At 73.3% G+C, this 114,352-nt stretch carries 88 protein-coding genes and 1 riboswitch (1 of these 89 running past the window's edge); of the genes, 37 read left to right on the top strand and 51 right to left on the bottom strand.

From position 1 onward, the window contains the following. Positions 1–124 precede the first annotated feature (124 nt). Both AB0J86_RS18555 and AB0J86_RS18550 read right to left on the bottom strand, forming a co-directional pair. Entirely contained in the window at positions 125–1,690 is a 1,566-nt protein-coding gene (locus tag AB0J86_RS18555) for an N-acetylmuramoyl-L-alanine amidase (RefSeq protein ID WP_363858559.1), read from the bottom strand. A gap of 138 nt (positions 1,691–1,828) precedes the next feature. Continuing rightward, positions 1,829–3,001: an ROK family transcriptional regulator gene (locus tag AB0J86_RS18550; RefSeq protein WP_363858557.1), complete on the bottom strand. Its 1,173-nt coding sequence runs from the start codon at positions 2,999–3,001 to the stop codon at positions 1,829–1,831. A gap of 182 nt (positions 3,002–3,183) precedes the next feature. Between AB0J86_RS18550 and AB0J86_RS18545 the strand changes: the two genes are divergently transcribed. From AB0J86_RS18545 to AB0J86_RS18525, 5 genes are all read left to right on the top strand, one after another. Further along, positions 3,184–4,635, top strand: a complete 1,452-nt coding sequence (locus tag AB0J86_RS18545) for a glycoside hydrolase family 3 N-terminal domain-containing protein (RefSeq protein ID WP_363858555.1) — start codon at positions 3,184–3,186, stop codon at positions 4,633–4,635. A gap of 121 nt (positions 4,636–4,756) precedes the next feature. Then, a complete protein-coding gene (locus AB0J86_RS18540; protein ID WP_363858553.1) occupies positions 4,757–5,533 on the top strand; it encodes a phosphatase PAP2 family protein in 777 nt (258 codons plus the stop codon). Between the two features lie 143 nt (positions 5,534–5,676). Beyond that, positions 5,677–6,192, top strand: a complete 516-nt coding sequence (locus tag AB0J86_RS18535; RefSeq protein ID WP_363858551.1) for a hypothetical protein — start codon at positions 5,677–5,679, stop codon at positions 6,190–6,192. Further along, positions 6,189–6,638 carry a DCC1-like thiol-disulfide oxidoreductase family protein gene (locus AB0J86_RS18530; protein ID WP_363858549.1) on the top strand — a complete coding sequence of 150 codons (450 nt, stop codon included), beginning with the start codon at positions 6,189–6,191 and terminating at the stop codon, positions 6,636–6,638. Before AB0J86_RS18535 ends, AB0J86_RS18530 begins: the two co-directional genes overlap by 4 nt. Beyond that, positions 6,601–7,299: a TetR family transcriptional regulator gene (locus AB0J86_RS18525; protein WP_363858547.1), complete on the top strand. Its 699-nt coding sequence runs from the start codon at positions 6,601–6,603 to the stop codon at positions 7,297–7,299. The genes AB0J86_RS18530 and AB0J86_RS18525 overlap by 38 nt, the downstream gene beginning before the upstream one ends. A 305-nt stretch (positions 7,300–7,604) precedes the next feature. Here AB0J86_RS18525 and AB0J86_RS18520 read toward each other — a convergent pair whose 3' ends face one another. The 6 genes from AB0J86_RS18520 to AB0J86_RS18495 all read right to left on the bottom strand — a co-directional run bounded on the left by AB0J86_RS18520 (position 7,605) and on the right by AB0J86_RS18495 (position 16,014). Further along, positions 7,605–9,476, bottom strand: coding sequence for an ABC transporter ATP-binding protein (locus AB0J86_RS18520; RefSeq protein WP_363858546.1), 1,872 nt, complete (start codon positions 9,474–9,476; stop codon positions 7,605–7,607). Continuing rightward, a complete protein-coding gene (locus tag AB0J86_RS18515) occupies positions 9,473–11,143 on the bottom strand; it encodes an ABC transporter substrate-binding protein (RefSeq protein ID WP_363858544.1) in 1,671 nt (556 codons plus the stop codon). The genes AB0J86_RS18520 and AB0J86_RS18515 overlap by 4 nt, the downstream gene beginning before the upstream one ends. Positions 11,144–11,436: 293 nt before the next feature. After that, the gene (locus AB0J86_RS18510; protein WP_363858541.1) at positions 11,437–12,516 is read right to left on the bottom strand and encodes an ABC transporter permease; all 1,080 of its coding nucleotides are present in this window, start codon (positions 12,514–12,516) and stop codon (positions 11,437–11,439) included. Continuing rightward, complete coding sequence (locus tag AB0J86_RS18505) at positions 12,513–13,448, bottom strand: ABC transporter permease (RefSeq protein ID WP_363858539.1); 936 nt, start codon at positions 13,446–13,448, stop codon at positions 12,513–12,515. Before AB0J86_RS18505 ends, AB0J86_RS18510 begins: the two co-directional genes overlap by 4 nt. A 394-nt stretch (positions 13,449–13,842) precedes the next feature. Then, on the bottom strand, positions 13,843–15,267 hold the full coding sequence (locus AB0J86_RS18500) for a cation:dicarboxylase symporter family transporter (RefSeq protein ID WP_363858537.1): 1,425 nt from the start codon (positions 15,265–15,267) through the stop codon (positions 13,843–13,845). A gap of 87 nt (positions 15,268–15,354) precedes the next feature. Then, positions 15,355–16,014, bottom strand: a complete 660-nt coding sequence (locus tag AB0J86_RS18495) for a GNAT family N-acetyltransferase (protein WP_363858536.1) — start codon at positions 16,012–16,014, stop codon at positions 15,355–15,357. Positions 16,015–16,191: 177 nt separating this feature from the next. On the opposite strand from AB0J86_RS18495, the gene AB0J86_RS18490 reads away from it, so the two are divergent. After that, entirely contained in the window at positions 16,192–16,824 is a 633-nt protein-coding gene (locus tag AB0J86_RS18490) for a DedA family protein (protein WP_363858534.1), read from the top strand. Positions 16,825–17,005: 181 nt separating this feature from the next. Here AB0J86_RS18490 and AB0J86_RS18485 read toward each other — a convergent pair whose 3' ends face one another. The 7 genes from AB0J86_RS18485 to eccCa all read right to left on the bottom strand — a co-directional run bounded on the left by AB0J86_RS18485 (position 17,006) and on the right by eccCa (position 25,977). Next, positions 17,006–17,419 carry a hypothetical protein gene (locus AB0J86_RS18485; protein ID WP_363858532.1) on the bottom strand — a complete coding sequence of 138 codons (414 nt, stop codon included), beginning with the start codon at positions 17,417–17,419 and terminating at the stop codon, positions 17,006–17,008. A 298-nt stretch (positions 17,420–17,717) separates the two neighbouring features. Continuing rightward, positions 17,718–19,178 (bottom strand): S8 family serine peptidase, encoded by a 1,461-nt coding sequence (locus AB0J86_RS18480; protein WP_363858530.1) that lies wholly within the window; start codon positions 19,176–19,178, stop codon positions 17,718–17,720. Positions 19,179–19,187: 9 nt separating this feature from the next. Then, positions 19,188–20,561: a hypothetical protein gene (locus tag AB0J86_RS18475; protein WP_363858528.1), complete on the bottom strand. Its 1,374-nt coding sequence runs from the start codon at positions 20,559–20,561 to the stop codon at positions 19,188–19,190. Between the two features lie 15 nt (positions 20,562–20,576). After that, positions 20,577–21,044 carry a hypothetical protein gene (locus AB0J86_RS18470; RefSeq protein ID WP_363858526.1) on the bottom strand — a complete coding sequence of 156 codons (468 nt, stop codon included), beginning with the start codon at positions 21,042–21,044 and terminating at the stop codon, positions 20,577–20,579. Between the two features lie 77 nt (positions 21,045–21,121). Beyond that, on the bottom strand, positions 21,122–21,430 hold the full coding sequence (locus tag AB0J86_RS18465) for a WXG100 family type VII secretion target (RefSeq protein WP_363858524.1): 309 nt from the start codon (positions 21,428–21,430) through the stop codon (positions 21,122–21,124). Between the two features lie 66 nt (positions 21,431–21,496). After that, positions 21,497–21,811: a WXG100 family type VII secretion target gene (locus AB0J86_RS18460; protein WP_363858522.1), complete on the bottom strand. Its 315-nt coding sequence runs from the start codon at positions 21,809–21,811 to the stop codon at positions 21,497–21,499. 212 nt (positions 21,812–22,023) lie between these two features. Next, a complete protein-coding gene (eccCa, locus tag AB0J86_RS18455) occupies positions 22,024–25,977 on the bottom strand; it encodes a type VII secretion protein EccCa (RefSeq protein WP_363858520.1) in 3,954 nt (1,317 codons plus the stop codon). Positions 25,978–26,074: 97 nt separating this feature from the next. Here eccCa and eccD point away from each other — a divergent pair, with 97 nt between their 5' ends. Continuing rightward, positions 26,075–27,466, top strand: a complete 1,392-nt coding sequence (gene eccD, locus AB0J86_RS18450; RefSeq protein ID WP_363858518.1) for a type VII secretion integral membrane protein EccD — start codon at positions 26,075–26,077, stop codon at positions 27,464–27,466. 60 nt (positions 27,467–27,526) lie between these two features. On the opposite strand, the gene AB0J86_RS18445 is transcribed toward eccD, so the two are convergent. The 3 genes from AB0J86_RS18445 to AB0J86_RS18435 form a co-directional block, all read right to left on the bottom strand. After that, positions 27,527–28,324 carry an FkbM family methyltransferase gene (locus tag AB0J86_RS18445; RefSeq protein WP_363858516.1) on the bottom strand — a complete coding sequence of 266 codons (798 nt, stop codon included), beginning with the start codon at positions 28,322–28,324 and terminating at the stop codon, positions 27,527–27,529. A 76-nt stretch (positions 28,325–28,400) separates the two neighbouring features. Then, positions 28,401–29,084, bottom strand: coding sequence for a hypothetical protein (locus tag AB0J86_RS18440; RefSeq protein ID WP_363858514.1), 684 nt, complete (start codon positions 29,082–29,084; stop codon positions 28,401–28,403). Further along, complete coding sequence (locus AB0J86_RS18435; RefSeq protein ID WP_363858512.1) at positions 29,078–30,376, bottom strand: type VII secretion protein EccE; 1,299 nt, start codon at positions 30,374–30,376, stop codon at positions 29,078–29,080. Before AB0J86_RS18435 ends, AB0J86_RS18440 begins: the two co-directional genes overlap by 7 nt. A 153-nt stretch (positions 30,377–30,529) precedes the next feature. On the opposite strand from AB0J86_RS18435, the gene mycP reads away from it, so the two are divergent. Both mycP and AB0J86_RS18425 read left to right on the top strand, forming a co-directional pair. Beyond that, positions 30,530–31,966 carry a type VII secretion-associated serine protease mycosin gene (gene mycP / locus AB0J86_RS18430; protein ID WP_363858510.1) on the top strand — a complete coding sequence of 479 codons (1,437 nt, stop codon included), beginning with the start codon at positions 30,530–30,532 and terminating at the stop codon, positions 31,964–31,966. Positions 31,967–32,099: 133 nt separating this feature from the next. Next, positions 32,100–33,137 (top strand): glycosyl hydrolase, encoded by a 1,038-nt coding sequence (locus AB0J86_RS18425; RefSeq protein WP_363858508.1) that lies wholly within the window; start codon positions 32,100–32,102, stop codon positions 33,135–33,137. A 148-nt stretch (positions 33,138–33,285) separates the two neighbouring features. On the opposite strand, the gene AB0J86_RS18420 is transcribed toward AB0J86_RS18425, so the two are convergent. Genes AB0J86_RS18420 through AB0J86_RS18390 form a run of 7 tightly spaced genes read right to left on the bottom strand, consistent with a single transcriptional unit; the run spans position 33,286 to position 42,211 of the window. After that, positions 33,286–34,221 carry a glycosyltransferase gene (locus tag AB0J86_RS18420; RefSeq protein WP_363858506.1) on the bottom strand — a complete coding sequence of 312 codons (936 nt, stop codon included), beginning with the start codon at positions 34,219–34,221 and terminating at the stop codon, positions 33,286–33,288. Further along, positions 34,218–35,720 (bottom strand): hypothetical protein, encoded by a 1,503-nt coding sequence (locus tag AB0J86_RS18415; RefSeq protein WP_363858504.1) that lies wholly within the window; start codon positions 35,718–35,720, stop codon positions 34,218–34,220. The genes AB0J86_RS18420 and AB0J86_RS18415 overlap by 4 nt, the downstream gene beginning before the upstream one ends. After that, positions 35,717–36,892, bottom strand: a complete 1,176-nt coding sequence (locus AB0J86_RS18410) for a hypothetical protein (protein ID WP_363858502.1) — start codon at positions 36,890–36,892, stop codon at positions 35,717–35,719. The genes AB0J86_RS18415 and AB0J86_RS18410 overlap by 4 nt, the downstream gene beginning before the upstream one ends. Further along, positions 36,892–38,889, bottom strand: a complete 1,998-nt coding sequence (locus tag AB0J86_RS18405) for a hypothetical protein (protein ID WP_363858501.1) — start codon at positions 38,887–38,889, stop codon at positions 36,892–36,894. Before AB0J86_RS18405 ends, AB0J86_RS18410 begins: the two co-directional genes overlap by 1 nt. Then, complete coding sequence (locus AB0J86_RS18400; RefSeq protein ID WP_363858499.1) at positions 38,886–40,256, bottom strand: glycosyltransferase family 2 protein; 1,371 nt, start codon at positions 40,254–40,256, stop codon at positions 38,886–38,888. Before AB0J86_RS18400 ends, AB0J86_RS18405 begins: the two co-directional genes overlap by 4 nt. Next, positions 40,257–41,342: a glycosyltransferase gene (locus AB0J86_RS18395; RefSeq protein ID WP_363858497.1), complete on the bottom strand. Its 1,086-nt coding sequence runs from the start codon at positions 41,340–41,342 to the stop codon at positions 40,257–40,259. It abuts the gene before it with no gap. Further along, complete coding sequence (locus AB0J86_RS18390; protein WP_363858495.1) at positions 41,339–42,211, bottom strand: glycosyltransferase family 2 protein; 873 nt, start codon at positions 42,209–42,211, stop codon at positions 41,339–41,341. Before AB0J86_RS18390 ends, AB0J86_RS18395 begins: the two co-directional genes overlap by 4 nt. Positions 42,212–42,540: 329 nt before the next feature. Between AB0J86_RS18390 and eccB the strand changes: the two genes are divergently transcribed. The 3 genes from eccB to AB0J86_RS18375 all read left to right on the top strand — a co-directional run bounded on the left by eccB (position 42,541) and on the right by AB0J86_RS18375 (position 45,647). Continuing rightward, positions 42,541–43,998, top strand: coding sequence for a type VII secretion protein EccB (gene eccB / locus AB0J86_RS18385; protein WP_363858494.1), 1,458 nt, complete (start codon positions 42,541–42,543; stop codon positions 43,996–43,998). A gap of 88 nt (positions 43,999–44,086) precedes the next feature. Further along, complete coding sequence (locus tag AB0J86_RS18380; protein ID WP_363858492.1) at positions 44,087–44,458, top strand: hypothetical protein; 372 nt, start codon at positions 44,087–44,089, stop codon at positions 44,456–44,458. Beyond that, positions 44,433–45,647: a hypothetical protein gene (locus tag AB0J86_RS18375; protein WP_363858490.1), complete on the top strand. Its 1,215-nt coding sequence runs from the start codon at positions 44,433–44,435 to the stop codon at positions 45,645–45,647. Before AB0J86_RS18380 ends, AB0J86_RS18375 begins: the two co-directional genes overlap by 26 nt. Before the next feature lie 45 nt (positions 45,648–45,692). On the opposite strand, the gene AB0J86_RS18370 is transcribed toward AB0J86_RS18375, so the two are convergent. After that, positions 45,693–47,201, bottom strand: a complete 1,509-nt coding sequence (locus tag AB0J86_RS18370; protein WP_363858488.1) for a glycosyltransferase family 39 protein — start codon at positions 47,199–47,201, stop codon at positions 45,693–45,695. A 128-nt stretch (positions 47,202–47,329) separates the two neighbouring features. Here AB0J86_RS18370 and AB0J86_RS18365 point away from each other — a divergent pair, with 128 nt between their 5' ends. The 4 genes from AB0J86_RS18365 (at position 47,330) to AB0J86_RS18350 (ending at position 52,233) form a co-directional block, all read left to right on the top strand. Then, a complete protein-coding gene (locus tag AB0J86_RS18365; protein ID WP_363858485.1) occupies positions 47,330–48,442 on the top strand; it encodes an endo-1,4-beta-xylanase in 1,113 nt (370 codons plus the stop codon). A 157-nt stretch (positions 48,443–48,599) separates the two neighbouring features. Beyond that, positions 48,600–49,508 (top strand): BTAD domain-containing putative transcriptional regulator, encoded by a 909-nt coding sequence (locus tag AB0J86_RS18360; protein ID WP_363858483.1) that lies wholly within the window; start codon positions 48,600–48,602, stop codon positions 49,506–49,508. Positions 49,509–49,588: 80 nt separating this feature from the next. Beyond that, positions 49,589–50,542 (top strand): diacylglycerol kinase family protein, encoded by a 954-nt coding sequence (locus tag AB0J86_RS18355; RefSeq protein ID WP_363858482.1) that lies wholly within the window; start codon positions 49,589–49,591, stop codon positions 50,540–50,542. 146 nt (positions 50,543–50,688) lie between these two features. Continuing rightward, positions 50,689–52,233, top strand: coding sequence for an FAD-dependent oxidoreductase (locus tag AB0J86_RS18350; RefSeq protein ID WP_363858480.1), 1,545 nt, complete (start codon positions 50,689–50,691; stop codon positions 52,231–52,233). A gap of 171 nt (positions 52,234–52,404) precedes the next feature. Here the strand turns inward: AB0J86_RS18350 and AB0J86_RS18345 are convergent, their stop codons facing one another. After that, positions 52,405–52,812 (bottom strand): STAS domain-containing protein, encoded by a 408-nt coding sequence (locus AB0J86_RS18345; RefSeq protein ID WP_363858478.1) that lies wholly within the window; start codon positions 52,810–52,812, stop codon positions 52,405–52,407. Positions 52,813–53,193: 381 nt separating this feature from the next. Between AB0J86_RS18345 and AB0J86_RS18340 the strand changes: the two genes are divergently transcribed. From AB0J86_RS18340 to AB0J86_RS18325, 4 genes are all read left to right on the top strand, one after another. Beyond that, positions 53,194–53,919 (top strand): GAF and ANTAR domain-containing protein, encoded by a 726-nt coding sequence (locus AB0J86_RS18340; RefSeq protein ID WP_363858476.1) that lies wholly within the window; start codon positions 53,194–53,196, stop codon positions 53,917–53,919. A gap of 333 nt (positions 53,920–54,252) precedes the next feature. After that, complete coding sequence (locus tag AB0J86_RS18335; protein WP_363858567.1) at positions 54,253–54,966, top strand: GAF and ANTAR domain-containing protein; 714 nt, start codon at positions 54,253–54,255, stop codon at positions 54,964–54,966. A 212-nt stretch (positions 54,967–55,178) separates the two neighbouring features. Beyond that, positions 55,179–55,643, top strand: a complete 465-nt coding sequence (locus AB0J86_RS18330; RefSeq protein ID WP_363858474.1) for a hypothetical protein — start codon at positions 55,179–55,181, stop codon at positions 55,641–55,643. Positions 55,644–55,817: 174 nt separating this feature from the next. Beyond that, positions 55,818–56,897: a Gfo/Idh/MocA family oxidoreductase gene (locus AB0J86_RS18325; protein ID WP_363858472.1), complete on the top strand. Its 1,080-nt coding sequence runs from the start codon at positions 55,818–55,820 to the stop codon at positions 56,895–56,897. Between the two features lie 69 nt (positions 56,898–56,966). Here the strand turns inward: AB0J86_RS18325 and AB0J86_RS18320 are convergent, their stop codons facing one another. The 4 genes from AB0J86_RS18320 to AB0J86_RS18305 form a co-directional block, all read right to left on the bottom strand. After that, on the bottom strand, positions 56,967–58,088 hold the full coding sequence (locus tag AB0J86_RS18320; RefSeq protein ID WP_363858470.1) for a Dyp-type peroxidase: 1,122 nt from the start codon (positions 58,086–58,088) through the stop codon (positions 56,967–56,969). A gap of 10 nt (positions 58,089–58,098) precedes the next feature. Next, the gene (locus AB0J86_RS18315) at positions 58,099–59,364 is read right to left on the bottom strand and encodes a S8 family peptidase (protein WP_363858468.1); all 1,266 of its coding nucleotides are present in this window, start codon (positions 59,362–59,364) and stop codon (positions 58,099–58,101) included. A gap of 130 nt (positions 59,365–59,494) precedes the next feature. Continuing rightward, a complete protein-coding gene (locus tag AB0J86_RS18310) occupies positions 59,495–59,740 on the bottom strand; it encodes a hypothetical protein (RefSeq protein WP_363858466.1) in 246 nt (81 codons plus the stop codon). Beyond that, positions 59,740–66,642: an RHS repeat-associated core domain-containing protein gene (locus AB0J86_RS18305; RefSeq protein ID WP_363858464.1), complete on the bottom strand. Its 6,903-nt coding sequence runs from the start codon at positions 66,640–66,642 to the stop codon at positions 59,740–59,742. The genes AB0J86_RS18310 and AB0J86_RS18305 overlap by 1 nt, the downstream gene beginning before the upstream one ends. A gap of 302 nt (positions 66,643–66,944) precedes the next feature. Between AB0J86_RS18305 and AB0J86_RS18300 the strand changes: the two genes are divergently transcribed. After that, positions 66,945–67,250: a hypothetical protein gene (locus tag AB0J86_RS18300; RefSeq protein WP_363858462.1), complete on the top strand. Its 306-nt coding sequence runs from the start codon at positions 66,945–66,947 to the stop codon at positions 67,248–67,250. A gap of 13 nt (positions 67,251–67,263) precedes the next feature. Here the strand turns inward: AB0J86_RS18300 and AB0J86_RS18295 are convergent, their stop codons facing one another. After that, positions 67,264–70,104 carry a LamG domain-containing protein gene (locus AB0J86_RS18295; RefSeq protein ID WP_363858460.1) on the bottom strand — a complete coding sequence of 947 codons (2,841 nt, stop codon included), beginning with the start codon at positions 70,102–70,104 and terminating at the stop codon, positions 67,264–67,266. A gap of 602 nt (positions 70,105–70,706) precedes the next feature. Between AB0J86_RS18295 and AB0J86_RS18290 the strand changes: the two genes are divergently transcribed. Then, a complete protein-coding gene (locus AB0J86_RS18290) occupies positions 70,707–72,773 on the top strand; it encodes a glycosyl hydrolase family 28-related protein (protein WP_363858458.1) in 2,067 nt (688 codons plus the stop codon). An 86-nt stretch (positions 72,774–72,859) separates the two neighbouring features. Then, positions 72,860–73,285, top strand: coding sequence for a YchJ family protein (locus AB0J86_RS18285; protein WP_363858457.1), 426 nt, complete (start codon positions 72,860–72,862; stop codon positions 73,283–73,285). A 37-nt stretch (positions 73,286–73,322) separates the two neighbouring features. On the opposite strand, the gene AB0J86_RS18280 is transcribed toward AB0J86_RS18285, so the two are convergent. Next, entirely contained in the window at positions 73,323–73,739 is a 417-nt protein-coding gene (locus AB0J86_RS18280) for an ester cyclase (protein WP_363858455.1), read from the bottom strand. 77 nt (positions 73,740–73,816) lie between these two features. Between AB0J86_RS18280 and AB0J86_RS18275 the strand changes: the two genes are divergently transcribed. Continuing rightward, positions 73,817–74,458, top strand: coding sequence for a TetR/AcrR family transcriptional regulator (locus AB0J86_RS18275; protein ID WP_363858453.1), 642 nt, complete (start codon positions 73,817–73,819; stop codon positions 74,456–74,458). Positions 74,459–74,497: 39 nt separating this feature from the next. Here AB0J86_RS18275 and AB0J86_RS18270 read toward each other — a convergent pair whose 3' ends face one another. Beyond that, complete coding sequence (locus AB0J86_RS18270) at positions 74,498–75,160, bottom strand: response regulator transcription factor (RefSeq protein ID WP_363858451.1); 663 nt, start codon at positions 75,158–75,160, stop codon at positions 74,498–74,500. Beyond that, entirely contained in the window at positions 75,157–76,305 is a 1,149-nt protein-coding gene (locus AB0J86_RS18265) for a sensor histidine kinase (protein ID WP_363858449.1), read from the bottom strand. The genes AB0J86_RS18270 and AB0J86_RS18265 overlap by 4 nt, the downstream gene beginning before the upstream one ends. 229 nt (positions 76,306–76,534) lie before the next feature. Here AB0J86_RS18265 and AB0J86_RS18260 point away from each other — a divergent pair, with 229 nt between their 5' ends. Continuing rightward, on the top strand, positions 76,535–78,673 hold the full coding sequence (locus AB0J86_RS18260) for an MMPL family transporter (RefSeq protein ID WP_363858447.1): 2,139 nt from the start codon (positions 76,535–76,537) through the stop codon (positions 78,671–78,673). 56 nt (positions 78,674–78,729) lie between these two features. On the opposite strand, the gene AB0J86_RS18255 is transcribed toward AB0J86_RS18260, so the two are convergent. Next, the gene (locus AB0J86_RS18255) at positions 78,730–80,547 is read right to left on the bottom strand and encodes a sialidase family protein (protein WP_363858445.1); all 1,818 of its coding nucleotides are present in this window, start codon (positions 80,545–80,547) and stop codon (positions 78,730–78,732) included. A gap of 104 nt (positions 80,548–80,651) precedes the next feature. Next, positions 80,652–81,884, bottom strand: coding sequence for a GH25 family lysozyme (locus AB0J86_RS18250; RefSeq protein ID WP_363858443.1), 1,233 nt, complete (start codon positions 81,882–81,884; stop codon positions 80,652–80,654). Between the two features lie 572 nt (positions 81,885–82,456). On the opposite strand from AB0J86_RS18250, the gene AB0J86_RS18245 reads away from it, so the two are divergent. Beyond that, on the top strand, positions 82,457–83,173 hold the full coding sequence (locus tag AB0J86_RS18245; RefSeq protein ID WP_363858442.1) for a hypothetical protein: 717 nt from the start codon (positions 82,457–82,459) through the stop codon (positions 83,171–83,173). Positions 83,174–83,233: 60 nt separating this feature from the next. Here AB0J86_RS18245 and AB0J86_RS18240 read toward each other — a convergent pair whose 3' ends face one another. Continuing rightward, complete coding sequence (locus AB0J86_RS18240) at positions 83,234–83,908, bottom strand: transglycosylase family protein (protein ID WP_363858440.1); 675 nt, start codon at positions 83,906–83,908, stop codon at positions 83,234–83,236. Between the two features lie 3 nt (positions 83,909–83,911). Continuing rightward, positions 83,912–84,052, bottom strand: a riboswitch (cyclic di-AMP (ydaO/yuaA leader). A gap of 441 nt (positions 84,053–84,493) precedes the next feature. Here AB0J86_RS18240 and AB0J86_RS18235 point away from each other — a divergent pair. Further along, positions 84,494–85,372 (top strand): L,D-transpeptidase, encoded by an 879-nt coding sequence (locus tag AB0J86_RS18235; protein WP_363858439.1) that lies wholly within the window; start codon positions 84,494–84,496, stop codon positions 85,370–85,372. A 24-nt stretch (positions 85,373–85,396) separates the two neighbouring features. On the opposite strand, the gene AB0J86_RS18230 is transcribed toward AB0J86_RS18235, so the two are convergent. Further along, positions 85,397–86,068 carry a hypothetical protein gene (locus tag AB0J86_RS18230; RefSeq protein WP_363858437.1) on the bottom strand — a complete coding sequence of 224 codons (672 nt, stop codon included), beginning with the start codon at positions 86,066–86,068 and terminating at the stop codon, positions 85,397–85,399. A 188-nt stretch (positions 86,069–86,256) separates the two neighbouring features. On the opposite strand from AB0J86_RS18230, the gene AB0J86_RS18225 reads away from it, so the two are divergent. The 3 genes from AB0J86_RS18225 (at position 86,257) to AB0J86_RS18215 (ending at position 90,759) form a co-directional block, all read left to right on the top strand. Next, positions 86,257–87,474: a HupE/UreJ family protein gene (locus tag AB0J86_RS18225; RefSeq protein WP_363858436.1), complete on the top strand. Its 1,218-nt coding sequence runs from the start codon at positions 86,257–86,259 to the stop codon at positions 87,472–87,474. Between the two features lie 131 nt (positions 87,475–87,605). Then, on the top strand, positions 87,606–89,582 hold the full coding sequence (locus AB0J86_RS18220; RefSeq protein ID WP_363858434.1) for a metallophosphoesterase family protein: 1,977 nt from the start codon (positions 87,606–87,608) through the stop codon (positions 89,580–89,582). An 82-nt stretch (positions 89,583–89,664) separates the two neighbouring features. After that, positions 89,665–90,759 (top strand): DUF916 domain-containing protein, encoded by a 1,095-nt coding sequence (locus AB0J86_RS18215; protein WP_363858432.1) that lies wholly within the window; start codon positions 89,665–89,667, stop codon positions 90,757–90,759. Positions 90,760–90,779: 20 nt separating this feature from the next. Here AB0J86_RS18215 and AB0J86_RS18210 read toward each other — a convergent pair whose 3' ends face one another. The 3 genes from AB0J86_RS18210 to AB0J86_RS18200 all read right to left on the bottom strand — a co-directional run bounded on the left by AB0J86_RS18210 (position 90,780) and on the right by AB0J86_RS18200 (position 95,253). Beyond that, the gene (locus AB0J86_RS18210; RefSeq protein ID WP_363858430.1) at positions 90,780–91,343 is read right to left on the bottom strand and encodes a GNAT family protein; all 564 of its coding nucleotides are present in this window, start codon (positions 91,341–91,343) and stop codon (positions 90,780–90,782) included. 80 nt (positions 91,344–91,423) lie between these two features. Next, positions 91,424–93,370 carry an ABC transporter ATP-binding protein gene (locus AB0J86_RS18205; RefSeq protein ID WP_363858565.1) on the bottom strand — a complete coding sequence of 649 codons (1,947 nt, stop codon included), beginning with the start codon at positions 93,368–93,370 and terminating at the stop codon, positions 91,424–91,426. Positions 93,371–93,372: 2 nt separating this feature from the next. Further along, positions 93,373–95,253 carry an ABC transporter ATP-binding protein gene (locus AB0J86_RS18200; protein ID WP_363858428.1) on the bottom strand — a complete coding sequence of 627 codons (1,881 nt, stop codon included), beginning with the start codon at positions 95,251–95,253 and terminating at the stop codon, positions 93,373–93,375. Between the two features lie 345 nt (positions 95,254–95,598). Here AB0J86_RS18200 and AB0J86_RS18195 point away from each other — a divergent pair, with 345 nt between their 5' ends. The 4 genes from AB0J86_RS18195 to AB0J86_RS18180 all read left to right on the top strand — a co-directional run bounded on the left by AB0J86_RS18195 (position 95,599) and on the right by AB0J86_RS18180 (position 100,762). Then, positions 95,599–97,062, top strand: coding sequence for a hypothetical protein (locus tag AB0J86_RS18195; protein ID WP_363858426.1), 1,464 nt, complete (start codon positions 95,599–95,601; stop codon positions 97,060–97,062). Positions 97,063–97,227: 165 nt separating this feature from the next. Beyond that, positions 97,228–98,484 (top strand): MoxR family ATPase, encoded by a 1,257-nt coding sequence (locus tag AB0J86_RS18190; RefSeq protein WP_363858424.1) that lies wholly within the window; start codon positions 97,228–97,230, stop codon positions 98,482–98,484. Then, positions 98,481–99,770, top strand: a complete 1,290-nt coding sequence (locus AB0J86_RS18185; RefSeq protein ID WP_363858422.1) for a VWA-like domain-containing protein — start codon at positions 98,481–98,483, stop codon at positions 99,768–99,770. The genes AB0J86_RS18190 and AB0J86_RS18185 overlap by 4 nt, the downstream gene beginning before the upstream one ends. A gap of 149 nt (positions 99,771–99,919) precedes the next feature. Continuing rightward, positions 99,920–100,762 (top strand): alpha/beta hydrolase, encoded by an 843-nt coding sequence (locus tag AB0J86_RS18180; RefSeq protein ID WP_363858420.1) that lies wholly within the window; start codon positions 99,920–99,922, stop codon positions 100,760–100,762. 197 nt (positions 100,763–100,959) lie between these two features. Here the strand turns inward: AB0J86_RS18180 and AB0J86_RS18175 are convergent, their stop codons facing one another. Continuing rightward, complete coding sequence (locus tag AB0J86_RS18175) at positions 100,960–102,081, bottom strand: hypothetical protein (protein WP_363858418.1); 1,122 nt, start codon at positions 102,079–102,081, stop codon at positions 100,960–100,962. A gap of 13 nt (positions 102,082–102,094) precedes the next feature. Then, complete coding sequence (locus AB0J86_RS18170; RefSeq protein WP_363858416.1) at positions 102,095–102,586, bottom strand: peroxiredoxin family protein; 492 nt, start codon at positions 102,584–102,586, stop codon at positions 102,095–102,097. A gap of 207 nt (positions 102,587–102,793) precedes the next feature. On the opposite strand from AB0J86_RS18170, the gene AB0J86_RS18165 reads away from it, so the two are divergent. Together AB0J86_RS18165 and AB0J86_RS18160 are read left to right on the top strand one after the other, a co-directional pair. Beyond that, complete coding sequence (locus AB0J86_RS18165; RefSeq protein WP_363858414.1) at positions 102,794–103,465, top strand: sigma-70 family RNA polymerase sigma factor; 672 nt, start codon at positions 102,794–102,796, stop codon at positions 103,463–103,465. Continuing rightward, positions 103,462–103,686, top strand: coding sequence for a hypothetical protein (locus AB0J86_RS18160; RefSeq protein ID WP_363858412.1), 225 nt, complete (start codon positions 103,462–103,464; stop codon positions 103,684–103,686). Before AB0J86_RS18165 ends, AB0J86_RS18160 begins: the two co-directional genes overlap by 4 nt. A 134-nt stretch (positions 103,687–103,820) precedes the next feature. Here AB0J86_RS18160 and AB0J86_RS18155 read toward each other — a convergent pair whose 3' ends face one another. Further along, the gene (locus AB0J86_RS18155; RefSeq protein ID WP_363858410.1) at positions 103,821–106,727 is read right to left on the bottom strand and encodes an exo-alpha-sialidase; all 2,907 of its coding nucleotides are present in this window, start codon (positions 106,725–106,727) and stop codon (positions 103,821–103,823) included. Between the two features lie 207 nt (positions 106,728–106,934). Between AB0J86_RS18155 and AB0J86_RS18150 the strand changes: the two genes are divergently transcribed. Next, the gene (locus AB0J86_RS18150; protein ID WP_363858408.1) at positions 106,935–109,736 is read left to right on the top strand and encodes a BTAD domain-containing putative transcriptional regulator; all 2,802 of its coding nucleotides are present in this window, start codon (positions 106,935–106,937) and stop codon (positions 109,734–109,736) included. A gap of 41 nt (positions 109,737–109,777) precedes the next feature. Here the strand turns inward: AB0J86_RS18150 and AB0J86_RS18145 are convergent, their stop codons facing one another. From AB0J86_RS18145 to AB0J86_RS18120, 6 genes are all read right to left on the bottom strand, one after another. Further along, positions 109,778–111,361 carry a DHA2 family efflux MFS transporter permease subunit gene (locus AB0J86_RS18145; protein ID WP_363858407.1) on the bottom strand — a complete coding sequence of 528 codons (1,584 nt, stop codon included), beginning with the start codon at positions 111,359–111,361 and terminating at the stop codon, positions 109,778–109,780. Between the two features lie 285 nt (positions 111,362–111,646). Further along, the gene (locus AB0J86_RS18140) at positions 111,647–112,918 is read right to left on the bottom strand and encodes a cytochrome P450 (RefSeq protein ID WP_363858405.1); all 1,272 of its coding nucleotides are present in this window, start codon (positions 112,916–112,918) and stop codon (positions 111,647–111,649) included. After that, the gene (locus AB0J86_RS18135) at positions 112,915–113,523 is read right to left on the bottom strand and encodes an ATP/GTP-binding protein (protein WP_363858563.1); all 609 of its coding nucleotides are present in this window, start codon (positions 113,521–113,523) and stop codon (positions 112,915–112,917) included. The genes AB0J86_RS18140 and AB0J86_RS18135 overlap by 4 nt, the downstream gene beginning before the upstream one ends. Next, entirely contained in the window at positions 113,504–113,878 is a 375-nt protein-coding gene (locus tag AB0J86_RS18130; RefSeq protein WP_363858403.1) for a DUF742 domain-containing protein, read from the bottom strand. The genes AB0J86_RS18135 and AB0J86_RS18130 overlap by 20 nt, the downstream gene beginning before the upstream one ends. Next, a complete protein-coding gene (locus AB0J86_RS18125) occupies positions 113,875–114,279 on the bottom strand; it encodes a roadblock/LC7 domain-containing protein (RefSeq protein ID WP_363858401.1) in 405 nt (134 codons plus the stop codon). The genes AB0J86_RS18130 and AB0J86_RS18125 overlap by 4 nt, the downstream gene beginning before the upstream one ends. A 14-nt stretch (positions 114,280–114,293) precedes the next feature. Further along, positions 114,294–114,352, bottom strand: the final stretch of a protein-coding gene (locus AB0J86_RS18120) for an ATP-binding protein (protein WP_363858399.1). 1,402 nt of this gene lie beyond the right edge of the window; only the last 59 of its 1,461 coding nucleotides appear in the window; its start codon lies beyond the right edge, outside the window; the stop codon is at positions 114,294–114,296.

Below are 114,352 nucleotides of genomic sequence, written 5' to 3'. Positions count from 1 at the left end.
GTAGTGCGGCAGCCCGTTGGCGAACGGCGGACCGTCGTAGAAGACGTACTCGTTGGCGCCGTCGGGCCCCGCATCGCGGGCGTCGACGCGCCCGCCGACGCGGGCGAGGGGGACCCGGGCGACGTCAGACCCGGCTGACCCGGATCGCGTCGGCGATGACGTATCCGGTACCGCTGGTCCAGCGGCTGACCGCGACCTTGTCGCCGTCACCGGCGGTGAGGGTGAACGTGCCGATCGACTTCCACTGTCCGCCGCCGGAGCGCTGGTCGACCTGGACCGTCTGGTTGCCGGTCGAGGTGGCGACGATGTACGGCGTCGCGGAGTTGTAGCCCGGGTCGGCCGGGTACCAGACCTCCACCCGGTACGTGCCGGTCTCCGGGATGTTGACCTTGTACCAGGCCGGGTCGCTGGACTGGACCGGGTTCGCGTACCGGTAGTCGGCGCCCTGCCGCTGGGCCGAGTACGTCGAGACGCCCCAGTTCGCGCTGGCGGTGAAGCGGCCGGCGGTGTCGTTGTCGACGGTGGCCGACCAGCTCGGCGGGTTGCCGCCGGAGCCGGTGACGAGCTGCATGTAGTAGGTCCAGTTCCAGTTCGGGCCGGGGTCGGTGTGGGTGGCGCCCGGCACCTGGTTGTGCCCGATGATGTGCGACCGGTCCTTCGGGATGCCGTACTTGTCGCAGAGGAACTTGGTCAGCGCCGCCGAGGAGCGGTACATCGCGTCGGTGTACCAGGAGGCGTCGTTGACGTAGCCCTCGTGCTCGATGCCGATCGACTGGGTGTTGTAGGTCCAGTTGCCGGCGTGCCAGGCGATGTCCTTGTCCCGCACCATCTGGGTGATCGCGCCGTCCGAGGAGCGGATCAGGTAGTGGGCGCTGACCTGGGCGGACGGGTTCTGGAACCAGCTGATCGACCCGGAGTACGAGCCCTGCATGGTGTGGATCACCACGTAGTTGATCGGGTAGGCCGACTCGCGGCTGGAGACCGTGTAGTTGGCGGTGCTGGCCGGCACCCAGGCGGCCGGGCCGTAGTCGGTGCTGAGGGTGCCGACGCCGCCGAGGGGCGCCACCGAGGCGTACGCCCCGCGACGGGGCGCCACGGGGCGGCCGGAGAGGCCGAACGCGCCGCCCGGGGTGGCCGCGGTGAAGCCGGTGGAGAGCAGGTCGTAGACGGTGTCGGCGTAGAGCCGGGCGGTGGCGGGGTCGGTCGCGCCGCCGTACCGGGCGACCGGGGCGTACCAGGCGTCCACGTCGGCGCGCTGGGCGGCGTCGAGGCCGGCCGCGTCGGCGTACGAGCGCAGCACCGCCGCCGCGCCGACGATGTTGGCGCCGGTGTCGGCGCGCAGCAGCGCGGTCGGCAGCCCGGTGCGGGCCGCCGCCTCGTCGAGGGTACGGGTCTTGGGGTTGCTGGTCAGGTGCATGACGCCGTAGCCGCCCGAGGCGCTGGGCGCGCCGCCGTGCCCGTCCAGGTGGGTTTCCGCGTAGCCGAGGGCGGCGAGCAGGTCGCGCGGTACGTCGTACCGCTTGGCGGCGGTGTCGAAGGCCGCGCCCAGCGGGCCGGCCGCCGGGACGCCCGCCATCGGACCCGCCTGCGTCGCGCCGGCGGCCAGGGCGGGCTGGCCGGACCCGATCGCCATGACCAGTGCGCCGCCGAGCAGCAGGCTCGCGCGCCGTCTAGAGAGCCGAACAGTCACCGTCACTCCTCCCCGAGTGATCGGACGTCCCGATCAGGGGACGCCGGGTGGCCGTACGGTATAGCGCGACCTCCGTCTATGTCGAGAGCTTGCAAAGCTATTTACCCTGGTGAAGAATTTCTTCACATGTGGGGCGTGCTAGACCGTGGAGCCGAACAGCTCGTCCCGGACCGCGTCGAGCGCCGTGCGCAGGGCACCCTGGAGGATCGGCTCGTCGGTCAGCTCGGTCACCACCACCCGGGGCTTGACCAGCGTGATCGCGGCCACCTCGTGCTGCACCCGCTCGGCCAGCGCGCTGCCGCCGGCCTGCCCGACCTCCCCGGCCAGCACCACCAGCGGCGGGTCGAGCACCACGCAGGTGCTCGCCACCCCGAGGGCCAGCCGCCGGGCCAGCTCGTCCAGCATCGGGCCGCCCGCCGTACCGGCCGCGATCGCGTCCCGCACCGCGTCGGCCGGCGTGGCGCCCCGGAAGCCGTGCTCGCGGGCGACCGCCCGCACCGCGTCGGCCCCGGCGAGCTGCTGGAAGGCGGGCTTGGCCCGGCGCGAGACGTCCCGCGGGATCGTGGCACCCGGTACGGGCAGGTAGCCGATCTCGCCTGCCGCGCCGCTGCTGCCGTGGTGCAGCCGCCCGCCGAGCACGATGGCGACGCCGACCCCGACGCCGACCCAGACCAGCACGAAGTCGTCCATCCCCCGCGCGGCGCCGGACTGCGCCTCGGCCACCGCCGCGAGGTTCACGTCGTTCTCGAAGACCACCGGGATGTTCAGGTCCTCCCGCAGCGCGGCGAGCAGACCGCGATGCCAGCGCGGCAGGTTGAACGCGAAGGTGATGTCGCCGGTGGCCGGGTCGACCAGGCCGGGCGTACCGAGCACCACCCGCCGTACGCTCGCCAGCTGCGCCCCGGCGCTGCTCGCGGCCTGCACCACCGCGTTGTGCACCACGCCGACCGGGTCGTCGGTGTCCCGGGTCGACTGCTCGACCCGACCGATCACCGCCCCGGTGATGTCCGCGCACGCCGCCACCACCCGGTCCGGGCCGACGTCCACGCCGACCACGTGCGCGCTGCCGGGCCGGACGGCGTAGAGCTGGGCGTTCGGGCCGCGCCCGCCGGCCTGCTCGCCGACCCGGGTCACCAGCCCGCGCTCCTCCAGGCGCTCGACCAGCTGCGACGCCGTCACCTTCGAGAGCCCGGTCAACTCGCCGAGCTGTGCGCGGGTCAGCGGGCCGCGGTCGAGCAGCAGCTCCAACGCCGCCCGGTCGTTGAGCGCACGCAGCAGGCGGGGGGTACCGGGTAGGCGCGTGGAACTCATGCAGCATCCTCTGGGGATTAGGAAGGTTTACTACCGTTTCAGCAAGCTTAGTGAGCAACAAGTAGCCGTAGCGTAATGGCCGTTCCGGGCCGCGACGGTCAGACGACCCGGCACCGCTTGACCGCGACCCGGCCCTCTCCGGGCGACACTCGGACCGGGGCCGCGTCGGAGAGGGAGAAAACGTGGGTACCGACACCGGACTGCGCCGGCTGGCGCTGGGGACGCTACTGGCCGCCTTTCCCGGCGACACGCCGCCGGACTGGGCGCTGCGACTGCTCACCGAGGGGCTGGCCGGGCACACCCTCTTCGGCGGCAACGTCCGGGACCCCGGCCAGGTCGCGGCGCTCACCGCCGCGCTGCGGGCCGCCCGTACCGACGCCATCGTGGCGATCGACGAGGAGGGCGGCGACGTCACCCGGCTCGCCCACGCCACCGGCAGCCCGTACCCGGGCAACGCCGCCCTAGGCGCGGTCGGCGACGTGAAGCTGACCCGCCGGGTGTACCGGGCCATCGGCGACGAACTGGCCGCGCTCGGCATCACGGTCGACCTGGCCCCCACGGTCGACGTGAACTCCGCCGAGGACAACCCCGTGATCGGCACCCGTTCCTTCGGCGCCGACCCGGTCCGGGTCGCCGCCCACTCGGCCGCGGCGGTCGCCGGGTTGCAGGCCGCCGGCATCGCCGCCTGCGCCAAGCACTTCCCCGGCCACGGCGCCACCGTCGCCGACTCGCACTACGAGCTGCCCACCGTGGACGTACCCCTCGACGTGCTGCGCGGGCGCGACCTGCCGCCGTTCGCGGCCGTCGTCGACGCCGGGGTCCAGGCGATCATGACGGCGCACATCCGGGTACCGGTCCTCACCGGCGCCGATCCGGCCACCTTCAGCCACGCCGTCCTGGTCGGCCTGCTGCGCCGGGAGTACGGCTTCACCGGCACGATCATCACCGACGCGCTGGAGATGAAGGGGGCGAGCATGGCCGCCGGCGGCACCGGGCCCGCGGCGGTACGGGCCCTCGCGGCCGGAGCCGACCTGCTCTGCATCGGCGCGAAGGTGGACGAGGCACTGGTCGAACGGGTGGTGGAGGAGATCGTCACCGCGCTCGGCGACGGCCGGCTCGCGCTCGCCCGGGTCGAGGAGGCCGCCGGGCGGGCCGCCGCGCTGGCCGCCCGGACCGGTACCGGCATCCCGGCCCAGCCGTCCCCCGACGGCCTCGGGTACGCGGCCGCCCGCCGGGCGATCCGGGTCGAGGGCACGCCGCCGGAGCTGGGCACCCCGCTCGTGGTGCAGCTCTTCTCGGCCTCCACCATCGCCGAGGGGCGGGTGCCCTGGGGGCTCGGGCCGCACCTGGACCGGTCGGAGCAGTTGCGGGTGGTGGCCACCGAGATCGACGCCGACGCGCTGCGCGAGCTGGCCGGCGACCGCCCGATCGTGCTGGTCGGGCGGAACCTGCACCGTCTGCCCGGCGCCCCCGAGCTGGTCGAGCGGCTGGCCGCCCGGCATCCGGTGACGGTGGTGGAGATGGGTTGGCCCGCGCGGTGGCGGCCGGCGGGGGTGCGCGCCTTCGTCCTCACCTACGGCGCCAGCCACGCCAACGGGCGGGCCGCAGCGGAGGCGCTGGGCCTGGTCGGCTAGGCCGTGTCCGGCCGATCGTGTCGAGCCGAGGCGCAGTCCGGAGCGGCTCCGATCGCGACACTCTCCCGTGGAGGGATGTTCATTCGTCGTTCATTTTTCGCTTGCCGTACGCTCACCGGGCATGGCCCCCGAAGACCTTCCCGGATCCGTACGAAACTCGGCCACGACGGGGGTCGACGGGTGGCTGGCCGGTTCCTGGCGGAGCCGGCTGGTGCTCGCGCTCGCGTGCCTGCTCATCGGCGCCGGGCTGCTGACCATGCTGGCGCCGGCGGGGCTCGGCGGGCCGACGCCGTTGCGGGTGACGCAGGGACCCTCGGCGGCCGGGTACCGGCTCGTGGCCGAGACCGCGGGCAAGGCGCCCGGCTTCGCGCACGATCTCGTCGAACTCGCCACCGAGGGCACCCTGCTGCTCCTGCTGCTGCTGGTCGCGGGGGTCTGGCTGCTCGGCCGGGTCCGCGACCCGCGCATGGTCGGCGGCGCGCTGCTGACCATGGTCGGCACCGCCGTGGCCTACGCGACGAGTGAGGGGCTCAAGGCGCTGGTGGACGAGGAGCGGCCGTGCCGGGCGCTCGGCGCGGTGCACACGATCGCGACCTGCCCACCCGTCGGGGACTGGTCCTTTCCCAGCAACCACTCCACCATCGGCGGCGCGCTGGCGGTCGGCCTGGCGCTGACCGTACGGCGGCTGGCGCCGGTGGTGCTGCCGCTGGGCGTACTGGCGGCGCTGCTGCGGGTCGTCGCCGGCGTGCACTACCCGCACGACATCACCGCCGGACTGGCGCTCGGCGGGACGGTCACGGCCGCGTCGCTGCTGGCCGGAATGCCCGCGGCGGTGCGCCTGGTGGGGTTGGTACGCCAGGTGCCGGTGCTCGGCCCGGCCCTCGCCGGGCGCCCCTGACGCAACGCCGCGCTCCGTACGCGCGCAGGTCCACTTCGGTCGGTTCGCCGAATAGTGACGCGCACCTCTGTTGAACGTGTTCAAGTCTTTCCGTACGCTCGACGTGACCGCAACCTGAACACGTTCAAGAAAGGCGTGGCGCGGTGGACTTCAAGGTCTGGATGTACCTCTGCTACCTGCTCATCAGCATCGGACTGACGATCTGGGTGGCCCGTACGCTCTCCCGCAACGGGCTGGTCTTCCTGGCGGACGTCTTCGCCGACGGCCAGCTCGCCCGGGCCGTCAACAGCCTGCTGGTGGTCGGCTTCTACCTGCTCAACCTCGGTTACGTCACGGTCGCCATGAAGTACGACGGCGGGCTCAGCTCGACCAGCCAGACGATGGAGGAGCTCTCCAAGAAGATCGGGCTGGTGCTGCTCGTCCTGGGGGCGCTGCACTTCTTCAACGTCTTCGCGCTCGGGCGCTACCGCCGGGGCCGGCTGCGCCAGAACTCGGCCCGGCCACCCGTGGCACCGAGCGGCCTGCTCCCGGCGATGCCGCGACCGATGCCGGTCGGGGCGTACGGGGCACCCCCGGACGGGACCCTGCCGCAGCAGCCGGCGCCGGGACCGGTCCCGCCCCGACCGACGGGCCCGGACGCACCTCCGCCGGCTCCGTGACCACCCCGCCGAGCGCCGATCCCACCGGGCACGGGGCCGGTGGGATCGGCACACTGACCGTCCTCTACGACGCGGGCTGCCCCGTGTGCCGTACCGCCCGGCGCTGGCTGGCCGCGCAGGCCCAGCTCGTACCGCTGGAGTTCGTCGCGGCCGGCTCCGCCGAGGCCCGGCGGCGCTTTCCCGGCCTGGACCACGGGGCGACGCTGCGGGACATCACCGTGGTCGCCGACACGGGCGCGGTCTACACCGGCGACGGCGCCTGGCTGGCCTGCCTCTGGGCGCTGCACGGCTACCGCGCGACGGCGGAGACCCTGGCCCGGCCACGCCTGCGCCCGGTCGCCCGGCGGATCGTCACGGCCGCGTCGGCGCTGCGCGAGGCGACCCGGGACGCGGGATACGGTGGCGACGATGACCGACGAGACTGCGCCGACGACCGCTGCGGCTGAGCCCCCCACCCCCCGGGGCGAGCAGACCCGGCAGCACATCCTCGACACGGCGATGCGGCTGTTCCGGGAACGCGGTTACGCCCAGACGACGATGCGCGCCATCGCCAAGGAGGCGGGCGTCGCGGTCGGCAACGCGTACTACTACTTCGGCTCCAAGGAACACCTGATCCAGCGTTTCTACGTCGACAGCCAGGCCGAACACCGGGCCGGCGCCGCGGCGCTGCTGGCGCGCGAACGCGACTTCGCCACCCGGTTGCGCGGGGTGCTGCACGCCGGCATCGACGTGCTGACCCCCTCGCACGAGTTCGCCGCCACCTTCTTCAAGACCGCCGCCGAACCGACGTCGCCGCTGAGCCCCTTCTCGGCGGCGTCGTCGGAGCCCCGGGAGGCCGCGATCGCGCTCTTCCGCGACGTGCTGGAGGGCTCCACGGCCAAGGTCGACGAGGAGCTGCGCCCCGAACTGCCGGAGCTGCTCTGGCTCGCCTACATGGGCGTGGTCCTCTACTGGGTGCACGACCGCTCGCCCGGGCAGGCGAAGACGCGACAGCTGATCGACGGCGCCGTACCGCTGATCGACCGGGCGGTCGGGCTCTCCCGGCTGCGCGTGCTCCGCCCGATCACCCGGGAGGTCCTGCACCTGATCCGTACCATCCGTCACTGATCTCGGCGAACCTGCTGGCAATGGAAATTGCAGGTCAACGGCACTAACGGGCAGTTCGCACCGGTCCTGGCGACCCTTGAAAGCCCGCCGACGGGTACGTAGCGTTACCTTCAGTCGCCGAGCGGCCACCCGTCCCCCGGATCGCCGCCGCAGCGCACCTGCGCCGTACGGGCCGCCGACGCCCGCGCGCCGCAGCGCCGGTACCTCGGCCTGGGAGAGGACGCGGACCGTGGCGCCCACGCGGGGCCACGGTCCGCCGCCGGTCGACGGTCCGGTCCCGGGGCCGACCCCGGAACCGGCCGTCCTCAGGCGACGGCCGCGCTCTCCGCGCCGGCGGTACCGACCCTGGTGAGCCGGCGCCAGGTCTCGCGGCGCTGCGCCTGCCGGGCCGGATCGGCGACCGGCGCCGCGGCCAGCAGCCGCTGGGTGTACGGGTGCCCCGGCGAGCGCAGCACCTCGCCCGCCGCGCCCTGCTCGACGATCCGGCCCCGGTGCATCACCGCCACCCGGTCGGCGAGCTGGCCGACCAGGGCCAGGTCGTGGCTGACGAACAGGCAGGCGAAGCCGAAGCGGCGCTGTACGGACCGGAACAGCTCCAGGATCCGGGCCTGCACCGAGACGTCCAGCGCGCTGGTCGGCTCGTCGGCGATCAGAAGCGCCGGATCCAGGGCGATGGCCCGGGCGATCGCCACCCGCTGCCGCTGCCCGCCGGACATCTCGTACGGGTAGCGGTCCCGCATGGCGGCCGGCAGGTTCACCGCCTCCAGCAGCTCGTCCACCCGCGTCCGCAGCGGCGCCGCCCGTAGGTCGGTGTGGAGCAGCAGCGGCTCGGCGATGCTGTCGCCGACGGTACGGCGGGGGTTCAGCGACGACGCCGGATCCTGGAAGACGATGCCCATCCGGGCCCGGGTCGCCCGCAGGGCCCGCCCGCCGTGGAACGCCCGCCGGGCGGCACGGGCCACGTCCGTACCGTCGACGACCACCTCGCCGGAGTCGACCGGTACCAGCCCGGCCAGCGCCCGGCCGATCGTCGACTTGCCGGAGCCGGACTCGCCGACCAGCCCCAGCACCTCGCCGCCGGCGATTTCGAGGGAGACGCCGTCGACCGCGCGGACCCGGGCGGCGCCGCGCCGGCCCGGATACTCGACCACCACGTCGCGCAGCAGCACCGTGGCGCCCGGCCCGGCGCCCGCGCCCGCGATCGGTTCCCTGCCCGCGGTCGGCTCCGCGCCCGCCGCCGCTCCGGACGCGGGGCCTGCCTGCGCCGCCGGGTCGGGCGCGGACGCGGGGGCGGTCTGCGCCGCCGGGTCGGGCGCGGACGCGGGGGCGGTCTGCGCCGCCGGATCGGGCCGCGCCGGCGGGTCGAGAGTCAGCTCGGCCAGCCGGGGTACCGCGTCGAGCAGGCTCCTCGTGTAGTCGTGCCCGGGCGCGGCGAAGAGCCGCTCGGCCGGCGCCTGCTCGACGACCTCGCCGGCGCGGAGCACCACGACATCGTCGGCGATGTCGGCCACCACCCCCATGTCGTGGGTGATCAGCAGGATCGCCATGTCCAGCCGGGCCCGCAGGTCCCGCAGCAGTTCGAGGACGCCGGCCTGGACCGTGACGTCCAACGCGGTGGTCGGCTCGTCCGCGATCAGTACCGCCGGATCGCAGCTGATCGCCATGGCGATCATGGCGCGCTGGAGCTGGCCGCCGGAGAGTTCGTGCGGGTAGGCGCGCGCCACCCGCTCCGGATCGTCCAGCCCCACCAGCGCCAACAGCTCCCGTACGCGGGCGGCGGCGGCCGTACGGCCCAGGTCCCGGTGGGTACGGATCGCCTCGGCGATCTGGTCCCCGACGGTGAAGACCGGGTTGAGGGCGGTCATCGGCTCCTGGAAGACCGTGCCGATCCGCCCGCCCCGGACCTCGCGCAGCAGGCGCGGTTCGGCGCCGATCAGCTCGGTACCGGCCAGGGAGACGCTGCCGCTCACCCGCGCGTTGCCGGGCAGCAGCCCCAGCGCGGCCATGGCGGTGACGCTCTTGCCGGAGCCGGACTCGCCGACCAGGGCGAGCACCTGCCCGCGACGCAACCCGAAGGTCACGTCGCGGACCGCCTGGTGCGTCTCGCCCTCCACCTCGAACGAGATGGACAGGCCCGCCACCGCGAGCGGCAACTCGGGGGTCGCGGTGGTTCTCACTTCGACAGCGACACCTTCAGGTAGTTCGGGTACGCCGGGAACGAGGCCACGAAGAAGTTCCGCACCTTCGAGCCGTGCAGGAACGAGTTCTTCGTGTAGATCAGCGGGACCACCGGGGCGTCCTGCATGATCCGCTTGTCCGCCTGCGCCCAGAGCGCCTGCGCCTTGGCGGGGTCGACCTCGCCGGTGGCCTGGGCGATCAGCGCGTCGACCTCGGGGTTCGAGTAGCGGGCGCTGTTGTAGCCCCCGCCGCCGACCTGGCTGGAGTCGAAGAGCGGCTGGATGTTGCCGTTCGCGCTCGGGAAGTCGGGCTGCCAGCTGGCGACGGTGAGGTCGTAGTCGCCCTTCTCCCCGGTCACCTCCGCCTCCCAGGCGGTCAAGTCCACCGGCTTGATGGTGACCGTGATGCCGGCCCGCTGCAGCCCCTGCTGGATCGCCTGCGACTTGCTCAGGTTCGGCGCGTCGTTCTGGCTGAGCAGGGTGAGCTTGAGGTTGCCCTGGCCGGCCTCGGCCAGCAGCTGCTTGGCCTTCTCGACGTCGCCGGACGGGTCGGCCGGGTACAGGTTGTAGTCGACCCGGCCGGCGATGCCCGGCGTGATCAGCGTGCTCGCGAGGTCACCGCCGATGGCGCCGCCCGAGGCGACCTGGAACGCCTTCTTGTCCACCGCGTACTCGACGGCCTGGCGCACCTTGACGTCCTTCAGCGGGCCGCGCTGGGTGTTGATCGCCAGGAACGCCAGCGCGCCCGCGTCCGAGGTGACCAGCCGCTGCTTGGCGGTGGGGTTCTGCTGGACCTGGACCAGTTGGGCCGGCGGAACGAAGCCGGCGCCGAAGGCGGACTGGTCGGGGCCGGAGTCGGCGATGAGCCGCTGCCCTTGGACCGTGGTGTCCTGGCCGAGCTGGAAGATGATCTCGTCCGGGCCGCCGGTACGCACCGGGTCGGTCTTCGCGTCCCAGTTCGGGTTCCGCTTCAACGTGACCTGGGTGCCCTGCTGGTACGAGTCGACCTCGTACGGGCCCGAGGCGACCGGGTCCTGGTTGTACTTCTTCGGGTCGTCCTTCGCCTTCGGCACGGGCGAGAACGCCGGCATCGAGACGATCCACGGCCAGTCCCCGTACGACTTGTCCAGGTGGAACACGATCGTCTTCGGGTCCGGCGTCTCGATCGAGTTCAGCTCACCGCCGGTGTACGGGCCCTTGTAGGCGGCCGCCCCGACCAGCAGACTCTTGTGGTAGCCGAGCCCGCCGGAGAGCTCCGGCGCGAACGAGCGCTCCACGCCGTACTTGATGTCGGCGGAGGTGATCTCCGAGCCGTCAGCGTACTTGAGGCCGTCCTTGAGGTGGTACGTCCAGGTCTTGCCGCCGTCGCTGCTCTGGCCGGTGTCGGTGGCCAGGTCGGGCACCACCGCGGCCGGCTTGCCCGGCTGGATGTCCCAGGTGGTCAGTCGGCGCAGCAGCAGGCCGAGGGTGGTGGTGGCCAGGTTCTGGCTCTTGGCCGGGTCGAAGTTGATGTCGGTGGAGGCGGTGAGGATGGTGAGCGTGCCACCCTTGGTGGTGGCCGACGTCGAGCCGGAGGCGCCGGTGGAGTCGCCGGAGTTGGCGTTGCAGGCAGCCAGTGCCAGCAGGGCGGCGAGCGCGGCGGCGCTCGCGGCGGCGGGTCTTCTCATCTGTCTTTCCTTCCTGGCCTCGGCGCTGCCGCGCCGAGCTCTTCCGCGCCTCGGCCCTGCCGAGTGGGTCCTTGCGCACCTCGGCGCGTACCGCACCGGGGTTCCTTCCGCACCTCGGCGCGTACCGCACCGGGGTTCCTTCCGCACCTCGGCGCCGGCGGCACCGGGGTTCCCTCCGCGCCTCGGGCCGGTGGTCCGGCCGGGTCGGGGCGCCTCGTGTCCCGGCGGCCGCGCCGCTGCGGTCGCCGTTGTCTTGTCTCAGCTGCCGGGCCGCGGGCCCGGTGGCGGCGGGCCTACCGCGACACCCGGGGGTCGAGTACGCCGTAGAGCAGGTCCACCACGAAGTTGGCGAGGATGACGAGGAACGCCGAGAAGAGCGTCACCCCGACGATGAGCGGCAGGTCGACGTTGCCGACCGCGTCCAGCAGCAGCGCGCCGAGGCCCTGCATGCTGAAGACCCGCTCGGTGATGATCGCGCCGCCGAGCAGCGTGCCGAGGTCGAGCCCGAAGACGGTGACCACCGGGATCAGCACGTTGCGCAGCGCGTGCCGGCCCACCACCCGCCGCTCGCGCAGCCCTTTCGCCCGCGCGGTACGGATGTAGTCCTCGCCGAGCACCTCGAGCATCTGGCCCCGGGTGAGCCGGGCGTAGACGGCGGCACTGAGCAGCGCGAGCACGCACCAGGGCAGGACGAGGTGCCAGGCCCACTGGAGCGGGTTCTCGGTCAGCGGCACGTACCCGTTCACCGGAACCATGTCCAGCGTGAAGCCGAAGAGGAGGATGCCGAGCAGGCCGACCAGGTAGCTCGGGGCGGAGACTCCGGCGGTGGCCAGCGCCATCGTCGTACGGTCGACCGCGGTACCGCGCCGCACGGCCGAGGCGACGCCGGCGCCGACCCCGATGACCAGCCAGAGCACGGCCGCGCCGAGCGCGATCGAGAAGGTGACCGGCACCCGGTCGACGATCAGCTGGGTGACCGACTCGTTGAGCCGGAACGAGTAGCCGAAGCAGGGCGCGGCGCAGTGCACCGCGGCGGCCCCGGTCCCGAAGTCCCGCCCGGCGACGATGCCGCCGAGGAAGGCCAGGTACTGCTCGATCCACGACTTGTCGTACCCCATGAAGGCGCTCGCGTCGGCGAGCCGCTGCGGGGTGCAGGGCCGGCCGCAGCTCAGCTGCGCCGGGTCCGCCGGGAGCAGGAAGAAGACCGCGTACGTCAGCACGCTGATCACGAGCAGCGTGCCGACCATGGCCAGCAGCCGGCCGCCGACGTAGCGCAGGGACCGGGTGCTGGTGCCCCGGCGGGCGGGCCGCTTCGCGGCGGCGACCGGTCCCGTGCGCTCCGCCGTCCGGGCGTCCGGAGTCGGCGTGCTCACCGCAGCCCCCTCGTACGCGGGTCGAGCGCGTCCCGCAGGCCGTCGCCGAGCAGGTTGAAGGCGAGCGTGATGGCGAAGAGCGCCGCGCCCGGGAAGACCAGGAACATCGGATCGGTCTGCACCCACGGGACCGCCTCGCCGATGGAGCGGCCCCAGGCGGGGGTCGGCGGGGGCACCCCGACCCCGAGGAAGGAGAGCGCCGCCTCGATGCCGATCATGCTGGGGATGAGGATCGTGGCGTAGACGATGATCGTGGCCGCGAGGTTCGGCAGCAGCTGGCGCACGAGCAGGTGCCCCGGGCCCGCGCCGAGCGCGGTCGCGGCGACCACGAAGGTGCGGCGCTTGAGCGCGAGGGTCTGCCCGCGCACCACCCGGGCGATCGAGGTCCAGCCGAACAGGCCGATCACGAGCACGATCAACAGCTGCTTGGGAAGGGCGGGCGGGGCGATCGCGCCGAGGGCGATCACGAAGACCAGCCACGGAAAGCCGATGAGCACGTCGATGACCCGGGTCACGAGGCGGTCGTACCAGCCGCCGAAGAAGCCGGCGGTGATGCCGACGGCGACGCCGACCAGCACCGAGACGGCGGTCGCCGCGACCCCGACCAGCAGCGAGGTACGGGCGCCGTAGACCACCACGGCGAAGAGGTCCCGGCCGGTGACCGGCTCGACCCCGAACCAGTGTTCGGCGCTGATACCGCCGGCGGCGCCGCGCGGCGCGGTGGTGTCGGCGAGCGCGCCCAGGTCGTACGTGTACGGGTCCTGTCCCTCGATCGCGGTCAGCAGCGGCGCCGCGACCGCGACCAGTACGAAGAGCAGGATGATCGCGCCACCGGTGAGCGCCCAGCGGTCGCGGGCCAGGCGCCGCCAGGGGTGTCGGGTCGCGCCACGGCCGCCGGCGGCGGGCGGCGCCGCGATGGTGTCGACGGACATGGCCCTACCCGAGCCGGGCGAGCGGGACGGAGAGCGCCGGGCGGACCGGACACTGGCGACGGGACCACATCTGGCAACGTCGTTCGCGCACGGCTCCTGCTCCCTCCCCTCCGGGCCGCCGGCACCCGCCGAGCGGCATGATCGCGAAACATTTTTCGAGCGATCGGCGCTGATGCTATAGACCCGAGTGGGCCGTCAAGGGGTTTTGCTGCCAGATAGAGACCTACAACACAGACCTGGTTGATAGGGAATTCGGTCGAAGATCAGCAATGCGATTCCGCGCCGTCACGGAGCGGAGCGCGTACGCGGCCACAAAGAGGGCCGGCGAGGGCGTTCGCCCTCGCCGGCCCACGGCTATCGGGCGGCCGTCACCCGGCCCGCCCGTGGTGGGTCGTCACTTGGACCTCGGCGCCGGGATGGCGCCGGTGGAGGCCGCGGCGGCCGGCGCGCTCGCCTCGGCCTGGCCGTGGTCGTCCTCGTCGAGCATCGTCGCCTCGTCGAAGGGGTCCTCGCCGCGCAGTACCGCCGCCGCCCGCTCCCGGTCGAACTGCCCGGTCCAGCTGCCGACCAGTACCGTCGCCACCGCGTTGCCGGCGAAGTTGGTCAGCGCCCGAGCCTCGGACATGAAACGGTCGATGCCGACGATCAGTCCGACCCCGTCGACCAGCTCGGGACGGTGGCTCTGCAGCCCGCCGGCGAGCGTCGCCAGGCCGGCGCCGGTGACCCCGGCCGCGCCCTTGGACGCGATGATCATGAAGAGGAGCAGGCCGATCTGCTCGCTGACGGAGAGCGGCTTGCCCAGCGCGTCGGCGATGAAGAGGGACGCCATGGTCAGGTAGATCGCGGTGCCGTCCAGGTTGAAGGAGTAGCCGGTCGGCACGGTGATGCCGACCACCGGACGGGCGACGCCGAAGTGCTGCATCTTCGCGATCAGCCGCGGCAGCGCCGACTCCGACGAGGAGGTGGAGAGGATGAGCAGGAACTCCCGACCCAGGTAGCCCAGGAGCTTGAAGATCGAGACCCGGGCCACCAGCCAGAGCAGCAGACCGAGTACGACGAAGACGAAGATCAGACAGGTTGCGTAGAAGCCGAGCATGATCTGCAGGAGGCTCTTCAGCGCGTCCACCCCCGTCGCGCCGACCAGCGCCGCGATCGCCCCGAAGGCGGCGATCGGCGCCAACCACATGATCATGGCGAGCACCTTGAAGATCACCCGCTGCAGCACCGCGATCGCCCCGAGGACCGGCTCGCCCTTGGCGCCGAGGCTCTGCACCGCGAACCCGACCAGCAGCGCGACCAGCAGGGCCTGGAGCACCTCGCCCTCGGTCAGCGACGAGAAGAGCGTCGTCGGGATGATGCCGAGCAGGAACTCGACCGTCCCCTCCTTCGCGCCGCCGGCCGCCTTCTGGCCCGCCCCGGCCAGCGTCTCGTTCAGGTGCAGGCCCGAGCCGGGATGGATCAGGTTGCCGACCACCAGACCGATGATCAGGGCGACCGTCGACATGACCAGGAAGTAGCCCAGCGCCAGGCCGCCGACCTTGCCGACCTCGGCCGCCTTCCGTACCGAGCCGACGCCGAGCACGATCGTGCAGAAGATGACCGGGCCGATCATCATCTTGATCAGCGCGACGAAGCCGGTGCCGAGCGGCGCCAGGCTCTTGCCGAACTCAGGGGCGAGGAAGCCCACGGCGATGCCGGCGAGCACCGCCACGATCACGGCGAGGTAGAGGTATCTGGTGCGGTCCCGGCGCGCCGAAGGCTCCGCCACGGTGGTGGCCTTCGGCGATGCCGGAGGTGAGGGTGGTGTCGAGTCAGCCATGGAGCCAAACCCTACCGAGTTGCGCCTTACGGCGTAACGTCCGTTAATAGCAGAACGATTACTAAATGAGCACGCCTGGTACTCGCGTCAGCGGTACACGCCGTAGGCCCGCCAGCCCCGGTCCGGGAAGCCGGCCGCCTCGGCGACGCGGGCGGAGGCGGCGTTCTCCGGCGCGTGCTGGTAGGTCGGCACCCCGCCCTCGTCGAGCACCCGGCGCGCCGCCTGCGCCACGAGCCGCCGGGCCAGGCCCTGACCACGGGCCGCCGGCGCCGTACCGACCGCCAGCTCCCTGCCGTACGCGTCGTGGCGCTTGATCCCCACCCCGGCCAGGTACCCCCCGTCGGCGTCCCGCGCCACCAGCGCCTCGCCGCCGAACGGGCGCAGCCAGTCGGGCAGGGCCGGGTGGTCGGCCGGCAGCCACTCCCCCGCCTCGGGCAGCGGCGTGGGCGCGAAGGTGTGCCGGAACACCGTCGGGTAGGTCTGCCACCCCGGGTGGCCGACCGCGGCGGGTAGCCCGGCGAGCAGTTCGCGGAAGGGCCGGCCGGCCAGCTTCCGGACGGCATGCACGCGGTCCGGCGGTACGGAGAGCACCATGGCGGCGCGCGAGGCCACGCCGATGACCGGGTGGATCTCACCGTCCCAGGCCGGCAGGGTACGCCGCTCGGAGCCGACGACCTGCAGCGCGCGCCCGGCCGGCCACTGGCCCAGCCAGGTCACCAGGTGGTGGTGCAGGCGCTGGTCGAACATCGGCCGCTCCTCCACCTGACCCGGTCCACGCCGTCTCATTGATCATAGAAGCGTCCACCGCCGCCCCGACGCCCGGAACGGCTCGATCGGCCATCCCGCCGGCCTACCATGAGTTCTCGTGACCGCCGACCCGTACCGTGAGCCGCCCGCCGGGTACGCAGCTCCGCCGGCCCGTCCGTGAGCGGCTTCTTCGACCGGCTGGTGGCGCTGCACGGCACGGTGGTCTACCTGCTCGTGGGAGCGCTGGTCTTCGTCGAGGACGCGCTCTTCGTCGGCTTCGTGATCCCCGGCGAGACGGCCGCGATTCTCGGCGGCGTGGCGGCCGGGCTCGGCCATGTCTCGCTCACCCTCATGATCATCGTGGTGGTGCTGGCCGCGGTCGTCGGCGACAGTGTCGGCTACGAGGTCGGCCGCCGGTTCGGGCCGCGCCTGCTCGACCACCGGCTGCTGCGCCATCGCCGGGAGCGGGTCGAGAGCGCCCGCCAGTTGCTCGTCCGCCGGGGCGGCCGGGCGGTCTTCCTCGGCCGGTTCGTCGCCTTCTTCCGCGCGGTGATGCCGGCGCTGGCCGGCGCCGCGAACATGCCCTACCACCGGTTCCTGGCCTTCAACGCCGCCGGTGGCCTGGTCTGGGGCGGCGGCTCGGTGATCGCCGGCTACCTGGCCGGCAACTCCTACCAGACCGTGGAGCGGTACATCGGCCGCGGCAGCGCGATCGCCGTCGCCGCCGTCGCGGTCGTCGCGCTGGTCGCCTGGCGCATCCGGGTCCGCCGCCGGGAGCGGCATCGGGAGGAGCAGGAAGAGGCCGGCTGACGGCCCGGAACCGGCGCGCCCTGGACAGCGCGCGCTCCGGAAGCGGACCAGGGTCGGGCTCGCGCTGCCGGACCAGGGCCGGGCTCGCGCTGCCGGACCAGGGCCGGGCCGGAACCGGGCCGGAACCGGGCCGGAACCGGGCAGTGCGCCGGGGCCGGGTCCTGTTCCGGGATCTCGCCGGTCAGCGCGGTTGGATGATCGGCCACTCGCCGGTGGTGACCTCGCTGACGGTGCGCACCGCGACCGACTGCTCCCCCGGCGTACTGACGGCGACCCCGGCCTCCGACAGCATCGCGCTCACCACCCGGGCCAGCTCCGGGTCGGCGGCCAGCGCCTCGCGCAGTTGCCGCCGCAGTTCGGCCGTCAGCTCCTCGTCGGCGGGGTTCGTGGCCAGCCCGGCGACGGCCGCCCCGACTCCGGCCGGCGGTTGCGGGCCGTCCAGGATCCGCCCCAGCAGCGCCCGACCCAGCTCGGTCGTCGAGTCGACCGCCCGGTCCGGCTCGGTGGCCCGCACTCTCTCGCCCACGCTCGGCCCGTACGTCCCGATCGCGGCCGACAGGTACGGCACCAGCGCGGCCGCCAGCTCGATATCCACCGTGGACTCCCCCCACCTCGCAGTGACCTCGATCAGTACCACATCCGTCGACGTTCGGTCACCGCCCGAAGGCGGAATTCCGGCGGAACATCCGGTCACGGGCCCACCCGCGAGCGCGCCGGAACCTGGCGGAACGGACGTCGCGCGGCCCGGAGGCCGCCGGAACGGTGACCGCCTCGTCGCCCGGTCGCCGCCGCGCCGTGGCGTGTCAAGCTGCTCCGCCCCGTGGCGCGTCAGGCTGCTCCGCGCCGTGGCGCGTCAGGCTTCAGCGCGTCAGGGTGTGCCGTGTCGGGGCGCGTCAGGAGGCACCCGGCGGCGGGTAGCCGCCGGGATGCGGCGGCTGGCCCGGTGCCGGCGGGTAACCGGCCGGCGGGTAACCGCCACCGGGCCACTGCCCCTGCGGCGGCGTCCCCTGCGGCGGGACCCCCGAGTGCGGGTGGTGGGGCGGCACGGGCTGCCCGGGTACCGGCGGATGGCCCGGTGCGGGTGGCATCGGCGGCGGACCGTAGCCGGGTGGCGGGCCGTAGCCGGGTGGCGGGCCGTAGCCGGGTGGTCCGGGTCGGCCGCCCGGTGGCGGCGAGTATCCCGCCGGCGCCCCACCCACCGGCGCGGGCGGGACCGCCCGGCGCCGGGACGAACGCCGGGTCACCAGCACGACGAGGAGGATGATCAGCACCAGCCCGCCCAGGGCCACGGCGAGGACCACCCCGAGCCGGGCCATCGGCGAGCCGAAGGGGCCGGGCTGCGCCTCCACCGGCTCCTGACCGTCCGGCGCGGCCGACGCGGCGGCGCTGCCGAGCGGGTTCTGCTGCACCGCGGGAACCTCGGCGGTCACCGCGCGCTCCGCGTTGACCAGTCCGAAGCCGTAGTGCGGGTCCCGCCCGGGATCGCCCTTGTCCGTCGCGGTACGCACCAGCCGGTTGACCACGTTCGCCGCGTCGAGCCGCGGGTACTTCGCCCGGATCAGGGCGGCGACCCCGGAGACGATCGCGGTCGCCTCGCTGGTGGCGCCGCCGCTCGAATAGCCGGTGCTGGAGACGTTGCGCGCGGTCGCGTTGACGATGTACTCGGCCGGCGCGGCCACGGCGACCTGCGGCCCGTACGCCGAGCCGCTCCAGAACTCGCCGGAGCGGGCGGTGCCGGCGACCGCGACCACCCCGGGGATGTTCGCCGGAGAGGCGACCTTGTCGTCGCCCTGGTCCTGGTTGCCCGCGGCGGCCACCAGCACCACGTCCTTCGAGGCCGCGTAGGCGACGGCCGCGACCTCGTCGGCGGGGGCGGGTTCGGGGCGGCCGATCGAGAGGTTGATGACCTTGGCACCGTGGTCGACCGCCCAGCGGATCGGCCCGGCGAGCGAACCGGAGCTCTCCGCCGGTACCGCGATCGGCAGGATCCGGGCTGCGGGGGCGATGCCGAGGGCCTTGTTCTCGCCGCCGCCCCGGGCGGCGATGATCCCGGACATCTTCGTACCGTGGCCCTGCGGGTCGCTGCGGCCGTCCGCCGCGGCGTCACCGGCGAACCGGGTGCCCGGCAGTACCGCGCCACGCAGATCGGGGTGCCCCGCGTCGACCCCGGTGTCGATCACCGCCACGATCACGCCGTCGCCCTTGGTGACCTTCTGCGCCTGGGCGGCGCGGACCGCGCCGAGGTACCACTGCGCCTGGCGTACCGTCTCCGCCGCGGCCGGTGCCGGTGGTACCGCGACGGTGGCCGCCGCCACCAGCGCGGCCACCACCGTCGCGTTACGCCAACCCCTCATCGCTACGTCTCACGCACCCAGGACCGGCGGGGCCGCGTCGGTGTCCGAGCCCCAGACGTCCTCGTCCTCGCTCAACCAGGTGCTGTACTCGTCCCCGTCGCCGCCACCGGCGCCGCCGTGGCCACCGCCGCCGGCCATCGCGCCCAGACCGGACCGGCCCGTGCCGCCGCGTCCCGCGCCCGAGCCACGGCCGCCCGCGCCGGCACCGGCGCCCGCCATGCCGGCGCCCATCATGCCGGTGCCGGGACCGCCGACGCCCGCCGTGCCGGCGCCGAGCCCCGCGCCGCCGCCGGGCAGTCCCCCGCCGGCGCCGATCCCGCCGGCGCCCGCGCCGCTCAGCCCGCCACCGCCGGCGCCGGCCAGTCCGGTGCCGGGCAGGTCCCCGCCCGTGCCGGAGCCGATGCCGGAGGAGGGCGGCTTGGACCAGGCGTCCGGCGGGGTGGTCGGCAGGTTGTCCGACGGGTCCGTGGCGCTCGGGAAATCCTGCTTGCTGAACGGATCCGTGGTCTTCGGATCCGGCATGGTCGGCTGCTTGGCCTGCGGGATGCTCGGCGGCTTGCCGGTCGGGTTCGTCGTGGTCGGGGTGAACTTCGGGTCGTTGATGTCCCGGATATCGAGCGTCTGCGCCTGGGGCATCCCGTCCATGGTGGCGACGTGCTGGCCGGCGAGCGTCCGGTACACCTGCTTGGCCTTGTCGTCCTGGTCGCTGATCCAGTCGCGCAGCTTGTTCGCGGCCCAGTCCGGCGTGAACGCCTCGCGCAGCTCGTCGAACCACTTGTTGCTGTAGATCGGGAGCAGCTTGTTGAAGATCCCGCCGGAGAAGATGCCGTTGGTGATCTGGCCGGTGTTGGCGAAGTCGACCTGCGCGGCCGCGACCTCGTGCGCCATGTCGTCCGGGATCGGGATCTGTTTGATCGCCGTCTCCAGCTCACCGGCCGCCTTGTCGAGGCTGGTGGTGATGCTCTTGTGCTTGTCGATCAACGCCCGGATGTCGGTGACGCGCCTGGTGAGGTTCGCCCGGTACGCCTCGCCGGCCTGCCCCTCCCAGGACTTCAGGTCCTTGATCCCGTCCTCCAGCAGCTGCGCCGCGCTCTCCATCCGTTTGAAGAGCACGCTCCAGATCTGCGAGGCGTTGCGGATGCTGGCCGGGCGTCCGGGGATCACCACCATCGTGATGATCTCTTCCCAGGACGGGTCCTTCTCGTCGACCTTCCGGCCGTCGGAAATCAGATCCTCGACGAACGAGCCGCCGACCGGCATCAGGAACGTGGAGGCGATACCGAGCCCCTCACGGATGTCCGAGCCGGTGCCGGCCTCCTGGGGCTTGCGGTACTGGTCGTCCGACCCCGGTACGGTCACGTTGGTTGGGAGGTCCCCGCTCATCCTCTCCCCCTAACCTCAGGAGCGACCGGTGGTGGGATCGGTGTCCTTACCGGCGACCGCGTCCGCGTTCTTCGGCGTGTACCGGCCCCCCTCCAGCAGCCGCTGGATCTCCTGCGCCGAGGCGCGGTTGCGCTCCTCGGCCGTCCGGTAGTTCTCGGTGATGGTCTTGGTGGCGTTGGCCGCCTTGCCGAGGTGCTCGGCGATCTCCTTCAGGCCGTCCCGCACCGCCTTGTAGGCCGCGTCGTGCTTGGCCTGGATGCCGTAGGCGCTGTAGAAGCCGCCGAAGACGGTGGCGTCCTTCTGCAGACTGTAGTCGACGTCCGACATGTCGATGTTGGACGCCGCGCCGAGCTCCTTGTTGATGTCGGGCATGGCGCCGATGCAGTACGTCTCGACGAACGTCTGGATCTGCTCCAGCCAGCCGACGGCCTGCTCGAGCTGTTCGAGGTCAACCGATGTGGGCAGTTCCGGGTTCGGCGCCACGCCCGCCTCCTTCAGTTACGACTGCTGTCCCCGGGACGGGAGATCGCCCCGGGGAGGGTTGGTCGGCTCGCGGCGGGTCAGCCGGCACGGAACGGGCGGCCGCCGCCACCGTCCCAGACCTTGGCGTTGCTCATCTCGGTCGTGACGTAGTTCTCGCGGGCGATGCCCACCGCGCCACCGATCTGGTTCAGCAGCTGGTTGATGTCGCGGATGGCCGAGTCCCACTTGGCCTGGTGCTCCTCGTACGCGCGCCGGTCGTCACCGTCCCACTGCATCCGCTGCAGCCGACCGCGAAGGTCGTCCAGCTTGCTGTCGATCTCCTGAGAGATCTTCTGCATCTGCTGGTGGGCGCTCTCCATCCGGGCGTAGTCAACCTTGATCGCCATGACAGCTCACCTGTGTCTCTGTAGTCCTGGTCTCACGGTCAATCGGTAGAAGCTGGCGACGCCGGCTCACATGTTCAACGCGGAGGTGTACTTGTTCAGCATCTGGGCCTGCTGCTCGTCGTTGGCCTGGTGCGTCGTGCCGCCCTTGTCGAGCAGGTCGGCGATGTCGTCCATCGCGGTGAGCAGCTTGGTGACGTCCTCGTTCCAGCGCTGCATCAGCTGCTGGAAGCCGGTGGACGCGTCGCCCTTCCAGGCCATCGCCAGGTCGTCGACCACGTTCCAGAGCCGGCCCAGGTCACCGTCCACGTCGCTGCGGGTCGACCGTACGTCGCTGGCCGCACTGTGAAGTGTCGCGGCATCGACCTCGAACTGCTCAGCCATCCATCTCACCCTCTCGGCGCCTCGCCCGCGGGCACACGCGTAGGGTCTCTGCCCCCGTACGCAGAACCACGGTGCTCAATCTCCGTTGTGTAGCAACGGTAGCCCACTCGGGCAACCTCGCGCACGGGTGATCCGGCCTGCGTACGGCCCGGGTACGGCGGTGCGGACCACCCGCCGCCACCGTACCCGGGGCCGTCCAGGACACGGCCGGGTCACTCCGGGTCGATCCAGGCGGTCTGTACGAGGCTGACCCCGTCGCTGCGGCGGACCAGGGTGCCGCGGCCGGGCGGCTGGGCGCTGGGCCGGATGTTGCCGAACAGCGCACCCTCGTCCCGGTTGCCGCTGAGCAGGAAGCCGGGGCAGTCCAGCTCCCGGAGGCGCTGGATCACCGGCTCGTACATGGCCCGCGAGGCGCCGCCGACCCGCCGCGCCAGGATCAGGTGCAGGCCGACGTCGCGGGCCTGCGGCAACAGCTCCAGCAGCGGGTGCAGCGGGTTCGCGCCCGACGAGGCGACCAGGTCGTAGTCGTCCACCAGCAGGTACAGGTCAGGGCCCTTCCACCAGCTGCGGTTGCGCAACTGCTCCGGAGTGACGTCCGGGCCGGGCAGCCGGTTGTTCAGCGCCCCGCGGATCCCGCTGACCATCTCCGTGGTGACCTTGTTCGAGGGGCAGTACTCGAGCAGGTGCTCCCCGCCGATCGCGCCGAGCAGGCCACGCTGGTAGTCCACCACGCAGATGCGGGCCTCGCTCGGCGTGTACCGCTCCACGAGCGACCGCGCGATCAGCCGGAGCAGGTTCGTCTTCCCCGACTCGGAGTCCCCGAAAATGATCATATGCGGGTCGCTGTGCAGCTGGAGCCGCACCGGTGCGAGGTGGGTCTCGTTGATACCGATCGGGATGCCCGGCTCGTCGCGGCCCGCCATCGCCCAGAGGTCGGCCGCCGGCAGCAGCCGGGGCAGCAGCCGCACCTTCGGGGCCGGCTCGTGCGGCCACGCCTCGCGCACCCGGCCCACCAGGTCGGCGGTACCGTCGGCGAGCGCGTCGGCGGTGTGCTTGCCGTCGATGCGCGGTACCGCCGCGAGGAAGTGCAGCTTCTCGCGGGTCAGACCGCGTCCCGGCGTCTTCTCCGGCACGTTCGCCGCGGCCCGCCGGTCGATCTCCGACTCGGCCGGGTCGCCCAGGCGCAGCTCCAGCCTGGAGCCGAGCAGGTCACGCAGGTTGATCCGGATCTCCGCCCAGCGGGTCGCGGTGAGCACCAGGTGGATGCCGAAGCCGAGGCAGCGGCCGGCCAGGTTGGTGACCGTCTGCTCCAGGTCCTCGTACAGCTCCCGCATGGTCGCCCAGCCGTCCACCACCAGGAAGACGTCGCCGAACTTGTCGTCGGGCACCGCCCCGTCCGCCAGCCGCTGGCGGTACGCGCCGATCGACTCGATTCCCAGCTCGGTGAAGCGCGCCTCGCGCTCGTCCAGCAGCGCGGTCACCTCCGCCACCGTACGGCGGACCGCCTCCGCGTCGCGCCGGCCGGCCACCCCGGAGGTGTGCGGCAGCCCGTCCAGGCCGCGCAGCGCGCCGCCGCCGAAGTCGAGGCAGAAGAACTGCACCTCGCGCGGGCTGTGGGTGAGCGCCAGCGAGGCGAGCATCGACCGCAGCATGGTGCTCTTGCCGGAGCGCGGCCCGCCGACGATCACGACGTTGCCGCCCGCGCCGTCCAGCTCCACCACGAACGGGTCGCGGCGCTGGTCGTACGGGCGGTCCACCACACCGACCGGTACCGTCAGCCGGCCCGTACCCGGCCAGCCCGTCGCCACCAGACCCCGCCGCGGATCCGGGGCGAGCGTCCCCACCAGCGCGTCCAGGCTCGGCGGCTCCTCCAGCGGCGGCAGCCACACCTGGTGCGCCGGGGCGCCGTTGCCGCGCAGCTTCGCCACGATCACGTCGAGCATCGAGGTGGCCTTGCCGGCCTCGACCGGCTCCTCCACCGGAGCCTCCACCGCCGGCAGCTCGGGCATCGGCTGGAAGTCCACCCCGTAGGGGACGATCTGCCGCTGCACCAGGGCCTGCGAGCGCCGGGCGGCGCCGGCCGCGCGGCGGTACGGGCCGGAGACGTACGCGGCGCGGAAGCGCAGCATCGTCTGGGTGTCCGCCTTCAGGTAGCCGTGCCCAGGCGCGTTCGGCAGCTCGTACGCGTCCGGCACGCCGAGCACGATCCGACTCTCCACCGCGGAGAACGTCCGCAGACCGATCCGGTACGACAGGTGCGTGTCCAGCCCGCGCAGCCGCCCCTCCTCCAGCCGCTGGCTGGCCAGCAGCAGGTGCACGCCGAGCGAGCGGCCCAGCCGTCCGATCATCACGAAGAGGTCGATGAAGTCCGGCTTCGCGGCGAGCAGCTCGCTGAACTCGTCGCAGATGATCAGCAGGCTGGGCAGCGGGTCCAGCGGTTCGCCCGCGGCGCGCGCCTTCTCGTACTCGTACCGGGAGACGTAGTTGCCGGCGGCCCGCAGCAGCTCCTGCCGGCGCACCATCTCGCCGGCGAGCGCGTCCTGCATTCGGTCCACCATGGACAGCTCGTCGGCCAGGTTGGTGATCACCGCGCTGGTGTGCGGGAGCACGTCCATCGACGCGAAGGTGGCGCCGCCCTTGAAGTCGACCAGGACGAAGTTGAGCTGCTCGGTGGAGTGGCTGATGGCGAGCGAGGCGACGATCGTACGCAGCAGCTCGCTCTTGCCGGAACCGGTGGCGCCGATGATGAGCCCGTGCGGGCCCATGCCCTCCTGCGCCGCCTCCTTGATGTCGAGCTCCACCCGGGAGCCGTCCGGCCCGATGCCCAGCGGGATGCGCAGCTGCTCCCGGTTGGGCCGCGGCCGCCAGGTGACGCGCGGGTCCACCGCCTCCGCGTCGCCCAGCCCCAACAGCTCCGGCAGCTCCATGGTGCGGGCGGTCGGCTCCTCCGCCACGGTCCGCTGCGACAGCCGGTACGGCGCGAGCTGCCGGGCCAGCCCGGTGGCCTGCTCCAGGCTGAGCCGGTCCGGCCGGCCCAGCGGCGTCGACCGGTTGCCCCGGTCCGCCGCCACCGACTCGGCCGTGACGTTGAGGCAGAGCAGCCAGCGGCCCGCGTCCCGGGGCACCATGCCCGAGAGGTCCAGCACCGTCGTGCCGAGCAGGCCCACCCCGGCCAGTTGGCAGGTGGGCGAGACCTCACCGCCGTCGAGCACCACCAGCAGGTGCGGCGCGGTGGTCAGCGGCTTGGCGTCCGGCGAGTGCCGCGGCCGCTCGGAGAGCTCGGTACCGAACATCTCCTCCAGCTCGGCCATCGTCTCGAAGACCAGCCGGACCGCGCCCGCCGCGTCGGTACGGCGCTCGTACTGGGCGTGCGGCAGCCACTTCACCCACTCCCAGGCCTCCTGCCGCTCCGGCACGGCCACCACCGCGACGTGCACGTCGTCCGGGGAGTGGAAGGTGGCGAGCTGCCCGATGGCGGCCCGGGCCAGGTCCAGCGCCGCGGCGCGCCCGCCCCGCAGCACCACCCGGCTGAACGCGCGCAGCTGCAGCGCCAGCGGCAGCTGCGGTACCGCCGAGTGGGCCCGGACGAAGCGGCGCAGCGCGATCGCGCTCATCGGCTCCAGGTCCTCGACCGGCTTGGTCTCCGGCGGGATGATGTCCACCGCCAGCTTCTGCGCGCCGACCGCCACCCGTACCTCGGCGAAGTCGTCGTCGGTGCCGCGCCGCTCCCACAGCCGCCGCGAGGCGGCTACCGACCAGAGCGTCTCCGGCCCCGGGTGCCGCCACAGCAGCGCCGCGCGCTGCTGGGCCGCCGCCCGCCGGACGCGCTTGCGCACCTGGCTGAGGTAGCGCATGTAGTCGCGGCGCTGCGCGTCCAGCTCGGCGCGCTTCTGCCCGCCGCCGCTGCCCAGCGTGCTGAACGCCATGCCCAACATGGAGACGCCGAAGAGGCCACCGGCCACGTAGGTCATGGTGGAGCCGCCGCGACCGGCGTACAGGAACGCCATCGCGCCGACGCCGCAGACCATCGGCAGCAGCATCATCAGCTGCCCGATTCCCCGGGGAAGCTGCTCGGGCAGCTCCGGTGGCGACTCCAGCAGCAGTTCACCGCGGGGCAGCTGCGGGCGCGGCTGACGCGGCGGGCGGCGGAACAGGACGGTACTCAAACGCCTAACTCCCCTCCCAGGAGTCCACAACCGAGCTACATGGTAGGTACTCTGCCGGGGACCCGGTGTGCCCACACAACCTCGAAGGGAGCCCTGCGTGGCCGCCCCCAACAGTACCGGCCTTTCCCGGGTGACCCTGGTCGCACCGCGTACCCGCGTCGACCTGGCTCTACCCGCTGACGTACCGCTCGCGGACATGCTGCCCACGCTGCTGCGTTACGCCGGCGACGGCCTCGCCGACGCGCCGGACGCGCGCGAGGGCTGGACCCTGTCCCGCCTGGGCGGGGTCGTGCTGGACAGCTCCCGTACCCCGGCGCAGCTGGAGGTGCGCGACGGCGAGTTGCTCTACCTGCGGCCGCGCGGCGGTGACGCCCCGGAGCTGGTCTTCGACGACGTGGTCGACGCCGTCGCCACCGCCACCCAGGAGCGTCCCGGCCGGTGGCAGCCGGCCACCACCCGCGCCTTCGGGCTCGCGCTCGGCCTGGTCGCGCTGCTCGGCGGTGCCGCGCTGGTGCTCTTCGCGGGCCCGCCACAGCTGCTGGGCGGCATCGTCGGCCTCGGGCTGGCCGTCGCCCTGCTGGTCACGGCGGTGGTCTTCGCCCGCGCCCTGGGCGACAGCCGCACCGGCGTCGCCTTCGCGCTGGTGGCCTGCGTCTACGCGGCCGTGGGCGGCCTGCTGGTCTTCGGCGGCGACCGCACCCTCGGGCAGCTCTCCGCGCCGCACGCGCTCGTCGCCGCGACCGCGGTGCTGCTCGTCACCGTGCTCGCCGCGGTCGGCGTCGCCGACACCGTCGCGCTCTTCCTGGGCGCCGGCATCTGCGCCTTCGCGCTGGTCGTCGGCGCCGCGATCAGCATGCTCACCGGCACCGGACCGGCCGGCGCCGCCGCCGTCGTGGTCACCGCCGCCTTCGCGGGCGTACCGGCGCTGCCGCTGCTCGCGTACCGGCTCGCCCGGCTGCCCGTCCCCTCCGTACCGAGCGGCCCGGAGGACCTGAAGCGCGACACGGAGACCGTCGAGGGCGCCCGCGTGCTGGCCCTCAGCGACCGGGCCGACGGCTTCCTCGCCGGCATGCTCGGCGCGCTGGCGGTCCTCGGCGCCGGGGCCGGGGTGCTGGTGGCCACCGGCGGCTACCCGGGCCTGGCCATGGCCGGGGTGCTGGGCCTGCTGCTGATGGCGCGCGCCCGCTGGTTCCTCAACCGGCTCCAGCGCCTGCCGCTGCTGATCGCCGGCGCGGTCGCGCTCGGCGCCGCCGCGGTGGCCGCGTTCCTGCTCACCGGCCCGGCGCTGCGGCTGAGCGCGATCCTCGGGGCGCTGGTGGTGCTCGCCGTGATCAGCATCGGGTACGCGCTGGTCGGTCCGGGTCGCAAGGCCGCGCCGTTCTGGGGACGGATGCTCGACCTCTTCGAGGTCGTCCTCATCCTCGCCCTGGTCCCGCTCGCCTTCTGGGTCAGCGGCCTCTACGCCTGGATCCGCACCATCCGCGGCTGACCCGCCCCGTCGATCTAGGGCAAATCCACGTTAGTGGATCTCCAATCACGACGATTTGCCCTAGATCGACGACGACCGCGTCGGGGACGACGACTCCGCCAGGAAGACGGCGTTGCAGCGTCGCAGGTGCGGCCGACCCGTGGGCCACTCCGGGACCTGTTCGTAGACGCCGAACAGGAGGTAGCCGCGGGCTTCGAGGAACTCCTTCAGCTCCTCGAACGGTACGTGCGTGTCGTTGCCCCGGTTCATGCCGGCCTCGACCTGCACCAGCGCGACCCGCTGGTCGGCGAGCATCTCCTCGGCGCCGCGCAGCACGTCGAGGTCCGCGCCCTCGGTGTCGATCTTCAGATAGCTGATCCGGTCCAGCCCGTGCTCCCGGCAGAACCCGTCCACCGTGGCCACGGGCACCGATTCGAGCAGGTCCGCCCGGACGGGCTGCCCCGCGCCACCGGGACGGGCCCCGTCCCCGAGGTACGGCACGCCCCCGGGATGGGCCGCCGGACCCGCCGCCTCGGCCAGGCGGAACAGCTCCGACGTGCCGGCCTTCACCATGGTGCCCTGTCCGGGCCGGGCGCCGAGCGCGAGCGGGAAGGCGCGGACCCGCGACTCGTGCCGGTACCGCGCGCTCAACCGGACGAAGGTGTCGTGCACCGGCTCGAAGCAGTACACCCGGGAGCCGGGAAACCAGTCCAGGAACGCGCGCGCCGACTGGCCGGTGTTCGCGCCGACGTCGAAGACCACGTCGACGGTGAGCGCCGGCAGGTGGTGGGCGATGTCCAGGAAGAGGTCGGTACCGCGCGGCAGGAAGCGGTAGATGGCCCGCCGGGCCAGCCGCTCCAGGCCATGTCTCGCGCTCACCGGCCACTCCGCTGCGACGAGTCGCGGCGGCGACCGTTCCGGCGCAACCCGCTCCGGCGCGACCCGCGTCGGCGGCTCACCGGGTCGGCTCGCCGAAGAGCCGGCGCTCGACCGAGGTCGCCGCGAGCCAGGCGTACCGGTCCGCGCCGCCGCCCAGCACGGCGATCATGTCGTCGTGCATCGCCTGGAGCAGCGGCGTCGTCTCCGGGCTCAGGTTCAGTCCCGCCGCGGCGAGCGCCGCCTCCGGCTCGCCGAGCCGCTGCAGCAGCACCAGGTCGGACTCGGCCAGCGGCGGCGCGCCGGCGGCTCCGATCCGGTCGAGCACGGTGAGCTGCGTCTGCCACGGCCCGAGCGGCGCGCGGGCGCCGCCGTCGCCCGGCCCGAGGTCGTACAGGTGCAGCAGCGGACGGGTGTCGTCGGCGCCGGGCAGCACGCCCTGCTCGTCCGGCGCCGGCCAGACCCGGTCCCCCACCCCGCCGGCCGCGCCGTCCAGCGCCGTCCAGCGCTGCGGATCGCCGGCCCGCACCACGATCCGGGCGCCGAGCGCCAGGCAGCGCAGCGCGATGATCCGCGCCGCCCAGAAGCCGCCGACGAAGGTCACGCGGGTGGGCTCGGGCCGGAACAGGCGCAGCCGTACGGTCGCCCCGCCGCTGTCCCGCCCGAGGACGAGCCCGGCCGGACCCACCGGTACCGCGAACCGTTCCAGCGCCACCGGGGCGAAGACGTGCTCGGCCGCGGCGCTCTTGGCCGCCCTCACCACGACGCGCTCCCGAGGGTGGCGGCGGTCGGGGCGGTGGCGTAGACGCCCGCGCCGTGCTCGCCGTCGAGCCGGGTCAGCCGTACGCCGAGCCGGCCGGCGGTCTCCAGCAGCTGCCCGATGGCGGGGACGAGCAGGTCCGGGGCGGCCACCACCCGCAGCAGCCCCCGTACGGCGAGCCCGCCCGTGGAGCGCTCGGGACGGCGCAGGACGAGCGCGGTGTCGACGGCCGTGGCCGCCGGGATCGCGGCGAGTTCGGCGAGCAGCGCCGGGCCGGGCTGGGCCGGCCAGTCCTGGATCGCGAAGCAGGCGTGCAACTGACCGGCGGCCTGCCAGTACGCCCACTGCTCGGCGACGGCGGCCGCCCCCGGCAGCGTGCCCGCGACCGGCTGCGTCAGCGCGGTCCCCGAGCCGGCCAGCCGTTGCAGCCCGGACGCGGTGGCCAGCGCCTGCCGCAGCCCGGGCGCGTCGAGCACCCGGTGCGGCACGCCGGCCGAGGTGAGCACCGCACCGACCCGGGCGAGGGTGGCGGCCAGTGCCCGGTCCACCCCGGCCAGTCCACCACCGCGGTGCGCGGCGGCGTACGCCGCGTCCGCCGGGGTCAGCCGTACCGCGAGCCAGACCTCCGCCGCGGCGTCGCCGCCGGCGTCCCCGACCAGTTCGCGGTACGAGGCCGCGGCCTCGCTCCGCGCGTCCAGCCCGGCCGAGGGCGCCGCGACCCGGTGGGTGGCCAGTTGCAGCACCGACACCGGGACCGACTCCTCGACGAGCAGCCGGGCGAGCCGGTCCAGCCGCGGCGTCGCCGCGCGCTCGCCGCTCAGCCCCGCCCAGGGTGCGATGGCGACGGCCGCGAACCAGCCCAGCTCGTCCTGGCCGACGCCGATCGCGGTGTCCCGGTCGGTGACGGCGCGGATCGCCAGGCCCGGCATGAGCGCGGCCAGTTCGGGACCGGGCCCCGCGACGGCGCCGGGCCGGGTGTCGGGCACCGTGGCGGCCGCCTCGGCGCGGCGCAGTGCCTGCGCGGCGGCCCGGCGGCGGCGACGCAGCCGGCGGCGGGCGGCCACCGCCTCGTACAGCCAGCGGCGCCGGGTGCGGCCGAAGGTCACGGCGAGCAGGAGGAGCGCCGCCACCGCGCTCACGGCGATGACGACGGGCCGTCCGGTGAAGACCGCGGCGGCGACCACGATCACCGTGAGTTCGACCGCGACGAGTTGGACCCGCCCGAACCGTCCGGGCCGGTCGCCGGTCGGCGTCAGCGCGAGCGGCGGCGGAGACACCGTTTCGGTCGCTGTCATGAGCTTCGACGTCACCTCACCCATCCGAACACCGGCGGACCCGTCTGGAGCGCCGGCGAGTACCGGTCGCACCGCTACGCCGACGGGCGTCAGCCTAGTCCGTCCCCGCCTCGGGATGGTGACCACGAACCGGTCAGCGGTTACCCTCTGGTCGTGCGGCCGCCGTTCTCTCCCCAGTCGACCGTGCCCGCCCGGTCGACGGTCCCTCCCCACTCGACGGCCCGGGGCTGGTCGCTGCGCGCGCTCGTCGTCGCGCTCGTCGCCGCGGTGCTGACCGTCCCGACGGGCGTTCCCGCCGCGGCGGCCGGTTGCGGTCCGAGCTTCGCGAACCCGCTGCCGGACACCCCGTGGCCGCTCCGGCAGCTCCGCCCCGACCTGGTCTGGCCGCTGACCAGGGGCGCCGGCGTGACGGTCGCGGTGATCGACTCCGGGGTGTCACCCGACCACCCGGCGCTGGCCGGGCAGGTCCACGAGGGATACGACTTCATCCAGCCCTCCACGCACGGCACCTGCGACGAGTCCGGGCACGGGACGATGATCGCGGGCATCATCGCCGGCCGGGTGACCCCGAATTCGGGCTTCCACGGCATCGCCCCCAACGCCGCGATCCTGCCGGTGCGGGTGCTGCGCGACGAGCAGAAGTCGTTCAACCAGGATGATCCGAACCGAATCGCCACGGCGATCCGGTGGGCCGTGGACCACGGCGCCAAGGTGGTGAACCTCTCCCTGGTCACGCCGCGCACGGCGGCGCTCGACGCGGCCGTGCAGTACGCCCAGGACCACGACGTGGTGCTGGTCGCCGCCGCCGGCAACGAGGGCGGCGGGCAGCAGGCCAACCAGCCGGCGTACCCGGCGGCGTACCCGGGCGTGATCGCGGTGGCCGGCGTCGACGAGCAGGGTGCGCACGTCACCACCTCGACCGCCGGCAACTACGTGGACATCGCCGCCCCGGGCAAGAACATCGAGGGGCCGGCGCCGAACGGCGGCGGGTACGTGGTCAAGGCCGAGGGCGGTACCAGCTTCGCGGCGGCGTACGTCTCCGGGGTGGTGGCGCTGGTCCGGGCGTACCGCACCGACCTGGACGCGCCGTCGGTGGTGCGCCGGGTGCTGCGCACGGCGGACCACTCGGCCGGCGGCTGGGACCCGGACGTCGGGTACGGGGTGGTGAACCCGTACTGGGCGGTCACCTCGGTCGCCGGCAACGCCGAGCCGCCCCGGCCACCGGCCGCCATGCCGGCGCCCCGCGCGCAGCGGGACCCGCTGCACGCCGTCCGCGTCGCCGCCACCTGGATCGGCATCGCCGGGGTCGCCCTCGCGGCGCTGGTGCTGCTGGGGGTGCCGGTGCTGCGGCGCGGCCGGCGCCGGGGCTGGCGGGCCGGGCGCGAGAGCACCCCGCTCCCGGCCGAGCCGGCGTCGCCCCGCCGGGACAGCTTCACGCCGGTGGTGGGCCGGGCGATGAGCGTGACCGCGCCGAGCCTCCAGCGCGGCGCGGGCGCGCCGCGGGCCGGCTCCGGCGGGCCCTCGGCCGCCGCCGCGCGCCAGGTCACGATGCCCGGGGCCAGCAGCGCCGCGCCGCCGCCCCGCCGCTGAGCCGGGTCGGGGCGGGCCGGGTCCGCCGGCAGGCGAGCAGCGGTCGGGCACGGTCGCGGCCGTACGCGATAATCGGTGCCGCCCCGGGGCGTCTGGCGCTCGGGACGGTCGGCGATCGGGAGGGTACGGGGAGATGGCGCAGCCGAGGCGAGACTGGACCGTGGGGCCCGGCCGGCTGCTCGCCGTGACGGGGCTCGCGCTGCTGGCGCTGCTGCCCGGCGCCTGTTCCACGGACCGCCCCGAGTCGGCACCGACGACCGCGCCCACTCCGACGGCGACGCCGGGGCCCGAGCCGATGCCGTCGTACTCGATGAACCCACGGGCGCCCCGGCCCACCCAGGACAAGGTCATGCTCGGCGCCTACCTGGACCTGCACGGCCTCTCCCAGGCGCAGAGCGTGGCGCTGCGCCGCAAGCAGCTCGGGCGCGACCCGCGCATCCTGCACTGGTTCTACAAGTGGGACGACGTGCTCCCCGCCGCCTATCCGGGCGTGCCCAAGGGGTCGGTCGTGATGCTCTCCTGGGACGGCACCCGCTACGACCGGATCCTCAACGGCTCCCAGGACAAGCTGATCACGGCGAGCGCCAAGAACCTGGCGAAGTACCAGAAGCCGATCTTCCTGCGCTGGGCCTGGGAGATGAACGGCGACTGGTCCATCTGGGGCGGTGCCCAGAACGGGCGCAACCCGCAGGGCTTTGTCCAGGCCTGGCGGCACATCCACGACATCTTCGTGAAACAGGGTGCCACCAACGTCGGCTGGGTCTGGGGCCCCAACTACGCCTCGATCCCCGGCGACTCCTGGAACGCCATGGCCAACTACTACCCGGGGGACGAGTACGTGGACTGGGTCGGCGTGTCGGGCTACACCGACGCGGTCCGGTACACGCCGGACGCGCTCTACGGCGCCGTCTACCAGCAGTTCGCCCACCGAAAGCCGATCATGCTGGCCGAGACCGGGGTCCGCAACAAGGGCGGCGACCTATCCGCCGACTGGATCGACCTGCTGCGACAGTGGATCGACGACCATCGCGGGGTCGCGGCGATGGTCTGGTTCGACACGGACACCCACAACCGGGGCGAGAAGCAGTACATCAACTACCGGGTGGACCGCGACCCGGCCATGCTCGCCGCCTACCAACGCCTCGCGTCGGATCCGCACTTCGGCGGGTGAAGGAGCCGAACAACAGCCCAGCGGCGGGTGAAGGAGCCGAACAGCAGCCCAGCGGCGGGTGAAGGAGCCGAACAACAACCCAGCGGCGGGCAAGGAGCCGCACCAGCGGCCCGGCAGCCGCGTCGGCGGCTGGCCGGGCGCGTTCCGGTCAGGCGGCGTCGCGGTAGCCGCGCAGCAGCTCCACCTGGCGCAGCACCCGGGCGAAGGCCGTCTCCGCCCACCACCACCGCGCGCGGCCGGCGAGCCGCAGGCCGCCGCCGAGCACCGGCCGGGCGAGGCGGTGCAGGCCGGGGGCGGCGGCCAGCCCGATCGCCGGCCGGAGCGGGGCCGGCACGTCGCGGCGCGGGTCGGTGTCGGCCAGCAGGTCCGGGTACGACCGGCCCAGCGCCCGGCGGGCGGTACCGGCCTGCCACGCCTGGCGGGCGAAGTTGCCCAGGTCCCGGGCGTGCAGGTGGCGCGCGGCCAGCGAGCGGTCGAAGACTCCGGTGAGGCCGGCCCGGGCGCAGCGGAGGCCGAACTCCTGGTCGTTGTGGCGGTTCAGGCGCCGCCCGGAGGCGAGCCCGACCCGCAGGGCGTCCGCCCGGCGCAGCGAGAGGTTGCCGGCCCAGAGGTACGGCAGCACGGTCGACGGGTCCCGCTCGTACCGGGCCGCCGCCCGCTCGTAGTCCTCGGCGTAGAGCAGCGTCGTCACGTCGCCGGGTGCCCGTACCGGTGGCGCCTCGGTGAGCAGCGCGCCGACCACCACCAGTCCGGCGCGGCCGGCGTGCGCCCGCGCGTGCCCCTCGGCCAGTCCCGGCCCGGCCAGGACGTCGTCGTCGAGCAGCAGCACGATCTCGCCGCCGGCCCGCTCCACCCCGGTCGCCCGGGCGGCGGCGGCACCGCCGTTGGCCCGCCACACCGGACGCAGCCGCGGCTCCTCGACCGCCAGCTTCTCCAGCAGCTCGTACGAGCCGTCCGCGCAGCCGTCGACCACGACCACCACCTCCGTGGCGTACGGGTCGGCCAGCGCGGCGGCCACGACGGCGGGAAGCCCGTCGCGCCGGTCGTACGTGCTGATCACGATGGAGAGGGTGGGTGGGGTCACCAGGCGCCTCCGGGCCGGGTCAGCGGGATCTCCTGGGTCAGATCGAGGTCCAGCTCCTGCGTCCGGTCGAGGTCCGGCACGGGCTCGGCCCGCGGCACGGGCGGGGGCGTCCGCGGCGACGGGACGGTGCGCGGCGCCGGCCGGGCCAGGGCCACCCGGAGCACCACGGGCGCCATCACCAGCCCCTCGACCGCGACCACCACGGCGAAGCCGACGGTGAGGGTGGTCAGGTCGCCGTGCGCGCCGCCGTACCAGGCCGCCGCGAGTTCGGCGGCGCCGGCGAGCACCGCCACGGCGGTCGCCACCCGGACGAACCGGCGCACCCGGGCGATGGCGATGAAGAGCTGCCGGAACACCGTCGGCAGGTAGGTCAGCGCGAGCACCGCGAGCGCACCGGCGGCCGTCGCCGCGTACTCCCGGCCGAAGAGCACCATCACCGGCCGGGCCAGGAGCGCCAGGAGCAGCGAGGCGGGTACGCCGGCCGCGAGCGAGACGAAGAGCGCCATCCGTACCTTCGACCGCAGCGCCGCGGACTCGCCGGCCGCCACCGCGAAGAGCGTGGTGGCGAGCGTGCTGGGGACCATCGCGAGAAACGCGAAGATCATCCACGCGGTGTAGAAGCCGGCGGTGTCGCGGGTGGAGAGCACGACGGTCACCACCAGCGGCAGCGCGGTACGCGGCAGGAACATCGCGATGTTCAGCAGGTTGTGGCCGAACGCGCGGCGCCCGAGCCCGCGCAGCATCGACGGGTCGGGGCGGACCGACCCCAGCCGGCCCTGCCGGCGCAGCGACACCACCAGCAGCACGATGGAGAGCAGGAGGCCGGCGACCCAGGTGGCGAGGACCTCCCCGCCGGTGACCTCGATCGCCAGCAGCGCCAACCCGCCGAGCAGGATCAGCTTCCCGGCCGCGAAGTAGATGTTGCGCAGCAGCTGCGTGCGGCCGGCCAGCAGCCCGATCAGCCCCTCGTCGAGCACCAGCGCGATCGCGGTGAGCGCGATCCCGGCGACCAGCAGCGCGGCCCAGAGGGGGGAACCGAGCGCGCCCCGCAGCGCCGGTACGGCCAGGTGGGCCAGCGCCACGTAGCCGAGCCCGCCGAGCGTGGCGGCGCCACCGGCGATCAGCAGGCAGGTGGCGATCAGGTTCCACCGCCGGGCGGCGGGAATGCGCGGCAGCTCGGCGATGAGCAGGGTACCCATGCCGAACATGCCGAGCGTGCCGATCACGGTCATCGCCGAGACGGCCGCCGAGGCGGAGCCGACCGCCTCGGGCGGGAACGCCTTGGCGGCCAGCCACCAGTACGCGAACCCGAGCAGCGAGTTGACCAGGATCGCCGCCATCATCGAACCCGAGTTGGTCAGCAGGTCGACGTGCCGGCGTACCGCGCGGACCAGCCGGACCAGCGCGCGTCGGGCACCCCCGCCCGGCCCGCCGGGCTCGCCGGGCGCTCCGGGCCCGCCGGGCTCGCCGGCCGCGTTGGCGCTGCGGTACAGGGTCATTGGGAGTTGTCCAGGAACACCGTCCGGTAGGGGGTGGTGTCCCCGGCGCGGTACAGCTCGACGGTCACCCGCCCGGTGCTCGGTACCTGGACCCGCCGGGCCCAGTTGGTCGCCGGCCGCAGCCGGGTGCGCAGGGTGGTCGAGAAGCCGCCCTCGCCGCGCACCACCAGCACGTAGTCGGTCTCGGCGCGCTCCTCGCAGCGCAGTCCGAGCGAGACGGTACGGGTCGGCCCGGGCGTCTCGGTGGCGAACGCGGGCACCATCTCCAGCGCGGTGAACGGCTCGGTGGGCTGGTGCCGCGCACCGTCGAGGGCGTACCAGCCGGTGCCCGCGAGCAGCACGGCGGCCAGCGCCAGCGGCACCAGCCGGAGCACCGCCCGGCGGAAGCTCACCCGCTCCGGTCGGCGGGCGGGCACCCCGTACGGCCGGCGGGTCGGGCCGGCCGCGTCCGGCACCCGCTCGTCGACGACCGCCGGCGCGGCGACGGCGTCCGGTCGCTCGACGCCCTCCACCGGCTCCACCACCACCGCCGGTTCCGCGAGCACGGCCGGCGCCGACGGCGCGCTGATTTCCAGTTTTTCGGCGATCTCCGGCGGTACGGCCGGTTCCCGCTGCTCGACGGCCTCCGGCGGACCGGCCGGTGCCTCCTGTTCGACCCGCCTGGCACGGCGCGACCGAGCCGCCAGCGGGGCCGTCACGGCGTGCCAACCGGCGCCGACCGCCCCGGCCAGCCGCGCGGCGGGGCGCCCCAGCCAGCGGGCCGACGCCCCGAGCGGGCCCCGCAGCCGCGCGGCCGTGGCCCCGGCGGCGCGGCGCAGGGGCGGTACGACCCGGGGCGCGAGCTGGGCGGTCACCGCCGCCACCACGGTCACGACCGCGGTCAGCAGGCACCACGCCTCGCGGGTCAGCCGCACGTCGGCGGCGTAGAGGCCGAGCCCGCCCAGCACGAGGGTGGCCAGGCTGAACGCCGGCGCCAGCACCGTCCACTCGGCGACGGAGACGACCCGGCCCGGAAAGAGCATCCGGGTCAGCGCCGCTCCCGGCAGCACCAGCGCCAGCAGTAGACCACCCACCAGCGCGGCGGGCGCCGGCGCGACGAACACGGCGGCGGCGGAGACGAGCGCGAGACCGGTGAGGACGGTACCGGTGCTCGGGTGGTCGCGGCGGCTCATCACAGGTCCCGTACGTCGTAGATGCGGATGTCCCCGCTGTCGTAGACCAGGTTCACGCCCGGCAGCTCGCCGAACTTGGTCAGGTTCTCCCGGGGCACCGGCGCGTTGTGCCGGCCGCTTTCCGGGTCGGCCGTGAAGTACGCCCCGGAGGGCGGGGTGTACTCCGACATCCGCAGGTCGACCCAGACGTACTCGACCGAGAGCTGGTCCAGCAGTTGCGCCTCGCGCAGCCCGAACCGCGGGCTGTAGTACACCGGCGCGGCCTGCCCGCCGATGGGCGACTGGTAGCTGTAGCTGGCGAGCAGGATCCAGCCGGTGGCGTCGGCCGCGATCCGGTGGCCGCGGCCGAGCCAGGCTCCGGTCCAGCGGGCCGCCGTCACGTTGTGCGCGTCGACCGAGCGCTCGAAGGCGCCCGGCCGCTGGGGCCCCGGCAGCCGTTCCCACCAGGGCGGCCAGCCACCGGCCCGGGCGCCCACCATGAAGAGGGTGAGGACCACCGTGCCGGCCACCAGCCGGACTCCCGGCCCGGGTCGCCAGGACCGGGCGTGCCGGTGCCGGGTGAGCCAGCGCCAGCCGCGCCGGGAGGCGTCGGCCGCGGCCCGGGCCCGGCCGGGCCGGAGCAGCTCGGCGGCGGCCACCATGGACATCGGCAGGTAGGTGAAGGTCGAGACGCGCCCGGCCAGCTCCGGCCCCTGCGGTCCGGCGAGCCACAGCCCGTACCCGGCGAAGAAGGTCAGCCCGCCGGCGAGCACCGCGTACCGCCACGGGTCGCGGGGCCGGATCCGCCGGGCGGCCCGCGCCGAGCGCAGCAGCAGCACGAGCAGGACCAGCAGGACGGCGGCCTGCACCACGAGCTGCCAGCGGGGCGCCGCCGGTCCCGCGGGCGCCGGATCGGTCGCGCCGGTGAAGAGGCGGACCATCGAGTCCCAGATCCGCTCGGCCGGCGCCTCGAAGTACGCCAGCACCAGCCGCGCCGGGAAGGCGATCCAGAGCGCGACGGCGGCCAGGGCCAGCCCGGCGAAGACGGCGGTGTCCCCGCGCCGGGGTCGCGCCGCCCCTTTCGGCAGGGCCCCGGCGCGCGGCGGTACGACGAGGTCCAGCACGGCGAGGACGAGCAGCGTGCCGACCATCATGATCGCGGTGACATGGTGGGTGACCGTCACCACCAGGATCGCGACGAGCGCGGCGACGGCCGTACCGGCGCCCCGGTGGCCCCGGTGCCGCGCGGTCACCGCCCAGACGGCGAGCAGCAGGAAGGCGAGCGCGCCCGTCTGGTAGAGGAACATCGCGTTGAAGAAGAGGTAGTGCTGCCCGGTGGTGTAGACCAGGCAGGCCAGGCCCGCCACGCGCGGCGCGGCGCCCGCGCGCCGCAGCAGCGTGTAGAGCAGCCCGACGAAGACCAGCCGGGCCACCCCGGCGACCAGCAGGCCGGACGCGGTGACCGAGAGCCCGGTGAGCGCCGCGACCCCGGCGGCCATCTCGGCCAGCCCCGGGAAGCCGGTGCCGACCGGCAGGGCCGGGTTCGGCTCGAAGAGCCGTCCCGTGCTCAACACGGTGGTGGTGGCGGCGAAGTGTTGCAGCTCGTCGGGGAAGCGCAGCTGGTCGGGGCTGTACATCCACTTGAGCAGGTACTGGTTCACGGCGAGGCCGACCACCAGCAGGAACGCCTCGCCGGAGCCGGCCAGCCGGCGGGCGAGCATCCGGGCCACCACCGGTACGAAGACCAGCGCCTGGCCGGCCCAGTAGAGCGGCTCCGCGTCGGGGCCGCCGGTCCGGCCGCGCTGGTAGGCGAGCGCGACCAGCACCACCCCGAGGCTGGAGAGCAGCAGTACGGCCGGCGCCCGCCCCACCGGCGGTGCCGGTACCGTCGGCGGCTCGGCCGGCGCGGACTCGACCCCCTCGACCGGGGTGGACTCAACCCCGTCGGCCGGCCCGGAGTCGACCGGCGCGGACGACTCGACCGGCTCCGGCGGCGCGGTGTCGGAGGGGGCGGTCATGAGACCTCCCCGTCCCGGCGCGAGCGCGCGGAGACGCGACCGGTCCCGGCGCGGCGCAGTCGCCGGTCGTGCCGCCGGCCGCGCAGGTACGCCAGCGGCCCGTACGCCATCGCCCGGCGGTTGTCCCGGAGCAGCTCCGCCGGGAAGTCCTCCTCGATCGTGGCGACCCGCGGGCTGTCCGGCCTGGTCAGGTCGCGCAGTGCCCCCGGCGCCAGGCGCAGCAGCGGCAGCAACAGCCCGGGGCGGTCGAGCAGGAGGCTGGTGTAGAAGGCGGTGAGCCCGACGCCGTACCCGCGCAGTTGCCGGCGCAGCCCGTCCAGGTCCCGCCGGTGCGTGTGCCGGGCGAGCACGGTCGGCCGGTACGCGATGGTGCCGCCGGCCAGCAGGACCTGGGTGAAGGCGCGGGTGTCCTCGCCGCCCATCGCCGGCGTGCCCGCGCCGAGCGCCGGGTCGAAGCCGCCGATGGACTCGATCACGCCCGGCCGGAAGACCATGTTCGCCCCGGTCGCGAACGGCGGCAGCGGATACAGCGGGCTCTGCCGGTGCGCGGTGGCCGGGGAGAAGACCGCCGGGGTGAAGCCGCGGCCCTTGCTGTGCCCGCCGAACTGCTCGAACCAGAGCTGGGGCGCGGTGGCCAGCTCGGCCGGCACGATCACGCCGGAGATCACGTCGGCCTCGGGCCGTTCGACCAACGCGCGGGCGATCTCGCTGAGCCAGTACGGGTCGGCCACCTCGTCGTCGTCGAGCCAGGCCAGGGTCTCGCCGCGGGCCGCCGCGACCGCGACGTTGCGCGCCCGGGAGAGCCCGGGCACCGGGGCGACCAGGTACTCCACCGGTGCGCGGCGGGCCGCCTCGCGGGCCACCCGGGCGGTACCGTCGCCGGTCGGCGCGTTGTCCACCACCAGGACCCGCAGGTTGGGGTAGCCCTGGGCGAGCACGCTCTCCAGGCAGCGGGACAGCTCCGCGGGCCGGTCCCGGGTGCAGATGACCACGGTGACCGGTGGCGCGGCCCGCAGCACCTCCGCCCGACGGGCCAGGTACGGCGGGGTGTTCGGGACGCGTACCCCGTCGGGCGGGAGCCCGCCGCCCGGCTCTCCCCCGGCGGCGCGTACCCGGGTCTCGATCTCCTCACCGCACGCGGCGGTGAGCGCCGCGGCGACCTCGCCGGCGGCGAGCCCCGCCTCGGGCACCCGGAGCATGAGGGCGCCGACGGGCTCGGTGAAGACCCGCACCAGCAGCCAGGCCCGGTCCAGCCGGCGCCCGTCCGGGTCGCGCCCGGGCAGCTCCGGCAGCGGCTCCGAGACCTCGACGTCGCGGACGGCCGCGCGCGCGCCGGCCGTGGTGGCCGCCTCGGCGGTGCTGGTCACCTACGATCTCCCCGATGTCAGCTCAGGCGCGTCCCGCTCGTCGGCGGTCGCGCCGGTCCCGGTCGCGCTCGCCCCGGCGGCCGTTCCCGGGTCCGGCTCCGGCCCGGCGGTCCCTGGTCGCGGCGCCGCGACGGTCGGCCGCCCCGCCGGCCGGGCGAGTTCGACCATACCGCCCAGCCCCGCCACCGCGATCCCGGTGAGCACCGTCGCGGCCCGGGCCGCGTGGGCGGCGCCGCGTCCGCGCAGGGCGTCGCCGAGCCCGCGTACGACGGCCCGGGGCAGCGTACGCCGCAGGTAGTCGCGTTCCGAGCCGAGGCTCTCCCGATGACTGTCCAGCCGGGCCATCGCGACCTTGCCCCGCCCCTCGGACCAGCAGCGGGCGACGAAGTAGCCGAAGCGCGCCCGGGCCTCGCTGACCGCGTGGTCGACGACGGCGTCCGGCACGAACCACCACCGCCCGCCCCCGCTGGCCGCGGTCATCCGCAGGCACAGCTCGGTGTCCTCCGGCCGGTTCCGGTCGGCGACCTTGCCGAAGCTCTCCCGGAACCCGCCGACGGCGGAGAAGACGTCCCGGCGCACGGCCATGCTCAGCGCCCAGACGTTGCGGACCGGGCCGGGCTCGGCCGGGCCGCCGGCGAAGGACGCGCCCACCACCCAGAGGTACTCGTCCGGGAACCACGCCGGACGGGCGCCCTCCCAGGCGGGGAGCGTACGGCCGCCGGTGCCGACCACGCCCGGATCGGCGAACGGGGCGACGAGCCCGGCGAGCCAGCCCGGATGGGCGTACGCGTCGTCGTCGAGCATCGCGATCAACGGCGTACGGGTGTGGAAGGCCGCCGTGTTCCGGTTGCCGGAGGCGCCCCGGGTGAACCGGTTGGCCAGCACGGTCACCCCGGTCAGCTCCCGCCGCGCCCGCCGCAGCAGCGCGTCGTTGTGGTCGACCGAGACCACGACCTCGGCCGGGGCCGGCGACTGCCGCCGCGCCGAGTCGACCGCGGCGACCAGTTGCGGCCAGCGCCGCTCGTCGTAGCAGGGGATGATCACGCTGACCGGCGGCGTCCCCGCGCCGGTGGGACCCGTGCTCACCCCTCCTCCACCAGCGCGGCCGGCCGCGGCACCGGCACGGGCCGGAGCGGGTCGGCACCGGCCGGCCGCGGCGCCGGTACGGGCGGCACCGGCGCGGCGTCGACCGCGCTCCCGGCGTCGACCACACCGCCGCCGAGGGAGACACCCGCCTCGCGTTCGGCCCGGATGCGGCGGTACTCCCGCAGGATCGTCCGCAGCACCCGCATCCCGTCGCTGAAGGCGTTCAGGTTGCTGACCCCGTGCAACCGGCGCGACTCCATGCTGGCGACCTCGTCGATGCGCAGCCCGTGCGCCGCCGCCCTGATGTTGATCAGCGTCTCCACCTCGAAGCCGTCGCCCCAGAGCTTGCCGCCCTCCGGCGGCGGGGGCAGGTCGACGGCGGGCAGGTCGAGCCGGGCCAGCGAACGCCGCCAGAAGGCGTTGTAGCCGTAACAGAGGTCGGTGAAGCGGGTGCCGAAGAGCAGGTTCACGAAGCCGTTCAGCCCGTAGTTGCCGAGCTTGCGCAGGCGGGTGATGTCCTCGCTGCCCCCGCCCGGCCGGAACCGCGAGCCCTTGGCGTAGTCGGTGCCGTCCACCAGCGTCGAGACGAAACGCGGGATCTCCGCCGGGTCGGTCGAGCCGTCCGCGTCGATCATCACGATGATGTCGCCGGTGGAGACCTCGAAGCCGCAGGCCAGCGCGTTCCCCTTGCCGGTGCGGGTCTGGTGCACCACGATCAGCTCCGGGTACAGCTCGCGCGCCACGGCCACGGTACGGTCCACCGATCCGCCGTCGACCAGGATCACCTCGGCCACCTGCTGGCGCGGCAGCCGGGCGAAGAAGTACGGCAGATTCCGCTCCTCGTTGAGGGTCGGCACGACCACGCTCACGCGGGGCGCCCCGGCCGGGCGCTCCGCTGTGCCGGGTACCGCAGTTGAACCCATCGCTCCCCCGTCTCCATCCGACCCGCCTCGCGCCCGTCGCCGCCGGCGCGCGCCGGCCGCCGCCCGAATCGGCGAATGGGTGTGGTTCGACAATGTCCAGATAGGGCGGCGGCGAGTATGCGCCAGATAGTAGTAAGGCGGTCCGACGTGCGGCGAGCGCCTCCGTCCTGTCTGTACCCGTGGCCGCGCCCCCGGCGGCGTCCGGGTGACCCGTAGAGTTGTCGCGTCCGGTGCGTGGTAGGCGCGCGGTACCGGCGGTCAACCGGGGAGGGAATGTGCGGACCCGTCGCGAACAGGTACAGGCATATCGCTTCGTGACCCGCCGCATCGGATCGGCGATGCTCTCCGGCGAGCCGGAGACGACCGAGCTGCCGATGCGCCGGCTCGGCCTCGCGGTCTTCGGCAGCGCCATGCTCGCCACGATCGTCTTCGCCGGGGTCGGCGTCTACGGCTTCCTGCGCCCCGGTGGCGGCCGGCCGGCCGACAACCAGATCGTGATCGAGCGCGAGACCGGCGCCCGCTACGTCTACATCCAGGGGCGCCTGCACCCGGTCCTCAACTACTCCTCGGCCCGGCTGATCGTGGGCGCCGCACAGCCGACCGTACAGACGCTGTCCCGCCGGTCGCTGCGGGACGTACCGCGCGGCGAGCCGGTGGGCATCCCGAACGCGCCCGACGCGCTGCCCGACCCGGCCGCGCTGGACGGCCTGCCCTGGAGCACCTGCTCCATGCGCCGGAGCCCCGGCTCGGCCGCCCTGGCCGCGCACGTGCTGGTCGGCAGCGAGCCGGCCGGCGGTACCACCCTGGCGGGCGACGGACTGCTGGTCAGCACCGGTACCGGCAGCGACGCCGTGCGGTACCTGCTCTGGAACAGCCACCGGCTCAAGGTGCCCGACGGCGCCACCCTCGCGGCGCTGGAACTGACCGCGGCGACGCCGGTACCGGTGGACCAGGCGCTGCTCAACAGCATCGCGGCCGGCCCCGACCTCAAGCCCGGCTTCGTCTACCGGGCCGGCGAGGACGGCGTCGCGGTGGACGGCAAAGTCGGCAAGATCGGGCAGGTGTACCGCTCCGGCGAGCAGTTCTACCTGCTGCTGGACCGGGGGCTCGTGACGATCGGCGAGACGATGGCGCGGCTGCTGCTGGCCGGCGGACAGCAGGTGGTCGACATCTCGGCGAGCGCGGCCGGCGCGGTGCAGGGGAACCCGCGGTTCGAGCCCGACGGATTCCCGAACGAGATCCCGCGCCTGCGCAACGGCGGCGGCGAGCCGGCCATGGTCTGCGCCAGCTACCGGGACGCCAGCCCGAACGGCGGGCAGCTCACCACGATCGAGCTCTTCACCCGGGCGGACGAGCGGCTCACCGAGGCCTCGGCCAACCTCCCCCCGGTCCAGGTCGGACTGGACGGGGTCCGGCTGGCCGACCGGGTGCTCCTGACGGGCGGGCACGGCGCGCTGGTACAGGTGCTGCCGGCCCCGGGCACGCCGGCCACCGGTGCGACCCGCTACCTCGTCACCGACCAGGGCATCAAGTACGCGCTGCCGAGGCAGGACGCGCCGGCCGTACAGCAGTCGCTCGGCTATCCCGACGCGACCCCCGTCCCCGTACCGTCATACCTGCTGGCGCTGATCCCCACCGGCCCGGCCCTGGACCCCGCCGCGGCGCTGCGCTTCCTGCCGAAGTCCGAGCCCTCGGCGGGACCGCCCGCCGCCTCGCCCAGCGCGGGCGCATAGCGCGCCCGATCAACCACCCTTACGGCGGTCGATTTCGTTGGCGCCGGTGGGCTAGCCTGGCAGTTCGAGGGGAACGGGGAGGATCGCGGTGGGCGACGAGAGCACGAGGGTGGATGTCCTCTCGTTGGAGGACTTCCACAAGACCTTGCAGGCGCGGCTGGACGAGGCGAACGCGATACTCACGACGCTGAGCACCAAGCTGCACGACAAGCCTCCCGCGCTCGGCGAGTTCCAGGACGCCACCGAGACGGCGACCGGCTACCAGGCGCTGCACGAGGACTCGCTCGCGCGGGCCCGGCGGCTGCTGCGCGCCGTGAGCGCCACCCGGACCGCGACCGACACGATCATGCACAACTACCGCACGACCGAGGCGCGCAACAGGGCGAACTCGGACGACATCGCGAGGGTGATGCGTCCGGTGGGCGAGGTGCTGGATGGTGGACGAACCGATGCCCGATGAGTACTACGAGCGGTACCAGCGGCTGAGCCACGAGGAGCTGTACGCCAAGCTCACGGCCGGCCAGCCGGAGCAGGTCGACGGCCTGGCCACGTCCTGGAAGTCCATCCAGGACACCGCCAACGGACTGGCCGCCTCGCTCCGCCGGGACCTGCGCCGGCTCGCCCCGAACTGGGACAGCGCGGCCGGCCGCGAGTTCCAGCGCCGGGTCGAGCTGGTCGCCTCCTACGCCGAGACGCTGGCCGGCGAGTTCGACGACATGCGCTCCGGCCTGGTGACCATGTCGGCGGCGCTGAAGGACGCGCAGAAGCAGGCCGAGTCGCCCGACGAGACCGACGACCTGGACAAGACGATCAGCGGCGCGGGCAAGGGCGCGGCGGTCGGCTCCCTCTTCGGCCCCGGCGGCACCGTGATCGGCGGCATCGTCGGCGGCGCCCTCGGCCACAACCAGGACGAGGAGGAAAAGGAGAAGGCGCACCAGCGCATGGCGCGCCTCGTCGCCGAACTGGCCGCCGACTACCGGGTGACCGAGCACGCCACCTGGCCCGCCGAGTTCACCACCCCGCCGGTCGAGCTGCCCGACGGCGACCCCGACGGCACCGTCGACCCGGCCAGCACCCCGCCGGGCACCCGTCCGCGCCAGGCGCCGACCGCGAAGCCGTACGGGCAGGACGGCAAGCGCGACGAGGAGATCATCCCGCACCAGGTCACCACGTTCGAGCAGGTCGGCTGGCCGATCGGGCCGGACGCCCCGACCGACTACGGGCCGGCGCCGACGACCCTGGCCGGCGTCTCGACCGACGACGCCACCGGCACCAGCCTGCTCGGCGCGGGCGGCGAGCCGGTGACCGGCGCGCCCGGCGGCGGCGCGGGCGGGCTGGGCTCGGCCGCCGGAAGCACCCCCGGCACCGGGGGCGGCGGGGTCGGCGCGAGCAGCCTGAGCGGCGCCGCCGCGAGCCACGTGCTCGGCGCGTCCGGTGGGGACGGCAACCGGGCCGCCGCCGGCTCGACGCGCAGCGCGGCCGGCACCGGCCGGGGCGGCGACTGGCGCTCCGCCGCTGGACACGGCCAGTCCGGCGAGGACGAGCCCGGCGAGCACCTGACCTGGTTGACCGAGGACGAGATGGTCTGGGGTGGCGACGAGGAGGTCGTACCGGGCGTGCTCGGCGAGGCGCGACCCGCCGAGCACTGAGGCATCGAGGAGCGGCTACCACGGGCCGGCCCGGCGCGGCCGGCGTCAGCGCCGGACGAGCAGGGCCACGTCCACTCGGGGCAGCCGCTCCACCTCGGCCACCGTGAACTCGCGGCGCAGCAGCTGGGCCCGTACGGGCGGGAAGGCGTCCACCGGGTCCAGCCGCCCGCCGCCGACGACCAGCCAGAGCCGTGGTGCGTCGCCCAGGCAGGGCACCGGGTCGACGCACTCCACCCCGGAGTACCGTCCGGTCCGGTTCGACGGCACCGCGAGGAAGACGTCGCGCGGCCGGGTACGCAGCTCGTAGGCGAGGGGCAGGCGGATCGGGCGGGACGGGTCGAAGCCGGCGTAGGCGATGCCGTCGCCCGGCCGATAGCCGTCGTCGATGACCTGCGCGGCGGCACGGAAGTCCGCCTCGCCGGCCACCGGGCTGCGGCGCACCTCGACCTGCCCGGCGGCCCCGGCGGCGGCGACCAGCAGCAGCGCCAGCCCCAGCACCACCACCCGGTCGGCGGGCGCCAGCCAGCGCCGCAGGGCGCGGACCGGTACGGCGATCGCGGCGCCGGCCAGCAGCGCCCACGCCGGGAGCGTGAAGAGCGCGTACTTCGCGAGGAAGATGTGCGCCACCGGGTGCGCGAGGTAGCAGAAGACCGGCGGCAGGACCGCCCAGAGCAGCAGCGGCGCGATCGGACCGCGCCGGGCGTACCAGAGCGCCACGGCGCCGAGCAGCGCGATCGGGACCAGCACCCACGCCATCGCCGCGGACCCGAAGAGGTCTCCCGGATAGCGGGCGACCGCCTGGCGGCTCCGACTGATCCACTCGACCTGGGCGGACTGGCCGGACGCGCCGTAGAGCAGCGGCGCCACGGTCAGCACCAGCCCCAGCACCGCGGCGAGCCAGGCGCGTGCCACCGGTCGCCCGCCGCCGCGCCGGGCCGCCCGCCACACCAGCGCGGCGTGCGCCGCGAGCACCGTGGCGGCGACGAAGTGCAGGTACGTCAGGGCGAGCAGGGTCACGCCGTAGAGCAGGAACCGGCGCCACGACGGTCGCTCCAGCGCCCGCAGCAGCGCCAGCGTGGCCAGTACGGCCAGGGCTGTCACCCACGCGTACGAGCGGGCCTCCTGCCCGTACCGGGAGACGGCCGGCAACGCCGCGAAGATCAGCCCCGCGCTCACCCCGACGGTCCCGCCGTAGAGGCGCCGGCCGAGCGCGGTGAGCGCGCCGGCCGCCACCGCCATGCCGAGGAACGAGGGCAGCCGCAGGGCGAGCACCGAGTCGCCGAACGCGCCCGTCCAGAGCCGCATCGCCACGTAGTAGAGGGCGTGCACCAGGTCGATGTTGCCGAGCAGTTGGCGGAACTCGGGCCAGGTGAGCGTGGTGGCGTACCAGGTGGAGTACTCGTCGTTCCACATCTCACGGCCGGTGCCGCCGACCGCGACGGCGGCGAGCGCGACGGCCGCGACCGGCAGCGCGAGGCGCCGCCGCCGCAGCGGCGGTCGCGTGGGGGGCGACGCCGGTGGGTCGGCCGCCACGAGGGTCGAGGGTGCGGTCATGCCGGGCGCTCCTTCAAGCCGACCGAGCTGGAAAGCTATCATCATGGACGCCCGTCCTGCCGGGCGGTTGTCGCCGCGGGGAGGAATGGGTGTCTATGCCGGCTGATCGAAGCCGCAACATGTGGTACGTGACTCCGCTGCTGGTGCTCACCGTCGTCGTGGTCGCCGCCGTCGCGGCCTTCGTCCGGCCCGGTGATCCGGGACCGTCCCGCCCGTCGCAGTCGGCGCCGACGTCCACTCCGGCCCCCGCCTGCACGGCCTCCGCGCCGGCACCCAGTCCTTCGACGAGCCTGCGCGCGCTCGCGGCGCCGTGCGGGCTCTACCTGGGCGCCGCCGTCAACGACGCGCTCTTCGACGACCCCGCGTACCGGGACGTCGTCGCGCGGGAGTTCAACGGCGTCACTCCCGAGAGCGCCCTGAAGTGGGGCACGGTGGAGCCGCGCCCCGGGGAGTTCAACTTCGCGCCCGGCGACGCGTACGTGGAGTTCGCGGAGCGCAACGGCCAGCGGGTTCACGGTCACACGCTGGTCTGGCACACGATTCCGGCCTGGGTGACGGACGGCGGCTACCCGCCCGACCAGCTCCGCGAGATCCTGCGGCGGCACGTGCAGAACACGGTGGCGCACTGGCGGGGCCGGATCGACAGCTGGGACGTGGTCAACGAGCCGCTCGGCAACGGCGCCGGGCTGCGCGACAGCGTCTGGCTGCGTGGGCTCGGCCCGGGCTACATCGCCGACTCGTTCCGCTGGGCCCGCGAGGCCGACCCGGACGCGAAGCTGTTCATCAACGACTTCGACGTCGAGGGCGTCAACGCCAAGAGCGACTACCTGTACCAGCTGGTCAAGGAGCTTCGGGCGCAGGGCGTACCGATCGACGGGGTCGGCTTCCAGACCCACGTGGCGCGCGCCAGCCTGCCGGAGAGCTTCGAGGCGAACCTGCGCCGCTTCGCCGACCTCGGCGTCGAGGTCGCCATCACCGAGCTGGATGTGCGCCTGCCGCTACCGCCGACCCAGCAGCAGTTGGAGACGCAGGCCGGCATCTACGCCCGCGTACTGCGCGCCTGCCTGGCGGTGACCGCGTGCCGTTCGGTGACGACGTGGGGCTTCACCGACCGGCACTCCTGGGTCGGGCGGGACTTCCCCGGCCAGGGTGCCGCGCTGCCGTTCGACGAGTCGTACCGCCCCAAGCCCGCCTACTGGTCGCTGCACGACACCCTCGTCACCGACGCGCGCCGCCGCTGAACCCGCCGCCGCTGAACCCCGCGCCGCGTGGCGGCGGCCTCGACCGGCCGCCGGGAGTTGTTCGGCGCTTGTTGTTCAGTCTCGGCGTACCGAGCCTGAACATCGTTGGCCGGCTAGAAAAGCCCTCGGTAGGCAGGATTTCGCCACGGGGGGCGCGATGCGACAGGGACACGGGGACAGTGGTGCATCCACGGCCGACGCGGAACCGGGTTGGGACTTCCGGATCCTCGGACCGTGGGAGATCAACGACGCCGGCGCCGGGGTGGCCGTACCGGCCCGGCAGACGCGGGTGCTCCTCTCCTCGCTGCTGCTCTCGGCCAACCGGCCGGTACCGGTGGAGGCCCTGACCCGGCAACTCTGGCCGGAGCAGACCCCGGACCGGGTACGCCCCACCCTGCACACGTACGTGGCCCGGCTGCGCAAGCTGCTCGGCAAGCAGCTCATCCGTACCACGACGGGCGGCGGGTACCAGCTCGACGTGCCGGCCGACAGCGTCGACCTGCACCGGTTCCGGACGCTGGTGCACCGGGCCGGCACCGCCGCCACGCCCGGCACGGAGTTGGCGCTGCTCCGCGCGGCGCTGCGGCTGTGGCGGGGTCGCCCGTTCACCGGCGTACCGTCACCCTGGTTGGACCGTGACGTCGTCCCGCTGCTCATCGAGGAGTGGTTCGCCGCCACCGAGCGGCGGATCGACCTCGACCTGGCCGCCGGACCGGCGACCGCCACGATCGTCGAGCTACGGGATCTCACCACCGGCTACCCGGCCCGGGAGTCGCTCTGGCTCCGCCTCATCGCCGCGCTGCACCTCGCCGGCCGCCGGGCCGACGCGCTCGACGCGTACCGGCAGGTGCGCGCCTTCCTCCGCACCGAACTCGGGGTGGACCCGAACCCCGCGCTGCAACGGCTGCAACGGGCCGTGCTGGTCGGCGAGGTGCCCGAGCCGTACGGCGTACCGGCGGCACCGCCGGCCCGGCCGGCGCCGGGCGCCGGACCCTGCTGCTGCTGGACGACGCCCGCGACGCCGACCAGGTACGGCCGCTCCTGCCCGGCGCGACGAGCCTGGTGATCGTCACCAGCCGCGACCCGGCGTGGGCGGCGTCCGTCGGCCCGGCGTGGGCGGCTGCGCGGCTGGGTAAGAAGCGTGCCATGAGCACCTCGGGGAGCAGCCGTCCCGCGTCCACGACCGAGCCGACGCGTACCCGGACCGGTACGGTCGCCGTCGTCGCCCACCGGAAGAAGAGCCTCGGCGGCGGACTCGACGAGCTGCGGGCGCGGTTGGTCGGCGCCGGCGTCGAGGAGCTGCTCTGGTACGAGGTGCCGAAGAGTCGCAAGGCGCCGAAGAAGGTACGCAAGGCGCTGCGCGCGGGCGCCCAACTCGTCTTCGTCTGGGGCGGCGACGGGATGGTGCAGCGCTGCGCGGACGCGCTGGCCGGCTCGGACGCCACCCTCGCGATCGTGCCCGCCGGCACCGCGAACCTGCTCGCCACCAACCTGGGCATCCCGCAGGACCTCGGTGAGGCGGTCCGGATCGGCCTGCACGGGCCGGACCGCCGGCTCGACCTCGGGCGACTCGGGGGCGAGCACTTCGCCGTGATGGCCGGCGCCGGCTTCGACGGCGACCTGATCGGCCAGGCCGACCGGGAACTCAAGGGCCGGCTGGGCCGGCTCGCGTACGTCTGGACCGGGCTCCGGCACGTCCGGCGGGACCCGGTACCGACCCGGATCCGGGTCGACGGGACCACCTGGTTCGACGGGGAGGCGAGCTGCGTGCTGCTCGGCAACGTCGGCACGATCACCGGCGGCATCCCGGCCTTCGACGACGCCCGCCCGGACGACGGCTGCCTGGAGGTGGGGGTGGCGACCGCCGACGGTGTCCTGCAATGGGCCCGTACGCTCGGCCGGATGGCGGTCGGCCGGACCGAGGAGTCCCCCTTCGTACGGATCACCCGGGGCAGGAAGATCAACGTCAGGTTCGGCGCGCCGATGGTCTACGAGCTCGACGGCGGGGCCCGCGCGGCGGTGACCAGGTTCAAGGCTCGGGCGGTGCCGGGCGCGCTCACGGTCCGGGTCCCGGACGGGACGACCGACTCCCAGCGCTAGTGTCGCGTGATTCTGATCGGTTTACTCCGTTCCTGCGAACACGGGTCTCCGCGCCGGCCCACCGGTAGTGTCGCATGAGGGTTGGGCCGTCAGGGGGTTCGCGTGTTGACTCAGCCGACCAGCGGCATCAGCCGAGAAATCCGCTGATGGCGTCGCTGTCCCGGCTGGTCGGTCGCCTGTTCGGCGTGGCACCCAGGCTGCAGATCCATCCGGGCGTGAGCCGTGGCGGCACCTCGGTGCCGGTTGGCCCCGTGCTGGTCGTCGGAGGTGGGATCGCCGGTATGAGCGCGGCGCTCGTGCTGGCCGAACGCGGCGTGCCGGTCTGCGTGTACGAGGCCGCACCGCGTCTGGGAGGCCGGCTCGACGCGACCATCCACCACCTACCCGACGGAACGACGCAACCTGTGGATCACGGCTTCCACGGCTTCTTTCGGCAGTACTACAACTGGCGTAGCGTCCTGTCCCGCATCGACCTCACGGGCCGCCTGCTCCAACCGCTCGGCAGCTACCCAGTGATTTCCCGCCGCTGGCCCGACGAACAGTTCGACCGGCTACCCAGCACTCCACCGATCAGCATCGCCGCACTGTTGGCCCGCTCGCCCAGCCTTCGGCTGCGGGAGCTGATACATGCCAACCACCGCGCCGCACGCCACCTGCTCGCGTTCGACACCCGCCGCACGTACCGGCAGCTCGATCACCTCAGCGCCGAAGCCTTCATGGCCAGCCTCGATCTGACCGAGCGGGCCAACGCCATGCTGTTCAATGTGTTTGCCCACTCGTTCTTCGACGACCCGGCGAACATGTCCGCCGCCGAACTGGTGGCCATGTTTCACTTCTACTTCCTGGCCAACCCCGAGGGACTGGGCATGGACGCGCCGCACGGCGACTACCAGAGCGCCATCTGGGACCCGTTACGGCAGTACCTGGAACGCCACGGCGGTCGCGTGCGCACCGACGCGTTGGTCACTCGCCTACTGCCGGCGGCCCCGACCGGCTGGCAGGTCCACCTGGCCACCGGGGAACAAATCGAGATCGCCCACGTGGTCCTAGCCGTTGACGCCCGCTCGGCCGGCACCCTCCTGGCCCGCTCGCCCGAGGTGACCATCGCCGATTCCCGCCTCGCTCGGTTCGCCGAGCGACCGCTGTGCGGACCGCCCTACGCGGTAGCCCGCTACTGGTTGTCCAGCGACGTCCATCCCGACCGCGCGCCATTCACCAGCATCGGTGGGGCGGACCTGCTCGACTCGGTCAGCCTCTACCATCGCATCGAACACCACGCCCGCCGTTGGCATCAGCACACCGGCGGCGCCGTCGTCGAACTGCACGCCTACGCCTGCCCCGACCACGTCACGGCCGACAAGCTCGGTGAGATGATGCTCACCGAACTGGCCGACCTGTGGCCCGAGGTCACCGGCTTGGCCACGATTGATCAGCGCTGCCGCATCGGGTACGACGCCGCCGGCGCTCCGGTCGGCGCCCACGCACACCGGCCGGGAGTCCGCAGCCGACTGCCCGGTCTCAGCCTCGCTGGCGACTGGGTCAGCCTGCCGGTCCCCGCGGCCCTGATGGAACGCGCCGCCACCAGCGGCATCATGGCCGCGAACAGCATCCTGGCCAGGCACGGTCATCCCGTTGAACCAATCTGGTCGGTGCCCACCCGTGGACTACTCGCACGCACATCCGAGCATTAGCTGGACCGCGGTGTCTGGCCGAGCGCGGGTCGGTCGACGACGCCCTCGACGGCCAACTCGACCTCGCACCACACCGCGGACACGGCATCGAACCGCCACCGGCCAGAATCACGCGAAACCAGGTCTCGCCGAAGCGTTCCACGCCCGCGCGGTCCGACTTTCTCCGGCGGCCTATTGTCCGACCGGCTCCCCGTCAGGGTTCGCCATGCTTTCCGCATCCCCGACTTGCAAGGCTGAAAGCACCATTTCCAGTCCGGTTATCCGCAGAATCCGGCGCGTTATTCCGCGTGCTCCCCGAATGTGGAAGCGCGAGCCGGCCCGATCCGCGCGTTGCCTGGCGTATACCAGCGCGCTGATTCCGGCGGCGCTGAAAAACGTCACCTCGCGCAGGTCGCAGCAGACATCGGGGTGGACGTCGATGGCGGATTCCAACGCCTGGCGCAGGCTGGGCGCGGTGGCCAGGTCGACGTCTCCGGAGACCACGACCACCAGCCGGTCGGCCGAGACGAGCGCGGTCGGGTCGCTCGGCTCGTTGTGGCGGCGTACCCGGAAGGCGTACCGCTCGGCCGAATCGGTCACCGAGACGGCGGCGGGCCGGGCACGACGCCCCCCGGGCAATGATCGGGTAGAGCATGGACGTGGGGGCATCGGCGCGCCTTTTGGGTAGACGAATACGGCACGGGCGCGCGGCTTGACCCATTCCGAGCTTAACCACCGGCGTACGGGTACGCCATTCGCGTGCACTGGACGCGGGTCACCCATCGCGCGGCGCCCGCGCCGGTGCGGGCCCGTATGCTGAAGCCCGGTAGCCGGCCCGTCTCGCGCCGCCGCGAGACCGCTGCCAGCAACGACGTGGGTCCCGGGGCCGCCCGCGCGGAACCCGGACGAGCCGTCCGGAATGCCATCCCCACGCCGTCCGACGTCCAGCGTGTGGCAGGCGCACCGGCCCGAGGAGCCCGCATGGCGCAGCTGCCCATGGACCCCGTCGAGGCGTTCGCCGAGATCGGTCGGATCAAACTGGGCGAAACCAGCCTGGAAGGCGTGCTCGACCACGTCGCCCGGCTGGCGAAACGGACGATCCCCCGCACCGAGGAGGTCTCCGTCACGCTGGTGCCCGCCTCCGGCGCGCACACCGTCGCGTTCACCGGCCAGCTCGCCCTGCGCCTGGACGAGTGGCAGTACGCGCAGGGGCGCGGACCGTGCCTGGACGCCGCGCGTGCCGGCGCGGTGATGGATCTTCCGGACCTGGCCTCGGAGGAGCGCTGGCCGGAGTGGGCCGCACACGCCCGGGCGGCGGGGGTGGGCAGTTCGCTCTCGATCGGACTGCCGATCCAGGAGCGGGTCTTCGGGGCACTCAACGTCTACGGCCGCGAGCCGGGGACCTTCGACGAGGACGCGATAACCCTGGCCCTGACGTTCGCCGGGTACGCCGCCGTGGCGGTGGCCAACGCGCACCTCTACGACACCACGGTCACGCTGGCGCAGCAGATGCAGGCGGCGATGGAGAGCCGGGCCGTCATCGAACAGGCCAAGGGCATCATCATGGGCGAACGGCACTGCACCGCCGACGAGGCGTTCGCCATCCTCGCCAAGATCTCGCAGGACGCCAACCGCAAACTCCGGGACGTCGCCGAGGCGCTGGTGCGGCGGGCCGCGCAACCGCGCCCTGGACAGCACGGCGCCTAGACCGCGGGTGCGGCGAGCCGTCCGGGCCACGGGCGATTCTCGGTCCGCGCACGCTGATCATTGTCGGACCCGGGTGGCGCGGCCGGAAGGGCGGCACCACCACACGCGGAGGCACGACCCGCTGATCGTTCGTTCGGGGCGGGCCGTAAGATACGGCTTCTGTAGCTGGGGCCCGGCGGGGCGTCAGCGAGCGAGCGTCAAGCAGCGGCGCCGGTCCCGGATCCACCCGAACGGATCCGGTGCAGCGATTCGTGGACCGCGGATCGCCACAAAGTGTCCTGCCCGGAAGATGTTCCGGCAGTGACCGCCGGGTTTTGCAAGGACGCCGACGTTATGCCACAGCCATCGCCCGATCTGACAGACGCCTACGCCGAGCTGGGCCGGATCAAGCTCAGCGAGACCGACCTGGACGATGTCCTGGCTCGGATAGCCAGGCTGGCGAAGCGCGCCATTCCCGGCGCCGAGGACGTATCCGTGACGCTGATTCGCGGAGAAAAGGCACACACTCCGGCGTTCACGGGCGAATTAGCGCTGAAATTGGACGAATGGCAGTACGAGAACGAACGCGGTCCCTGTCTCGACGCCGCCACGACCGGCAGCGTCATGGTGGTGAGCGACATGGCCGGCGAGAGCCGGTGGCCGCGCTGGGCCAGGCGGGCCCACGCGGCCGGGGTGCTCAGCTCGCTCTCGGTCGGCCTGCCGATCCAGGAGGCCGTGGTCGGCGCGCTCAACCTCTACGGGGTCCGAACGGGAGCCTTCGACGGTGCCGTGCAGGTGGCGCAGACCTTCGCCGGCCACGCCGCGATCGCGCTGGCCAACGTGCACCTCTACGACAGCACCGCGACGCTGGCCCAGCAGATGCAGGCGGCGATGGAGAGCCGGGCCATCATCGAACAGGCCAAGGGCATCATCATCGCCGAACGGCGCTGCACCGCCGACGAGGCGTTCGCCATCCTCGCCAAGGTCTCCCAGGACTCCAACCGCAAACTCCGGGACGTCGCGGAGGCCCTGGTGCAGCGGGCGTCACGGCCGTCGGGGCGGCGGTAGTCGCCCGCGACGCGTGCTCTTCAACATCCGGTCGCCCCGCATTGGCCGGCCGGTCAGCCACGATCGATACACATCGCGGCTGTCGGTACCGTTCACCGGCCTGACCGGCGCCCGCGCGGTTCCTCGCGGGTCCGCACCGGCGCGACCACCCGGCACCGCCGGGTGGCGCCAGGCCCGGTCGGACAGCGCCGGCCCTCACGAAGGGAATGCTGATGCGACTGATCCGCGAGGGCAAGATCGAGCCGGCGTCGGCCGGGGCGCCGGCCACGCCCGAGGTGAGCGACCAGCGCAACTACCTGTACGCGGTGGTCCAGAAGAGCACCCAGCCGGCGAACACCGGCTCGTCCTGGGTCGGCGTCGCGCTCGGCGTACGCCTCGTCGGCGACGACACCCGCTACCTCTCGCACCACGTGGACCCGACCTGGTCGTTGCAGCGCGACGACCCGGCCGCGACCACGGTCGAGCTGCCGGCCGGCACGACCGTGGCCGACATCGCCGAGATCACCGCGCACCGCGTCGTGGTCGGTACCGACCCCGGTTCGGCCGTGCACGTCACCGCGATCCAGCGCGGCTTCCTGCTCGGCGCGGACTACCTGCCCCAGTCGTCGTTCCTGGGCTGGAGCGGTGACGCGCTGCTCGACCCGACCACCACCTCCGCCGTGCTCTGGCGGCGCTGACCGGTCGGTACGCCCCTGGCCGGCCGGTCCCCACGGGGTCCGGCCGGCCGCCCGGCGTCGTACGGGAGGCCGCCTGTCCGGGCGCCGGCCGCGCCGGGCCGGGGCCGGCGTCGCGGTGCGGCGCCGGGCGGACAATGATCGACAAGGCAGGGTTGGGCGAGGTGAGGAGCGGAGATGACCGCGGAGACCCGGTTCGGCATCGTCGGTAGCGGCTGGCGTGGCCTGTTCTTCCTGCGGCTGGCGCGGCTGCTGCCCCAGCGGCTGCGCGCCACGGGGGTGGTGACCCGCACCGCCGCGCGCGGCGACGAGGTGACCGCGGAGTGGGGCGTACCGACCTTCCGCTCGACGGCCGAGCTGCTCGCCCACGAGCGGCCCGACTTCGTGATCGTGTCGGTGCCCTGGGAGGTGACGCCCGGCGCGACCCGCGAGCTGGTCGGCCTCGGCGTACCGGTGCTCGCCGAGACGCCGCCGGCGCCCGACCTGGACGGGCTGCGCGCGCTCTGGTCGGAGGTGGGCGGCAGCGGGCTGGTGCAGGTGGCCGAGCAGTACCTGCTGATGCCCGGGCACTCCGCGCGGCTGGAGCTGGTCCGCGCCGGCCTGGTCGGCGAGCCGACCTCGGTGCAGCTCTCCTCGACCCACCTGTACCACGCAGTGTCGCTGATCCGGGGCCTGCTCGACGTCGGCCACGACCCCGCGGAGGTCGACGCCCGCGCCTTCGTGGCGCCGCTGGCCAATCCCCTGTCGCCGGCCGGCTGGAGCGGCGACGGTACGCCGCAGCAGCTCACCACCACGCTCGCGACCATCGACTTCGGCGGGCGGATGGGCCTGTACGACTTCACCGACAACCAGTGGTGGAACCCGCTGCGGAGCCGGCGGATCGTGGTACGCGGCTCGCTCGGCGAGATCGTCGACGACCGGGTGGTACGCCTCGCCGACCCGACGACGCCGGTGGAGTCGGCGCTGGTGCGCCGCCAGACCGGGATCGACCTCAACCTCGAAGGGCTCGACCTGAAGCACATCAGCTTCGACGGCCGGGTGGTCTACCGGAACCCGTTCGCCGGCACCGGTCTCTCCGACGACGACATCGCGGTGGCCGACATCATGGTCCGTACCGGCGCGTGGGCGCGCCAGGAGGGCCCGGAGCCGTACCCGCTGGCCGAGGCGTGCCAGGACCATCTGATCAGCCTCGCCATCGGCGAGTCGGCCCGGACCGGCCGGCCGGTGGTCACCACGAGGGAGCCCTGGGCCGGCTGAGCCGCCGCGACCCCGGGCGCGGGTGGGCTCGGACCCCGGCTCACGCCGCCCGCACCCGGCGCGCCTCGGTCAGGTTGCGCGCAGCATGCCGCTGCCCAGGTAGTCACCGTCGCCGGTGCCACCGGGGAGCGCGAAGTAGTAGCCTCCGCCGAACGGCAGGGTGTAACGCTCCAGCGCCTCGCCGGCGAGTCGGCGCTGGACGGTCGCGAAACCCAGCTCGACGTCCCGCTGGAAGCAGATGAAGATCTGCCCGACGTCCTGGGTGCCGGCCACCTCGGGGGCGCGGCGGTACGAGTAGCCGCGGCGCAGGATCCGGTTCCGCTCGCTGCCCGGGGTACGCGGATTCGCCCGCCGGATGTGCGCGTCGAGGGCGATGACCCGCCCCTCCGGGTCGGCGGCGAAGTCGGGTTCGTCCGACTCGCGGGACCGACCGAGCGGGGCGCCCGTCTCCTTGCCACGGCCGAAGACCCGTTCGTGCTGCTCGGTGGTTTCCGCGTCCCAGGTCGGCATTGCCAGCCGGATCAGCCGTACGACCTGGTAGCTGCCGCCGACGCACCAGGCCGGTTCGTCGTCGCCGGGCTGGACCCAGACCAGGCGGTCCATCAGCTCGCGGTCCTCGGTGTCCGGGTTGCCCGCGCCCTCCCGGAAGCCGAAGAGGTTGCGCGTCCCGGTCCCGCCGGGCGGATGGAAACCCTCGATCCGCCAGCGCCGCCGCAGCCCGGGGATCGGCCGGCCGAGCAGCACCGCCAGCGGCTCCGGGTCGTCGGCGCAGACCTGTACCAGCAGGTCGCCGTGGCACCAGTCCGGGTCGAGCGCGTCGGCGCGGAACGCGGGCATCGGCGTGAGCAGGCGCGGCGCGCGCAGCCCGTACCGGCCGTCGAAGAGGGACGCGCCCACCGCGACGGTCGCCGCGGCGCCCGCCACCCGGGCGGTGACGGCGCGCAGCGCGGCTTCGAGGCCGGCCCGGTCCGGCGCCTCGACGTCATACGCCACCAGCAGCGTCGCACCAGGCGATGGTGCGGTGATCGCGGCCTGGTGTGCCGCCGCCGTCCCGGCCGGGGCCGGCGTTCGCGGGTCGCCGGCCGGGGACGCCGCGTCTCCCCCGTCGCAGCCGGCGGCACCGGTCAGCCCGGCGGCACCGACGGCGGCGAGGAGGACGCGGCGACTGATCCCGTCGTGGGCGTTGGTCATCGATCGCCGATCAGGGGGCTGGTGCGGCCGGCGGATCGATGACCTCCGCGGAGTAGAGGAACCGGTTCGGCGAGCCCCGCAGGGTGTCGGCCCGTACCGCGTCTGGCGTGGCCCGGCTGGTCAGCAGGTTCGCCACCTGGGCCGGTGTCGCGTCGGGGTACTTCGACAGCACCAGCGCCGCGGCGCCGGCCACGTGCGGCGCGGCCATCGAGGTGCCCCGCAGCACCCGGGTGGCCCGGTCGGTGGCGTTGTGCGCGGACTTGATGCTCTCCCCCGGCGCGAAGAGGTCGAGGCAGGAGCCGTAGTTGGAGCCGGGCTGGTCGCCGCCCCAGCCGGTGGCCCGCTCGCCGATGGTGTTGCTAGCCCCCACCGTGATCGCGGCGGGCAGCCCGGCGGGGCTGTAGCCGCAGGCGTCCTGCTCCCAGTTGCCGGCCGCCACGACGTAGGTGATTCCCGAGGCGATCGAGGCCGCGACCGCCGTCTCCTCCGACGCGGACTCCGCGCCGCCGAGGCTCATGTTGACCACGGCGGGGCGCTGCGCGTTCTGGGTAACCCAGTCCACGCCAGCGATGATCTGGCTGACCGTGCCGAGGTTGTTGCAGCCGAGCACGCGTACGGAGACCAGGTTCACCCGGTTCGCCATGCCGTACGTCGCGCCGCCGACGGTACCGGCGACGTGGGTACCGTGCCCCTGCTCGTTGCAGTCCTGGCCGTTCCAGCCGTCCGCGATGGCGTCGAAGCCGACCGTGGCCCGCCCGCCGAACTGGGTGTGGGTGGTGCGGATCCCGGTGTCCAGGATGTACGCGGTCACGCCCACGCCGGCCTCGGCCGGGTAGCCGTAGGCGTCGTCCAGCACCGAGGAGCGCTGGTCGACCCGGTCCAGGTTCCAGATCGGGTACGGCCTGGTGTCGGCGCCCCGGACCATCGAGTCCGCCTCCACCCGTTCCACCTGGGGGTCGGCGGCGAGTCGCCGCGCCTGCGCCTCGGTGGCGGTCAGCACGAAGCCGTTCAGCGCCGTCCGATACGTGCGCTCCACCCGGCCGCCGTACCGGCCGGCGACGGCCCCGGCGGCCGACTGGACCGACGGCCCGGCCGCGCCCTTCAAGGAGACGATGTACCGGCCCTCCACGACCGCCGCCCGCGCCGGCACGTGGATCGGCCCTTCCGCCGGTGGTGCCGCCTGTGCAGCGTCGGCCACGGCCACCAGCGCCAGCGCGGCCGCGCCGGCGAGCGATCGTGACAACAGCCACCGCTGACGTTCCCTGGTGTTTCCCATCGCGTCCTCCCCCATGTCCATCGCCCTGGTTCGTGCAGCCGTGCAGTCGGTTCGGGCCTCCGCCGGTTCACAACCCGGCCGGTCGTCGCCTGCGGCCGGCGCGGTAGGGCATGGCCTTGTGAAACGGGCCTCAGCTCTCCAGCTCGCTCAGCCAGGCCCGGAAGTCCTCCGGTCCGTGCAGGTAGGAGCCGACGTCAGTACGGAGATCGGCACCCGCGAGGCGGTCCAGCGCGGACCAGAGAGCAGCGTCGCTGGCGTAGTCCGCCTCCTCGTCCCTGATCCGATCCATTGCCCAGTCGGCAGCGTCCTCGCGGCTCACCTGCCCCGACACGAGCCCGGCCGTCAAGCGCTTGGCCTCGGCTAGCACATCCGACATCAACGCGTCCCTATGTAGTTTCCGTTTCGGTCGAACACATAATGGACCTTGGTGCCGCCCGTGACGTTGACATCGGGTCGAACGATCCGGACATTTCCCGCGTGATCCAGCGTCTCATGCCAGATCCGGGTCGCCCCCGTATCGGGATTCCACTCTCGGACCAGCCGCCGACCAACCATTTCACCGGGCGTGCGTGCCTGGGAGATCTCACCGTAGAAGCGGACTCGGCCGTCAGGGAGCTCACGAACGCCGGCCTTGCCGTACTTGGCGGCCTGGTCGAGGAACGCTCTGGGGTAGGCGCCGAAGTAGGAACTGGCGTCGCCCCGTGATCCCACCGGCTTGGTGCCCATCGGGTCACTGAGCACCGTGGGCTGGTTGCCGACGTAGGCGTGCAGGTTGACGCCGCCCGCGAACCCAATCGGGTCCTCGCTGATGAAGCGCTGCAGGACCGGGCTGTAGTAGCGCGCGCGGTAGTAGTAGAGCCCGGTACCGTCGTCCTCCCGGCCGGTGTACCGGTACGGGTTGCCGCCGTCGTCCCCGTTCACCGTGGTGCCGCCGAACGGGTCGTACGCGTACGAAGCCCCCGCTCCGGCGTTGTCGACCAGGCCCAGCGTGCTGCCGAGCGCGTCGGTGAGGTACCGCCTGGTCGTGCCACCCGATTCGCGCAGCTGCCACCCATCGGTGCCGGCGCTGGTCATCGTCGCGGTGACCGCACCGTTCACCTTTTCCTGCAACGGGTTCAGCCCGTCGTACAGGTAGTTGGTGGTGGCACCGTTCACGGTCCGACCGAGCCGCCGCCCGTCGGTGGAGTAGCCGAAGCTGGCCGAGAAGCCCTCGCGGGACAACCCGGTGAGTTCGCCCCGGCCGTTCCAGGTGTAGGTGGTGGTGCCGTCCGAGGTGAGGTTCCCGTCGGCGTCGTAGCTGACGGGGACGCCGGCGACCGTCTCGACCCGGTTGCCGGCGTCGTACGTGGCCGGCCCGAACGCCGCCGGCAACTGGGTCCGGGAGTACGCGCCGGTGTTGCGGACCGGCTGCCCGGCCGGGTCGTACTCGTACCCCAGGTCGCCGAGGACGGTGGTGCCCGCGCGATAGGTGATCGACCGGACCTCGCCCGCGTCGGTGTAGGCGTAGGTCTGGCTGACGCCGGTGCCGGGCACGCCGACCCGCTCGGGGCGACCGACGACGTCCCGTCCCACGGTCGTGACGGCGGTGCCGCCCTGCTGGATCTCGGCCAGGTCCCCGTTGGCGTCGTAGACGTGCCGAGTCGGCGTCCGCCCGGCGACCGTCATGGTCCGGTCCCGCACCGTGGCGCTGTACGCGTACGAGACGGTGCCCTGCGGGGTGGTTTCGACCGTCAGCCGGTCCAGGTCGTCGTATTCGGCGGTGGTCACCCCGGCGACGGAGTCCTCGGTCCGCCGCAGCCGGTTCCCGGCGTCGTAGGTGTGGTCGATGGTGGACTCGGTGCCGACCCGGGTCTGCTTGACCCGGTCCAGTTCGTCGTAGTCGCGCTCGGTGACGATGCCGCGCCGGCTGAGGTGCTTCTTCTGGTTGCCGTTGGGGTCGTACTCGAAGCGCTCGACCGCGCCCAACGGGTCGGTGATCGATTCGAGCTGATCCATGTTGTTGTACCCGAAGATCGTCGCGCCCTCGCGCGCGTCGACGACCTTCGTCTGGTTGCCGTTCGGGTCGTACTCGAACTCCGTGGTGCGTCCCAGCGGATCGGTCACCGAGCGGATCTGGTCGGCGGCGTCGTACCGGGTGTCCGTGGCCGCGCCCCGCGGGTCCAGGCTCCGGATCTCCCGGCCGATCGGGTCGAAGGCGCTCTGGCTCACCCGGCCGAGTTGGTCGGTGACCCGGACCGGGTCCGCGCCGACGTAGTCGATGGTGACCGACTTGTTCGCAGGATCGGTGACCTTGGTGACGAGACCGCCGGCGTCCACGACGTAGGTGGTCTTGCGGTTCATCGGGTCGGTGATGCTTTTGAGCGCACCGCGCGTGTCGCGCTCGTAGATCGTCGACTTGTTGTAGGCGTCGGTGGTCTTGGTCAGCTCGGCGAACGCGCCGTTGTACTCGAACTTCTCGGTCCGCGCCTGGGCCGTGCCGGCGAGCGCCGTGGTCTCGGTGACCTGGCCCTTGGCGTTGTAGACGAAGGTGGTACGCCGGTTCAGCGCGTCCACCGTCGCCGTCCGCCGGACCCCGGCGGCGTCGTACTCGTGGCTGGTGGTCTGCGCCAGCGGTGTGCCGTACGCCCGGGTGTCGGTGAGCACCGAGCCTTGCGGATTGAAGGTGAACCGGCGGACCTGACCCCTGGCGTCGGTCATCCGGGTCTCGGTGATGACGTTGTTGACGGCGGTGTAGTCGAACTTGGTGAGCCCGCCGTCGGCCGCCTTCTGGGTCCACACCCGGCCGGCGCTGTCGTACTCGTTGGTCAGGAAGGTGATGTCCCGCGGGTCGGTGATGGTCTTCAACCGACCGTTGGCGTCCCAGGTGTACTCGGTGACGCCCTGCTCAGCATTGGTGACGGTGCGCAGGCGCCCGGTGGAGTCGTAGGTGTAAGAGACCTTCCGGCCGAGGTTGTCCTCGATCCCCGTGATCTTCGGCGGGTTACCGGCGTCGTAGCCGAACCTCACCCACCGGCCGCTCGGCGAGGTGATCTGCGTGATCGCGCCGTTCTGGCGCACCTTGCCGTCGGTACCCGGGGCCGAGGTGGCGCGGGTGATCGTCGTGGTGTTGCCGTACCTGTCGCGGATCTCCTGCATCGGCGACTCGTCGCCGAGCACGATCACCGTGCCGTCGCGCAGCGTGACGTCCCACCCGTCGCCGTTCCAGGCCACCGTCGAGCCGTCGTACCGGGTGGGCGTCGGGTCCGCCGCGAAGATCGCGCCCGCGTAGTCCTTGCCGGGCGAGGTACGCCGATAGTGAATCTTGCTGCCGTCCGGCTGGATCAGGTCGAACTGTTGGAAGTCGAAGTTGCCGATCGTCCCTGGCGACCACGGGAACATCCCGTAGTCGAAGCTCATCCCGACGCCGAAGGAGCGGATGTCCGGGTCGCCCTGCTGGTAGGTGCGCTTGATCTGGATCGGCATGACGTCGTCGACGACCAGGTCGACCGACTCGTCCACCAGCAGGCCGGTGGCCGGGTCGACCGGGTCCGCGACCCGGAAGCCGTTGGCCCGTGGCGCCAGCGGCGGCGGGTTCATCCCCGGCACCGCGGTCATCGCCCCGGTCAACCGGTAGAACTTGACCTCCGGGTCCGGGATGATCTGCTTCCCGTCCGCCGAGACCCGGCCCAGGCCGTAGACGTGCCAGCCCCGGCCGTCCGGGTCGTAGTTCCAGAACTGGGTCCGAGTGCCCGGCGCTTCCTTCGTGTAGTTCGGGTAGATGATCCGGGCGCCCTCGGGGAAGAGCACCCCGCCACCCGGCTGGACGCTGAAGTAGACCGGCACCTTCGTCGGCGGCAGTGGGAACGGCGGCCGGTCGATCGGGATCGCCGTCAGGTTCAGTTCCGTCGCGACCTTGCCGTCGGCGTCCCGCACCACCGTCCCGGCCGGGATGTGCACCTCCAGCCCGGGAATGGCCCTGGTGGTGAGCACCACCTCCCGTGTGGTCGGGCTCGCCACCGTCACGGTGCCCGCCCGGTCGAGCCGAGGCAGGAAGACCGTGTACGGCAGCACCAGCATCTGCCCACGCGCCACCTCGACGCCGATGTCGAACACCCCGTACCGGCGGTCCTTCGCGCCGGCGGAGCGCCCGTCCACCCGCAGCGAGACGTGGCCGGCCGCGACACCGGTCAGGGCGAACAGGCCGTTCGCGTCGGTGGTCGTCCTCCGCTCGCCCACGCCGACCGTGACGTTCACCAACGGCCGGTCCTCGGTGTCGAGCACCCGGCCGACCACCCCCGTCATCCCGACCGGGAACTGCAACGCGCGCTCGCGGGTCGGTACCGGCCCGCGCCGGGTGGTCCAGTCCTGGCCGCCCAGGTTCTTCGCGTCGGGCGTCCAGGGGGCGTCCTCGCAGCCGGCCGCCGGCTTCGGCTCGGGCCGGGGCTCGAACGGCGTCCGCGCCTCGCCGGCCTGGACCGGCGCGGGCGCGACCGGCGCCCCGATCGTCATCGCGGGCGTGGTGCACGCCGGCGCCGGAGCGACCTCCTCGGCCGCGGGACGCTTCTCGGCCGTCCGCCCGGAGTCCGCCAGGACGGCCCTGCGCCGCAGGCTCACCTGGATGGTGCCGGTCGGGCCGCCGGAGATGTCGAACGTCATCGTGTGCGTGCCGGCGGCCCGGAACGCCGGCATCACCGTGACGCGACGGATGATGGCCGTACGGGACTGCAGGGCACTGCCGTCCGGGTTGTAGAGGGCGTAGTACCCGAGGTAGTCCCAAGCGAGACCGCTGACCTCGAACTCCAGCGCGTCCCCGACCGCCGCGTCGAAGGTGACCCGGCCGTTCTGGGCGGGCTTCTCGATCGTGATCGTCCTGGCCGGACCGCCGATCTCCAGCTTCCCGCCGTCCGCCTCGCCGTAGACCATGAGACCGAGATCGCCCGTGGCCTCCTGGTACGGGGTCAGCTCAATCCGGTACGTCCCGGCGACCGGCAGGGCCGGCAGGTCCTGGCCGCGCCGCAGGTCGATGGCGCCGTAGTAGTTCAGCAGCGTGTTGTCGGGCCGGTAGACGCGGGTGACCAGCCACTGGATGTCGCCGGTCGCGCCCAGCGCCAGCCGCTGACCCACCTGACCTGTGAAGGTCGCCACGACCCGCCGCCCGGGCAGCGTCACCGCGGCCGGCTTCGGTGCCGCGTCGATCGCCAGCGCCCCGATGTCGAGCGGCTCGACGGCGACCACGGAGACCCGCCCGGTGCCGGGCGACTCCGGATCGACCCGGATGCGGTACTTGCCGGTGTCGGGAAGCGCCGGGACGTCGATGGTGCGGCCGCTGTAGAGCGCGGAGGTGCCGTTCGGCCGGTACAGCCGCAGGGTCACCTCGCCGGGAAGGCTCTTGTCGGTGGTGGTCAGGTAGAGCGGTCGGTCCTTGACGCCGTTGTAGTCCAACCAGACGTCGCGCCCGGGCCGGTCGACGGTGACGGCCTTCTTGGTGTTGACCGTGATCTCGCCGGCCTCGGCCGTGGTGGAGAGCCAGGCCTTGATGCTGCCGACGGCCTGCCAGCCGGTGACGAAGAAGCTGTGCGTTCCGGTCTTGCGCAGCGTCGGTACGTCCCGGGTCTCCGCCGTGCCGGCCCGCATCTCCACCTGGACGTCGTCCGGCTCCGTCATGATCGTGGAGGGGTACTGCGGCCGGTCGTGCGCCTGGAGCGTGTTCTCGGTGAAGCCGAGTTGCAGGACCTGCCCGGTGGTACCGGAGAACGGCAGGCGGACCGACTGCCCCGGCCGTTGGATCCGGGCCTCCACGGCGGCGCCGTTGATCGCCAGGGTGGCGCCGTTGACGACGGTGGAGAGCCATACCCGCCCGAAGCCCAGTTCGTTCGCTCCGAAGGTGATCGAGAGCTTGTACGTCCCGGTCACCTTCGGCTTGAAGATCATCGTGGGCGTGTACTGGGTGAGCGACGCCGTCCAGCTGAAGTAGCTGCCGTCCGGGGCGGTCGCCCGCACCACCATGGTGTTGCGCGGCTCGCTGACGTCGGTCAGGCCGAGGCTGAGCCACTGGTTGGCGGTGGCCGCGAAGGGGAACTCGACGGGCTGCTGCGGCACCGTAATCTGGAACGGCACGCCGGACCCGTCCGCGCTCAACTGCGTGCCCGTGAGCGTGTTCGAGGCGGTGATCTTCACCGAGCCCGCAGCCTCGTCGTTCGGCGAGATCACGAGCGGGTAGGTGCCGGTGGCCGTCAGCTTCGGCAGGTCCTGGCTGAGCACGCCGCCGGCCCAGAGGTCGAGCGGGTCGCCGAGGGTACCGCGGGCGAAGTTCCCGCCGTACGGCGTGTAGAGCCAGAGCGCCGAACGCACCGGGATGGTGTTGCTCTCGAACTTGAGGTTGACCCGCTCACCGGCGATGCCGTCGAGCAGCACCAGCGCCGACTTGCCGGCCGGTACGGAGACGGTGATCGCGGGCTTCCCCGCGCCGACCCGCCCGGCGTAGACCAGGTTGGCCATCACGAAGCCGCGCGGCGCGACCAGGAAGTCGCTGGCGCTCTGCGCGGTGCCGCCCGGGGTACGCACCGAGATCCGCCCCGACGAGGCCGCGGCCGGTACCCGTACCGTCAGGCTGGTCGGGCTCGCGGTCTGCACCTGCGCCACCGTGCGGTGGAACATCACCACGTTGCGGGTCTTGTCCGGGTCGAAGCCGGTGCCCGTGATGGTGACCAGGTCGTTCTTGTTGCCCCGGTCGGTCGAGACGGCGGTGATGCTCGGCGCGCCGGTACCGGCCTCCACACGGAACGGTCGCGGGCTCTGTGCCGTCTTGCCGTTGGCGGTGACCGCGACGACCCCGGCCGTCGCGCCGGCGGGAATGGCGACCTTCAGCCGGTTCGTGGTGACGGAGGTGACCGGCGCCGCGATGCCGTCGACGGTCACGGTGTTGCCGGCGGCGGTGGCGGCGAAGCCTACCCCGCCGATCTCGACCGTGGTACCGACCGGCCCACGCGCCGGTACCAGCGCGAACACGGCGAGCGCGTCGGTGGCGAGCCGCTTGGTCTCCAGCAGGTTGCCGGCGTCATCGTAGCGGTACGCGGCGGAGCCGGTGGCCGGGTCGACCACCCCGGCGAGCTGGCCGGCGGCGTCGTAGAAGTAGTCCCGCGGGCCGGCGGGCGCGGGCGCGGCGGCCGGTCTTCCCGGCGGGTCCTCCACCGGCTTGGCCGAGGCGCCGCCGGCCGGCAGACCGGCGGCGACGACGATGGCCGCGACCGACGCGGTGAGCAGCCGTGACTGGGCACGGAAAAAACGCTTCAGGCGCATTGATTCCCCCGTAGATCACGCGCGACCGTCAATTGCCCGGATCGCTGATGCACCTCATGACATTGACGTCTGGGACTTTAGTCGACGTCCGTCTATCCGGAAAGGCAGCTCCCGTGTCACGTTGCACGCTGCCCTTTCGGGCACCGCGCCGTGCCATCCGGCCTCGACAGACATCACGTCCAGCAAGCAGATTGCTCAAATTCCAATTGATCTTGTTCGATTGATATTTGCCTCACTGAACCGAATGTCGGCTTCGCTCCCGAGATGGTGCGGAGACCGGACGGGTCGCATAGGCTGACGTCATGGTCACATTTCTCCGGCCGGTCGCCGCCGTTCTCACCGCGCTGGGGCTCGCCCTCGCCCTGGCCGGATGCGGCGACGACGGACCCACCCGGGCGGAGATCGCCGACAAGATCCGCTCCGACCCCCAGATGGCCGGTACGCCGGACCGGGCGGTCGACTGCCTCGCCGACTGGTACCTGGAGTACGCCTCGCCCGAGCAGCGGGAGGCGTTCCTGGCCGGTCGGGCGGACGGCGCGCCGGCCGGGAACCCGGAGGCCGAGCGGGCGATGGTCGACTGTCTGAAGCTCGCCGCCGGCACGCCGTGACCCCGGCGATCGGCTAGCGCGGCACGGCGTCCACGGTGAACTCGCACCACTGTGACCATCCGCCCGCGGCACCGGCGTCGGCGCTGCGGACCCGCCAGGCGTACGCGCCGTCCTCGGCCAGCGCCCCGGCCGGTACCTCGACCGACACCGTCTGACCCGACCAGTCGGAGACGGTCGCCTCGCCGACCTTGTCGCCGTCGACCGCCCACCACTCGAAGGTGGTGGTGAGGTCGTCGAAGTCGGCATCGTCGGTGAAGGCGCTCAACCGGGGCGTGGCCGTGTCGACGTGCGGCCGGTCCGGGCCGGTACGACAGTCCGTGGCGGGCTCGGTGGCGAGCCGGCTCGGTCGGTCCGGCGCGCCGGTGGTGCCGGCGAGGAACGAGTAGGTCGTCGGCTCGCCGAGCGCGCCGGTGGCGTCCCGGCGCCGGACGCTCAGCGTGTGCTCGCCGTGGTACTCGGGCGTCAACACCACCCGGGCCAGCCCACGCGCCGGCACGTCGACCGGCTGCGCCCCGTCGAACTGGTAGACGTAGCCGCTCGTCCCGGCGAGGCCGGCGATCTCCGCCTCGGTCAGCGTCCGGGTGAAGGCCACGACGTCGTCGGCCTGGCCCGGCCAGTACTCGGTGGCCGCGCCGTTGACCCGGGCCCGGCCGATGGTGAACGGCTCCGAGCCGCTGCGGAGCCGGGCGGAGTAGGCGGCGGTCCCCTCCAGCCGGCCGTTGACGTAGATCCGCAGCTCCTTGCGCGCCGAGTCGTGTACGCCGGCGAGGTGTGTCCAGACGCCGGCCTGGGGCGCGGTGGTGGCCAGCGCCTTCGCGACGGCGGCGTTGTCGGCGTCGGTCAACGGCAGGGTCAGCGCCCACCTGTTGTCGGTCCTGGAATAGCCGAGACGGAACAGGCTCTGCCGGGTCCCCTCCTGACTCAGCACCGTCGCCGCCGCGCCGGTGCCGGTGAGCCGCACCCAGGCACCGACGGTGTAGTCCTCGTCGCCCTGCAGCACGCCGGGCTCACTCACCGCGTAGCCGGTGGTGCCGTTGAGGCCGAGGCTGGCACCGGCCGGGTCGGCCACCCAGCCGGCCCCGCCGCTCAGGGTGACGCCGGGCCCGAGGTCCTCCCCGCCGGCGGTGTTTCCGGCGCCCTCGTGGAAGCCGAGTTGCAGGCGCCGGTGCGCCGCGTTCAGGCCGGGTCGGAACCCGAAGGAGCCGGGCTGGCCGGCGCCGCCGTACCGCCAGCCGTCGTCCGGGTAGTCGTCGGAGCGGACCGCGGGCGGGGGCGGCTCGGGGGCGGAGACGGTGAACTCGCAGACGACCGAGGACGGACCCGGCTCACCGTCCGCGCTCGCGGTGGCCCGCCACGCGTACGAGACGTGGTCGGCGAGCACGCCCGGCGGGACGGTGTACGAGAAGTCCGGGCCGGTGCCGGAGACGTCCGCGCTGTGGAAGCCGTCCCGGTACGGGATCGGCGCGAGGTCGAACTGGACCGAGAGCCATCCCTCGCCGGCGCCGACCCGCGCCCGCAGTGTCGGCGTGGTGGTGTCCAGCACCGGCCGGCCCGGGCCGGTAACGCACGGGATCTCCGGCGTGGTGGCGGTCTCGGGCCGCTCCGGCGGGGCGAGGCTGAGCACGTCGAACGGGTAGCTCGCCGGCGCGGAGAGCTGGCCCGCGCGGTTGCGGGCCCGTACCGTCAGCGTCCGCGCGCCGACCGTGGCGGGGGTGACCACGACCCGGGCGGAACCGGTCGCCGTGGTCGAGGTGGGCGCCGGCGCGTCGTCGAGCTGGTACTCGTATCCGACCTCGTTGGCCAGTTCCGAGATCTCCGAAGTGCCGAGCGTGCCCTCGTAGACCCGTACGTCGTCGATGCCGCCCGACCACCAGTCGGCGGCGGCGCCGGCGCGCTTGCCGCGCCCGAGCACGAGGGCACCGCGGGCGTTCCACGGCGTGGTGAAGGCGGTGGTCGCGACGGGCAGCCCGTCGACGTAGAGCCGGAGCTGCCGGTTGATCCCGTCGTAGACGCCCGCGAGGTGGGTCCAGACGCCGGGGCGGGCGGTGGCGACCGACGTGGCGGCGACGGTCGCGGCGGTGTCGGTGTCCGCCGCATGCCGGCCGAAGGCCCAACGGTTCGAGGCGCCCGTGTACTGGAGGAAGAAGCCGCTGCCCCGGCTCCCCTCCTGGGCCAGCACGGTACGGGTGCCGGTGGTGCCCGCGGGAAGGCGCACCCACGCGGTGACGGTGAAGTCCTCGTCGGTGGCGACCACGGACCGGTCGGTGGCGGCCGAGGAGCCGGTGCCGTTGAAGGTCAGCGACGCGCCGGCGCCGTCGGGGTTCCAGGCGGCACCGTTGAGCGTCAGCGGGAACCGTCCGTAGAACGACGTGTCCGTGGTGGAGCCGCCCGTACCCTCGTGCAGCGGCCACCGGGCCCGCAGCCAGGAGTCCGCGCCGGAGTAGGTGCTCAGGTCGAAGGGGCGGGCGGCACCGGCGGTCTCCCGGAACAGCGGCGCCACGATGTTCGGGGCCGGCGGTGCCGTGGTCCGGACGGTGAACTCGCAGAAGGACGACCAGGCCGAGGCGGCGGCGCCGTCGGAGGCGCGAACCCGCCAGCGGTAGTTGCCGCCGGTGGCGAGGGCACCGGTCGGTACGCCCGTCGCGGCCGTGGCCCCCGAGGCGAGCCCGGAAACCGTCGCGGAGCCGATCGGGGCGGTCCCGGTCACCGACCACCACTCGAAGCTCGCGGAGAGCGACCCGCCGTCGGCGTCGCTGACCACCGCCCGCAGCTCGGGCGTGGTGGTGTCGACCGCCGGACGGCCGGAGCCGGTGACGCAGCCGGTGGTGGGGACGGTGGACCGGGTACCCACCACGGGCGCGGCGAGCGCGGCGCCGGACGAGGACGGCTCGGCAGGCGCGGGCCGCGCCGTCGCGGGCTCGGCAGGCGCGGGCTGAACGGTTGCGGGCTCTGCCTCGGCGGGGTCCGGCCCGACCACCACGACCGAGGCGGCGGTGGCGGTCAGCAGCGCGGCGCCCAGCCGGGTGGCACGGTGACGCCCGCTCCCGCTCCACGGCCACGCGCCCCGTGGTCGCCGGGAACGACTCGATCCGGCGCGTGCTGACGAGGACAAGTACAGGCGCGCCATCGGCCGGCCTCCCCGTTGTGGGCCGCCCGCTCCCCCGAGGTCGGGCCGTCACCCAACGGCGAACGCTACATCACGGCGCGCAACGGGGTCAACGACTGTCTATATCGATGCCCGGCATCGATCACTGCGCCACGAAGACGACAATTCCGCGCTTGAATGTGGACAGTTTTCTGCAATAACATGACCGCTCCAGTTTTGTTTCGCAGCTGTGAACGGCGGTCCGGGACCTCACCGCCCGCCAGCCAGACCCCTGGGGATGCTCCGGTACTCGGGCGCCGGTCGGCGCCCCGCCATCCATCGCAGGCACCGCGAGAGAAACGAGTGATTCGATGTCACGGAGCACCATCGGAGCCACCTCGGGGCGACGATCCGGCAGACCGGCCCGCTGGGTCACGGCGACGGCGGTCGCGGCGGGGCTGAGCGTACTGGCGGGCGGCGGGAGCACCCCGGCGCTGGCCGGCCCGCCCCGGCACCCCGCCGCCGCCCCGGTCGTCACCCGGGCCGCCCTGGACCCGTCGCTGGTCGCGGGGCGCGGCGCCCGCGTCGACTTCGTCGAGCAGGAGGCGGAGAGCGCCGCGACGAACGGTACCGTCATCGGCCCGGACCGGGCGGCCTACACCCTGCCGGCCGAGGCCTCCGGCCGGCGCGCGGTCCGGCTCGCCCCCGGGCAGTACGTCGAGTTCGCCCTGCCCGCCACGGCCAACGCGATCACGGTCCGCTACAGCATCCCCGACGCGCCGGGCGGCGGCGGGATCACCGCGCCGCTGGACGTCACGGTGAACGGCGGCGCGCGCCGGACCATCACGCTCACCTCGCGGTACGCCTGGCTCTACAACCAGTACCCGTTCTCGAACGACCCGGGCGCGGACCTGCTGCACCCGGACTGGTGGATCACCGAGTGCAACTGCGTGCCGGCCGCCACCACGCCGCCCCCGGTCGTCGCGAAGCCGTTCCGGCCGAACCACTTCTACGACGAGCAGCGGCTCCTGCTCGGCCGCACCTACCGCGCCGGCGACCGGGTACGCCTCACCGCGCCGGCCCGGACCAACGCCGCCTGGACCGTCGTCGACCTGCTCGACTCGCAGCTGGTCGCCCCGCCCCGGGTCAGCCTCGCCGCCGCGAACGTGCTGGCGTTCGGCGCCGACCCGACCGGCCGGCGCGACTCGGCCGACGCGTTCGACCGGGCGATCGCCTTCGCGAAGCGCGCCCGCCTCAAGGTCTACCTCCCGCCGGGGACCTACCAGGTGAACCGGCACATCATCGTCGACGACGTCACGATCGAGGGCGCGGGCAACTGGTACACGATCGTCAAGGGCCGCGAGGTCGCGCTCGACCCGCCGGCCCCGGACGGCTCGGTGCACACGGGCGTCGGCTTCTACGGCCGGGACGCCGCGGCCGGCGGCAGCCGCAACGTGCACCTCTCCGGCTTCGCCATCGAGGGGGACGTCCGCGAGCGCATCGACACCGACCAGGTCAACGGCGTCGGCGGGGCGATGAGCGACTCCACCATCGACGGTCTCCACATCAGCCACACCAAGGTCGGGATGTGGTTCGACGGTCCGATGACGAACCTGCGGATCACCAACAACGTCGTCGTGGACCAGATCGCCGACGGGTTGAACTTCCACACCGGCGTCACGAACTCGGTGGTGTCGAACAACTTCTTCCGCAACACCGGCGACGACGCCCTCGCCATGTGGTCGGAGCGGACCGCGAACGCGGGCAACACCTTCGACCACAACACGGTGCAGACGCCGGTGCTGGCCAACGGCATCGCCATCTACGGCGGTACCGACAACACGGTCTCCAACAACCTGGTCGCGGACCCGGTCCGCGAGGGCAGCGCGATCCAGGTCGGGTCCCGCTTCGGCGCGGAGCCCTTCACCGGGCGCCTGCTGATCACGAACAACACCACGGTACGGGCCGGCACGTACGAGCTGAACTGGAACATCGGGCTCGGTGCGATCTGGTTCTACGCGCTGGAGAAAAACATCGACGCGGACATCCAGGTGGTCGGGGACCACTACCTCGACAACACCTACAACGCGATCATGCTGGTCAGCGAGTGGTCGGTGAAGGACCTCTACTCGATCACCGGGGTCCGCTTCCGGGACATCCGGGTCGACGGTACGGGCACCTCGGTGGTGAGCGCCCGGGTGGCCGGTTCGGCGTCCTTCGAGAACGTCGACGCCCGCAACGTCGGCGCGGTCGGCGTCAACAACTGCGGCTCGTTCCACTTCACGCCGGCCGGCTCCGAGTTCTCCCTGACCGACCTCGGCGGCAACGACGGGGGCGGCACCACCGGCCCCTGGCTCGCCCCCTGGGAGCTGCCGAACACGATCACCTGCGACGACCGCCCGCCGGTGGTCGCGCCGCCGGCACCGTCCGCCTGGTGAGGTGTGCGGGCCCTCGCCGTCGCTTCCGCCGGCGGCGAGGGCCCCTTCCGGACGGGACCGTCCGCGACGGCGGGCAGAATGGGCCGGTGGCGAAACGCGGTACCCGCTCCAGCACGGGCGACGAGACGACCGGACGCTGCCCGTGCGGCTCGGGCGGCGCGTACGAGGGGTGCTGCGGCCGGCTGCACCGGGGGGAGGCGACCGCGGCGACCGCCGAGCAGCTGATGCGCTCCCGGTTCAGCGCCTTCGCCGTCGGCGACACCGCCTACCTGCTGCGCACCTGGCACTCCCGCACCCGGCCGGCCCGGCTGACGCTCGACCCGCGGCAGCGCTGGACCCGCCTGGAGATCCTCGGTACCGACCAGGGCAGCCTCTTCGACACCACGGGCCAGGTCGAGTTCGTCGCCCACTACCGGGAGTCGGGCCGCCCCGGAACGCTGCACGAGCGGAGCCGGTTCGTCCGCGCGGACGGCGAGTGGGTCTACCTCGACGCCACGGGCTCCCCGACGTAACGCCGGACCGACGGCTGGCGGGCCCGACGGGAGGCCCTCAGAACATGCCGTTGGGGTTCAGGGATTCCTCGGGGATCGGCTGCATGACGTCCCAGTGCTCGACGATCTTGCCGTCGTCGAGGCGGAAGATGTCGACGATGGCCGTACCGGGCTGCCCGGGAACCCGGATGCCGTGCACGTGCGCGACGACGTGGTCGCCCTCGGCGAAGATCTTCTTGACGTCGGCCCGCAGTTCGGGGAAGTCCCGCCTGATCTGGTCGACGAAGCCCCGGAAACCCTCGATGCCGTCGGCGATCCGCGGGTTGTGCTGCCGGTAGCTGGCGCCGATCAGCGCGGACGCGGCGACGAAGTCCTTCTGGTTGATGCCGGCCTCGTAGAAGGCGAGCACGGTCCGCTTGTTCCGGTCGAGCACGTCGCTGGGGGCACGCTCGGCGGTGGGCGACGAAAGATCCATGGAAGGAGCCCTTCTAAGTGAACGGCTGTAGCGCTACGACCGTAGCGCAACTGATGTGCGGTTACAATGGCCCGGTCATGGCAGCTGATCCGTCCTCGCCCAGCCCGACCGCCCGGCGTCGCCGCAACGCGCGCGGCCAGGGCGAACGGCTGCGCGAGGAGATCGTCTCGGCGGCGGTACGGATGCTCGACGAACTCGCCGACGACGAGGCCCTCTCCCTGCGCGCCGTCGCGCGGGAGATCTCCGTCGCCGCCACCTCGATCTACCTGCACTTCCCCGACCGGGACGCGCTCGTGCTGGCCGCGATGCGGCGCTGCCACGAGGAACTGGTCCGGACGGGTGACGACGCCGAGGCGGCGCACGAGAACCCCGCCGGCGGGCTGCGGGCGCGGATCCTGGCCCAGGTCGCCTGGGCCCACGAGCATCCGGGGATATACAAGGTGCTGCACGAGAGCAAGGTCAACCGGCGCCTCGGCATGCCCTTCAAGGAGGTGCTGATCGCGCGCACCACGACGGCGGTACAGCGCTGCATGGACGCCGGGCTCGCCCCGGCCGACGACGCGGCGACCGTGGCGATCGACCTCCGTACCGCCGTGAACGGGATGCTGTCGCTGCGCCTCAACGAGCCGGACCTGCCCTGGCCGCCCGCGCACGAGCAGGTCGACCGCTTCCTCACCAAGCTCGTCGGCATCCCGACCGGTACGGGCAGCCGGCGGTGACCACCGCCGGCCCGACGCCGCCGAGCCGCCGGCCCACGGTCACCGCGACGGCGGCGTGACCAGCCCGGACTCGTAGGCGAGGACGACCAACTGGGCGCGGTCCCGGGCGCGCAGCTTCGTCATCGCCCGGCTGATGTGGGTCTTCGCGGTGGCGAGGCTGATCACCATGTGGGCGGCGATCTCGTCGTTCGACATGCCCCGCGCGGCGAGCGCCACCACCTCCCGCTCCCGGTTGGTGAGGACCTCCAGCCCCGCGCCGAGGCCGCCCCGGGGCGGACGCGACACGAACTCGCCGATGAGCCGGCGGGTGATGGCCGGGGAGAGCAGCGCGTCCCCGCGGGCGGCCACCCGTACGCCGTGGATCAGGTCCGCCGGTTCGGTGTCCTTGACCAGGAAGCCGCCGGCCCCCGCCCGCAGCGCGCGGTAGACGTACTCGTCGAGGCCGTAGTTGGTCAGGATCACCACGTGTACGCCGGTCAGGCGCGGATCGGCCGCGATCTGCCGGGTCGCCTCGATCCCGTCCAGGACCGGCATCTGGATGTCGACGAGGGCGACGTCGGGCACGTGCTCCACGGCGAGCGCGACCGCCTCCCGGCCGTTCGCGCCCTCGGCCACCACCTCGATGTCCTCCTCGGCGCCGAGCAGCGCCCGGAATCCGGCGCGGATCAGCGCCTGGTCGTCAGCGAGCAGCACCCGGATCACGACGCCGCCAGCGGCAGCTCGGCGCGGACGGTGAAGCCGCCACCGTCACGCGGGCCGGCGTGCAGCGAACCGCCGAGCGCGCTGACCCGCTCCCGCATGCCGGCCAGCCCCACCCCCGGTGTCACGGTCTCGCCCGGGACGCCCCGGCCGTCGTCGTCCACCCGTACGGTCAACCCGTTCTCCCGGTAACCCAGCCGCACCGACGCGGTCACCGCCGGGCCGGCGTGGCGCCCGACGTTGGTCAGTGCCTCCTGGATGATCCGGTACGCGGCGCGGTCCACCGGCGCCGGCAGCGGTCGCGGCTGGCCGCTGACCCGTACCGTGACCGGCAGCCCGGCCCGCCGCGCGCCGTCGACCAGCTGCTCCATCCGGTCCAGCCCGCTGCCGCCCGCCCCCGCCCCGTCCTCGCCGTCGCGCAGCACCTCCAGGGTGGCCCGAAGTTCCCGCATCGCCTCCGTGCTGGCCTGCTGGATCGCCAGCAGCGCCGCGTCGACCGGCTCGTCGCGCTTGCGGGCGAGGTGGACCGCGACCCCGGCCTGCACCTTGATGATCGAGATGCTGTGCGTGAGCGAGTCGTGCAGCTCGCGGGCGATGCGCAGCCGCTCCTCGCCCGCGCGGCGGCGGGCGGTCTCCTCGCGGGTGCGTTCGGCCTCCGCGGCGCGCTGCTCGACCTGGTCGAGGTAGGCGCGGTGCTTGCGGGACAGCTCCCCCGCCACGCCGGCCGCCACCAGCCAGCCGAGCAGCAGAATCCAGCGCTGCACGGCGTCGGGGGACGGCTGGTCGCAGCTGAGCTGCCCGACGAGGCCGCCGATCACGATGACCCCGGCGGCCAGCGCGGCCGGACCGCGACAGCCCCGTTTGACCGCCGCGTAGAGGGCGAAGAGCACGGGCGGCAGCGGCGCGTACCCGGGATAGCCGCGCAACTCGTACCCGACCATGCAGGCGGTCGCGAGACCGAGGACCAGCACCGGTGCCCGCCAGCGCAGCGCGATCGCCATCCCCGCGAGCACCAGCAGCAGGACGCCGCCGGCGTCGAGCGGGGCCCGGCCGGGCGGCGAGGTCGCGGCGCTGACCAGCACCAGCGCGGTGAGCCCGAGCGCCGTGGCCGGATCGCGCCAGCCGCCGCGCCACCCCCACATGACCATGGTCGAACGGTAGACGAACGCCGCCCGCCCGCGCGTCCCGCGCAGGTCGTAGGCGCCGCTACCGCCGGGGATGTAGTTTCCGCCGCCCTGCTCCCCGCGCGGCAGCCCGAACTGCCTTCCCCGGCCCGACGCGCCGGCACCCCCGGGGCGGGCATCGTCGGGACCCGGACGGCAGCGGCGCGGCGCGCGTCGTACGGCCGCCAGGGATGTCCGACCGACAGGAGAGATGATGCTCCGCTTCTCCCACTTCGTACTGCGGCACAAGCTCGCCGTCGTCCTGTCCTGGCTCGTGCTCTTCCTCGCCGGCGGGGCCGCCGCGGGGCGGCTGTCGGGAGAGCTGACCCAGGAGTTCTCGTTCCCGAGCACCGCCGCCCAGGAGGCGAACGACGCGATCCTGGCCGAGTACGGCACCGGCGCGACCACGTACCCGCTGGTCCCGGTCGTGGTGCTGCCCGCCGGCGCCGGCGTCGACGACCCGGCGCTGGCCCGGGCCTTCGACGCGGCGGCGGCGCTCGACCCCCGGCTGCGGGTCGTCTCCTACCCCGGTACGGGCGACCGCCGGTTCGTCGGCACCGACGGGCGTACCGTCTTCGGGCTCGTCTTCCCGCCACCTCCCGGCGCGGGCGGCGGCGACTACGGCGAGCGGCTCACCCGGGCCATGACACCGGCGCTGCCGCCGGGCGCGACCGTGCACGTCACCGGCCTGAACGAACTCGCCGCGGCGCACGACACCGGCACCGGCACCGGCGTGCTGGCCGAGACGCTGATCGGCGGTCTCGGCGCGCTCGTGGTGCTGGCCTTCGTCTTCGGCTCGCTGCTGGCCCTGGTACCGCTGCTGGTGGCGGCCGTCTCGATCCTCACCACGTTCCTGGTCGTGCTCGGCCTCACCGGCATCGCCGACGTCAGCTTCATCGTCCAGTTCCTGGCGGCGCTGATCGGCCTCGGCGTCGCCATCGACTACTCGCTGCTGCTGGTCACCCGCTGGCGCGAGGAGCGGGCGCACGGCCACCACGGCGACGAGGCGGTGCACCGGGCCATGGCCAGCGCCGGTCGGGCCGTGCTGTTCAGCGGTGTCACCGTCGCGATCGGACTGATCGCCCTGGTGCTGCTGCCCGTACCGTTCCTGCGCAGCGTCGGCTACGGCGGCATGCTCGTACCCGTGATCAGCGTGCTGGTCACCCTCACCCTGCTCCCGGTGCTGCTGGCCACGGTCGGGCACCGGGTCGACGTGCCCCGGCTCCGCCGCTCCGGCACGGTCGGCCGCGGCTGGAGCGCCTGGGCGGGCGGGGTGGTCCGCGCCCGCTGGCTCGCCGCCGGCGGTGCGCTGCTGGTCCTCGGGGCCCTGGCGGTCTCGGCCGCGCGGATCGACCTCGGCGACGCGCGGAGCGACGCGCTCGCCCGGTCGGCCCCGCCGGCCGCCGCGGCCGGGCTGGCCGAGCTGACCCGGGCGGGCGTACCCGGGGGCGTGCTCACCCCGATCGAGGTGCTGGTCCCCGCGGACGCCCCGCGCCCGGCGGCGCTGGACGACCTGCCCGGCGCGTACGCGAGCCTCGCCCCGGCCGGCCCCGGCTGGCACCGCGGGAACACCCGGCTGCTGGTCGTGCTCCCGAGCGACGAGGCGAGCAGCGACGCCGGCAAGGCCACCATCACCCGGGTACGCGACGCGGTGCGGGCGCTGCCCGGGGCGCGCGTCGGCGGGTTCGGCGTGCTCTCGATGGACGCCGAGGAGGCGCTGTACGGGCCGTTTCCGCTGCTCCTCGCCGTGATCGGACTGATCACGTTCGTGCTGCTGACCCGGGCATTCCGCTCGGTGCTGCTGGCGCTGAAGGCGGTGCTGCTGAACCTGCTCTCCCTGGCGGCCAGCTACGGGGTGCTGGTGCTGGTCTGGCAGGACGGATACGGCTCGCGCCTGCTCTGGGACATCCCCGCCACCGGCGCGATCACCTTCTGGGTGCCGCTGATGGGCTTCGCGTTCCTCTACGGCCTCTCCATGGACTACGAGGTCTTCATCCTCGCCCGGATGCGGGAGGAGTACGACCGCACCGGCGACACCCGCGCCGCCATCGTCGAGGGGATCGGCCGTACCGGGCGGCTGGTCACCAGCGCCGCGCTGATCCTCTTCCTCTCGTTCGTCTCGCTGTCGACCGCGCCGAGCACCGACATCAAGATCCTGGCGACCGGGCTGGGCGCGGGCATCCTGCTCGACGCCACGGTGGTGCGTTCGCTGCTGGTACCGGCCACGGTGTCGCTCCTCGGCCGCTGGAACTGGTGGCTGCCGGGCTGGCTCGCCCGCCTGCTGCTGGTCCCGCGCGCGTCCGCGCCGGCCGCGCCCGAACCCGTACCGGCGCCGCTCGCCCCGTCGATCTAGGGCAAATCCTTGCTAGTGGATATCCATTAGCAAGGATTTGCCCTAGATCGACGGGGTCAGCCCACCGTGTCCAGTGGGAGCCGGATCAGCAGGCCGTCGGGGAGGGCGACGTTCGAGGAGTAGAGCTGGCCGATCTCCGCGCCGGTCAGCGCCCGGTCGTAGAGCCGTACGTCGTCCAGCGAGCCGCGCAGCCGCTGCGCGCCGTCGAGCCGCTGCCCCAGGTGGATCTCGAACGGACGCTTCGGGCTCACCGAGCCGAGCCCGGCGACGGCGGCGGACCCGGCCGACGCCCCGTCCACGTAGATCGCCAGGGTGTCGCCCGACCGGACCAGCGCGAAGTGGTGCCACCTCTGGTCGTTGTAGGCCTTCGTGGTGGCGACGGAGAAGTGCGTCTCGCCGCTCTGCGCCCAGGCCCGCAGCAGACCGTTGGCCGGCTCGGCGCGGAACCAGAGCTGGGAGTAGACGTCGCCCTGGTTGTACGCCCACACCAGCGCCTGCGTCGCCGTGCTCGCGCCGTAGTTGAACCAGCCGGACCAGGTGAAGTCACCGCTGCTGACCGCCAGGTCCTCGGCGAACGGCAGGCGTACGTGGTCGTCGGTGCCGTCCAGCGAGAGGGCGCTGCCGAACCGGCCGGTGACCGGCCGCGCGCCGCCGTGCACGTACGCGTCGAGGTCGTTCGGGGACGAGTCCGGGGTGGTCGGCTTGCCGACCGACGCCGCGTCCGGCAGCCCCAGGTCCGCCTCGGTGAAGGTGGTGAACCAGATGTACCCGTGCGACCAGGAGGCCGCCCGCTCGTACGCGAGCGCGACGGTGTTGGCGTCCACCAGCGTCATGTCGGTGTAGGCCGACATCCCGGAGTAGATCACCGTCCCCCCGCTCGGGTCGACCCACTCGTTGCCGCCCTTGAAGGTGGAGCGGATCGTCATGTTCTCCCGGGTCTCACCCTGCCGGGTGGGCGCGGCGAGCAGGACCCGGTTGTACCGGGCGCCCCTGTCGGTGGCGCGCAGTTCCAGCGTGGACGCCTGGACGGTCGGCACCGCGAGGCTCGACTCGGCGGCACCGGCGCGGAAGCCGGTGGAGAAGGTGAGCCCGCCGTCGGTGGAGACGGCCGAGGCGACCGTGGCGGCGTTGGGACCGCCCTCGTCGCGGGCGAACGCGAAGATCGAGCCGTCCGGGCGCTCGAAGACGGAGAGTTCCTGCACCCTCAGGTCCGGGTAGGCGCCGTCGTCGTAGGCGCCGAGGTGCCAGTCCAGCCCGCCGTTGTCGCTGTAGACGAGGGCGCCGCCGCGCCGCCCGTCGGACGCGGTGTAGTTGGTGCCGGCGACGAGCCGGCCGGCGTGCGCGCCGCGGGTCAGCTGGATCCCGTGCGAGGGGCCGGTGGCGTACCCCTGCCAGGTCGGGAGCTTCACACTCCCGGTGATCTCCTCGGGCGTGGTCCAGCTCTTTCCGTTGTCCATGCTGTACTGCCGCCAGACCGTCCGGTAGGCGCGCGTGGTCAGCAGCACCACCCGACCGGTGGCGGCGTCCACCATCGGTACCGGGTTGTGCGCGGTGGTGTCGACGCCCTGGTGCACCGCGATCGGCGCGGACCAGGTCTGTCCCCGGTCGGTGGAGCGGACCATCACCACGTCGTGCGTACCGGTGTCCCCGCAGCTGGGCTTGCGCCCCTCGGCGAAGAGCAGCAGGCTGCCGTCCTTCGCCTTCACCAGCGCCGGGATGCGGTAACACTTGTAGCCGTACGTGTCGGGTTTGAGGATGTACTTCCCCTCCAGGTTCGCCGCGGCGGCCGGCGCCGCCGGGGCGACCAGGCTCGAACCGACCACGAGGGCGAGGAGCGGCACCAGCGCCCGCATCCTCGAAAGTGACTTCCGCACCGCTGTCTCCAAGATGTCGGTGGGCGGGCCGTCCGGCTGCAATCTTCAATATGCCGGCATAGATTGCAAAAAATTTACCAGAGCGGCCCGCGCCGACGAGGGGTTCAGCGGCCCTGTCTGAGGTGGCCCCAGGTACCGTCGCCGACGATGCCGTCCGACGGCGGCGAGTACGACGTCTGGTAGCTCTTGACCGCGGCCGTGGTGGCCGGCCCGAAGATGCCGTCCTGGTCCAGGGCGACGCCGAGCGCGGCGGTGAGGGCCCGTTGCAGCCGGACCACGGCCTCGCCGCTGCTGCCGGAGCGCAGGGTCGGGTAGCTGGCGCCGTGTGCCAGCAACGCCGTCCAGGTCCACCGGTCGACCACGCCGGTGGCGCCGCCGTACACGCCGTTGGCACCCTGGAAGGCGCTGACCGCCGCGGCCGTGCCGGTGTCGAAGTTGCCGTCCAGCGGCACGGTCTGGCCCGCGCCGCGCAGCAGGGTCTGCACGGCGCAGACCGCGTCGGTGTCGGTGCCGCCCTGCCGGAGGTCGGGGTAGGCGGTGCGGTTCAGGGTGACCAGCCCGCACGGGCCGGCGCCGCCGCCCCGGGCCAGCGCGAGCAGGTCGGCGCTGCTGCCGTTGAAGCGGTCGCCGTCGACGTTGCCGGCGATGCCCGGTACCGACGCCGTGTCGGTGTACTGCCAGAAGGTGTACGAGCTCCAGCCGCCGATCCGGCTCGGCGCGCTGACCCCGTACTGGGCGATCCAGAGCGGGTACCGGGCGAACGCGGTGCTGTTGCCCATCCAGTTCTTCCAGTTGCTGACGTTCGTGTAGATCATCGGTACCCGGCCGGTCAGCCGCTCGACCTCGTCGAGCCAGGTCTGCACCCAGTTCTGCAGCTGGCTGACCGAGAGCCCGGCGTTCGCCTCCAGGTCGAGCGCCGGCGGCAGCTCGCCCGGGGTGCCGAAGGTGCCCGCCACCCCGACGAAGTACCGCGCCTCCAGCAGCGCGTCGTTCGCGCCGCTGTCGGGCCGGGCGAAGTGGTACGCGCCACGGATCATCCCGACGCTGGCCGCCTGGGCGTAGTCGATGGCGAAGCGGCTGCTCGTGTACGTGGTCGACTCGGTCGCCTTCACGATGGCGAAGGCCTGGCCGGAGTTCCTGACCGAGGTCCAGTTGATCGGGTTCTGGTACGCGGAGACGTCGATACCGGGGATCGTCGTCGCCAGTGGCACCGCCCCGGGGGCGGCGGGTTCGGCCCCCGTCGCCGGCCCCGTGGCCTCGGCCGCCGACGCCGCCGCCGGTATGCCGAGAACCGCCGCCGCCACCGCGACGGCGGCGATCCCTCTCCACAGCCTCATTCCTCACGACCTTCCAAGCCGAGCCGCGGCCGGCCGGAGGCCGGGGCGGTACCGATTTGACGTTTGTCGATCGGAACTTCTACCAGCGCGGACTAGCGTCCCGGTTGCGCCGTACTGACGCTCCACCGACCGGGAGCGGTAGCGGGCTTCGGAGCGGACGTCGATCAGCTCCTGTCCGAGTTGGTGACGGTCGCTCAGGGCGCCGCCTCCCTGGACAACCTGACCCCGATTGCCGTATTGCTGTCCCAGTGGCGGCACACCGCCGAGGTGTACAGCGACCCAGCGCTGCTGGAGGCGATCAGCCGGGAACCCGAAGGTGACTTCGGGCCGGCCCAGCCCCCGACAGAGCAGCGATGAGCCCGAAGCGCGGCGACCGGGCGGCTCCACCGCCCACCGACACGCGCTTCATCATTGGTCTCGACGACCTACTCGGGGACCCTCATCGAACGTCCAGGTAACTCTCCGCGTTTTCCCACCTGACCAGCGCATCTTTGGGTGCGTCGTGCCAGCGGGCATGGCCGGGGACGCCGATCCGGTGCCCCTGAGCGAGGAGGTACGGGAGGGACGCGAGCATGCCAAGCGGGAGCCGGAGCCGGCAGGAACGCGCCGAAGCGGCCCGGAAGGCGATGGAGCGGGCCAGGCGGCAGGAGCGCCGCAGGCGGCGGCTCTTCACCGGCACCATGATCGGCTTTGTCGCGGCGGTGGTGCTCGCCGTGGCGCTGGTGATGGTCTTCCACCAGCCGAGCAAGAGCAGCGCCGCCCCGCCGCCGGCGATCCCGGCCACCCCGCTCGCCACCGCCCAGGGCCGCACGGACCAGCCGCCGTGGGACGCGCCGGCGGACGCCGGCGCCCAGGTACGCGCGGCCGGGCTGCCCATGCTCGGCACCGAGGGTACGACCGAGCACATCCACGCCCACCTCGACGTGATCGCGAACGGGCAGCCGGTGACGGTACCGGCCGAGGTCGGCATCGACGCCGCGGGCGGCCAGATCAGCCCCCTGCACACCCACGACACCACGGGCGTGCTGCACATCGAGTCGCCGGTGAAGGCCGACTTCAGCCTCGGCCAGTTCTTCACCGAGTGGCAGGTGACGCTCACGGCCGACCAGATCGGCGGGCTCAAGGCCGGCGACGGCAAGGTGCTCCAGGCGTACGTGAACGGCAAGCCGTACGCGGGCGACCCGGCGGGGATCGTCCTGCACGCGCACGACGAGGTCGCGATCGTCTACGGCACACCGGCCCAGCAGGCCAACCCGCCGTCGAGCTACGCCTTCCCCGACGGCGAGTGACGGTTCGGCGCCGCCGGGGCGCCCGCGGCGAACCGCCGCGGGCGCCCCGGTCGCCACGCGTCAGAGGCTGAGTCGCTGCCCGGGGAGGATCAGGTTCGGGTCGGCGCCGACGACCCGCTTGTTCTTCTCGTACAGCGCGTGCCAGCCGCCCTGGACGTGGTGTTTCGCGGCGATCGCCGAGAGCGTGTCACCGGGCCGGACGGTGTAGCCGCCCTTCCCGGCGGCCGGGTGGGACCCGCCGCCGGTCGAGCCGCCCCGGTGGGACGCGCCGCCCGTCGGCTTCGTCGCGGTGCCGGCCGGCTTCGAGGTGGTGCTCGCCGGCTTCGAGGTGGTGCTCGTCGGACTCGGCGTCGACGCGCCGGCCCGCGCACCGCAGACCGGCCAGGCGCCGATGCCCTGACCCGCGAGGACCTTCTCGGCCACGGCGATCTGCTGCTCCCGGGTGGCCAGGTCGGCGCGGGCCGCGTACTTCGTTCCGCCGTACGCCTGCCAGGTGCTCTGCGCGAACTGCAGGCCCCCGTAGTAGCCGTTGCCGGTGTTGATGTGCCAGTTCCCGCTGGACTCGCACTGGGCGATGGCGTCCCAGTTCACGCTCGACGCGGCGCTGGCGGCCGTACCGCTGCCGAGCAGCGCGGCCACCCCGGCGGCACCGGAGAGCGCGACGGCGGCGGCCATCCGGCGGTGCCGGCGGGACGGCTGGACGTGGTGACGCCCGGTGTACCTGCTGAAAGCCATGGGTATCCCCCTCCACGCCTACGAGGTGAGCTGTCGGGTTCGGGCCGAGGTCGCCCGGCCGCCAAGGCGGCTTCACCCCAGAGGCGCGCTCCCGCGCGCCGAGGAACCTGGGTCCCCCGCTCCTGCCTGTGGTTCGTCTTCGACCCGCCGACCGGCGGCAGGACTCGGCGTACCGGCGCGGGCATCCGCTGGAAGCGGAACAACCGACGCTAGGACGGGGTCGGCGGGGCGCTCCACTCCTGCCGCCCGGATGGTGACTCCCCTCACGACGAAACGGTGCCTACTCGGGCGACGCCCCGCAATTTCGATATGTCGGGAAGGCGGCACGCCGGGCGCGGGCGGGGCGGAATCGGGCGGGAACGCGGGGACGCGCCGTTAGTCGCGCCGCGACGCGGGTACCCGCTCGGCACACCGAGCCCCCATCGCCGGACAGGCCCCGCGAACCACCGCCCGACCGCCCGCCCCCGTCTCCGAGGTCGAGAGACGACGGGTGCGTCACCGCGACAGTCGAAACCGGAAACCGATCCGATGGAGGCCGAGGTGGAGAACGAAGAGCGAGCGAACCGAGTACCGAGCAACCGCCGGGTGAGTGTGGCCCTGGCGCTCGGGACCGCACTCCTGCTCACCGCCACCGCGGTCCTGTTCGCCGCCGGCCCGGCGCACGCCGGCGCGACCCCGCCCACCGGCGCCGACCTCCGCGCCGGCGGCCGGCCGGGCGGTGACCCCGTCACCAGCACGGTGGAGCTGCGCAACGGCGAGGTCTACGGCGTCGGCATGCCGGTGGTACTGAAGTTCGGCGCGCCGGTGCCGGCCGGTACGAAGACCGAGGTGGAACGGCGCCTCTCCGTACGCAGCGATCCCCCGCAGGTCGGCGCCTGGCGCTGGCACAGCGACGACCAGGTCATCTACCGCCCGAGGGACCACTGGCGGCCGGGGACCAGGCTGACGGTACGGAGCGAGATCGGTGGGGTGGCGGCGCCCGGGGGCCGCCATTTCGACACCGACCGGACCATCACGGCGACCATCGGCCGCAGAACCACCTTCAAGATCACCAACGCGACCAAGCAGATGCAGGTCTTCCGCGACGACAAACTGGTCAAGACCTTCCCCGTGAGCCTCGGCGCGCCACAGACCCCGACCTCTTCCGGCAACATGCTGATCATGAGCCGGGAGAGCCGGGCGTTCTGGGTCTACAGCGACCGCGACTCGCTCGACGTACGGTACGCGGAGCGGCTCACCGCCGACGGCGAGTACATCCACGCCGCCCCGTGGTCGGTCGACGACCAGGGCCGCAACAACGTCAGCCACGGCTGCACGAATCTCTCGACCGAGAATGCCGAATGGGTGTACCGCAATTCACAGGTCGGCGACCCGGTGACCGTGACCGGTACCGAGAAGCGGCTCGCCCCCGGCAACGGCTGGACGGTCTGGGACATGAGCTGGGCCGACTACACCAGGCAATAGCCGGCCAACGGCCTTGAGCAGGTCCTAGATCTGGTCGAGCCAGATCACGATGCCGGTCAGGTCGTGCAGCACGGCCGCGACTCCGGCCCGGACGGCCGCCGCGCAGCGCTCGGCCGTGAAGGAGCCGGGGTCGTACGTGGAGGACATGCCGAGCCCCTCGCCCCGGTACGACGCGCCGGACCAGTCGACGGCGGTGACGTTGTGCGTGGGCTCGGCCAGCTCGGCGCCGACCACGAGGAACCGCTGCGACAGGTGGCTCGCGGTGACCAGCGCGAGCGGGTCGACCAGCTGGTTGCCCGCGCTGACGACGAGGTCCGGGCCCATCTCGATCGCCCTCGTGATGCTGGGTATGAGGTCGTGGGCGTCGGCGGCGGCCACCGTACGCAGGTCGACGTGCTCGGCCTTGGCCCACTGCTCGACGGCCGCGACGAGAGCCTTGGTGGGCGCGTCGTCACCCGCGGTGAGCAGCACGACCCGGTAGTTCTTCGACGGGTGCACCCCGTCCCAGGAACCGGGCCGCGGCGTGACGGTCCCCTCCGGGGTCGGCGCGGCGGAGGGGTCCACGAACCCCGGGCCGAGCGCGCCGACGGCGACGGGGCTGGGGTGCGGCCGGGACCAGTCGTCGCCGGAGCCGCATCCGGTGACCAGGGCGGCGGCCGCGGCCAGGATGGCAACGGCCCGAAGCGGGGCGCGCAAGGCGATCGTCGTCCTCTCCGGTGCTGACGGCGGAAGGTGCCGGATTACTTCCTATCCCAGTTCCCGCCGCGATCGGTCCACCGGCGACCGTCACCGCGGTTTGTTCGCCAGCGGTTCGCCCACGTTGGGGTTCGCGTTCACCGGCGGCATGCACGGTGCACTGGCCACACCGAAGGAGCCAGAACCGCATGTCACGCCGGGTCCACCACGCTGCCGCCGCCGCCGTCGTCGGGATCGTCGCGGCGGCGCTCGCCGTACTGAGTGCCGGGCCGGCACCGGCACACGGGTTCTCGTCGACCGTCTACGTCCACGTCACGGCGGGCGGGGGCGGCCACGTGCGGACGGCGCTGGAGCTGGAGTACGACCTCTTCGTCGTCTCCGCCGCCGACTACCGGGACGACGATTCCCTCTTCCGGTCGGGCACCGCCGCGTTCGAGGCCCGCGACCCGGCGGACGAGGCGGCGGCGCTCGACGCCCACGCGACCTCGGCCGTCGGGTACGTCACCGAGCGCTTCTCGGTCAGCGCGGGCGGGCGGGGCTGTACCCCGGCCCGGCTCGGCGATTTCACCGTCGGCGAGCGGGAGGGCGTGCCGTACGCGGATCTGCTGCTCGACTGGGCCTGCCCGGAGCGGGCGGACCGGCACGAGGTGCGCACCGGCCTGTTCCCCGACGCCGAGGGCTACGTCAAGGGCACCAAGACGATCGTCACCTACGCGCTGGACGGCCACTCGGGCAGCGCCGCGCTGGACGCCGCCCGCCCGTCGTTCTCCACCGGCCAGTCCTGGTACGAGCGGTTCTGGGAGTTCTTCCGCCTGGGGGCCGAGCACCTGCTGACCGGCATCGACCACATCCTGTTCCTGCTGGCGCTCATCGCCGGGTCGCGACGCCCACGGGAGATCGTGCTCGCGGCCACGAGCTTCACCCTGGCCCACTCGGTGACGTTTATGCTCGCCGCCCTCGGCCTGGTCGAGGTGCCCGCCCGGGTGGTGGAGCCCGTCATCGCGCTCTCGATCGCGGTGGTCGCCGGCTGGCACCTGTGGCGGATCCGGCGCCGCGGCGACCACGCCACGGATCTCGAAACAGCCGGGCGCGGCCACTTCAGCCTGGACCGGGCCGGCTGGCTCCGCCTCGGTGTCGTCTTCTGCTTCGGCCTCGTACACGGGCTGGGTTTCGCGGGCGCCCTCGGCATAGACGAGGCGTGGTCGTGGACCCTGCTCTGGTCCCTGCTCGTCTTCAACGTCGGCATCGAGATCGTGCAACTCGGCCTCATCGCCCTCGTTTTCCCGCTGCTGGTCGTGCTCCGGCATCGCGCGCCAAAAGCCGGCCTTTGGGCGACGGGCGCCATTTCAGCGGGCGTGTCCATTATGGGGCTGATCTGGTTCGTCCAGCGGCTGCTCGGCGGGTGAATCCCCGCAGCTCTTCCGGCAAGTGCCACCAATTCGCATGATCACATTCATGGCCGGTTCATCGGGCGGCGAAAGTTTGAATTCGCGTTCCCGCAACCCCTCTCATCCGTAAGGAAAAGGGACAGAATTCGATGAGATTCAGCACCTCCACGCAGGCCTCCGGGTCTGTGCGGCGTCGCCTGGCCGTAGGGGTCACCGCGACAGCCCTGGGCCTGGTCACGGCCCTCGGTAGCGGCCTCACGACCGCCGCCGGGGCCGCCGAGCCCAGCACCCTCACCGGCATCATCCTCGGCGTCGGCGCGAACGAGACCCAGCGCATCGTGAGCTGGTACTCCTCCGCCGACACCGCCCAGTCGGTGCAGCTCGCCCCGACCGCCTCGCTCGTCAACGGCGAGTTCCCGGCCAACGCCGCCACCTTCGCGGCGATGGGCGGGGCGAACATCGCCAGCAGCGGCGGCTTCAACCGCCACGCCACCATCACCGGCCTGCAGGAGCACACCGCGTACTCCTACCGGGTCGGCACCGAGGGCAACTGGTCCCCGACGTACGCCTTCAAGACCCAGGACTTCGAGGGCGACTACGACTTCCTGTTCTTCGGCGACCCGCAGATCGGTTCGTCCGGGGACGTGGCGAAGGACCAGGCCGGCTGGCTGGACACCCTCGACGTCTCGCTCGCGGCCAACCCGAACGCCGAACTGCTGGTGTCCGGTGGCGACCAGGTCGAGACCGCCAACACCGAGAGCCAGTGGAACGCCTTCCTCGCCTCCGACAAGCTCCGCCAGTACCCGTGGGCCGCCACCATCGGCAACCACGACGTCGGTGGCAAGGCGTACGAGCAGCACCTCTTCACTCCGAACACGGACCGCTCGACCTCGTACTACAACGGGGACCCGTCGACCCGGTCCGGCGGTGACTACTGGTACATCTACAAGGACGTGCTGTTCATCGACCTGAACAGCAACAGCTACAGCAACCCCGCGGACGGGTCGCTCGGCGGCGACGCGGCGCACATCGCGTACGTCACCGACGTGATCAACAAGCACGGTTCCGAGGCCAAGTACACCGCGCTGGTCTACCACCACGCCATCTACTCGCCGGCCTCGCACGCCAAGGACGGCGACAACAAGGTGCGTCGGGTCGACTTCCCGACCGTCTTCTCCAAGCTCGGCGTCGACCTGGTGCTCCAGGGCCACGACCACAGCTACTCCCGTAGCTACGAGATCAAGAACGGCGAGAAGGCGAACCCGGCCGAGCAGCCCGGCGCCGCCGACGTCTACCCCGGTCCGGGCGGCGTCATCTACGTGACGGCGAACTCGGCCTCGGGCTCGAAGTACTACGACATCACCAAGCCGGACAGCAGCGGGACGAGCGGTGCCGGCAACGGCGCCGACCCGCTGAACCCGGACAACTACTGGTACAACTCGGTCGAGAACCAGGAGCACGTCCGGACCTACGTCAAGGTGCAGGTCCGGGCCGACAAGCTCGTCGTCGAGAACGTCCGGAGCGGCACCTGCGCGGCCCCGAACTCGGAGGTCGAGCACGGCGACTGGTGCAACAACACCACCGAGGGCCAGCCGGTCGGCTCGATCGTCGACAAGGTGACGGTGCACCCGTACCACGCCGACGGCCAGCAGCTCCAGGTCAACGTGCCGAGCCCGGCTCCGGGCGAGTTCGGCTGGACGATCGACGGCTACAACGGCCTGGTGGACCTCGGCACCGCGCAGGAGCGCGACGGCGCGTACTTCGAGGCGACCGGCAAGATCAACCCGATCCTCGTGTCGGACAGCCGCCGCTCGCTCGCGCCGTGGTCGATCTCGGCGAGCGTGGGTGACTTCCGGGACGCCGACAAGACGTTCCCGGGCTCCTACCTCGGCTGGACGCCGTACGTGCTCGACGCCGGCGCCGGCGCGCAGGCCAGCGGGGCGGTCCCCTCGGGCTACGACGACCAGGGCGCCGGTCTGTCCATCTCGCGCGGTCTCGCCGCGGCCGAGCAGGGCCACCCCCGCGGCTCGGCCAAGCTCGGCGCCGACCTGGATCTGAAGATCCCGGACAGCGTCGACAAGGGCAGCTACCGCGCCACCCTCACGATCACTGCGCTGAGCAGCTGACCGTACCCGCTCCACCGGCGGGGTGGGCACCGCGAGGATGCCCACCCCGCCGCTCCACTCCCGCTCTCCCGAGGACCCCGAAATGCACCCGCCCGCAACGCGCCGGACGACCATCGTCGCCGCCCGCACCCGTACCGCCACCCTCGCCCGTACCGCCGCCGCGGCCCTGCTCGCCGCCCTCGCGGTCGCCGGCCCCGCCGCGCCCGCCATGGCCCGCGACGGCGACGTCACCTGGACGGTGCGGACGGCCTCGAACAGCTACGGCGCCGACCGGTCGAGCTACAGCTACGCCGTGAATCCCGGCGCCTCGGTCAAGGACGCCATGATCGTCGCCAACCGCGGCACCGCCCCGCTCGACCTGGCCGTCTACGCCGCCGACGGCTTCACCACCGACACCGGCCAGCTCGACCTGCGTACCAGGGACCGCAAGCCGCTCGGGATCGGCGTCTGGGTGCACGCCGACCACGACCGCGTCGCGATCCCGCCCGGGAAGACCGCCGAGGTCCCGTTCACGGTCACCCTCCCCGGCAACGCCACGCCCGGCGACTACGTCGGCGGCATCGTCACCTCCCTGACCCAGCCCGGCGAGACGCCGGGCATCAACGTGGAACGCCGCCTCGGCATCCGGATCAAGCTGCGGGTCGGCGGCGACCTCCGGCCCGGCCTCGCGATCGAGGACCTGCATCTGTCGTACGCCGGCTCGCTCAACCCGTTCGCCAAGGGCGACGCCACGGTCGGCTACCGGATCCACAACACCGGCAACACGACCGTCTCGGCCCGGCAGGGGGTCTCGGTCTCGGGCCCGTTCGGCCTGCTGCGTACCGAGGCGAAGCAGCTGGCCGCGCCGCCGGAGCTGCTCCCCGGGGAGAGCTGGACCGTCGACGTCCCCGTGCACGGCGTGGCGCCCGCGCTCCGGCTCGCCGCGACCGCGACCCTCACGCCCCTGATCACCGACGCGTCGGGCTCCACCACCCCGGGCGAGCCGGTCCGGGTCACGGCGCACGGCTGGGCCGTACCGTGGACGCTCGCGCTGCTGGTCGTCCTGCTGGTCGCGGCCGTCGTCGGGGCGGTCGTCCGGTCGCGGCGCACCCGCGCGCGGCGCAGGCTGCGCGAGGAGACCCGCGTACGGGAGGCCGTCGAGCAGGCGCTCCGCGACCAGGAGAAGCAGGCGGACTGAGCGTTGTCGCGGTCCCGGGGTCAGCTGCCCGGGTGGCGGTCGGCCGGGATCTCGAAGATGAGTTCCCGGCCGTCCTCCTCGTCCCACTGCTCGCCCACGTAGACGAAGCCGAATCCGGCGATGGTGGCGAGGGAGGCGACGTTGTCGGGGCTGATGGTCGCCCGGACGGTCCGTACGGTCGGCTCCTCGGCGGCGCGGCGCAGCAGTCCGCGGAGCATGGCCCGGGCGTAACCGCGACGGCGGTACGCGGGATCGACGGAATAGGCGATCTCCGCCGTCCCGGCCGCATTCGCCGGTCCGTGGAACCCCGCGTGCCCCACGACCTCGCCCGAATCGTTCACCACGGCCCGAGCGAACCACCTGGCGCTCGCCGGATCGGCGGCGAGCTGGCCAAGGCGGAACCGCCACAGCCACCGGGCCTCGTCGGTGACGAAGTAGTCGGTGAGCGGAACCCCCGCGTCGGCGCGGGCGGTGGCGAGATCACCCTCGGCCAGGGCCGTCATCACGGCGGGGGACAGTTCGACGAACCGGATCGACGGCTCGCCGGCGGAGGGCTGGGGCTGTTGGTTGTTCTCCTGAGTCACCGGCGGATGATCACATGAGCCCGGGCGGCCGAGCCATTGCTTTTCCGGCGGCGGCCGCCCACCCAATTCTCGAAGACGGCCTAGTGGGGCCGGCCGGCGGCGCTGCGTTCCCAGGTGTCGTACATCCGGGCGTACGCGCCACCGGCGGCGATCAGCTCGGCGTGCGAGCCCGACTCGGCGATGCCATGGTCCTGCACCACCAGGATCCGGTCGGCCCGCGCGGCGGTGGAGAGCCGGTGCGCCACCAGGATGGCGGTACGCCCGTCCAGCAGCCGCTCCAGCGCCGCCTCCACCCGCAGCTCGGATTGCAGGTCCAGGTTGGCGGTGGCCTCGTCGAGCACGACCACCCGGGGCCGGGCGACGAAGGCGCGGGCCAGCGCGAGCAGCTGCCGTTCCCCGGAGGAGACCGACTGGCCCCGTTCGTGCAGCCGGGTCGCCAGCCCGTCCGGCGAACGCTCGACCAGCTCGCGCAGGCCGACCGCGTCGATGGCCGCCCACACCTCGTCGTCGTCGGCGTCGGGGCGGGCGAAGGTGACGTTGTCCCGGATCGAACCGGCGAAGAGGAACGGTTCCTGCGGTACCACGGCGATCTGCCGGCGCAGCGAGGCGAGCGCGACGGTGCGCAGGTCGTACCCGTCGATGAGCACGTGGCCGCGGTCCGGGTCGTGCAGCCGGGTGACGAGCTTGGCCAGGGTGGACTTGCCGGCGCCGGTCGGCCCGACGCAGGCGATCGTCTCCCCCGGCGCGATCCGCAGGTCGAGGTCGCGCAGCACCGGACGGTCCGGGTCGTACCCGAAGGTGACCCCGGCGAAGCGGATCTCGCCGCGTACCGGCGGCAGCTCGACCGCGTCGGGCGCCTCCGCCACGGTGGGCTCGGTGGCGAGCAGCTCCCGCAGCTTGACCACCGCGGCCCGGCTCTGCTGGTAGCTGGTGTAGAGCTGCACCAACTGCTGCACCGGCTGGAAGAAGGCGTTCAGGTAGAGCACGAACGCGGTCAGCTCGCCGATGCGCAGCTCGCCACGGAGCACCATCCGCCCGCCGACCAGCAGCAGCGCGGCCATCCCGAGCAGCCCGATCGCCGAGGTGCCCGGCCCGTAGATCGCGTTGATGTGGCCGGTGTAGTCGTTGGCGTCGCGGTACCGCCCGACCACCCCGCGATGGGCGACGATGTTGCGCTCCTGCCGGTTGTGCGCGATCACCACGCGTACGCCGTGCAGCCCCTCGGCGAGGTCCGCGAAGAGGGCGGCGATGGAGTCCCGCTGTCGCAGGTACCCCCGGTCGGAGGCGCGCCGGAACCAGACCGAGGAGGCGGCCAGCGGCGGCAGCACCACCAGCAGCGTGATCAGGGCCAGCTCCGGGTTGTACCCGAAGAGCACCACGGTGATCACGACCATGGTGAGCCCCTGCACCGCGAGCTGCGCCAGCCCGTCCTGGAGCAGCTGTTGCAGCGCCTCGACGTCCGAGGTCATCCGGGTCAGGGTGACCCCGGCCTTCTCCCGGGTGAAGTAGTCCATGGAGAGGCGCTGGATCTGCGCGAAGACCCGTACCCGCAGGTCACGGGTGGCGTACGCGGCCAGCCGGCCGGTCTGCCGGATGCGCCCGGCCGAGGCGAGCCCGCCGAGCACCACGGTGGCCGCGAAGACGCCGGTGGCGATCAGCAGCACCGGCAGGTTCCGGGCCACGATGCCGTGGTCGATGCCGACCTGCACCAGGTAGGGGCCGGCCTGGAGGCAGAGCGTCTCGGCCACCACGAGCAGGCAGGCCAGCAGCAGGACCCGCCGGTGGCCGCGCACGATGGCGCGCAGCGTCAGCGGGGCGGTCTCGGTACGGCGCTGGCTGAACGGGATTTCGGGCGCGGGGTGCTCGGGTTCGGTGGCGAGCAGCTTCTCCACCCCGGCGCGCAGCTCGTCGGGTACCCCGACCGGGGAGAGGCCGGTGCCGCCGCGCCGGGACCCGCCGCGACCGCCGGCGCCGCCCGGGCCGCCGCCGAAGGCCCCGCCGGGTCCGCCGAACCCGCCGCCGAACATGCTCACGCGGTCACCTCCCGGGCCTGCCCGCCCGGTCGGGGCGCCGGTGCTCCCGAGGCGCCCGACCCGCCGGCCGGCTCCGCCCCGCCGCCGCCAGGCTCGCCGCCGGCGCCCGGCTCGGCGTCCGGGCGGCGGGACTGTTCGGCGAGCACCCGGGCGTACCGGGGCTCGGTGGCGAGCAGTTCGGCGTGGCTGCCCTGGGCCACCACGCGCCCGGCGTCGAGCAGCACCACCCGGTCGGCGAGCCCGATCGTGGCGAGCCGGTGGGCCACGATGATGGTGGTCCGGCCCCGCATCAGCGTCCGCAGGGCGGCGTGGATGCGCTGCTCGACCGTGACGTCGATGGCGCTGGTGGCGTCGTCGAGCACCAGCACGGGCGGGTTGACCAGCAGCGCCCGGGCGATGGCGAGGCGCTGGCGCTGGCCGCCCGAGAGGGTGTAGCCGCGCTCCCCGACGACCGTGTCGTAGCCGTCGGGCAGGTTCCGGATGAACTCGTCCGCCCCGGCGGCGACGGCCGCGGCGACCACCTCGTCGGCGCCGGCCTCCGGGCGGCCGTACGCGATGTTGTCGCGGATCGAGATCGAGAAGAGGAACGGCTCGTCCGGCACGATGCCGACCTGTTCCCGCAGCTCGGGCAGGTCGAGTTCGCGTACGTCGTGCCCGTCGAGGCGTACCGTGCCGGCGTCGGCGTCGTAGTAGCGGGCCAGCAGCCGGCCGAGCGTGGACTTGCCGGAGCCGGTACGGCCGACCACGGCCACCGTCTCCCCCGCCCCGATCCGCAGGTCCAGGCCGTCGAGGGCGAGCGTGCCGTTCGGGTACGCGAAGCGCACCCCGGCGAACTCGATGTCGCCGTGCAGCCGCCCGCGCACCGGATGGGCCGGCGGCTCGACGTCCGAGCGGGTGTCGAGGATCTCGTAGATGCGTTGGGCCGAGGCGGCCGCCCGCTGACCCAACATGATCATCATGCCGAGCAGCCGGAACGGCGGCTGCAACATCAGCACGTACGTGTTGAAGGCGACGATCGTGCCGACCGTGGTGTGCCCGTCCAGCACCATCCAGCCGCCCGCGAGCAACACCAGCGCCTGGCCGAGCCGGGGCAGGTTCTCGATCAGCGGCGACCAGCGGCTGCGCAGCCGCGCGTCCGTGACGTACGCCCAGCGCACCCCGTCGGCGGCCTCGGCCAGCTGGTTGAGCTGGCGCCCCTCGGCGGCGAACGCCTTGACGATCCGTACCCCGTTGATGTTCTCGTCGACCACGGTGGCGACCCCGGCGAGCCGCGCCTGGATCAGCCAGGAGACCGGGAAGATCGCGCGCCGCATGGTGACGCCGAGCACCCCGATCACCGGCATGGTGACCATCGCCACGATGGCGAGCGGGACGTTGATGGAGAGCATCAGCACGAACGCGATGCCGGCGATGGTGCACTGGACCAGGATCGACGGGCCGAAGGAGAGGTACATCTGCACGGCCCGGATGTCGGAGCTGGACCGGGACATCAGCTCACCGGTCTGCACCCGGTCGAAGAAGCCGAACGGCATCCGGGTCAGGTGCGCGAACATGATGTTGCGCAGGTCGTACTCGATCTCGTACGCGGTGCGGAGCAGATACCGACGGGCCAGGTAGTTGATCACGCCCTGGGCGACCGCGAGCGCCGCCACCCCCGCGACGTACCGGGTCAGGTGTCCGTTCCGCCCGACGATCGCGTGGTCGATGCCGAGCCGCACCACGTCGGGGATCTGCACCTGGACGACCAGGCCGACGAAGGAGAGCACCAGCGAGGTCAGCAGCATGCCCCGGTGCGCCACCACCAGCGGCAGTGCCCGCCGTAGCCAGGACTTCCCCGTGTCCGGATCGATCGACGCCCGCGGCGCGCGGTACGTCACGCCGTGCGACGCCGGCGACCGCCCGCGCGGGAACCAGTGTTGATGTTGAACCGCATGCCCCCAGGCTAACCCCTTCTCGGGCGCCCCTGAACAGGCCGTCCCGCTGTGTGGATCTTGAGAACGCCCGGACGGGCCACGCGGACGGCCGCCCCCGTCACCTGAACGTCAAAGGCGCTACCCGACACCGATAACGCCTCCGACGTTCGGCCACCGCCCCGTCGCGGCCGGTTCCATCCTGCTCGTCGCGGTCGCCGCCTGGCGCACCGGGTACCGGGGCGGTAGGCTGCCCGCGATGCATACCTCCGTGAGCAGATTGGGGGTCCCGTTCGCCGAAGGTGAGTGCTGATGCACGTCACCGCGAACGAGGAATCCCGCTTTTCCGTCTGGCTGCGCGTGCGCGAGTTCGCCGTGCCGCCCTCCATGATCGACACTGCGACCGCCCGCCGTACCACCGGCGACTGGGCGGGGGCGTGCGCCGCCGCGCGCGTGGACGTCGATCTGGATCTACGCACCGTGTCGCGCCGGTACGGTCAGGAGTTCGCGACCCGCCTCCGGGCCGATCTCCGTCGACTCGCTCCTGACCTGCTGCGCTGGCACATGCCCAGAACCGCCCCCGACGGGCTGCTCCGTCCGGGGCTGACCGTCTCCCTGGCCCGGTACGACCCGCCGGACGGGTACGACCCGCCGGACCGGTACGGCGAGCCGGGCCCATCCGACCCGGTTCGGGGCGACAGGTCGGCGCGGCCGGACGTCGGCGGCGTGCACCTCGTGGCCCGGACCTCGCCCGGATGGGCCGACGCCGGCCAGCGAATCAGCCTCGCGCTCTGGGACGGCCGGCGGCGCGACGGCGGGGATTCCGCCTCGGGTCGGCACCCGCATCCCCGCCCGGACCGGCGCTTCCGGCTCGACCTGCACCGCCACCTCTGGGACGCGGACCGAAGCGGCGAGCTGCGGGTACGGTCCGGCGCGGATCGGCCGCCCGGCGCCCGCAACCCCCGGCTGGACCGGCTGGTACCGCCGGAACTCGGCTGCGCCGTCGACCGGTGGGCGGCCGAGGCGGCGATACTGCTCCGCGCGCGGCGGCGGGCCGCCGGCGCCGTCGCCGTGCGACTCGGCGCCCGGCACCGGCTGGTGCTGGAGGTGCCCGACGTGGACGCCCCCGACGCCGCCGAGCCACGGATCACGGCCGGGCCGGGGACCGGCTCCGACCCGGCGCTGCCGCTGCTGCCCGACGCGGCGACGTGGGTGCCGCCCGACCTGGCGCTGCTGCGCGCCGGGTTGATCGACGCCGACCGGCTACATCCGCTCGTCGCGTCGGCGCTGGCACCGGACCACCGACCGGCCGAGCCGGGCACGCGGGAGGCGCAGCGCGGTCCACGTACCGTCCGGTGTCGTGGTGCCGAGCACCGGATCGGCCTGGTCGACGGGGTGCTCGTACCGCTGGACCACGACCCGGCCGAGTTGCGCCGCGAGGAACTGCTCATGGCGCTGTCGGGCGTCCCGCTGCCCTGTCTGCGCGCGATAGACGAGGTGCACCGGCATCCGGAGTCCCTCGTCGACGTCCGCGCCCGGCTGGACCACGGTGACGTCGAGGGAGCCCTGGCCACCGTCGAGGCGCTGCTCGGCCCCGACGCGCTGCTGCGCGGCGGCGCCCTGCGGGACGAACTGGAGACGGCGGCGCTGCGGCGGGTCGCGCACGGACTGTTCCGGACCGGACTGGCCGGGCTGGGACCCGTGGCGCCGCCGCCGGAGCCCGCACACCGCCAGCGCGGCCGGCGGAGACCCGGACGCCGGACGACCCGCCGCTGAGCGACGTCGCCGACCCGCGCCGAACCCGGCGTCCCGTCCCACCCGAACCGGCGCCACGCGCGCCAACACTTCCACCAACTGCGCGCCGGTCTCCACGACGGCGCGCAGTTCCCACCCGAACCGGCGCCACGCGCGCCAACACTTCCCATCGAAAGGTGATCGAACATGCTCGTACCCGTTCCGTCCGTCGACCTCCCGCCCGCCGGGGCGTACGCCCCGCAACTGCGCGTCGCCGCCGACCTGCTCGCGCTGCTCCGCGACACCGCCACCGAACCGCGCACCGACACGCAGTTGGAGGCCCTGACCCTGGCCGTCGCCGCCGACCTGCCGGTGCTGCTCTGGGGCGAGCCGGGAATCGGCAAGACCGCCGCCCTGAACCAGCTCGCCACCGCCCTCGACCTGCCGCTGACCACGGTGATCGCCAGCGTGCACGAACCCTCCGACTTCGCCGGTCTACCCGTGGTCGGCGACGATCCCGCCGTCCAGGGTGTACCGATGGCCCCGCCGGACTGGGCCGTACGGCTGGTCCGGGCCGGCCGAGGGCTGCTCTTCCTGGACGAACTCTCCACCGCACCACCCGCCGTCCAGGCGGCCCTGCTCCGTCTGGTGCTCGAACGGCGGGTCGGCGCGCTTCGGCTGCCCGACGGCGTCCGGATCGTGGCCGCCGCCAACCCCCGCTCCTCCGCCGCCGACGGCTGGGAGCTGAGCCCGCCGCTGGCCAACCGCTTCGTCCATCTCCAGTGGTGTCACGACCACGAGGTGGTGGTACGCGGCCTCGGCGGCACCTGGCCGGTGGCGCCGCTGCCCCGGCTCGACCCGGAGCGGCTGCCCGAGGCCGTGGCGTTCGCCCGCCGCGCGGTGTGCGGGCTGCTCGCCGCCCGCCCCACGCTCGTGCACCGGTTGCCGGGCAACGAGGCCGGCCGGGGCGGGGCCTGGCCGTCGCCGCGCAGCTGGGAGATGGCGCTGCGGCTGGTCGCCTTCGCCACCGCCGCCGGCACCTCCCGCGAGGTGCTCTCCATGCTGGTCCGGGGCACGGTCGGCGACGGCCCGGGGCTGGAGCTGTTGGCCAGCCTGGACCGGATGGACCTGCCGGACCCGGAGACGCTGCTCGCCGACCCGGCGGCGGCCGAACTGCCCGAGCGGGGCGACCTGCGCCAGGCCGTGCTCGACGGTGTGGTCGCGGCGGTCCGCACGCGGCCGGAGCGGTCCCGCTGGGACGCGGCGTGGACCCTGCTGGTCCGGGCGCTGGAGACGGGCGCGCCCGACCTGGTCGTCGTGCCGGCGACCACGCTCGCCGCGCTGCGGCAGGAGGAGTGGGAGGTGCCGGCGGTGATCGAGCGGCTCGCCGGGACGGTGACCCTGAGCCGGCGGGCGGACCGAGCCGCGGCGCGGGTCGCGGCCGGTGCGGGTACCGCCCGATGACGGGCGCGAGCGCCGCGAACCGTCGCGCGGGAGAGAAGCCGCCGCCCGTACCGCTGGACCGCGAGAAGCTCTTCGCCGCCAGGCTGCACGCCGCCCGGGTCCGCCCGTACCTGGCGACCGCGCTCTTCGCGCTACAGCCGGTCGAGTCGTGGCGGGTGCCGACGATGGCCGTGGACCGGCACTGGCGCTGCTACGTCTCGCCGGCGTTCGTGGCCCGGACCCCGCTGAAGGAGCTGGCCGGGGTGTGGGTGCACGAGGTCTCGCACCTGCTGCGCGACCATCACGGGCGCGGCGACCGGTTCGCCGCCGAGCACGGGCTGACCGGGGCGGGCGAGCGGCTGCGGATGAACATCGCCGCCGACTTCGAGATCAACGACGACGTGTACGGCAACGGGCTGGCCCGGCCCGTGGGCGCCGTCCATCCCCGGGACCTCGGGCTGGGCGAGGGCGAGCTGATGGAGGACTACCTGCGGCAGTTCGGGCTCGGAGCGGTCGGCCGGTTCCTGGTCTGGCTGGACTGCGGCAGCGGCGCGGACGGGCTGGAGCGGGAGTGGGATCTGGGGCCCGACGGCGCGCACGGACTGAGCCCGCAGGAGCGGGACGCGGTCCGGTACCGGGTCGCGCAGGGCATCGTGGGCCGCCCGGGAAACGTCCCGCTGGGGTGGCAGCGCTGGGCGGAGCGAGCGTTCCACCCGCCGCAGCCGTGGCGGGACCTGCTGGGTGCCGCCATCCGGTCCGCCGCGTCCGGCTCCGGCGCGGGCGACGACTACTCGTACGGCCGGCCGTCGCGGCGCTCGGCCAGCCTGCCCGGGGTCATCCTGCCGAGCCTGCGGCGGCGGCCGCCCCGGGTCTCCGTGGTCATCGACACGTCCGGGTCGGTCAGCGACGCCGAGTTGGGCAGCGCGCTGCTGGAGGTCGCCGCCATCGGCCGCGCCCTGGGCGGACGGCGTGACCTGGTCAGCGTGCTGCCCTGCGACGCGGCGGTCCGCGTCGTACATCCGCTGTGCCGCGCCGAGGGCATTCCGCTGATCGGTGGTGGGGGCACCGACCTGCGTACCGGTTTCGCCGCGGCCCTGGCGGCGCGGCCCGGGCCGGACGTGGTCGTGGTCCTGACCGACGGGCAGACGGCCTGGCCGCAGCAGCGGCCACCGTGCCGCACGGTGGTGGGGTTGTTCCCCCGCCGGCGGCGGGCCCCCCGGTCGTGGCAGGAGAGCGGTCCCGGCTACGTGCCGGACGGGCCACCCGCCTGGGCGCGGGTGGTCGAGATCGCCTCCGCCCCGAGGTGACCGGCCGAGGGCGGGCACCCGTCACCGGAGGGACGGAAGAGTCCCGAAACCGTCCGGGTGCCTGCCGTCCGCCGCCGATACTCGGTACGAGCAGCGGAAACGGCCGACCGGACAGGCAGAGCGCGATGAATCCCGTACACCATCGGACGATGACGATCGACAACCTCGACGTCTTCTACCGCGAGGCCGGTCCGGCGGACGGCCCGCCCGTGGTGCTGCTGCACGGCTTCCCGACCAGCTCGCACATGTTCCGCGACCTGATTCCCGCGCTCGCCGACCGGTACCGGGTCTACGCGCCCGACTACATCGGCTTCGGCTACTCGGCGGCGCCACCGCCGGAGGAGTTCGGGTACAGCTTCGACTCGCTGGCGGACGTGACCGCGAAGCTGCTCGACCGGCTCGGCGTCGACCGGTACGCGGTCTACATGCAGGACTACGGGGCGCCCGTGGCGCTGCGGCTGATGCTCGCCAACCCGAACCGGTTCACGGCGATCATCAGCCAGAACGGGAACGCGTACGAGGAGGGGCTCGTACCCGAGTTCTGGGATCCGCTGTTCGCGTACGCGAAGAATCCCGGCCCGGAGGCCGAGGCGGCGGCCCGGCAGGCGTTCACCGAGCCGCTCGTCCGCCGGCAGTACGAGCACGGCGTGCCGGACAAATCCCTGGTCAGCCCGGACGCCTGGACCCACGCGATGAACATCCTCAACCGCCCCGACAACGACCGGATCCAGCTCCAGCTCTTCCGCGACTACAAGACCAACCTGGACATCTATCCGCGGGCCCAGCAGTGCTTCCGGGAAAGGCGGTACCCGCTGCTCGCGGTCTGGGGTGGCAACGACGAGATATTCGGACCGGACGGCGCCCGCGCCTTCCAGCGGGACCTGCCCGACGCCGAGGTCCACCTGCTGGACACCGGACACTTCGCCCTGGAGACGCACGCGGACGTGATCGCCGGCTACATCCGCGGCTTCCTCGGCCGCGTGCTCCCCTGACGGCCCCGCCGGCAGGCGCGTCCCGCGCGCGTCCGTGAGTGAGCGGTCAGGCGTGATCACGACGAATTCGATGTGCAGAGAAAAGAGCGAACCACTTTCGGCGGAGTCACCCAGCGTGTCCGCGCGGAGCAGGTCGGCCAGGTCCGACGGCCGGACCGGTCGAATGGTCTGAGTGCGAACGCCGACCCTAGCGCCCCTTACCGAGCGCCGCTCGGCTTCGGCGCGTACGACCCGCCCAGTCGGTGGTTCGTCTCGGTGACCGCCGCCACGAGATCCCGGTACGGCTCGTCCCACGGGTCCTTCAGCCCGAAGCCGCGGTGCGGGTTCTCCAGCCAGCCGCACCAGTGCCAGCCCAGGCACCAGGGTCGGGCGGCGAACGCCTCGGCCGAGGCGACGTAGCCCGCACCCCGTTCCCGCTGGTCCCGGGCCGAACCGACGCGTCCCGGGCTCATCACCGTGGGGCACCAGTTGCCGGTGTCGGCGATGAGGACCGGCCGGGTGGTGCGCTCGTGCCACCGCTCGATCAGGTCCAGCGCCGCGTCGAGGCGACCCGGCTCGGGGCCGGGGAAGGTCTGCACCGACAGCACGTCGACGTACGGGGCCATCGCGTCGAGCACCGGCTCGGGCACCCCGGCGCGGGTGCCGTACCGGTCGCCCAGGATCAGGTGGCTCGGGTCGTGCCGCCGGATCGCCTCGGTGGCCACGCGGTAGTACGCCTCCGCGATCGCCGGGAGCTCCTCGGGCGGGTAGCCGAGCCCGGTGGGGTGCCGGTCCCAGCACGGCACGTCGACGAGGAAGTACCCGAGCAGGTTCGGGTCGTCGGGACGGCACAGCGTCCGCGCCAGGTGGTCACACCACTGCGCGAAGGCGGGGGTACGCGGGTCGCGGTAGGCGGGGACGCCGTTCCAGTGCTCGATCTCGGCGACCCGCAGCGAGAGCGTGTACGGCACGCCCGCCTCGGCGAGGTCGTCCGGCGGCAGTCCCCCGGAGTGGCCGAGGTCGACCACGCCCCCGTCGAGGGCGAGGCCGCTGCCGCTGACGTACTCCGAGGTCCAGCCGATGGTGTTGAAGCCCCAGTTGGTCAGCTCGGGCACCAGCCCTTCGCGCAGCCACCGCCGGCGCGAACCGCCGTACCGGCTCCGCCAAATCTCGATGTTGTGCGGGTAGCGCAGGTTGGTGTCGTCGGCGTGGACCACGCCCACGGAGAGGAACGGCTCCCCGCCGGGCGCGTACAGCCGCCAGCGCTCCCGCCGCTCGACGGTGAAGGCGGCGCGGTCCGGGTCGCTCCGGTCCGGGCGGGTCATGGCCGGGCGGGTCATGGCGGCGGCTCCGCTACGCGGCCTGGCCGGCCGCGTACTCCCGGACGTAGCTGACAAGGCCGGCGACGTCCTCGGGTACGAGGCGACCGATCGCCCCGCTCGAATAGACGCTGACGATGATCCGGCCCTGCGGGTCGAGGACGAACCCGGTCGACTGCAGGTACACCGGGTCGTCGTTGACGAAGGCGCCCGTCGCCTCGGCGACCGCGCGCGCGTCGGCGCCGTACCCCACCGGGAACTCCAGGCCGTGCTTCGCGACCAGGTCCCTCGTGGTGGCCTCGTCGTCGACCGAAACCGCGACGACCTTGATGTCCGCCTCGGCGAGCTTGGCCAACGACCGCTGGAACGCCCGGAGCTGGGCGGTGCAGTACGGGCACCACGAGCCGCGGTAGAAGAGCACCACGCCGTAGTGACCGGCGAACGCGTCGGGAAGCGAGAGAGCGTCGGCGCCGGGCAACGACACCGGGAGCGTCGGAAACCGCTCACCAGGGTGCAGAAGGGCCATTTGCATCTCCTCCATCGGGTCACGCACGGCTCGGTACCGTGACGAGGGGTTGGTGTCGCCGCGCGGGTCCGGTCTTACCGGATGAGACGCCGGTCACGGTCACGGTCACGGTCGCGGGCGCACCGGCGCGCGATCCCGGTACCGCCCGTCCCACGGAATCGGATCCGGACCAGGAGCGTCGCCGGCCAGCTGGCTAGAGTTCGGTTCGTGGTACCGGCGGACCCGGCAGTGGACGAGCGGCAGGTCGAACCGGCGCGACCCGATCCGGAGTCGGCCGAGTGGCTGCGCGCGCTGCGCGGCGGCGGAGCGGAGCGGGAGGCGGCCCTGGAGCGGCTGCACGCCCTGCTGCTGCGCGTGGCCCGTGGCGAGGTCCGGCGGCGCGGCGGCCTCCTGGGCGCCCAGGGTCCGGAGCTCGACGACCTGGCGCACCAGGCCGCGGCCGACGCGGTGCTGGCGGTCCTCGACAAGATCGGGCAGTTCCGGGGCGAGAGCCGGTTCACCACCTGGGCGTACAAGTTCGCCGTCTTCGAGGTGTCGAACAAGCTCGGCCGGCACTTCTGGCGGCGCCCGACCGTACCGATGGAGACCGAGGACTGGGACCGGTTGCCCGACCGGTTCGGCGTGGACCCGGCCCGGCACTCCGAGTGGCGCGACCTGGCCGCGGCGCTGCGCAAGGCCGTGGACACGGAGCTGACCGCGCACCAGCGCCGGATCTTCGTGGCGCTCGTGCTCGACGGGGTACCGCTGGACGCCCTGGTCGTCCAGCTCGGGTCGAACCGCAACGCGATCTACAAGGCGATGTTCGACGCGAGACGTAAGCTCCGGGCCGCTCTGGTCGCCGACGGCTACCTGCACCACGACGTATCGGAGCGCCCATGAACGACTGGTCTGCCCTGGACCGCTTCCTGCACACCGACCCCCGCGACGTGGGCTGCGGTGAGGCGATGGAGATGCTCCACGTCTACGTCGAGCTGGCGGCCACCGACGCCGAAGCGGCGGAGCGCCGGTACCCGGGAATCGCCGCGCACCTGCGCGCCTGCGGCCCGTGCACCGAGGACTTCGAGGGGCTGCTCGCGGTGGTACGCGAGTCGCCGCGCTGAAACCGCGCCCCGCGCCCCGGCGCGTCGGTCACCGTGCCGGACGCCGTCGGCGGGGAGGGCATCGTCGCCTCCTGAGCCGGCGGCGCGGGGCTTGACCGGGTCCGCCCGACCAAGCCCCGCGCCGCGCCGCCGACCTACGGGCGCTGCGGCAGCAGCCGTACGGCGTCGGCGATGACGTACCCGTTCGCGTCGTCGGACAACTCGACGGTGGCCGTACCGGCGGCGAACCGGAACTCGCCGAGCGCGACCCACTGGCCGCCCCGCGACTGCTGGTTCACCCGTACCGTCGTCGAACCGCCCGCGTGCTGCACCACGTACGGCGCGTTCGACGCCCGGTTGGGGTCGGCGGTGTACCAGACCGCGACCTGGTACACCCCCGCCGCCGGCACGGCGAGCTGCCACCGGGCCCGGGACGCGCCGCTGCCGGCCGGGCTGGTGGCGTAGTTCGTGCCGTAGTACCCGGCCACCCCGGAGGCGTTGGTGTTCCAGTCGGCGCCGGAGACGACCGCGAAGCCCGACCCGGCGTCGTCGGCCGCGCCGGCGTTGTCGGCGACCACGCCCTGGTAGACCAGGCGGACCGCGTCGGCGACGACGTAGCCGTCCGCGTCGCCGCTCAGCTCGACCGTGCCCGTGCCGGCGGTGAACGAGAAGTAGCCGAGCGGGACCCACTGCGAGCCCCGGCTGCGCTGGTCCACCCGTACCGTCGTCGAACCGCCCGCGTGGTTGACCACGTACGGCGCGTTGCTGGCCCGGTTGGTGTCGGCCGTGTACCAGGCCGAGACCTGGTACACCCCCGTTACCGGCACCTCCGGTTGCCAGCGCACCCGCGACCCACCGCTGCCCGCCGGGCTGGTGCGGTAGTTGTGTCCCCAGTAGCCGGTCACCCCGGTCGCCGGGTTCCAGGCCCCGGAGACCTGCGCGAAGCCGGCCGTGTCGTTGTCCGCGACCCGGCCGACCGGGCTGAGCCGCACCGCGTCGGCGACGACGACCCCGTTCGCGTCGTCGGACAGCTCGACCGTGGCGGTGTCCCCGGCGACGAACGCGTAGCTGCCGAGCACCACCCAGCGCGAACCCTCGGTCCGCTGGTTGACCCGGACCGTCGCCGCCCCGTCCGCGGAGCGCACCACATACGGCGCGTTGGTCGCCTGGTCGGCGGCCGCCGGGTACCAGACCGCCACCTCGTAGACGCCGGTCGCCGGTACGTCCGGCCGGAACCGCGCCACCGCGCCGCCGGTCCCGGCCGCCTTCTCGCGGTAGAACTGCCCGTAGTACCCGAGCGGCTCCTGCAGCTCGGTCCAGGCGCCGACCATCTCGAAGCTGGCCTGCCCGCCGTTGTCCGCGACGGCGACCGGGGCGTCCGCGGCGGGACCGCCCGAGGTCAGCAGCAGTTGGTCGGGGGCGACCACAAGACCGTTGCCGCGTCCCGGACCGACGACCGTGAACCGGATCCAGTGCGTGCCCGCCGTCAGCGCGACCGTGCCCAGCGGGTAGACCTGGTAGCCCGTGCCCGCGCCGGCCGTAGGGTCGACCCGGCCGTACGGCAGGTCCACCCCGTCGACGCCGGTACGCAGCTTCGCCCGGTCGCTCCCCCGCTGGTGGCGTACCGACACCTCGTAGCCGCCGGCGGTCGGGACCGTGAACGGCATCTCGACGTACGCGTCCTTCCCGGGGGCCGCGTACCGCACGACCTGGCCGCCCCGGGCGTCGGCCTCCGCGACGAGCTGCGGCGCGGCACTCGAGCCGGTACGCGCCTGCGCGGTCGCCAGCTCCTGCTCGGAACGGGTGAACCCCGGCCCGCCGGCCAGGCTGTCCCGCCCGTTCGTCAGCCACTCCAGGTCGAACCGGGCGGCCGAGATCCGGTCCGGGTAGCCACGCGAGACCCCGTCGCGGCCGTAGACCAGCAGGATCGCGCCGTCGCTGAGGACCGCGAGGTCCGAGTAGTACGACGGGCCGGGGTTGACCACCCGGCTGTACCGGTAGCTGGCGCCGTCGTCGTACGAGATCGAGACGGTCATGTTCTCCCGCGCCGCCGCGTCCGGCCGGCTGAGCAGCAGGCGGCCGACGCCGTTCCGGGTGAACCGGGTCATCCCGGCGTCCACGGAGACGAACGGCGCGATCGCGCCGTCGAAGACCGGGGCCGACCAGGTGGCCCCGCCGTCGGTGCTGACCGCCGTGGCGCGGTACCGCACCCCGCCGGAGCCCCACCGACCGTTGATCACCACCGCGCCGTCGTCGCGCTGGAAGACCCGGCTCTCGCCGATCGGGTAGCTCGCCGAGAAGATCGGGGTGCTGCGCCGCCAGGTCGCGCCGTGGTCGTCGCTGTAGAGCACGTCGTCGCCGTAGTTGGGCTCCCCACCGCCGCCGGCCTTGTGACCGACCGGCATCAGCAGCCGGCCGCCGGAGAGCTGGATGCCGTGTCCCGGCGTGGGGCTCCGGCTCGTCCAGCCGTTCGGGTTGGTGGCGTAGAGCGGGCTCAGGTTCACCGGAGCGCCCCAGGTCAGGCCGGCGTCGTCGGTGCGCTTCAGCCACATCGACGCGCCGCCGCCGCGCCAGAAGAGGAAGGCCGAGCCGGTCTCCTCGTCCGCCAGCAGCGACGGGCTGCCGATGCTGTCCGTGCCGGGCGGGGTGTCGTCGGCGACCACGACGACGCTGCCGGACCAGGTGCGCCCCCCGTCCACGCTGCGCCGCAGCAGCAGGTCCTTCTTGCTCCCGTCGCTGTCCGTGTAGCGCCCCTCGGTGACGGTGAGCACCACGTCCGCCGCGAGCGCGCCGCCGGTGCCGGGCACCGGCGTACCGGCGTGCAGCACGGCGAGCGCCTGGACGTGCATCCGGGCGTACCGGTCGCCGGTGTCGGTCGCGTCCCACAGCTCGGTCTCGGCGAACGAGCCGGTCGCCGCGGCCGCGCCGGTCGCCGGTGCGGCGGCGGCGGGCGCGGTCGTGCCGGCCACCGCCGGCGCGGCCGGTGCGGCCAGCGCCGCCGCGGCGACCAGGCCGGGTACGAGCGCCGCGCGGTACGTACGGCCCGATCTTCGAAGAGACATCCCCGTTACTCCGCTCACGTTGGACGGTCGGCCCGGACCTCGCCGGGCTGCGGGCGGTCCCGGTCCCGCCGCAGCGGTCCCTGTCGCGCCGTGGCGCAGCCTCGCCCGGGCGCCATGACATTTCCTTGCCGCACCGTAGGCCGCGTTAACAAGGACTGGCCGGCCGGCGGCGACCGGGGAACCGGCATCGCGGGTAGCCTGTCGCGCGTGGAGTTCCGGCTGCTGGGCTCGGTGGAAATCCGCTCCGCGGCGGGCGAGGTCGTCCGGCTGAACCGGCGCCAGGAGCGGCTCGCCCTCGCCGTCCTGCTCCTCGAACCACGCCGGGTCGTCACCGCCGAGCGGCTCGTCACCCTGCTCTGGGACCAGGATCCGCCGCCGGCCGCCAGGACCATCCTGCAGAGCCTGATGTCGCGGGTGCGGGCCGCGCTGGCCGTGGCGGCCGGCGACGTCCACCAACCGGCCCGGCTGCTCGCCCGCGGCGGCGGGTACCTGCTCCAGGTGCAGCCGGAGTCGATCGACCTGCACCGGTTCCGCCGGCTGGTCGACGAGGCGCGGGCGGTCGAGGATCCGGACCTGCGGTCGGCCCGGCTGGCCGAGGCGCTGGACCTGTGGCGGGGGCCCGCGCTCGCCGACGCCGCGAGCGGTGCCACCCGGGAACGCCTCTGCGGCAGCCTGGAGGAGCTGCGGTTCGCCGCGATCTCGGACCGGATCGACGCCGAACTCGCCGCCGGGCGGCATCCGGAGCTGATCGCCGAGCTGTTCCGGCTGACCGACGAACACCCGCTGCGGGAGCGGCTGCACGCCCAGTTGATAACGGCGCTCGACCGCTGCGGCCGCCGGGCCGAGGCGCTCGACGCGTACCAGCGGGCCCGGCGGTTGCTCATCGCCGAACTCGGCCTGGACCCCGGGCCGCAGCTGCGCGCGCTGGAGGCGTCCATCATCGCCGAGGCCGTGCCGGCCGTCGCGGCGCCCGTCGTACCGGCGCAACTGCCGCCGGACCTCGCCGGCTTCGTCGGCCGCGCCGGGTACCTGGACCAGCTCGACACGCTCGGGACGGCGGAGTTCACCGGGGTGGCCACGGGCATCTGCGTGATCACCGGTACGGCCGGGGTGGGCAAGACGACCCTCGCCGTCCACTGGGCGCACCGGATCCGTACCCGCTTCCCGGACGGGCAGCTGTACGTGAACCTGCGCGGGGCGGACCCGGACGCGGCCGTGACGAGCCCCGCCGACGCGGTCGCCGCGTTCCTGACGGCGTTGGCCGTGCCACCGGAGCGGATCCCCGAGGCGCTGGACGCGCGGGTCGCCCTCTACCGGAGCCTCGTCGCGGACCGGCGGATCCTCGTCGTCCTCGACGACGCGTACGACGAGGCGCAGGTACGTCCGCTGCTGCCCAGCGCGGCCGGCTGCCTCGTGGTGGTGACCAGCCGCAACCGGCTCTCCGGCCTGGTGGCCCGGGAGGGCGCCCGGCCGGTGACGGTCGCCCTGCTGACCGCCGCCGAGGCGCACGAGCTGCTGGTCAGCCGCCTCGGCGTCGCGCGGGTCGCGGCCGAGCCGGACGCGGTACGCGAGATAGTCCGGCTCTGCGCCGGCCTGCCGCTCGCGCTCGTCGTCGTGGCCGCCCGGGCCGTGACCAACCCGGGTTTCGCGCTGGCCGCCGTCGCCGGGGAACTGCGCGCGGCCGGGGGCGGCCTGGACGCGTTCGACGGCGAGTCCCCGGCGTCCGGGGTACGGGCGGTCTTCTCCTGGTCGTACCGGACCCTGCGTCCGGACGCCGCCCGGCTGTTCCGGCTGCTCGGGCTGCATCCCGGCCCGGACCTCGCCGGTACCGCCGCGGCCAGCCTGGCCGGCCTACCGGTCGGGCGGGCGCGGTCGCTGCTGACCGCGCTGACCACCGTGCACCTGGTCACCGAGCTCTCGCCGGGCCGGTACGCCCTGCACGACCTGCTCCGCGCCTACGCCACCGAGCTGGCGCACGCGCACGACCCGGAGGCCGACCGCCGCGCCGCCCTGGGCCGGGTGCTCGACTACTACCTGCACACGGCCCGCGCCGCCGCCCGGGTGCTCTACCGCAGCCTGGACCCGATCGAGCTGGCCGAACCCGCCCCCGGCGTCACGGTCGAACAGCTGCCCGACCACGGGGCCGTGCTGGACTGGCTGACCGCGGAGCATCCGGCCCTGCTCGCCGCCCTGGACCACGCGGCCGGCCACGGCTTCGACCGGCACACCTGGCAGCTCGCCGGGACGCTGACCCCGTTCTTCCTGCGGATCGGCCGCTGGCGCCACGTGCTGCACCGGGCCGTGCTGGACACCGCGCACCGCGTCACGGACCCGGCGGGCCGGGGCCACATCCACCGCAGTCTCGCCGTCGGGCTGACGGGGCTGCGGCGCGGCGACGAGGCGTACGTGCATCTCCAGCGCGCCCTCGGCCTGTACCGGCAGGCCGGTGACCTCGTCCTGCAGGCCAACGCCCATCAGGGCCTGACCTGGGTACGCGAGCGGCAGGGCCGCTACCGCGAGGCGCTGCGGCACGCCGAGGAGTGCCTCGCGCTCTACCGGGCCGCCGGCGCCGAGGTACGGACGTTCCAGGCGCTGAACAACGTCGGCTGGTGCCACGCCCGCCTCGGCGACTACGCGCGGGCGCTCGTCTACTGCGAGATCGCGCTGGAGCGGGCCGTCGAGTCCGGCGACACCCACGGCCAGGGCGCGGCGTACGACAGTCTCGGCTACATCCACGGCGGTCTCGGCGACCGGCGGCGGGCGGTCGGCTACTACCGGCGGGCGCTCGACCTGTACCGGGCCGACGGCAGCCGGTACCTCGAAACCCGTACCCTCGACCACCTCGGCGACCTGCACCAGGCCGCGGGCGACCGGGAGGCCGCCCGGGCGGCGTGGACCGGGGCCGCGCAGATCCTGGACGAGCTCGGCCACCCGGACGCCGCCCAGGTACGGGCGAAGCTGGCCGGACCGCCGCTGGTCGACCCGCGACTCACGCCGGCACCGGGCTGAGCGGTGCCCGCCGCGACCGCGACGGGCACCCGCTCGGTCCGTCAGTGGACCAGCACCGGCGCGGCCGGACGCTGCTCGCCCTCGCCGCTCGGGTCCTGCGGCGCGGGCGGCGCCACGCGCTTGCGGGGCAGGAACGCGATCGGCACGAAGGTCGCCACGACCAGCGCGAAGCCGACCCAGAAGGTGGTCGCGAAGGAGTCGGCCACGAACGCCAGCCCGCGCTGGAGGATCGACGGGTCGATCGGCAGCTGGGCGCCGTGCTGGACGGCGATCGCCGCGCCGGCCTCGGTGACCGGCTCGCCGGTGCGCGGGTCGTTCAGGCCCGGGATCGGGGCCGAACCGTTCAGCTGGCTGGTGAGGATCACCGACATGATCGAGGCGCCGATCGAGCTGCCGATCTGTTGGAGGATGTTCACCAGCGTGGAGCCGCGGGCCGTCTCGTGGTTGGTCAGCGTCCGCAGCGCCGAGGTCATGATCGGCATCATGGTGCCGCCCATGCCGAGCCCCATCACGAACAGCGACCCGCAGAGCAGCAGGTACGAGGTGTCCGTACCGACCTGGGTGAAGGCGAAGAAGCCGACCGCGATGAGCGCCATCGCGAACGGTACGGTCCGGCCGACCGGGATCCGGTCCGCCAGGGTGCCGGCGATCGGCATGGTGAGCATCGCCCCGATCCCCTGCGGCGCCATCAGCAGGCCGGCGTGCAGGGTGGACTCGCCGCGGACCTGGAGGAAGTAGCTCGGGAAGAGCAGGCCGGCGCCCATGAACGCGATGATGAACACGAAGAGGGAGATCGACGCGATCCGCAGGTTGCGGTTGCCGAACAGCCGCAGGTCCAGCAGCGGGTGCCGCGGCTTGAACGAGTACACGACGAAGCTGACCAGCAGCACGGCGCCGACCAGCATGGTGGCCCAGACCTTGGTGGCGGTGATCGTACCGGTCTCCGGCAGCGACGAGACGCCGTAGAGGAAGAGCGCGAGACCCGGCGAGAGCATCAGCATGCCGACGAAGTCGAACGACTCGGACGGCTCGGGGTTGTCCTTCGGCAGCGCGAGCAGGGCGTACACGAGGGCGACGGCGCCGATCGGCACGTTGATCAGGAAGATCCAGTGCCAGCTCGCCGCCTCGATCAGCCAGCCGCCGAGGATCGGTCCGCCGATCGGACCGAGCAGCATCGGGATGCCGAGGACCGCCATCAGTCGGCCGATCCGCTCCGGTCCGGCGGCCCGCGTCATGATCGTCATACCGAGCGGCATGAGCATGCCACCGCCCAGGCCCTGTACGACCCGGTAGCCGATGAGCTGACCGATCGAGTCGGCCGTGGCGCAGAGCGCGGAGCCGAGCGTGAACAGCAGCAGGGCCAGCATGTAGAGCCGCTTCGTGCCGAACCGGTCGGCGGCCCAGCCGCTGAGCGGGATCACCGTGGCCAGCGCCAGGGTGTAGCCCGTCATCGTCCAGGCGACCTCGGCGTACGTGGCGTCGAACTCGGTCTGGAAGGTCGGCAGCGCGACGCTGACGACGGTGACGTCGAGAATTGACATGATCGCGCCGAGCACGACCACGCCGGCAATCTTGAGAACGGCGGCGTCGAGCTTGTTGGCCGCCGCGGCCGCTTGCGTGTTCACATGGCTCTCCAGGTCCAAGGGGGCCGGTGGGCGAAGTCGAACGCGTTGCGCATCGGATGGCGTAGGCCGCGCAGGGCGACGACCTTTCCCCGGTCGCCCCGTATCCTCCGGTTCCTCCGGTCGCCAGCCCGCGCGGTCAGCATCACAGGCAGTACGGAGCGGCCGGTCGGCTCCCCGCGAAAACGTGCGCTAGATCACCTGTTCGAATCCACACCGACCAGCCCGAACTCCGCCCGCCCGCGCAAAACAGACCGCGGGCCCCGGCGAGGACCCCGTCCGGCGAGCCTAGGAGTCCGGCGTGGTGGACGTCGGCGCCGCGGCGGTCGCGGCCGGCCGGGGGGTGAAGCGTACGGGCAGCGACTCCGGGCAGCGGATCCACGGCGTGACCTGGTGGGTCACCTGCTCCGGCGGGATCGCCAGGCGTACGCCGGGCAGCAGGTGAAGGGCGGTCTCCACCGCCGTACGGGTGATCAGGCGGGCGGGGATCCGCGCCGGGCAGGCGTGTGAGCCGGCGCCCCAGGCGAGGTGGGCGCGATTGCCGACCTCCGTCCACGGCTTCGTACCGTGCACCCGGGGGTCGGCGTTGGCGGCGGCGAAGCCGAGGATCAGCGGGTCGCCGCGGCGGATCGACTTCCCGTCCAGCGTCGTGTCGGCCAGCGCGAAGCGGGCCGGGATGTTCGCGCCGGGCGGATCCCGCCACAGCACCTCGTCCAGCGCGTCCTCCACGCCGAGGCGCCCACCGCGCAGGCGACCGGCGAACCTGGCGTCGGTGAGCATCAGCTGCAGCGCCTGCGCGATCCAGGCCTTGGTCATCTCGTACCCCGCGGCGAGCATCAGGACCATGGAGTGCTGGACCTCGACGTCGTTGCGCAGGTTGGCGTGCCGGGTGAGGAAGCTGGTGAGGTCGTCGCCGGGGGCGCCGCGCCGGTCCCGGATGAGATCGTTGATCAGCTGGTCGAACAGGCTGTTGCCCCGTTGGGCGTCCGCGCCCGAGCTGAACAGCTCCTGGAGGCCGACCCGCAACTCGTGCCCCTGGCTGAGGTCGAACCCGAACTGGCCGGCGACGGCCAGCAGCGGGATGGCCGCGGCGTAGTCGCCCACCAGATCGGCGGTACCGGCACCGGCGAAGCCGTCGATCAACCGCGCGCACAGGTCCGTCACCGAGCGGCGCATCCGGCGCTCGTCGATGGTGGCGATGCCGGCGTCGAGCGGTGCGCGCAGCCGGCGGTGCTTCTCGCCGTTGACGAACCAGGCGTTCTCGCGGGGAAACATCATCGGGCCCAGGCCCGAGTCCGGCGGCACGACCTTGTTCTGGTAGTCGCGCCAGTCGTTCGGGTCGATGGAGAAGAGCTGCTCCTGACGGAGGATCGTCAGCAGCTCCGGGTAGCCCAGGACGAGCCAGGCGTTCACCCCGGGTTCGAGCTCCACCGGTACGAGCTGGCCGTACTTCTCCCGCAGCTGTTGGTAGACCGGGTGCGGGTCCGGACTGGTGTTGATCGTCGTCAGCGGGATCAGGTCGGTGGCCTCGGCCAGCGAGGCGGGGGCGGAGTGGGTCACGAGAGCACCTTCTGCGTGGCGGAGAGGTCGACGGCGTGCTGGACGAGCGCGATCAGCGCACTCATCGACGAGGCGCCGTCGCGGGCGTCGCACTCGACGATCGGCGTTTCGGGCAGCAGGTCCAGCGCCTCACGCAGTTCGTCGGTGCTGTGCTGGGCCGTGTCGGGAAAGCGGTTGACCGCCACGATGAACGGCAGGCGGGTACTGCTCTCAAGCTGGTCGAACACCTCGAAGCTGGCCTCCAGGCGACCCGGTCGGGTGTCCACCAGGACCAGGACGCCGACGGCCCCCTCGGCCAGGCCCTCCCACAGGTCCCAGAACCGCCGCTGGCCGGGCGTACCGAAGAGGTACAACGCGATCCGCTCGTTGAGGGTGATCCGACCGAAGTCCATCGCGACCGTGGTGGTGTTCTTGGCCTCCAGGCCCGTCAGGTCGTCCACGCTCGCGCTGGCCTCGGTCATCACCTCCTCCGTGCGGAGCGGCTCGATCTCGCTGACCGAGCCGATCAACGTCGTCTTGCCGACGCCGAAGCCGCCCACGACGAGGACCTTCACCGACTTCGTGACGGTGTCGGGTAGATAGCGCTCAGAGGGCGCGGAGACCATTGAGTACCTCATGGAGTAGTTCGGGGGATGGCGGCCCGGAATCGGAGGGGCTGCCCGCCCGTGCCGTCAGATGGCCCGAGTCGACGAGGTCGCTGGCGAGCACGCGGACGACGCTCACCGGAAGACTCAACCGGGCGGCGGCCTCGATGACGGAGAGCAGTCCCGCGCACATGGTCACCAGGGCCCGCTCCTGCCGGCTCGCCGACGGGGGCAGCGGCACGTCCGGTCTGGTGGCCAGGAGCAGCGTGTCGACCTCGATGGTGTTACGGGTCGGGCGGGCTCGCCCCCTGGTCAGCACGTACGGACGCAGCGCCGTGTCCTGGTAGTTGTCGTCGGGGTCGACGTTGCCGCTCACGTCCGGATGTCCTGCCGAACCTCGCTAGCCAGTGCCCGTTCCCCGATCTTCTGCACCTGCGCCTGCATCTGCTGGGCGATCAGCGCCGGGTCCACCGTCGACTCGGTCACCACCGCGAGGTGTGAACCGGTCGCGGCCCTGCGTACGAACAGGAAACCACCGTCGAACTGGATCATCAGGTGCCGCAGCGCCCGGCTGTTCGAGCCGAACTCCATGCCCACGCTCCGCCCGAGCGACTGCAGGCCGGAACAGGCCGCGGCGAGTCGGTCGGCCACGTCCTTGCCGGTGCCTTCCGATCGCGCCGTCACCAGGCCGTCGGAGGAGAGCACCACGGCGTGCCGGACGTAGGGCACCGACACGACCTCGGTGAGCATCCAGTCCTGGTCTTTGGCCATCGTCATGTTGTCATCCCTTGTCATCTCTTCGGGTCCTGGTGGACCCCGTCCGCGTCACCGTCGGCGTCGCCGCCGAGGA

It is taken from the genome of Micromonospora sp. NPDC049559, from assembly GCF_040676675.1.
Taxonomy (GTDB): domain Bacteria; phylum Actinomycetota; class Actinomycetes; order Mycobacteriales; family Micromonosporaceae; genus JBFAPK01.
This window is presented reverse-complemented; position numbering and strand designations above follow the sequence as displayed.

What these genes read in the sequence shown, in the direction of transcription:
- AB0J86_RS18550 (WP_363858557.1), bottom strand. Translation starts at nt 3,001, where the DNA reads ATGAGTTCCACGCGCCTACCCGGTACCCCCCGCCTGCTGCGTGCGCTC.
- AB0J86_RS18540 (WP_363858553.1), top strand. Translation starts at nt 4,757, where the DNA reads ATGGCCCCCGAAGACCTTCCCGGATCCGTACGAAACTCGGCCACGACG.
- AB0J86_RS18525 (WP_363858547.1), top strand. Translation starts at nt 6,601, where the DNA reads ATGACCGACGAGACTGCGCCGACGACCGCTGCGGCTGAGCCCCCCACC.
- AB0J86_RS18515 (WP_363858544.1), bottom strand. Translation starts at nt 11,143, where the DNA reads ATGAGAAGACCCGCCGCCGCGAGCGCCGCCGCGCTCGCCGCCCTGCTG.
- AB0J86_RS18505 (WP_363858539.1), bottom strand. Translation starts at nt 13,448, where the DNA reads ATGTCCGTCGACACCATCGCGGCGCCGCCCGCCGCCGGCGGCCGTGGC.
- AB0J86_RS18500 (WP_363858537.1), bottom strand. Translation starts at nt 15,267, where the DNA reads ATGGCTGACTCGACACCACCCTCACCTCCGGCATCGCCGAAGGCCACC.
- AB0J86_RS18495 (WP_363858536.1), bottom strand. Translation starts at nt 16,014, where the DNA reads ATGTTCGACCAGCGCCTGCACCACCACCTGGTGACCTGGCTGGGCCAG.
- AB0J86_RS18480 (WP_363858530.1), bottom strand. Translation starts at nt 19,178, where the DNA reads ATGAGGGGTTGGCGTAACGCGACGGTGGTGGCCGCGCTGGTGGCGGCG.
- AB0J86_RS18475 (WP_363858528.1), bottom strand. Translation starts at nt 20,561, where the DNA reads ATGAGCGGGGACCTCCCAACCAACGTGACCGTACCGGGGTCGGACGAC.
- AB0J86_RS18465 (WP_363858524.1), bottom strand. Translation starts at nt 21,430, where the DNA reads ATGGCGATCAAGGTTGACTACGCCCGGATGGAGAGCGCCCACCAGCAG.
- AB0J86_RS18460 (WP_363858522.1), bottom strand. Translation starts at nt 21,811, where the DNA reads ATGGCTGAGCAGTTCGAGGTCGATGCCGCGACACTTCACAGTGCGGCC.
- AB0J86_RS18435 (WP_363858512.1), bottom strand. Translation starts at nt 30,376, where the DNA reads ATGACAGCGACCGAAACGGTGTCTCCGCCGCCGCTCGCGCTGACGCCG.
- AB0J86_RS18425 (WP_363858508.1), top strand. Translation starts at nt 32,100, where the DNA reads ATGGCGCAGCCGAGGCGAGACTGGACCGTGGGGCCCGGCCGGCTGCTC.
- AB0J86_RS18415 (WP_363858504.1), bottom strand. Translation starts at nt 35,720, where the DNA reads ATGACCCTGTACCGCAGCGCCAACGCGGCCGGCGAGCCCGGCGGGCCC.
- AB0J86_RS18410 (WP_363858502.1), bottom strand. Translation starts at nt 36,892, where the DNA reads ATGAGCCGCCGCGACCACCCGAGCACCGGTACCGTCCTCACCGGTCTC.
- AB0J86_RS18405 (WP_363858501.1), bottom strand. Translation starts at nt 38,889, where the DNA reads ATGACCGCCCCCTCCGACACCGCGCCGCCGGAGCCGGTCGAGTCGTCC.
- AB0J86_RS18375 (WP_363858490.1), top strand. Translation starts at nt 44,433, where the DNA reads ATGGTGGACGAACCGATGCCCGATGAGTACTACGAGCGGTACCAGCGG.
- AB0J86_RS18370 (WP_363858488.1), bottom strand. Translation starts at nt 47,201, where the DNA reads ATGACCGCACCCTCGACCCTCGTGGCGGCCGACCCACCGGCGTCGCCC.
- AB0J86_RS18360 (WP_363858483.1), top strand. Translation starts at nt 48,600, where the DNA reads ATGCGACAGGGACACGGGGACAGTGGTGCATCCACGGCCGACGCGGAA.
- AB0J86_RS18355 (WP_363858482.1), top strand. Translation starts at nt 49,589, where the DNA reads ATGAGCACCTCGGGGAGCAGCCGTCCCGCGTCCACGACCGAGCCGACG.
- AB0J86_RS18350 (WP_363858480.1), top strand. Translation starts at nt 50,689, where the DNA reads ATGGCGTCGCTGTCCCGGCTGGTCGGTCGCCTGTTCGGCGTGGCACCC.
- AB0J86_RS18340 (WP_363858476.1), top strand. Translation starts at nt 53,194, where the DNA reads ATGGCGCAGCTGCCCATGGACCCCGTCGAGGCGTTCGCCGAGATCGGT.
- AB0J86_RS18335 (WP_363858567.1), top strand. Translation starts at nt 54,253, where the DNA reads ATGCCACAGCCATCGCCCGATCTGACAGACGCCTACGCCGAGCTGGGC.
- AB0J86_RS18330 (WP_363858474.1), top strand. Translation starts at nt 55,179, where the DNA reads ATGCGACTGATCCGCGAGGGCAAGATCGAGCCGGCGTCGGCCGGGGCG.
- AB0J86_RS18325 (WP_363858472.1), top strand. Translation starts at nt 55,818, where the DNA reads ATGACCGCGGAGACCCGGTTCGGCATCGTCGGTAGCGGCTGGCGTGGC.
- AB0J86_RS18320 (WP_363858470.1), bottom strand. Translation starts at nt 58,088, where the DNA reads ATGACCAACGCCCACGACGGGATCAGTCGCCGCGTCCTCCTCGCCGCC.
- AB0J86_RS18315 (WP_363858468.1), bottom strand. Translation starts at nt 59,364, where the DNA reads ATGGGAAACACCAGGGAACGTCAGCGGTGGCTGTTGTCACGATCGCTC.
- AB0J86_RS18310 (WP_363858466.1), bottom strand. Translation starts at nt 59,740, where the DNA reads ATGTCGGATGTGCTAGCCGAGGCCAAGCGCTTGACGGCCGGGCTCGTG.
- AB0J86_RS18305 (WP_363858464.1), bottom strand. Translation starts at nt 66,642, where the DNA reads ATGCGCCTGAAGCGTTTTTTCCGTGCCCAGTCACGGCTGCTCACCGCG.
- AB0J86_RS18300 (WP_363858462.1), top strand. Translation starts at nt 66,945, where the DNA reads ATGGTCACATTTCTCCGGCCGGTCGCCGCCGTTCTCACCGCGCTGGGG.
- AB0J86_RS18290 (WP_363858458.1), top strand. Translation starts at nt 70,707, where the DNA reads ATGTCACGGAGCACCATCGGAGCCACCTCGGGGCGACGATCCGGCAGA.
- AB0J86_RS18280 (WP_363858455.1), bottom strand. Translation starts at nt 73,739, where the DNA reads ATGGATCTTTCGTCGCCCACCGCCGAGCGTGCCCCCAGCGACGTGCTC.
- AB0J86_RS18275 (WP_363858453.1), top strand. Translation starts at nt 73,817, where the DNA reads ATGGCAGCTGATCCGTCCTCGCCCAGCCCGACCGCCCGGCGTCGCCGC.
- AB0J86_RS18265 (WP_363858449.1), bottom strand. Translation starts at nt 76,305, where the DNA reads ATGGTCATGTGGGGGTGGCGCGGCGGCTGGCGCGATCCGGCCACGGCG.
- AB0J86_RS18260 (WP_363858447.1), top strand. Translation starts at nt 76,535, where the DNA reads ATGCTCCGCTTCTCCCACTTCGTACTGCGGCACAAGCTCGCCGTCGTC.
- AB0J86_RS18250 (WP_363858443.1), bottom strand. Translation starts at nt 81,884, where the DNA reads ATGAGGCTGTGGAGAGGGATCGCCGCCGTCGCGGTGGCGGCGGCGGTT.
- AB0J86_RS18245 (WP_363858442.1), top strand. Translation starts at nt 82,457, where the DNA reads ATGCCAAGCGGGAGCCGGAGCCGGCAGGAACGCGCCGAAGCGGCCCGG.
- AB0J86_RS18240 (WP_363858440.1), bottom strand. Translation starts at nt 83,908, where the DNA reads ATGGCTTTCAGCAGGTACACCGGGCGTCACCACGTCCAGCCGTCCCGC.
- AB0J86_RS18225 (WP_363858436.1), top strand. Translation starts at nt 86,257, where the DNA reads ATGTCACGCCGGGTCCACCACGCTGCCGCCGCCGCCGTCGTCGGGATC.
- AB0J86_RS18220 (WP_363858434.1), top strand. Translation starts at nt 87,606, where the DNA reads ATGAGATTCAGCACCTCCACGCAGGCCTCCGGGTCTGTGCGGCGTCGC.
- AB0J86_RS18215 (WP_363858432.1), top strand. Translation starts at nt 89,665, where the DNA reads ATGCACCCGCCCGCAACGCGCCGGACGACCATCGTCGCCGCCCGCACC.
- AB0J86_RS18205 (WP_363858565.1), bottom strand. Translation starts at nt 93,370, where the DNA reads ATGTTCGGCGGCGGGTTCGGCGGACCCGGCGGGGCCTTCGGCGGCGGC.
- AB0J86_RS18195 (WP_363858426.1), top strand. Translation starts at nt 95,599, where the DNA reads ATGCACGTCACCGCGAACGAGGAATCCCGCTTTTCCGTCTGGCTGCGC.
- AB0J86_RS18190 (WP_363858424.1), top strand. Translation starts at nt 97,228, where the DNA reads ATGCTCGTACCCGTTCCGTCCGTCGACCTCCCGCCCGCCGGGGCGTAC.
- AB0J86_RS18185 (WP_363858422.1), top strand. Translation starts at nt 98,481, where the DNA reads ATGACGGGCGCGAGCGCCGCGAACCGTCGCGCGGGAGAGAAGCCGCCG.
- AB0J86_RS18180 (WP_363858420.1), top strand. Translation starts at nt 99,920, where the DNA reads ATGACGATCGACAACCTCGACGTCTTCTACCGCGAGGCCGGTCCGGCG.
- AB0J86_RS18175 (WP_363858418.1), bottom strand. Translation starts at nt 102,081, where the DNA reads ATGACCCGCCCGGCCATGACCCGCCCGGACCGGAGCGACCCGGACCGC.
- AB0J86_RS18170 (WP_363858416.1), bottom strand. Translation starts at nt 102,586, where the DNA reads ATGGCCCTTCTGCACCCTGGTGAGCGGTTTCCGACGCTCCCGGTGTCG.
- AB0J86_RS18160 (WP_363858412.1), top strand. Translation starts at nt 103,462, where the DNA reads ATGAACGACTGGTCTGCCCTGGACCGCTTCCTGCACACCGACCCCCGC.
- AB0J86_RS18155 (WP_363858410.1), bottom strand. Translation starts at nt 106,727, where the DNA reads ATGTCTCTTCGAAGATCGGGCCGTACGTACCGCGCGGCGCTCGTACCC.
- AB0J86_RS18135 (WP_363858563.1), bottom strand. Translation starts at nt 113,523, where the DNA reads ATGGTCTCCGCGCCCTCTGAGCGCTATCTACCCGACACCGTCACGAAG.
- AB0J86_RS18125 (WP_363858401.1), bottom strand. Translation starts at nt 114,279, where the DNA reads ATGACGATGGCCAAAGACCAGGACTGGATGCTCACCGAGGTCGTGTCG.